The sequence below is a fragment of the Caldifermentibacillus hisashii genome, from assembly GCF_039654145.1.
Classification (GTDB): Bacteria; Bacillota; Bacilli; order Bacillales; family Caldibacillaceae; genus Caldifermentibacillus; species Caldifermentibacillus hisashii.
Window position 1 is genome coordinate 1,205,343 of sequence record NZ_CP155467.1, and the last position, 115,343, is coordinate 1,320,685.

Genomic DNA, 115,343 nt, shown 5'->3' on the forward strand with positions numbered 1-115,343 from the left:
GCTGCCGCATTGGATAAAAACCAAAGACTCATTGTTTGTGCTGAGAACGCTTTTGGTGCTAATTTTGTTGTTGCAGAAAGTCCGACCGGAGATAAGCACAATTCACCTAACACACAAACAAAATAACTTAGAACAAGCCAGAGTGGATTCACTAAAGAATCGGTTCCGCCCAGATAAGCAGGTAATAAGATAATAATAAACGATAAACCGGCAAAAAGAATCCCAAGGGAAAACTTTTTCGGTATAGATGGTTCCCGATTACCGAGTTTAATCCATAACCAAGCAAATACCGGTGCCAAAGTTATGATAAATAATGGATTTAATGATTGGAACCAGGCCGGTGAAAGGTCAAATCCGGCAAAATGTAATTGTGTTCTTTCGTCGGCATAGTTGGCTAAAATCGTTGAACCTTGTTCCTGAATAGCCCAGAACATAACGGAAGCAATAAATAGCGGGATATATGCCAAAAGTCGTGAACGTTCAACATCTGTTGTTTTCGGACTGCGATACATAGCAATAAAATATCCGGCAGGAATTAAAATGCCAAGGATACCGACTAATGTAATAAAGCGTTTAAAGTCCATATAGCCGATTTTTATAGTGAAGATAAATATAAGGGCAAGGATGATTGTGCCAATACCAATCCAAGTAAAGATTTTTTTCTTATCTTCAGACGGAAGCGGATTGGCCACATAAGCACCGGCTTGTCCAAGATTTTTCTTCTTCGTAACGACAAAAAGAATTAATCCGATAAACATACCAATTGCAGCAATCGAAAAGCCGAGATGGAAATTATGTTTCATGCCGACTTCCCCGACAATTAACGGTGAAAGAAAACCGCCCAAATTAATCCCCATGTAAAAGATACTAAACCCGGAGTCACGGCGACGATCTTCCGGTGAGTAAATATCTCCAACTACAGAAGAGACATTTGGTTTTAAAAGACCTGTACCTAAAATAATGAGGACCATTGAAACTAAAAAGAAAGCAAAGTTTCCCGGAATAGCTAATGCGATATGCCCGAACATAATGAGTACACCGCCGTAAAAGACGGATTTAGAAGTTCCAAGCAAGCGGTCGGCAACCCATCCGCCAATAATACCTGACATATACACTAAAGATCCGTATATACTCATAATCGACAAGGCCGTACTTTTATCAAGACCCAGTCCGCCTTTCGATACTTCATAGTACATATAGAAAACAAGAATGGCTCTCATTCCATAGTAGGAAAAGCGTTCCCAAAATTCTGTAAAAAACAATGTAAATAGGCCTTTTGGATGTCCTAAAAATCCCTTTTGAGGAATTGTTTTCCAAATATTCTGTCTATCTATGGATGACATAAAAAACCACTACCTCCTTTAATATTTAATATATTAGTACAAAATGCTTGCTATTGTCAATTAAACAAGGTATAATTATTATTTTACAATTTTAATAATTTTATAATTTTAATGGCTTTTTATTAAGGAAGTAGTGATTTCTGAATAAAATACCCATTGACGTAATCGAAAATTATAGGATTTTATCAGACTTATCCAAACACAAATTTAATCTTTTTCTCTTGCTCGTCCCATGCCAACTTCGCATTGAATTCTTTATCCTTGCTTTTGAAGCCTTGAATTTGGTCTGTAAATCCATCGGTCAAAAGCTTTTTCAATTGTGCCTGTGTAATGGTTTTTCCAAGAATTTTTTTTGAGATCGTGAAGGAACAACCGGTCTTTTGATAATTGCTGCAACCGTAGAAGGTACCTTTATCTATAACATTTCCGTCGCAAAATTTGCAGTTGCCGAGTTTTCTGGGTGCGGATTTTTTAAATTGACGGGGGACAAAGTTTTCAGTCACCTCACGATCAAACGACCATTCGACCGCTTGCTTTGTTGTCTCCGTCACTAAATGGGTAATCATCTTATTCGTCATATCGATAAATTGTTTCGCATTTGCTTTCCCCTCAGCAATTTCCTTCAGCCGTTGTTCCCATTTTGCCGTCATTTCCGGTGAAGCAAGCAATTCTTTCCCGATTGCGTGTATCAAAATTTTTGCCTTTGCTGTTGCATATACTAAATTTTTCTTGATTTCGATGTATTTGCGTGATTTCAACATTGTTATAATCTCGGCTCGAGTCGCTTCTGTTCCAAGGCCTTCTGTTTCGTCCAACACCTTTTCCAATTCTTTGTCTTCTATATGCTTTCCGGCAGTTTTCATCAATGTAATTAACTGTCCTTCTGTATACCGTTTTGGTGGCTGGGTTTTACTTTCCTTCACGTTGATCTTTTTGACAATGCCGGTTTCGCCTTTTTCAAGTAAAGGTAATTCCGGTTCACCATCTTTTTCATTCGCAGGAATAACTTTACGCCAACCTTCAGCAAGTTGAACTTTTCCTTTTGATAAAAATGTTGCCCGTCCACCAACAAGGGTCGTAACTGTCGTATATTCGTAAACAGATTTTTCATAATGCGCGGCCAATAAGCTTTTAATGATCAAATCATAAATTTTTTGCTCGTCGGCACTTAATTTTTCAGGATCCTTCACTTGTTCGGTCGGGATAATTGCATAGTGATCGGTTACCTTTTTCTCATTTACATATCGTTTATTGTTGCGGATGGACGAAATCGGTAAAGGGAAAAATTCGGCATACTTTTCTATCCGGGAAATCTTATGTAAGATATCCGGAAACATGTCCGCCTCACCCGGTGTCACGTAGCGGGAATCGGAACGCGGATAGGAAACGATTCCTTTTTGGTATAAACCTTGCAAGATATCGAGTGTTTTTTTCGGCGGGAATTTATATAAGCGATTTGTCTCCGCTTGTAACGCCGACAAATTATAAAGCATCGGTGGATGGTATTCTTTTTTCTCCCGCTTTACATCAGTAATTTCAGCCGGCTTGCCGTTACAAAATTGAGCAATTTTTGCGGCCATGTCAGCTTTCTTAATCCGGGAATCCCCATCCACTTCCCATTTGCCTTTATATTTTTTCCCATTTATGAAAAATTCACCAATGACTTCCCAAAAAGGTTCCGATACAAATTGTTCGATTTCGAGCTCGCGTTTCACAATGAGTGCAAGGGTTGGCGTCTGCACACGGCCGACCGAAAACACGTCGGAAAACCCTTTTTCCTTTAAAAGAATACTGTACAGTCGGGATGCATTCATGCCAACAATCCAGTCACTGCATGCACGGGTATAGGCCTCAAAATATAAATTTTTCGTCTCGGTTTCATCCCGAAGATTCCGAAAACCTTCTTTAATGGCCTTAGGGGTCAAGGAAGAGATCCAAAGCCGTTTCATTGGCTGTTTGGCTTTCGTCAAACGGAGAATATTACGGATGATCAGTTCTCCTTCTCGTCCGGCGTCACCTGCATGAATAATTTCGGTTATCCTAGGGTCGTTTATAAATTTTTTTATGACCGAAAATTGTTTTGCCTTATCTTTACTTACTTGATATTGGAATTGAGACGGAATCATCGGTAAGGTGGCCAAGGTCCATTTTTTCCATTCGGGGTTATATTTTTCCGGCGGGACAAGTTCACATAAGTGACCAATGGCCCATGTCATGAAAGCGCCATCCGGAAAAATCTCATTCGGTAAAATTTCAATGTATCCTTGTGCTTTTTTATTTTTAAATACGGAGGCGAGTGTCCGTGCTTGATCCGGTTTTTCAGCAATAATCAGCTGCATTTAAGAGAGAAACCTCCCTTTCGTTTTTAAACATGATTTGTTCCTAGATTTCATTATAAAAGTTAAGGTCAAAAAAACAAGATATAACTAAAAAATACTTAATAACCTCATACAAAAAGAAAATGTCTTCCATGAAGTTTATGTGGAAGGCATGTTTAAGTCAATAACATGTTAACGAAGGGGAGGTAACAAATCATAATGTCTATTTAACAATATAAAAATAATTATAGTGTCTAAACATAGCTTTCTAAATCAAGAAGCTCAAAACCCCGAATGACATTGGAAAATTTGGTCAGGTGCTAATTTACAGTAAAATTAGATTTTTTTATTTTCCGATTTATTCCAGTAATTTTTGAAATCTAAAAGAATCAGTTGCTTGCCTATTATGAGGCCAATTTTCTCTTTTTATGAGGTTTAATGGCAAATAAGCCCCCAATTAAGAATGTGCCGCTAATAAAAAACACCGAAAAAATTCCTAACCAAGATCCGACCAAACCAAAAAATGCAGGTGCTATTAACTGAGAAAGTCGATTAGACGCCAGACGCAAGCCGAGAACCTCACCTGTTCTTGATTTTGGAGATGCATTAAAGGTGGTCGTCATGGAAAGCGGTTGACCACATCCAAGACCGAGACCGATAAGTGCGCTTAAAGCACCTAAAATAAATATATTTTCCGTAAAAGGAATGAATAAAAAAGATATGCCCGCTATAAAGACTGAGATAATTAAAACACGGTCTCTTCCAAGTTTTTCTGTTAATGCATTTAAAAAGAATCGAACGAGAATAATAGCAAAACCTTGAATCGCTATAATCCAGCCGATTGAAGAGGTTGGAATATCATATTCCTTTGCAAATATCGGAAAATAGGCAACAAAGATATCCTTTGAATAAAGAACAAGGGCACTGGAAATTAAAGCCTTCCGCAATACCGGGATTTTAAGTAGACGAACAGATGATTGAAAACGATAAATTTTTTAATCAGTCAAAAATTGGACTCATAAAGACTAGCTTTAAGACAGAAAATATAAAAGTAATTGCTAAGAAGAGAGCAAGAATAACATATAACCTTTTTGTTTAAAGGTGATAAAAATGTTTACAATTTTATATACAGCCAGTTTTTTACTTGCTTTAATAATTATTTACCTAATATTAATGAGGATAAGAGAAAAATGGGATTAAAATTATTTTGCATTATAAATATGATGGCATTAATTTAACTAGCTCTGATATATACTTAAGAGACTTTTATTTTTCTGAAAATTTTGTATCAATCTTTATATAGTTAAACAAGGATCCTCTTTGAGTTGAATCTTGTTTCTATCGATTCTTCAAATATGGTGTGCGCTTTATCATGATGTTGCTCATTTTTTCAGTTTAATTCTTCTTTATAATTCAATATAATACCTGAATGTGTCGACTATATTTAGAGAAAAAATTAAATAAATTTCCTTAATATGTATTCTTTGTGAGATTAGGAAATTATACGGCGATTAGAGTATAGTAAAGTTTAATTTTTGTCAAGGTCAGCGACGAAAGTTGAACCCGAAAGGAATTGTAATCGTTCTCAACCAGCCATAAAATAAAGTTGTAAGGAACATTGTATACGTATACAAAACATATTTACGGTAGTTTCTGGGAGATGATCGAATGCTAAAAGATTTGACAAGTGAGAGCCTAGTTTCTTTGCAAATAGATGCAGAAAATTGGGAAGATGCTATAAGATTGGCAGCAAAGCCTTTATTACAGGAAGGTAAGATTAAGCAAAGCTATATTGAGAGAATGATAGATAATGTTAAGGAGTCCGGACCTTATATCGTTATTGCTCCACATGTAGCATTGCCTCACTCGCGTCCTGATACTGATGTATTAGAAAGCGCAATAGGAATAGCAACATTAAAAAATCCGGTTTCTTTTGGAAGCGAGGCTAATGATCCTGTTAAATACGTTTTTTGCCTATGCGCAAAAGAAAAAAATGGCCATTTAAACGCTTTAGCAGACTTAGCAAATTTACTCGAAAAAGATACGTTCTATAATCTCCTAGATGAAGCAAGGAGTCCGAAAGAAATTATTGAATTTCTCAAAAAATAATAAATGAAAAAGGAGTTGTTAGTATGTATAGAGCATTAGTGTGTTGCAGAGCTGGAATGGGCTCTAGTATGTTATTGAAAATTAAAGCTGATCAGGTAATTTCCGAAAATCATTTTGATATTAAAACGGAGCATGGAAATTTAGAGTCACTAAGAGGATACAATGGTGACTTAGTTATTACAATGGAAGATTTAATGAATGAAATTAAAGATCAAGTTCCATATGCAGTTGGCATTCGTAACATTGTTGATAAGGAAGAAATTAAAACTAAATTATTGGAATTTCTAGAAAGCAAAAAATAATCCGTAAAGGGGAGAACTAAATATGTTAGATGCTATTTTAGCTCAAACAAGAAATACAGCCCTAATCGTTGGTTTAATCGCTCTTATTGGTTTGTTATTACAAAAGAAGTCAGCAACGGATGTTATTTCAGGAACAGCCAAGACAATCATGGGTTTTATGATTTTCAGTATAGGTTCTGCATATCTAACAACAATTGTTTCAAACTTCACAACTTTATTTAATGCCGGGTTTGGAATTGATGGTGTTACAACTCAAGTTGAAGTAGCTACCGGATTAGCACTAAATACGTATGGTACTGAAATTGCTTTATTAATGCTGGTTGGTTTCGTTGCAAACATTATTATTGCAAGATTTACACCTTTTAAAGCCATTTTCTTAACAGGCCAGCACTTTTTATATTTCGCTTGCGTTTTAGGTCTCGTTTTTATCGCTTATGGATTTAGCAGTATTGTTACGATTATTGTTGGTGGTATTATTTTAGGATTTTGTGGTGCTGCACTTCCAACACTTTGTCAGCCATTCATGAGAAAAATTACCGGTTCTGATTCATTAGCAATGGGACACTTCAACACAATAGCATATGCATTTTCCGGTTATGTTGGTAAAATGGTTGGAAATTTATCCAAAAAATCAGATGATGAAAAATCAGATTCTAGCAGCATTAAACTACCTAAGTTTTTTGAATTATTTAGGGACTTTGTGTTCTCCATTGCTATTTTCATGGTTGTCCTTTTCTATGTTGCAGTATTTGTTTGTGTGATTAATGGTCAGCTTGATTTAGTTAAAGAAATGTCTGGTAATGATATTTGGTTCATATACCCATTATTACAAGGTTTGCAATTTGCAGCTGGCATGAGCGTATTAATCTATGGTGTTCGCCAATTCATTCTTGAAATTACAAACGCATTCGTTGCAATCTCAGAAAAATATATTCCAAATTCAAAACCTGCTGTTGACTGTCCTGCCGTTTTCCCGTTTGCTCCAACAGCAGTTGTAATCGGATTTGTCGGTGCATTCATGGGTGGTCTAGCAGGAATGGGATTAATGATTTTGTTCAATAGTAGTATCATTATGATTCCTGCTGCCGGTATTTGCTTCTTCTCGGGCGGAACTTGCGGTGTCTTTGGTAACGCATATGGCGGATGGAAAGGTGCACTACTTGCTTCATTCTTGGTCGGTATAGCATTAGTTTGCTTGCCATTAGCTCTGTACCCTTTGTTTGATAATCTTGGGATTTCCGGAGCATCTTTCCCGAACATTGACTATAACATCGTCGGTTCATTTTTAAACTGGTTAATGGGATTATTCCATTAATTGAAGTACTAGAGTAAAAGCTATTAATAAAATAATTTTAATAATTGTACAAGAATATTTATTAGATTACCAGCGAAGGATGGGTTGCCTACATAAATAAATTGGTAATCCATTCTCTAAAATTTGATTAATGATAGGGATATTGCTATTTTGAGTTGGCAACAAGTGCAAGTGAGAATTTGATTTTATTAAACTTGGGGTGAAAATCAAGCTGGAAATCCAATATCTATAAAAATTAAAAAGAGGTTATATTATGAATCAAACAAATCATGAAGTAAAAACCTTTTTAGATACGGTAAACAGTGAATTAGATAAATTTCAAAAGCAAATCGATTATCACTCTCTTGAACGGGCGCGGGATTTAATATTAAAAGCAGAGAAAAAATATAACAGAATTCATGTGACAGGAATCGGCAAACCGGGGCATGTTGCAGGATATATTGCATCATTACTTTCTTCAACTGGAACTCCAGCATATACGCTCCATGGTACTGAAGCCGTCCATGGTAGTTCAGGTCAAGTATGCCCAGGAGATGTAGTCATTGCAATATCTAATAGTGGTGAAACTTTGGAATTAAAAGCAACTGTTGAAGCATTAATCAAAAATGGTGCAATAATAGTTTCTGTTACAGGAAAAAAAGATTCTTGGTTGGCAAAGCATAGCGAAGTTGTCCTTGTTGCCGGTGTTGAAAACGAAGGAGATTATTTAAATAAACCACCACGTGCATCCATTATTGCTGAAATTCTTATCCTTCAAAGCTTAAGTATTTTACTTCAAGATGCTAAAGGAATAACGCCGTTGCAATATTACAAATGGCATCCAGGTGGTGCAATCGGCCAATCAATTAAAAATGGGAAGTGATTTAGTTGAAAATTAAAGGGATTATAACAGCAATGGTAACACCATTCGATGAAGCTCAGAATCTTAATTTGGTAGCAACCTGCCAATTGGTTGATAAATTGATTGAAAGTGGCGTTGACGGATTATTTATTCTAGGAACAAATGGAGAATTCCACCACTTAAGTAATGAGGAAAAAATTTTATTTTCTAAAACTGTTATTGATCATGTCAATCACCGCATTCCAGTTTATGTAGGAGTAGGTGCTTGTGGAACAAAGGAAACTATTAAGCTTGCCCAGCAAATGGAAAAGGTTGGAGCAGATGCTCTATCCGTCATTACGCCATATTTAATAGCTCCAACCCAGGAGGAACTAATCCAGCATTATAAAATGATTGCCGAATCTGTTAATACACCCATTATTTTATATAACTTACCAAAAAATACAGGTGTGAATATTGAGCCAAGTACCGTTGCAACTTTATTAGAAGTAAAAAATATTGTTGCAATTAAAGATAGCAGTGGGAATATGGAAAACATGCAGGGTTACATCGATGTAGTCAAGGACCATGATTTCGCTGTTTTAGTAGGTTCAGATTCGAAAATTTTATCTGCTTTAAAAATGGGAGCTTCTGGTGCTGTCTCTGGTACGAGCAATGTTATTACAGAAGTTATCATATCCATTTATCACAAATTTATCAATGGCTATCTGGATGAAGCAGAAAAATTGCAAAAGGATGTTGATGTATTACGGGAGGTACTAAAATTGGGTACAGTACCTTCTGTAATGAAGAAGGCTGTGACTCTGCTTGGTGTAAATGTTGGTGATGCGCGACTTCCGGTAAAATCTTTGAGTGAGGAAGATACTTTGAAAATAAAAGAAGCATTGAATTTTTATCAACTAAAGGTGATTGAAAATGTTTAAATTAAATGTGATGCAGCGTATTGTAAACACTGGTGCGATGGCCATTGTGAGAACAAACACTGTTGAAAGAGGTATTGAAATTGCAGAAGGCTGTTTAAATGGCGGCGTCGATATAATAGAAATTAGCTATACTTTTCCGAATGCAGGTGAGGTAATTAAGGCTTTAAATGATAAGTTTGGTGACCGATTAGTTGTTGGAGCTGGTACCGTGCTAGATAGTGAAACAGCTCGGTTAGCAATTTTACATGGGGCTAAATTTATTATTGCCCCGAATTTCAGCAGAGAAGTTACAAAAATTTGTAATAGATACCAAATACCTTATGCACCTGGTTGTACAACTGTAACGGAGGTTATCGAAGCTCTTGAAGGTGGTGCATCCTTTATTAAAGCCTTTCCGATTTCAAACTTTTACGGTCCGGAGCTTGTTACGATATTAAAAACACCGCTTCCTGAAGTGCCAATCTTAGTTTCTGGGGGAATTACGTTGGATAATTTAAGTGACTGGGTAAAGCGGGGAGTTGAATGCTGTGGAATTGGCGGACTATTAACAAAAGGATCTGCTGTTGAAATTGCCGAGAATGCTAGTAAAATTTGTAAAATAATAAACCAAAATAAGAAGACAAAAATTGGTGTAAAATAAAGGTATAATTTAAAATTGTAAAAAAAATTGCTTTCTTAGTTAGCTTATAAAAATAATATTTAACTAGGTCTTTCTTGATTGAATAAAGGTTGCTCGGCCAGGATTGAAAAAATTATATTATTATCACAATAAAATCAAAAAATAATCAGCGAGTGTTTTTTTTAAAATCCTTCTCCTTGGTTGAGCAACTGAGTTAAAGGAGTCTCTTTAACAAATTATACTAGAGGAAATATATTTTTAAATGTTGGTAGGGTGGTGATCGAATGGATAAGAATTTAATTGCTTTAATCAAAATTCTTGTCAAAAAGTCTTATATTACCCGAACTGATTTAGAAGTAGAAACTAATTGTTCAAAAAGACAAATTACATACAGACTTGAAAAGATTAATGACCTTGTAGAAGCAAAAAAACTCCCTCCCATTGAGTATGGAAATCAAAAAGAAATCATCATAAAAACTGAAACAAAAAATTTTTTGATCGAGATTTTGCGAAAATCCTACAATGATAAATTTTACTATTTTGATAAAAGGGAACGAATTATTTATCTCTATATTATGCTGTTTATGAATCTTGAGTATCTTTCACTGCAGCACTTTATGTCTTCATTGAAAGTAAGCCGTTCTACCATTTTAAATGATTTAAAGGATTTGGAGCAGGAGCTGGCAAAAGAGAATATTAAAATTAGTAACAATCGGTCAAAGGGTTATTATATTAGCGGACCAGAACTCGATATCCGCGGATATATGATGAAGCTTGTTTTACTATCATTAGAGGATGATCACAATTCTGTTGTTTTTGATTCAATAATTGACGACTACCATCTGGAGTCCTTCCAATTTTCTAAAAAGACGATTACCGAGCTAGCTAATAAGTATAAAATCCATTTTGTTGGTGATAGATTGGATGAATTCATTTATATTTTTATTTTTCTTAAAGCAAGACTGAAAAATCACAAAAATTTAACTGAAGAATATTTAGGAAAGCCAAATTTAGATATTATTTCTGAAATGAAAGAGTATAAGTTTACTGGAGAATTATTATCCTATTATAAAGATACAACCAGTTTTAGCGAACAAGAATTCCATTATATTACTGCTTGGATTTTAGCTGTATCTGTCGGAAATTTTGCAGAAGAGACTGAAGATAAACCTATTATAAGTGAAATTGTTGACAGAATCATGATCCGATTTGAAGTGTTAAGCGGAACCCATTATAATGAAGGACCTGAGATTTTTAAACAATTATACTCGCACATTCGCCCGGCTTATTATCGTCTTCTTTTTAGATTGCCGATATATAATCCTTTGTATCCTAAGATAAAAGAGGAATATAGTGAGCTGTTTCTTTTAGTTAAAGAAACGATGAAACCATTAGAAGGATTATTTGATGGCGAAATTCCAGAAGAAGAAATTGCCTACTTAACGATGCACTTTGCCAGTATTTATTCTAAGAAACGAGATTATGAAGAAGTCGTTAAGAAAAATGCATTAGTTGTTTGTTCAAACGGTATCGGACTTTCGGCAATATTGTACAATGAACTGAAGGAAATGTTTACTGATTTAAATTTTTATTTGCCGATTGATGCTGTTAAATTTAAAGATTTTGATAAACCCGTCGATATTATTTTTACAACAGAATATCAATTGCATCTCATTGAGTCAAATATTCCGATTATTAAAATAAATCCGATTATTAATCCGAGGGAAAGGTATGAAATTATTCGTCAAGTATATACACTATTGGATTTATCTGTTTTCAAACAGCCTAGTCTAGAATCAATAATGGAAATTATTTGGAAATATGCCACGATTAGTAATCCGACCCAATTATATAGTGAATTGCTTTCCTTTTTTAGCTCATCTTTTAAATTAAAAAATGAAAAGAAAGAGAAGGGCTATCGACTAATCGACTTAATCTCTGAAGATTGTATGAATTTAGGGATAGATGCAAAGGATTGGGAAGAGGCCATTCGAATATCAGGAAATTCATTAGTCAGAAAAAACAAAGTAACTCAAGATTACGTTGAGAAAGTTGTAGAAAATTTATCTCCGTATTTCGTTATTACCCCTCTTGTTGCACTACCGCACACGAGACCGGAATTTGGGGCACTTTCTTATTCAATTGGAATTACCGTATTAAATCGCCCTGTCGAATTTGGAAATAATGAAAAGCCAGTAAAGTATATCTTTTTTTTAAGCAGTCTTGACAATAAAAAACATTTGCCAGCTATGTCTGATCTACTACATTTACTTAACCAAAAATCTTTTTTTGAAATGCTTGATGGGACCAAAGACAAGAAGGCCGTATTAGAGTATATTAGATGTTACACTAGTCAAAGTACTATTAGCTCAAGTACAATGGAATAAAAGTTAATATGATCTTGGTTGATGTAATCGTAATTCCAAAATCCGTTACACCGTCAAGAATTAAGGAAAATGCGGATATATTTGATTTCGAATTAACCGCGGAAGATATGGAGAGAATTGATGCCCTGAATAAAAACGAACGGACCGGAAAAGATCCGGATCAATTTCTGTTTTAATGTGAATGGAAAAGGATAGTGCCAATACTATCCTTTTTTACTGGATAAATTTGAAGGGCTGAATTTTGCTGAATTTTTCACATCCTAGCAGAGAACAATGTTAGATAAAATTTTTGCCGCTACCTACTAATATGAAAATCTTTCCAGGTTAAAAGCCGCCCGTCAAAATGATCAGTCTCTACTACTTATATACCGCCACTTCCTGTTAGCTCCGGAAAATCATCCAAATAAGGTGCTTCTATATCTATTTTTTCCTTCGTCAAAGGATGAATAAACGATAAATATTTTGCATGTAAGGCTTGACGATAAAATAGAGGCTTCCCGCCATATAAAACGTCACCAACAAGCGGATGACCAATAGATGAAAGGTGAACCCGAATTTGGTGGGTACGTCCTGTATCAAGGCGACAAATGATTTGGCTCAAATTTTTCACTGTATCGAAACCAATCACTTCATAATGGGTGACAGCCGGTTGACCTGTGTTTGAAATGCGTCTTCTGGTCGGATGATGGCGGTCACGACCAATAGGCGCATTAATCGTACCTTTTTTCTTCTGTAATTTTCCATGAACAATCGCCATATAGGTACGTTTTATTTTGCGTTTTTCCAATTGTTTATCAAGAATGCCGCCAATAAAAGGCGATTTTGCAAAAAGAACGGCACCACTTGTATCTTTATCAAGCCGGTGGATATGTTGTACTTTGGCAGGTTCATTCTTTACCGCTAAATAATGGACAATCCGATTTGCCAAAGTATCCGTGTCAGCAGAAGTGTTTGGATGTGTTGCCAGTTGTGCCGGTTTATTGGCAATCAACAAAAAATCATCTTCAAACAATATTTGCACAGATTGAGGTGAAGGTTTGTTGCCGTAGTCTGCTTCAAAAAATATATTTTCAAAAATAAGCTGATCACCCGCTCTTAATTTGTTGGCAAATGGAACGGAAAGACCGTTTTGTTTCACCATCTTGTCCATTCTCATTTGGTGAATGCGTTTTTTGGCCAACTGCCATTTATTTTTCAATAAATCATCAATGGAAATCCCATCCCATTCTGCAGGAACTACTACATGCAGGTGGTTGTCCAATTTCTCTACTTTGATCATGTGATCACCCATTCTTTTTAAAGTTCTCCAAAACTAACTGTTTTTCACTGGTTAACCTGAAATTTCCACAGACAAATGATTTGTTCATGAGTATAATTATTGTTATCTTATACACATAGGGAAATTATTTTATCGATAAATCCGAAACAGTATTTTACATTATTCTAGAAAATTGTCCAAAAGGTGGGTTTGATCTTGAAGATTGTATATGCTTCCACCCCGGAGCAAGAGAAAAAAATAAATCATTTAGTTGAATATTTCTACTCAAATATCTTACCGAAATATTTTACGGATAAACAAATAAATGAATTCATCAAAATGAACTTTTTAAATATTAATGATTTTGATAATCAGTCTGACACGTTAAAAGAAGCTTATCAAATTATAGCGTGCTTGGAAACAATTTGTTTTCTTATTGAATCGGAAAGTCTTGAGAAAGAAAAATACCAAAAAATGTTTAATAAAAACGCACAAATCTTAAACAATCTTGGTTTTTCATTTCCTTTTTCTTATGAAAACTTTTTAGAAACTAAAAATGTTTCAATGGAAATGGGCAGTATTCATGTGAAAGCTGCCAATCATTGGCTCGTATAATTTGGGTGATTGCATAATGAAACGTCTGGTGATTACAGGTTACAAACCGCATGAATTAGGGATTTTTCATTCGAATCATCCGGGAATCCCTTATATTAAAAAAGCGATCAAAAAGCAGCTTATCCCTTTGTTGGAAGAAGGTCTTGAATGGGTTTTGTTGAGTGGCCAATTAGGCGTTGAAACATGGGCGGCGGAAGTAATTATGGACTTGCAATGTGAGTATCCAAAGCTAAAATATGCCGTAATTACCCCATTTCTTGATCAGGAAAAAAACTGGAAAGAGGAAAAACAAGAGAAATATGAGGAGATTTTATTGAACGCTGATTTTCATTCGACGGTTACGAAAAAACCGTATGAAGGACCTTGGCAGTTCGTTGCGAAAAACAAATTTTTTATCCGAAATTCGGATGGTCTTTTACTTGTTTATGACGATGAAAAAGTCGGCTCCCCACAATACATATTGAAAATGGCGAAAATTTATGCCGAGACTCATGACTATCAATTACTTGTCATCAATTCCGATGATTTGCAAGCATTAATTGATGAAGATATGGATAACGGTTAGTCATGTTTAAAGGAAAGCTTTGTGTGTTTTATAAAGCCGTATAAAGCAATTGCGGTGAAGCAGTAAAAGCGGAAACCGGCCGGGTATGGTTTCCGCTCTTTCATCCGGAAAAACAAAAACTATTTCAAAACATTTTCCTCAAACCAGTCTTGGAACTCGTCCTTTTTCTTTTCTCCATGAATCCGAGCCACTTCTTTTCCATTTTCAAAATGAATAATTGTCGGTGTGCCCTCAATTTTATAATCATCCCAACCTTGTTCATATTGCAAGACATTATATATTTGCAAATCAATGTTCAAATCTTCGGCGAGCGGAACGACAATTGGCGTTGTTTTTTGACAATGGATACATTCCGGGCTATAAAAATACACAGTGGCCGTACCGTCATTTTTCAATTCATCCTGCAGTTCATCCGGTGTTACAGAATTTTTATAGTAGTCCTGTGCATCGTTCTCCTGGGCATTATTTAAAAAGGCAATCGCTGCAAAAAGAACAACGATAATTCCTAAAAAAATCAATACTTTTTTCATTTATTTCCCTCCTTCAAGCCTTTCCTGATCGTAAAACTAATCATAAAGATCATTATAAATGCAGTTAACGCTAAAAACGGAATAGTAATAAAACCAAACCAATTGATGTACTGTGCTGTACAGGGGACTCTTCCACAAAATAATGGCCCATCTCCGGCGAAAGATAATTTTTGTAAACAATAATGATAAAGGGATATCGATCCGCCGACCGCAGATAAAATCATGGCATACAAACTCATGTTCCAATCTTTTTTCACATAGGCAACCCCAAGCAAAATCGTCATCGGATACATAAAAATACGTTGGAGCCAGCATAAGTCACAAGGCTCATAATGTTTAACTTCAGAAAAATATAAACTGCCAAAAGTCGCAATAATCGAAACAGCCCAGCTACTAAAAAATAACCAGTCAGTTTTTTTCTCTGCCAAGTATTTCCCCACCTTTTTCCAAGTACCATCTTTCATATTTCAGAAATAAAAGGTCAAACTTAAAATAATTGTACCATATGTTTCATTTTTCATGTTCTTTAAATACTTGGATAAATGGACTTATTTTTTTATAAAAAAGGGAAATTTTTCTCCATTGATTTTGGAAAATAGTTTAAAAAAATAAAAAGGCCTGTTTATGGAGTGAAACGTGAAAATACCAACGTGTTTCTCACCATAAACAGTCCGGAATTTTGTTTCCTTCGCTTTTTTCACCAGTCAAACCGAGTAAAGAACATCTTGTTGCATGATGGTTGCTTTATCATTCGCATAAGCGGCATATTGCAATAAAGCATATAGATGTTTTTCCACAATTGTATCATTTTTTTGATAGTAATAAGCGTGTAAAAAATGTTCAATTCGTTTTGATAAAAAATCATCCTTTGTGCGGACCATGAGTATTAGCAAATTATCCCACTGGGAACGGTATGTGTAATACAATGCGCGATCATAATCTGCTTTGTTCATGTATTAACCTCCTTTTTTCAGGAGTTAATGATATTGTATGCGGAAATAAGATATTTTTGTAAAGTAAATCTTAACAAAACGATATTTCTGGGGACGTATTTTTTTACCAGTATATTCGCGGGTTAACAAAACGAAACAAGTGAAAAATAAAAAATGAACACAGGATAAACTAATTAGCTGGATGTGGAAGCAAATGAGAGTGGTTGTTAAATACGGATTCATTTTTATTTTCTTTTTCTTATTCATGCCTGATCAAGGTCGTGCTTATATGGTTGATGCAGTAGATGGTTATACGATAGAACAATTAGAGGCGGATCTCAAAGATATTCATAAACAATATGGAAATAATTTATCCGTAAAACAAATAGGGACAAGTCATTTTCACCAGCCGATTTGGGCAATAAAACTTGGTGAAGGGGAAGAATCAATTTTACTTATCGGGGCACATCATGGCCGGGAATGGATCACCTCTAATTTGCTTATGGTGATGTTGGAAAGATACGCTGATGCCTATCAACATAAGAAAAAAATCGGGAAATTTGATTCGAACATATTTGATAAAGTTTCGATTTGGTTTGTACCAATGTTAAATCCGGACGGGGTAGATATTCAACAAGGGAAACTTCCGGTGCAGAACAAGCGAGATTTTATTTTCATGAATGACGGTAGTCCTAATTTTAAAAGATGGAAAGCAAATGGCATCGGAATTGATTTAAATCGGCAATATCCGTCCGGCTGGCAAGACGTTCCCGGCAGCCCTTTTCCGTCCTATAAAGGTTATAAAGGAAAGCAACCCTTTGAGGCAAAAGAGGTACAAGCGGTCGTTCGGTTTGTAGAAGAAATCAACCCGATGTCGGCAATTGCTTACCATTCATCCGGGCAAGAAATTTTTTGGCAATACGGTGCCCGGCAAAATATCGTTAGGGATTATTTTTTGGCAACCAAATTAGCCGAATTAACCGGTTATTCTTTGTCGATCCCGCCTGAAGAAGCCAATGGAGGGGGATTTACCGATTGGTTTATTGAAGAATACGGGAAGCCGGCATTTACTCTCGAATTGACCGATTTTCATCAAGAATCCAACCCGCCCATAAGGAAGCTTTGGGAGGAATGGCGCCGAAACAGACTGGTTGGCATTTATCTGGCAAGCGAAATGGCCAATTGGAGATAGAAAGAAGCAAAAGAGAGCTGTCACTCATGAAACGACAATCAGTGGGGAATTGGAATCGCCGCACTGATTGTTTGAGAGTGAAAAATTACTGAAATCTTTCTAACTTTGTAAAGAAGTCAACAACAAATTGGTGAAAAATTTTTTCCGATGGTGCCAGTTCACGTGTTTTCGGCGTTATAATGCCTACTGTTCTTTTAACTTCAGGAAAGGAAATCGCAATTTTTTTCGTCATTCTTGGAATATTGTTAATCAATGTATTTTCCGGTAAAATGCTAACACCAATCCCGGCCGAAACCAAGCCCTTAATGGCATCGATATCTTCACCCTCAGAGGTTATTCGCGGAAAGAAGCCGGCACTTTTACAAGCATCGATGGCAATTTTTCGTAAAATATAACCTTCCGAAAACAAAACAAAATCTTCTTCTTTCAGTTCACTTAATTGAATATGGTCCCTGTCAGATAACGGGTGAAGCAAAGGAACTAAGGCAGAGAATTTTTCCGAGAATAAAATATCCACTCTAATATCTGAATCTTCAGGAGGCGTCGGACCCAAGAACGAAATATTAATATCGCCACTTTTAACCGCTTTACTTAAATAAGCATATGAACCTTGTCTCAAGTGAAAACTGACTGTCGGATGAATTACTTTAAAATTTGAAATAATCGTTGGTAATAAATGGTTAACAAAACTAGACGGATAACCGATTTTCACCGTGCCGTGTTCCGGATCTAAGTATTGATCGACTTTTTCTTTTGCATAATCGATTGCTTGCAAAGCCTTTTTAACATGAACTAAAAATGTTTTTCCAATATCAGTTAATTTTAAATTTCTTCCTACTCGTTCAAACAACATAACCCCTAATTCATCTTCCAGTTTAGCGATTTGTAAACTGATGGCCGATTGAGCAACATGGAGATGGTCGGCTGCTTCTGTCATATGTTCCCGCTCGGCTACTTCAACAAAATACCGTAATTGTCGTAATTCCAAATGTTTCCCCTCCTAATCATTTACTAATCGTTTTTTGAGATAGTTTCTATCTTAATAATATATTGTTTGTATCAATTTGAAAATATATAATTAGTACTACAACGAAAATTCAGAAAGGGACTAAACGGAAACGAGGGGAATCATATGACTTTTCACCAATTACCTCAATCTCAAGGACTGTATCACCCAAGTTTTGAACATGATGCCTGCGGGATTGGTTTGTATGCACATATAAAAGGAAAATCTACCCATGATATTGTAAAAAAAGGAATTGAAATGCTTACTAGTTTAGATCACCGGGGAGGGAAAGCGGCAGACGGAATGACCGGTGATGGAGCAGGAATAATGGTGGACATCCCTGATCGTTTTTTTCGGAAAAATCTAAAAAACATTCAACTTCCTTCCAAAGGATATTACGGGGTTGGCATGCTCTTTTTAACCGAAAATGAACGTGAGGAAATTGAATATTATATTAATGAAACGATTCGGTTAGAAAAACAAATATTGTTGGGCTGGCGAACGGTGCCGATCAATCAAGAGCAAATTGGCGAAAAAGCCCGGCAATCCTGTCCGGTTGTCCGTCAAGTATTTATCGGATCACCTGGAGAAGTAAATCAACTCAATTTCGAACGAAAATTATATGTCATTCGAAAACAAGTGGAAAAATGGGCTAAAGAACACGGAAAAGAATTATATTTTTCGAGTTTGTCGAGTAGCACAATTGTTTATAAAGGTCTGTTAAATCCGGATCAATTAGATCGTTTTTATTTAGATTTGCAGGATGAAGATTTTGTCTCACGTTTCTCACTTGTCCACTCCCGTTACAGTACGAACACATTTCCAAGTTGGGAAAGAGCACATCCAAATCGTTATCTTTTGCATAATGGTGAAATTAATACATTAAGAGGCAATATTAATTGGATGAAAGCCCGCGAGAAACACCTGGCTGCATACGCTTTTGGTGCTGATGCGGAAAAAATTATGCCGGTCTTAGATGTAAACGGCAGTGATTCATCGATTTTAGATAATGCTTTTGAATTTTTTGTCCTATCCGGCATGCCGCTTGCTCAAGTAGCGATGATGCTTGTTCCGGAACCTTGGTCGGAAAACAAACATATTTCTGCGGAAAAACGTGCTTTCTATCAATACCAAAGTTTGCATATGGAGCCGTGGGATGGACCGGCAGCTATTATGTTTTCGAACGGTAAACAAATCGGAGCTGTTTTGGACCGAAACGGCTTAAGACCGGCGAGATATTATGTAACAAAAGATGATTACATTATTTTCGCTTCCGAGGTGGGCGTAATTGATGTCGAACCGGAAAAGATCTTATATAAAGAACGATTAAGTCCGGGAAAAATGTTACTGCTTGATTTGGAAGAAGGACGAATCATTTCAGATGAAGAAACCAAGTTGGAAGCCGCATTGGCATGGCCTTACCAGGAATGGCTGCAACAAGAGCTTGTTTTGCTGAACGATCAAGATGAGACTGAGGAAATTGTGGATCACATTCCTTTACGGCAAAAAGCACTTGGCTATACGTATGAGGACATTCATAAGTACTTACTGCCGCTCGTTATAGACGGTAAAGATCCGGTTGGTTCGATGGGAAATGATATGCCGCTTGCTGTTTTATCAGAGCGTCCGCAATCGTTATTCAATTACTTTAAACAATTATTTGCCCAAGTGACAAACCCGCCGATTGATTCGATTCGTGAAAAAATTGTCACATCAACGGTTACGTATTTAGGAGCGGAAGGGAATATATTAAAGCCGGGTCCGGAAAACTGCCGCCGCATCGAATTAAAAACACCGTTATTAACGGCGGGACAATTTAAACAATTAATAGAGAATCAAAAACCTGATTTTCAGCATACGATTTTATCAACTGTATTTACCGATGATTTAGAGACTGAGTTAGAAAACTTGTTGCAAGAAGCGGAAAAGGCAGTGAACGAAGGGATAACCTTACTGATTTTATCCGATGAAAAAATGGACAAAGCGCATGTCCCAATGCCGCCTCTATTAGTCATCAGCGCGCTCCATCATCGGTTAATTGAGAAGGGGTTACGAACAAAGGCAAGTATCATCGTTGCATCCGGAGAAGTAAGAGAAGTTCATCATTTTGCTTCATGTATCGGGTTTGGCGCTGATGCCATTTATCCTTATCTTGTCTATGCGACATACCAAAAAGCAATTCAAGATGGTGACCTTGATTTTTCTTATACCAAGGCGGTGCAGAATTACGTAAAAGCGATTACCGACGGAATTGTAAAAGTCATGGCGAAAATGGGGATTTCAACAATTCAAAGCTATCGCGGCGCCCAAATTTTTGAAGCCCTCGGGATTTCCAATGAAGTGATTGACCGATATTTTCATGGAACGGTTTCACAAATTGGCGGGATTCATTTGGATACAATTGCTAAAGAGGCGATTCTTCGTCATGAAGCCGCCTACAGCCACCCGATGGATTCTCTGCTTGAATCCGGAAGTGACTTTCAATACCGTGTTGATGGGGAACAACATGCATTCAACCCGCTGACCATTCATACATTACAGTGGGCGGTAAGGAAAGGGGATTATCAATTATTCAAAAAGTATACAAAACTTGCGAATGATGAACGAATTCACTTTTTGCGGAATCTGTTTACTTTTAAAAAACGTTTGCAACCTGTACCGATTGAAGAGGTTGAACCGGTGGAAAATATTGTAAAGCGTTTCAAAACCGGTGCGATGTCCTTTGGCTCAATCAGTAAAGAAGCTCATGAAACACTTGCGATTGCGATGAACCGCTTAGGAGGAAAAAGTAACAGCGGTGAAGGAGGAGAAGATGCTGCTCGCTATAAACCCGATGCAAACGGCGGCAGCAGGAAGAGTCGAATAAAACAAATTGCTTCCGGTCGTTTCGGTGTAAAAAGTCATTATTTAGTCAATGCAGATGAACTGCAAATTAAAATGGCACAAGGCGCAAAACCGGGTGAAGGAGGGCAGCTGCCGGGAAATAAAGTGTATCCGTGGGTTGCCGAAGTTCGCGGATCCACACCGGGTGTCGGACTTATTTCTCCGCCGCCGAATCACGATATTTACTCTATTGAAGACTTAGCACAGCTCATTTTTGATTTAAAAAATGCAAACAGAGATGCCAGAATCAGTGTGAAACTTGTTTCCAAAGCCGGGGTTGGTACGATTGCCGCCGGGGTTGCAAAAGGGAATGCCGAAGTGATTGTTATCAGCGGTCATGATGGCGGAACAGGTGCATCGCCCAGAACAAGCATTAAACATGCCGGTCTTCCCTGGGAATTGGGGCTTGCCGAAGCTCACCAAACTTTGTTGCTAAATGGATTACGTGATCGTGTCGTATTGGAAACAGACGGTAAACTCATGACCGGGAAAGATGTTGTCATGGCAGCCTTGCTTGGGGCGGAAGAATTCGGTTTTGCTACAGCACCGCTTATTTCCGTCGGTTGTGTGATGATGCGAGTTTGCCATCAGGATACTTGTCCGGTTGGCATTGCAACTCAAAATCCGGAATTACGGGCTAAATTTGCCGGGGAACCTGAACATGTGATTCATTTTATGACTTTTATTGCTCAAGAAGTCAGAGAAATCATGGCTCAACTTGGGTTTCGCACAGTTGATGAAATGGTGGGACGTACAGATATTCTTGAAGTAGGCGAACATGTAAAAGCTCATTGGAAAGCAAAAGATTTAGATTTAACTAGAATACTTTATCAACCGGATTTCGGTCGACTTTCTAAGAAAAAGCAAAATCATAAGTTGGAAGAAACATTGGATCTTCGGGAATTGTTATCTTTTGTTCGGCCGGCTTTCGTGGGCGGTAAAAAAGTGGAAGGTACTTTTGCCATTAAAAATACGGACCGGGCTGTCGGAACCATTGTCGGGAGTGAAGTATCCAAACAATATGGTGAAGAGGGTCTGCCGGAAGATACAATAAAACTTCATTTTAATGGGGCTGCAGGTCAAAGTTTTGGTGCGTTTGTGCCAAAAGGAATGACGCTTATCATTACCGGAGATGCCAATGATTATTTTGGAAAAGGTTTATCCGGGGGCAAGTTGATTGTTTGTGCACCGGGTGAATCTCCATTTGCCGCGGGAGAAAATGTAATTGTTGGTAATGTTGCTTTATATGGGGCAACAAGCGGGGAAGTGTATATTAATGGACGTGCCGGTGAACGGTTTGCTGTTCGAAATAGCGGTGTTCATGCAGTCGTAGAAGGAATCGGTGATCATGGTTGTGAATATATGACAGGCGGACGGGTGGTAATTTTAGGCGATGTCGGTAAAAATTTTGCTGCCGGTATGTCAGGCGGAATTGCCTACGTACTCCAAGATGAACCGGAACAGTTTAAATCCCTTGTTAATAGTGAATTAGTTGAGTTTGAAAGCTTAACAGAAAAAGATGAAATAAATGAAGTGAAAAAAATGATCGAAAAACATTTTGAATATACCGGAAGCAATAAAGCTGAAAAAGTCCTGGCCAATTGGGATTGGATAAAAGGGAAATTTGTTAAAGTCATTCCAAAGGACTATAAACAAATTCACCGTCTTGTCACCCGATTGACGAAACAAGGTATGACAGAGGAAGAAGCAATATTTCAAGCATTTCATCAATTAAATGAAATGAATACTACAGAATCAGCTGTACCGGCAGTGAATAAATAGAGAGGAGAGATGAAAATGGGGAAAAAGACGGGATTTATGGAATATACTCGCGAACATGTTTTTGAACGAGAACCCGGTTCTCGGCTCAATGACTGGAATGAATTTTCATCTCCTTATTCCGATGAAGTTTTACGAATACAAGGAGCACGCTGCATGGACTGCGGCACTCCTTTTTGCCACCTTGGAATGGAAATCAATGGTGTAACCACAGGGTGTCCAATTAATAACTTAATCCCTGAATGGAATGATCTTGTTTACCGTGGTAAATGGCAAGAAGCATTGGAAAGATTGCTTAAGACGAATAATTTTCCTGAGTTTACCGGTCGGGTTTGTCCCGCTCCATGTGAAGGTTCTTGTACATTAGCAATTTCCGAACCGGCCGTTTCGATAAAAAATATCGAGCGGACCATCATTGATAAAGGCTTTGAAAATGGTTGGATCAAACCGCGAATCCCGACGTCCCGAACAGGGAAGAAAATAGCTGTTATCGGTTCCGGGCCGGCCGGGTTGGCAAGTGCCGATCAGTTAAATCAGGCAGGACATTCCGTCACTGTTTATGAACGGGTTGACCGTCCCGGCGGCTTATTAATGTATGGAATTCCAAATATGAAGTTAGATAAAAAAATCGTTGAACGCCGCATCCGTTTATTAGAACAAGAAGGAATTAAATTTATCACGAATACAGAGGTCGGAAAAGATATTTCTGTTGATGAATTAAAGTCGACATATGATGCAGTAATCCTAGCAACCGGGGCGCAAAAACATCGCGACTTGCAAATTGAAGGAAGAGATGCAAAGGGTGTCCACTTTGCCATGGATTATTTAACTTCAGTAACAAGGAGTCTACTCGATTCAAATTTCCAAGACGGTCAATTTATTAATACAGAAGGAAAAAATGTCATTGTTATTGGCGGCGGTGATACCGGGGCCGACTGTATCGCAACAGCACTAAGGCAAAAATGTAACAGCGTCATTCAATTTAGTAAACATCCGGAATTGCCGATGGAACGTACAGCTGATAATATGTGGCCGAGCTACCCCAATGTGTATACGTTAGACTATGCGCATAAAGAAGCAAAAACTATTTTTGGCACCGATCCAAGAGAATATTTAATTCAAACGAAAAAGATCGAAAAGGATGCGAACGGTCACGTGAAAGCTCTTCATACCGTTCAAATGGAAAAGATTTACCATGAAGACGGCTCCTACCATTTTAATGAGCTGCCCGGAACAGAAAGTGTGTGGCCGGCTGACTATGTTTTTATTGCTATCGGATTTGAAGGAACGGAAACTTCTTTGGCTGACCAATTTGGGGTGGAAACGGTCAATCATAAAATAAAAGCTTCCGTTGGTAAGTACCAAACAAATGTGGAAGGCGTCTTTGTCTGTGGAGATGCAAGACGTGGTCAAAGTTTAATTGTTTGGGCGATTAACGAAGGTCGTGCAGTTGCTAGAATGGTTGATTATTACTTGAAAACTGTCGCTGTATAATAGGGTTGTCTCTTTTTGAGGCAGCTTTTTTTCTTTCTCTGTGTGCTTATACTTAAATACTTTCCGACTATGTCAAAATGGCATCCTTAACCGATATTCATATTTTAAGGTTAAAAAATCTACTATTTTCTCCCAAACCTCTTATGTAAAAAACTCAATTCTTTTCAAAACAATCATCATTTTCTTTAAAAGTTCATAAATTGTAGATAAGGAGAGGAAGTTTTTGTATAGAAAATCATTGTCCATTCTTAATTGTAGGTAGGGAGGTTAGCCGATGAAACAGGAAGAGCACCTCGCACTCGAGAAAGCAATTGATGAGATTACCGAGATTGCGAAAGGTTTTGGCTTAGACTTTTATCCGATGCGATATGAAATTTGTCCGGCAGATATTATTTATACATTTGGGGCGTACGGGATGCCTACCAGATTTTCCCACTGGAGTTTTGGAAAGCAATTTTTTAAAATGAAACTTCACTATGATCTCGGATTAAGCAAAATTTATGAATTAGTCATTAATTCTGACCCGTGTTATGCTTTTTTACTTGATTCCAATTCCCTAGTCCAAAATAAACTTATTGTTGCACATGTCCTTGCCCATTGCGACTTTTTCAAAAACAATGTTCGTTTTCAAAATACGAAACGGGATATGGTGGAAAGTATGGCGGCTACGGCTGAACGAATCCGTCAATATGAAATCGAATATGGAAAAAAAGAAGTGGAATCGTTCATCGATGCGGTTCTGGCGATTGAAGAACATATCGATCCTTCATTGGTACGACCGCATTTGGCCTGGACACTGGATGACGTCGAATATGAGGAAGAGGAACCGACCAAAGCATCACCGTACGACGATCTTTGGAATCTTGATAAACCGAAAGAAACAAAATCGAAAAAAGTAAAGAAAATAAAAAAATTCCCGCCACAACCGGAAAAGGATTTACTCCTATTTCTTGTTCATTACAGTCGGGAATTAGAGGAATGGCAACGGGATATTTTAACAATGATTCGCGAAGAAATGCTATATTTCTGGCCGCAGTTAGAAACGAAAATAATGAACGAAGGTTGGGCTTCATACTGGCATCAACGGATTTTACGAGAAATGGACTTGACGAGTGATGAAGCCATTGAATTTGCCAAATTGAATGCCGGTGTCGTTCAGCCTTCAACAACAGGAATTAATCCATATTATCTTGGGCTAAAAATCTTTGAAGATATTGAAGAACGTTATAACAATCCGACTGAACAAATGAAGAAACTTGGCGTTAAACCGGGTTCCGGCCGGGAGAAAATTTTTGAAGTTCGCGAACTTGAATCCGATCAATCGTTTTTACGAAATTATTTAACAAAAGAACTGGTCATGCGCGAAGATATGTATTTGTTTCAAAAGCAAGGAAGGGATTATAAAATTGTCGACAAAGAATGGGAGCATGTCCGCGACCAATTGGTAAACATGCGGGTAAACGGCGGCTTTCCTTATATTACGGTTAATGATGGGGACTATTTACGCAATGGCGAGCTTTATTTGAAACATCATTATGAAGGAATTGAGCTGGATCTGAAATATTTAGAAAAAGTACTCCCTTATATTTATCAGCTCTGGGGCCGTAGTGTGCATATGGAAACAATTGTTGAAGAAAAACCGATTCTCTATAGTTTTGACGGACGGAGTATACAGAGACGATATTTGTGACAAACGATTACCATCGTGAAAGATAAGGTAAGTGTGACTACAGTGTACAGAGACGATATTTGTGACAAACCGGAAAATAGTTGGGGTTAAATGATTTACTAGGGAAAATAATTGACAAATAACAGTGAAGTGCCGACTATTTCATTTTTGAAATGTCGGCTTGTTTTGTATGCTGTGTATGGCGATTAATGAGAAGAACAACAGGATAAACCTCTTATTAATGAAATGACGGGAATTTCAGAGGAGCTGCTTGTGATAATTGTAAATGGTGTCACTTTTTTGAACGAGAAAAATGTATTTGCCGATCATTTTAATATAAGATAAATTTATATAGTTTGAATAATTTTGTATATTATGGTATATTAATATATATCTCCTAAGTTATATGTCAGATGTCGAACTTTAACCCTAATCTTTTTAAGGTAAATGCAGGAGTCTGGTCACTCATATCATGATCTAAAAAGGGAGATCAATTCTTATGATGTTAAAATTTTCATTTATTGCTGGAATTGTTTTTATTGTTATTTCGGCTATCTTTAGTGGCGCTTGGGTTGATGGGCAACAACAAAGAGCAAATTTTTATTCTGAAACAAAAGGGCATAGGGATTTTAGGATGAAAATAGCATCGTACTCTGGGTATATAGGAATTGTTTTTTTAATAATTGCTGCATGCCTTTACTTTTTCTCATAAAGACCAAACATGCCAAGTATTCAATCTTGTCGGGAACAAAACCGTTGATAAAGACGTCCAATTGCAGCGTTTATACATTAATCAGTTTTCAGGAGAATTTCCATCATTCCTAATTTTAACGGAGGTGGTAAAGCGTGATCTGGTTATATCTGCTTATCCCGGTTTTCCTAATCGGCGGCATTGCTATTTATTTTGAGAAAAAATCAGGAATGAAACCACCAAAGGATGCTACGGAAAAACAAATCGACAAATTGGCGGAAATGAAATCTCAGCAAGAAAATAACCAAAATGGGTTTTATCAATAAAGATTTCTTAAAGCGGTCAACATCTTCAAAAGATTAAAGGTGAATGACCGCTTTTTAAGTGAAAGGATTGCTTATTGGTTTTTTGTAAGATAATTGGAAGATACGTTTTCAACCTTTTTTATATTAGTCTTATTCCGTTCTTGGTTTGGTAGGGTCACAGTTTGGCGGGGTAGTATTCCTTGATTCAGCAAGTTTCATTAAATAATAGCATTCCTCCCGGTACATATGGTCGGCCATTAATGCGGAAAAGGTACTGAGAACCGTGTGGGATAGTTCCATTTCTTCCAATTCATGAAGAAAGGTTTGAAATAATTTAATTTCCACTTCAACATCATTATTGAATTTTTCAAGAGCCGGGAAGGAATGGACATTTGTACGCAAATACCCAGTAAGTTCGGATGCTTTCAAATAAAATTGCTCAAAATGCTTCGTAAACTCATGACTTTTTTCCTTGAGCCGCTTTTCAACTCCATCTAACTCATCATTGATGGTACCTGAATGACCATAAGCATCTGCCAACCAAAGGAGATGGTGGTGCAATTCATGAAAAATCGGCGGGACTCGGCCTTCTTTTAAATAGCTCAATACCCGTTGATATTCTTCCAGTTCATTCACCATATGATTAAGAAAAGTGGGAGTTAAATGAATTCCGGCTTCACCAGTTATGTGTCTCCGAATAATCATCAATTTAAATTCCTTAAAATTATCGACAACCTCTTCTACCTGATTGGTAAAGGAAATCACATTTTGTTCGGTTAATGATTTAGATTGGCTTAACAACTGATCGAAAGTATGAATAAATGCCCTTGCCAGTTCAATATCTTCCTGTTTTGAAGGATAGAGGGAATCATGAATAAATCTCGCGTGATCACCAAAAACTTGCAACCAAAATTGATGTTCAAACGAAGCACTTTTTAAAAATTGAGACAATCTCATCAGCTCCTTATTATCATCTAACTAAATATATTCAAGCATATAGAGAAAAATAAGCGGGAAAATAAGCGGGACAGGTTAATTTGTTAAATGTGTTCACAAATTAAGTCAAGAGTTGCTGAGAATTGGTAATACAAACGATACTTCCGCCTGATTCACTACTGCACAAAAAGGGATCAAAAAATTTTTTATAATAACATGAATTTCCACTGTTTTCATGTTCATTAACTTGTCAAATTTATAGATAAAAAGTATAATAATGGTATGGTCATCAGATGACCTTACTAATTGCATAAGTGATATAAAATGTTAGCGCTTGCTGGTGCTCTTATTTCGTTATTTGAAAAGCCATATAAGAGTGGTATTTTTTGTTTTTAGTGAAAATCAAATGCTGTCAAACAAATGGTTAAGAGACTTGAAGTATTTGAATTTTAACTTATTGTTCCGTACAATAAGTTAAAAACTAAAGGAGACTAGGAAAATTGGAGTACAAGCGGATACAAACGAAGAAAATTTACGAAGAAGTGGCAGACTCGATTATTAACATGATTAAAAATGGGGAACTGAAACCGGGTGAAAAAATCGAATCTGTTGAAAAATTAGCGAAAAATTTCGGGGTAGGTCGTTCTGCTATACGGGAAGCATTAAACGGATTGAGAACAATGGGATTGGTCGAAATGCGTCAGGGGGAAGGGACGTATGTAAAAAAGTTTGACCCATCCAAGTTCACATTGCCGGTCACAACCGCATTTTTGATGAAACAAAATGATGTCAAAGAATTGTATGAAGTCCGGAAAATCCTGGAGGTTGGAACAGCGAGTTTAGCGGCAATGAACTGTAACGAAGAAGATTTATTTCCAATGGAAGAAGCGCTTAACGTCATGGAGAATGCGGGAGGAGATGAAGATCAGGCGCAAAAGGCCGATACGGATTTTCATCTTGCCATAGCAAAGGCAACACATAATCATTTGCTGATCAGTTTAATGGGGAGTATGTCTGAGTTAATTTCCGAAACGATTAGAGAAACGAGGAAAGTAATCCTTTATTCAGAAGATCAAGCAGATCTTCTTTTAGTTGAACATAAACAAATCTTCGAGGCTATTAAGAAAAAAGATTCGGATCTGGCAGGTAAGGTTATGTTCAACCATTTGGAAAATACAAAAAACCGGTTGTTTAAATATATTGAATAGAATTTTCCTCACCATATCGCTAAGTAAATCCGTTAAGAAGGCTTGCCCCTATGCATCTGGTTTGTTCAACTAACCATCATTGGGAAGAAAACCCCGCTGATGGAAGTTTCACTTTATAAATTTATAGATTTGTAGAACGTGAAGGAGTGTTATATTGTGAAAGTTTCATTATTTATCACTTGTATAAGTGATATTATGTTTCCAAATGTCGGGAAAAACACTGTAGAAATTTTAGAACGGCTTGGATGTGAAGTTGACTTTCCAACCTTGCAAACATGTTGTGGACAGCCGGCATACAATAGCGGCTATTTGGAAGAAGCAAAAGGATCGATGAAACAAATGATCCGAGCATTCAAAGACGCCGAATATGTCGTCGGTCCGTCCGGTTCCTGTGTCGGTATGATCCGGGAATATCCGCATGTGTTTAAAGGAGATTCTGAGTGGGAAAAACCCGCCCAAGAACTTGCTGCCAAAACATTTGAATTAACTCAGTTTATTGTCGATGTATTGGGAGTGAAGGATGTTGGGTCAACTTTCAAAGGGAAAGTCACCTATCATCCATCTTGTCACATGACCCGGATTTTAGGAGTGAAAGATGCACCAAAAATTCTTTTGCAAAATGTAAAAGGAATTGAATTTGTAGAATTGCCTTCCGCTGAGGATTGCTGCGGTTTTGGCGGTACATTTTCTGTGAAAAAGCCGGAAATTTCCGCCGAGATGGTGAAGGAAAAGTCGCGCCATGTGACAGAAACCGGTGCTGAATATTTGGTCGGTGGCGATATGGGCTGCCTGATGAATATCGGCGGACGCATGCAAAGAGAGGGCAAAAATGTCAAAGTCATACATATCTCAGAAATTTTAAATACGCATAATTGACAAGAGGTGGAAGAAATGAGTTTAAAATTGGAAGATATTCCTTTTGAAGAAGGGGTACAAAAAGGGATCGAAAATGATTTTATGCGTCAAGCAGTTTCGGGTGCTCAGGGTCGTTTTCGTGCCGGCCGGCTAAAACAGGCGCAAGAATTGGGAAACTGGGAAGACTGGCGAAAACTCGGTGAAGAAATCCGTACCCATACAGTAAATCATATCGACTTTTATTTACATCAATTAAGCGAACAAGTGGAGAAACGCGGCGGCCATGTGTATTTTGCTGAAACTGCAGAAGAAGCAAACAGCTATATTAAGCAGGTGATTCAGACAAAGAACGCCAAAAAAATTGTTAAATCAAAGTCGATGGTGACGGAAGAAATCGGTTTAAATGATGCATTGGCAGAAACCGGTGCTGAGGTTGTTGAATCCGATTTAGGTGAATGGATTTTACAATTGGAAGGGGACCATCCATCCCATATTGTTACACCAGCTCTTCATAAAAATAAAGAACAAATTCGTGAAACCTTTGCCCAAAAACGAGGATATACCGGGTCAAGTGAACCGGAAGAATTGGCAGCTTTTGCCCGCAAACAACTACGAAGTGATTTTTTGCAGGCAGATGTCGGTATTACCGGATGCAATTTTGCCATCGCTGAATCAGGAACAATTACCTTGGTAACCAACGAAGGAAATGCTGATATGGTATGGACCGTTCCTGATACACTAATTACCGTGATGGGGATGGAGCGGATTGTACCTACGTGGGAAGAAATGGAAGTTCTAGTTGGTCTTTTAACACGTTCAGCAGTTGGACAAAAACTTACCAGCTATATCACAGCATATACCGGTTGTCGTGGGGAAGATGAAATCGACGGACCAAACGATTACCATCTCGTTATTGTTGATAATGGCAGGTCGAATGCACTTGGGACGGAATTTCAGGCAGCCTTACATTGTATTCGCTGTGGTTCTTGCATCAATGTTTGTCCGGTTTATCGTCATATCGGCGGCCATGCCTACAATTCGGTTTACCCAGGGCCGATTGGTGCAGTACTGACGCCTGTTTTGGATGGATATGACGATCATAAAGATTTGCCGTATGCATCCTCGTTATGTGGAGCATGTACGGAAGCTTGTCCGGTAAGGATACCTTTGCACGAAATGTTAGTTCTTCATCGGCAAAAGATTGTTGAAAATGGTGACACTCCTTTTGCAGAAAAAATGATGATGAAAGGCGTCGGCATGTGGGGAGGCAGCCCGTTTGTTTATAAAATGAGTACAAAACTTGCCCACTCTGCCTTAAAACCATGGACAAAGGATGAGACAATTGAAAATGGACCCGGACCATTAAAAGCATGGACGGCGGTTCGCAATCTAGCAGCCCCGCCTAAACAATCTTTCCGTTCTTGGTTTGAAAACAGAAAAAAGGACGGTGAAAACTAATGGCGGTTTATAATCGAGATGAATTTTTAAACAAATTGGCAGCGAAACTCGGCCGTCCCCTTCGAACAGAAGGTGTAGTGCGCCCGGTTTGGCGTGTAAATCCGCAATATGAAGTGTTTAAAGGAATGGATCAAGAAGAACTTGTAGACATTTTTGCAAACCAATGTGAAGCCATCCATACAGACTTTGTAAGAACAGACGTTGCTCATTTAAAAAATGTTTTAGTCGATGTCATAAAAAGTTATGGCGGGGAATCAATTATTTTACCAAAAGACCCACGGAATGAAATATATGGCTTGCCAGATTGCTTTAATGAGTTACAACAAGATACAAATATTCATGTTTGGGATTACACAATTGGTAAGGAAAATGAAAAAATTGCTGAGCGAGCTAATATTGGTATTACTTTCAGCGATATAACATTAGCAGAAACAGCGACGGTCACTTTATTCCATAATAAACACCACGGAAGATCAATTAGCTTAATGCCGAAAAATTATATTGCGATCATTCCAAAAAGTACTTTAGTGCCCAGAATGACCCAGGCAGCAGCAATCATTCACGAAAAAATTGAAAAAGGGGAATTGGTTGCTTCTTGTGTCAGTTTTATTTCCGGTCCAAGTAACAGTGCTGATATTGAAATGAATCTGATTGTCGGGGTACATGGCCCAGTTAAAGCAACATATATTCTTGTTGATGAGTAAAATAAAAATTTTTTTATAAGACATTTTATAGAGGTATAAAAAGAAAAATCTCCAGGTATGGAATGAGGGTGAGTAAACCCTCTTCCATAGGTAAATATTTCTATTCCCCAATTAATCACTCACTAGTTATTACCATAAATTTTTTATAAAAAAATTGAAGGATTTTTTGTCTTTTTGTCGAATAAGATAAACATAAAATTCCCCAAAGATTTTCCTTCCTTCATCGTTTTTTACTGTACTAAGCATCCTAATTTTTTCAAAGTAACCGAAAATTCCGTTATATTCATTGAAGCCAAAATTTTGTATAATAAAAATGAAAGGAACGAGTTAAGTTATGTATGGTTTATAAACTTCCGATTTTTTGGCTCAAACCAAAAAATGACTTTGTTTAAGAATTAAGAAAGTATAAAAATAAAAGTAAATAACTTGGGATTAGTTTTATTGTCTAGCTCCGAGCGCCAGCGACTGAGAAACTAGCTCCCCGTGAAAAAGCATTAAAGGACATAAATTCCATTCGTGGGGAAGCAATGAGAGAAGGAAAAGAGGAAGGAAGAAGAGAAGGAAAAGAGGAAGGCAAAGAAGAGGGCATAAAAAAAGGCATAGAAAAAGGAAGAAAAGAAGGCATAAAAGAAGGCAAACGGGAAATTGCAAAAAAGATGTTAATGGAAGGTGCAGATATTAACTTTATCGTTAAGATGACAGAGTTAACGGAATCTGAGGTTTTGGAAATGAAGAGTGAGTTGAATTGATAATAAAAAAGGGAGATCTTGGACGAGTAAGTGGACGGTTTATTTCTATCCGTCTACTCGTCTTTTTTTTATACGCTAATGTATCAATTTCCAGCAAAGGCAATCGTCATATTTTGAAATGAAAAATAAAGATACTCAGATAAAAAACCTTCAACATTGGTGCACGTGAAAAGGGCTCTATTAAGCCCTATGGTTGTTGAACTCATGATTTCGATAACGAAATATTTGAAAGAGAATAAATGCAATGATTGATAAAAGTAAACCGGTAATATAAGGGAGCCCAATACCGATGGCAAATAACATGCCGCCAAGGGGAGGCCCGATAATTCTGCCGAGAGAGTCAAAAGAAGATAGAAGACCGGTTACACTGCCATGACCGACCGTTGATGTCTTTGTTAACAGTGCTGAAACCGTTGGACGAATCACACCATTACCGAGTCCAAAAATGGTTAAGTAAACTGCAGCAGAGGTAAAATTATTGGTTAGTAAAATTAATCCGAATCCGATTGCTGATACCAGCAGTCCTCCTTGAATAATTCTTTCGTCGCCAAATTTTTTGGAGAGCAGACCGATTAAACCACCTTGAACAACAGCACCAGCCAAGCCCATAATCATAAAAATATAACCGATTTCCCTCGTCCCTAGCCCCGCCTTATCAGCGACAAAATAAGCGTATGTCGCTTCCAAACCGGCAAGTGACAAAGAAACGAAAAACTGTAAGATGAACAGTATCGTATTAGCTCCTCGAAATGCAGCCCACCTTGATAGAGCAGGAGTATTTTTTTCAGTATTACGCTCTTCCTTTGGCTTAGATTCTTTCAGGACAATGAGAACAAGCAGGAAGGTAAATATAGAAACGGAACCGGCAATGGTAAACGGCAAATTAAGGCGAATATCGGAAAAAACGCCCCCGATTGCCGGACCAAAGATAAATCCTAAACCAACTGCAGCACCAATCATCCCCATCCCTTTACTCCGGTTTTCAGGGGTGGTTATGTCCGCTGCATAAGCCATTGTTGTCGGCATATTGGCTGCCGATAAAAGACCGCCGATGATTCGGGCAAAAAACAGGATCCATAAGTGATTGGCAATAGCCATTAGAAAAAAAGAGATGCTGAGTCCGGCAATACCAATTAACATGACGGGTTTTCGACCAATTTTATCGGAAATTTTCCCCCAAACAGGAGAAAATAATAACTGCATAAAAGAATAGACGGCCATCAGTAAGCCAAGTTCAGCAGGGCTGGCACCAAGTTCTTCCGCATAAAAAGGCAGAACAGGAATGATAATACCAAAGCCAACCATTACTAAAAACATCACAAGAAAAAGAATAGGTAATGCTCGTTTATTTTCCATTTCCTTCCCCTCTTTACGAATGAATTCAGAACTTCCTCATCTAGCAAAAAAGCAGCGGTGGTCTCAGTTCCCGCTGATTATTTATAAATATTCGGCTTAAAGAATCGGTGAAAGCAGCCTTGATATGGATTCTTTGAAACGAATTTTTAAAGGTCTTCGTAAATATTGATAATAAGTGAGCCTTCTTGACATTTTTATATCTTCATTGAAAACTTCAACTAACTGTTTCGCTGTCGGGACGTGATAGATAAACGCATTCACTTCAAAATTCAACTTGAAGCTGCGAACATCAATGTTGGCAGTTCCAACCGAAACAGTATTTTCATCAACAACCATCATTTTTGCATGAATAAAGCCGTTATCATAAATATAAACTTTTGCACCAATTTTAAGGAGTTCACCAATATAAGACATCGTTGCCCAATATACAAACATATGATCCGGTTTATTAGGTATCATAATTTTCACATCAACTCCGGATAAAATGGCAATCCGCATGGCATCAAGAATGCTCGCATCCGGGATAAAATAAGGTGTTTGAATATAGATAGATTTTTTTGCCGATGCAATCATTTTTATATAGCCATATTTAATTTGTTCCCATTCTGAGTCCGGACCACTTGTTACAATCTGAATCGGAACTTTCCCGTTATGGTTGATGTCGGGAAAATATTTCTTATCATAATAAATATCATTGCGAGAGGAAGCTTGGTTCCAGTCTAAAATAAAACGAATTTGGGTGGCAAAAACGGCATGTCCCTGTAACCGAAGATGCGTATCACGCCAATAACCGAATTTTTTATCAAGACCAAGATACTCATCCCCGACATTGAATCCGCCGAGATAAGCAATTTTCCCATCAATAATAACAAGTTTCCGGTGATTACGGAAGTTCATGCGCAAGTTGACTAACGGAATTTTTGAAGGAAAAAACACTTCTACCTCTCCGCCTGCTTGTTTCAATTTATTAAAGGAACGTTTCTTAATTCGTCGCGACCCCATTTCATCATACAAAACACGAACTTCAACACCTTCTTTTGCTTTCTTTGTTAATAAATCAATTAATTTTTTTCCTAATTCATCGTCACGGAAAATATAATATTGCAGGTGAATATGACTTTTTGCGTTTTCGATATCTTTAAAAAGAGCTTTAAATTTCTCTTTTCCATCAATAAATATGTCCAGCTCATTATCTTGGGTTAAAAGGGCATTATTGTTGGAAAGAAAAAAATAAATCAAGTCTCGATGGTTTTTCATCTCTTCCGTTGCCATCTCATATTTTCCATCCTCAATGTGACGGATTTGATCTTTAATTAAATTATCGAGTCCGATCTTCTTTAAATCTCCCCAAACGAATAATTTTTTTCCTTTTAAATTTTGTCCGAAAATTAAATAAAGAATAAATCCAAGGAGTGGAATGAAGAACAAAACTAATAGCCATGCCCAAGTGGAACTCGGATCACGTCGCTCCAAAAAAACAACGGCTACAGCCAAAATAATATTTAAAATAAAAATGGCACTGATAAAAATAGATAAAAGGCTCATAAAAATACTCCTGTTACTTTAGTATGATTTTCAAAAATAATAGCATGTTTTAGGATTGGTAATCTATATTATAATAACTCGATTTATGAAAAATGAGAAATAATATTATCTATATCAAAAACCGTGACTAAGGTCGACTATTCGAAATATAGAAAAATTTATGTTCATTTACTCGTTCGTTTTTGTTATAATAAATGTAATCCTCACGAAAATTCAACATGGGAAAAGAATCGGGACATATAAATAAATTGGACTCCTAAACCGGTTTATTGTAACCCAAAAACGAATGAATATTAATTCTAATAGTAAGTGGGGTTGGAATAACGTGGATGCTATTTATAAAAAACAACTTGATTTAGAGTACAGCTATAATTTTCACATGTTTAATTCTATACTACATATATTATCGGAAACTTTTAACAGCTTAATTATTCGGAGTTCCATGCAGGGTGTTTTTAACTATGTATCGCCAAATTCTTTTTACATTCTTGGATATGAGTGGGAGGAAATGATAGGGAAAAAAATTACATACTTTTTACATGAAAAGGATAAACAAAGAGTACTTGAGATGTTTAATCGAGACAGTCATTTTTTGGAAAAAGAAAAATCCCTCACGATGCGATTAAAGAAGAGGGATGGGCTCTTTGTCTGGAGTGAATTAGATATTCATATTTTAAGGGATGTCAGACAAAATCCTAAGGAAATCCTGTTTTTAATTAAAGAAAAACCAATTGGCGACGAGGATAATCTTTTAGAAAATGATAAAATGGCACTTATTGGTCAACTTGCTGCCGGAATTGCCCATGAAATACGCAACCCACTTACATCTATTAAAGGCTTTATTCAATTGATGAAATCGGAGCCAACAAAGAATGACCAATATTTGGAAATTATTGATCAGGAAATCGACAGGATCAGTAGTATTACAAATGAATTGATGATTTTTGCCAAGCCGAATCATTTGAAATTTGAGCTTCATGATTTAAAAGTGATTTTAAGATCATGTATCACGTTGCTTGAAGGAGTTGCGTATCAAAAACAAATCCGTATCACACTTGATAGTTGTGAGGAACCTGTTTGGGTTTTTTGTGATAAACAAAAAATAAAACAAGTCATCATCAATTTGATAAAAAACGCATTAGAATCAATGGAAGATCCCGGAATTATTACGATAACCATTCGTAAATGTGAAGGTCAAAGTGTTCTTAGTATAACTGATGAAGGTTGCGGTATACCAAATGAACTTGTTGAAAAGTTAGGACAACCATTTTTTACAACAAAAAGTAATGGGAATGGACTTGGACTTATGATGTGTTATAAAATTATGGAAGAACATGAAGGGAGAATAGAAGTCCAGAGTGAATTAGGGGTCGGAACAACTTTCTATGTGTTTTTACCTTTAGAAGATTAAAATGAAGATTCACGACAGAAGACGAAACAATTGTTTGGAAAAATATGTGAATAAAGGGGATGCTGACTATGAATCTTGGCTTTGGTGAAATCGCGATCATATTAATTGTTGCATTACTTATTTTTGGTCCATCCAAACTGCCAAAGTTAGGAAGGGCTGCCGGGGAAACACTTCAGGAATTTAAGAAGGGGATGAGGCAAGTAATGGATGATGATGATAAAAACGGTAAAAAACAAGTGATGGATGATGAAAAAAGCAATGAAAAAATAGAAGGATAAAGGAATAATTTTAAATAAACGAATACGTTCATCTATTAATTAAGAAGGTTCCGCCTTTTCATTCGTTTTAAAATATGTATAAAGACCCCCGCATATTTGCGGAGGTCTAATCCATAATTATTTAGTTTTGCTTAGAAGTTTTGACCAGAAAGTTGTTGTTGAGCCATAGAAACTAAACGTTTTGTAATTTCTCCACCGACCGAACCGTTAGCACGGGAAGTCGTTTCTGCACCAAGATTCACTCCGAATTCTTGAGCAATTTCGTATTTCATTTGATCTAGAGCCTCTTGTGCTCCTGCCACTAAAAGTTGGTTTGAGGAATTGCTTCTGTTTGATGCCATTGTTGTCTCCTCCTTTTTTATGGTCGGCATTTTCTATCAAAGAAATCCTACCTTCTTTTGTAATCAACATCTAAACCGTATTTTGGTGGTTGGTAACGTTGATTACATGTTTTATTGTGTGTGAAACAGCAAAATATATTCGGAAAATTAAAGGTAATTGCTACCAATTTAATTCTTTTTTTAATAACATATTTAAAGAAATCCCGTGGCAAAATACGATTAACATTAATTTCAGGAAGGAATGTTTTAATTGTCAATTTGCCCGGTATGCAACGGCTTTGATTCATTTATTGTTCCGTGTCGGAATTGCAATATCAACATGATTGATGAGGGGAAACTTAGTGACTTTTTTGATGACTACAGCCCATATATGGAAATTGATTTATTGCGGTTGGAAGACGGCTATCCGCAAAATTTTCATCAGAGTCAATGTGTTCACCTTTTACAGTGTCCCGCTTGTGGTCGGCAAGAGACATATTTTATCCGGGAATAAAACTGTTTCGTATGTACCTGATTGGTTCAACTAACCATCCGTGGAAGAAGGCCCCACGGATGGAAGTTTCACTTTATCCCGCACAAACGGGCTGTAAACTTACATTAAAGTTTAGAAATCAAGAGAGTTTAGGTAGAAGTAACAGCCCGTAAGTGCCCGATTGGTTCAACTAACCATCCGTGAGTGACCTCACGGATGGAAGTTTCACTTTATTGTAAAATAAATTCATGAAAAATTTTTTCGGGATTGGTAATGACTTGTTCCATTAATTTTACGGCGTGAAGGAGGAGATACTTATTTGATAACCGTTCATATTTGGATAATTGTGGATGGTTAAAAATGGAACGTCCGGGCTTGGCATTGGCCTCGAACATCCAAACCTGCCCACTCTTGTCGACTCCAAAATCAAATCCAATTTCTGCAACGATTCCATTTATGTTTTTCTCGATATATTTACTAAGAGTAAGAGCTGCTTCAACTAATTTTTTTGTTTTTGTCTTTCGTTCCTCATGATCGGGAAAAATCTCTTCTAATGTTTTTATTTGGCCCCCCGCTAACAGATGGGTTGTCGGGCTACCGCTGCCGGCCACTTTACAGCCAATTGTAGTCACAACCCATTTTCCGTTCGGCAATTTATTTGTATGGATGCGAAAATCGGCGATGTGTTGGTCAACACGGAAGAGCTTGATTCCTTGTTGAATAATATATGGACCGGTCAGATGTTCTTGCAAAAAATTACATAATTTTGTGATGTTGGCACATTTGATTAATCGATTGTTACCCGCATTATCCCGGAATCGGACAAAAATCTCATCATCTACGGTCTGGATTTGATATATACCTTTGCCGGAGCTGCCGCGATCCGGTTTTACATATAGAAAACCAAATTCGAAGAGCATATCCTTTAATGATTTTTCTTCAAAGGGAACTGTTTTTGGCAAATATTTGTTTACAGCTGATTCATTTACCAAACGGTTATAGATATCCAGTTTATTAAAAAATCCGGGATTAAACCAAGGAATGGCATATTCTTCTTGCAATCTTGTTTTTAAGGACTGAATATTTTGCAGGTTTTCAACAGCACGGTTTGGCAGTCGGTCATAAATAACGTTCGGTAAAGGAACTTCAATTTGTTTCCATTTGTTTTTATGGTAAACATAACCGGTAACGAAACCTTGCTCCCAATCAATATGCTGGATGCCGAACACGACAGGTAAAACCCCGACTTGCTCAAAGGTTAAGAAAAATTTAGACAAGGAATAAGAGCGTGAGCCCATTGGATTACCAGGAAATCCGGTGAAGCCGGCGGTAAATATTCCGACAATCGGGCCGATAAAAAGACTCCCCTCCTTTTCAAATAGATGAAGTCGTAAAGGTAGATCAGGAATATGCAGGTGATTTGCAAGGCTTTTTGTCATCGTAATGGTCTTTGTGTGCTCTTTTTGTGGAACCGCCTTGCAAGAAACAGTTAATGAACCGAAAGTAATTGTTTGGATGTCTGAAAATTTTAGCTCACTAGGGTAATAAAGGATTAACTCATTGCTATTCATGATTTCAATCGGATAAGATTTGAACATGTTTTGCTCACCTTTCTCAATTGGTGTTAGAATCAATCGGTGCTAATAATGAAGGATAATGTCCGGTTAACAAAAGATAAATCCTGTTTGAAATGAAGGGAATCAATAATCATGATTATTTCTCCAGCGGTCAAATTTGCCCAATACCCGAACAGCCGTTATAATTTAAGGATGGAAGTAAATGGGTAATCTTAGGAGAAATCGGTATCCTTTTTCATATTAAACAGCATATGTACATTCGCCCATTTAGGTGCATCATTTATGTTACAATGTAATAATTATCTTCAAACTCCACTTGTAGAAGTAAGAAAGGTCGATCCACATGCAGACATTAATCACGATCCTTTTCATGGGTATTGTTGGTGCAATTATTGGAGGCATAACAAACTCTATCGCCATTAAAATGCTATTCAGGCCTTATGAGGCAAAATATATCGGCAATTGGCGCCTTCCGTTTACGCCGGGGTTAATTCCGAAAAGACGTGACGAACTGGCTAAACAAATGGGCCAACTTGTCATTAATCACTTATTAACACCTGAAGTTATTCAACAAAAATTGACTGATCCTAAAATATATGACTCTTTACATCAAATTTTAGTAAAGAAAGTAGTGGAATTTTTTCAGTCGGAAAAAACATTAAATGAATGGCTTGAACATATTGGAATGATGAATCATGACGGAAAAATGGAAGATAAATTATACATATTACTAAATAAACAAATGACCCATTGGATAAATGAACATAATGATCAATTACTTCAAGAACTTATTCCGGAAACAATTTGGGAAAAGTTGGATAAAAATGTCAACAAGATATCAAAGTATTTGTTAATTAACGTAAAACAGTTTCTTGTTAGTCCAAGCGGGTATCACTTGATTAAACATCATTTTGATCAGTTTTTTGAAGGCCGGGGTAGATTATTAAACATGTTGCACCCATTTTTAGACAACCGCAATATGATCGAACGATTGCAGCAAGAACTTGTAAAAATAATTGAAAACGATCAAACGGAAAAAGCTGTTACTCAGGTTTTACAAAGTGAACTAGACAGAGTAAAGTCTTGGACGGTTGAGGAAGGTGTGCAAAAATTGTTGGGAAAAGAAGGAAAAGACTTGATTTGGGAAGAGTTGAAAAAATTTTTCTTCCACAAACCGCTTAAATCTTTCCCCTTGACCGATCTCAAAAATACAATTATAAACCAAATGATTCCAACTGTTGTTCAAAAGGGAATGGAGAAGCTTGGGAGTACGTATATAGAAAAATGGATGAAAAAATTAGAAATTCCTGAATTGGTAAAAAACCAAGTTGACTCCTTTTCGACGGAACAATTGGAAGAAATCGTTGTTGGCATCAGTCGGCGAGAATTGAAAATGATTACCTATCTTGGAGCTTATTTAGGAGGACTAATCGGAATTTTGCAAGGTTTTATCGTCATCTTAATGGGTTAACCCGTCCGAAAAAAGATTTGAGGGCGGGTAAAAAAATTGAGCACGCTCTCGCTTTTTTGAACATAGTTTGTTATAGTTAGAGAACATAGTTAAAAGAAGGCCTTTTCCTGTTTGGATATGGAGCCTTTTTAATAAAGATAATGGAGGTCCGAAATGGCTGCAAATATTTTTGATACCGCTTATACTTTGGAGAAAAACATTCGTGAAAGTGCTGAATTTGTCGATTTGAAAATTCAATATGCAAGTTTATATGCCGATGAAGCCGCAAGAAAACTTTTTGATGATTTTCGTACAGTTCAGATGAATTTACAAGAAAAACAAATGACCGGGCAACCGATTAGCCAAGAAGAAGTTGTTCAAGCACAACAAATGGTTTCGGTGATCCAGCAAAATAATAAAATCACTCGTTTAATCGAAGCCGAGCAAAAGATGAGCTCGGTAATTGCAGAGATAAATAAAATTGTTATGAAGCCGTTGGAAGAATTATACAGTCAGCAACAAGACCAATAACGATAAAGAACCCTGCCGTCGACGATTACTTGTCACGGCAGTTTTTTTCTATAAAAGGGTTCATTCCTCTGTTCTATACATTCACTTTTTTACATAGGTATAAATAAAAGCATTTTTGTCAGTTCATCGATACATCATGATTTGGCATAAGGGGGCATGGATGATGATTTATCGGCTACTTGCCATGAATATTGACGGAACCATTTTGCAATCGAACGGCAAATTACATAAATCGGTGAAGGAAGCTGTTGAATATGTTCAATCAAAAGGTGTGATGGTTACCCTTGTTACATCTCGAAATTTTGCCTTTGCAAAACGTATGGCAAAAGCACTGAAATTACAAACGATGGTTATTGCTCACCACGGTGCATTTATTGCTTCATCATCCGATCAAGCAATATTTGTCAAAAGAATTGATGAGCAAATTGTTCAAGATATTATCCGATTCTTGGAAACTTTTTCATGTCATATTCGAATCGTGCATGAAAAATATTCGGTCAGCAATGTCCCATTAAAGAATTCTATTGTAACGAGGGCGGTTATTGATACGAACAGTTTTTCCACCTATCACCATCAATTTGTAAAAAATCTTGGAGAATATGTTGAAGAAGAACAAATCCATCCCACACATATTGAAATAGACTTTCCGGATCAAAAAGTAGCCAAGGAAGTGAAAATCGCCCTGCAAAATATGTTCTACGAAATTGATCTTTATCTGTACGATAACCAATTAATTATTTTGCCAAATGGGGTGTCTAAATTAACCGGATTACTTTATTTTTGTGAAAAACAAAAAATTTCTCTTAATGAAACGGTTGCCATCGGAAGTGATATAGATGATTTGGATTTCATTGAAGCAGCAGGTTTAGGTGTTGCAATGGGAAATGCCCCGATTGCTGTGCGGAAGGCGGCTGATTGGGTAACACGGTCGAATAATGAGCACGGTGTATCCTATATGGTAAGAGAACATTTTCGAAAACAACAGCCCATCTCCTTTTTAGAAAAAATAAACAGTATAAAAAAATCATCCATCTAAAAGGGTCCCGCTCAATCGGAGACCCGTTTTTTTATAGGTTAAGAGTGTGTACTTATAAATTGGTCTTTAGCGAAAAATAGTTATAAAAATTATCAATTTAAAGAAGGATTTTTCTTCGGAATAGCGAATATGTATTATTAGCAGTTTTTAAGTTTAATAAGTTGAAAACGTTTACAAAAGGAGATGAGGTAAAATGATGAACACCCCGCTAATTTTAACACAAATGATTGAAAGGGCAGAAAAATTTTTCCCTAACAAGCAGGTAATTTCACGGACTTCAACAGGTGTGCAAAGATTCACGTATAAGGAATTTGGTGAACGGACAAGGAGATTAGCAAGTGTACTGACTAAGTTTGGCATTACGAGAGGAGATAAGGTAGGAACCATTGCTTGGAACCATCACCGCCACCTGGAAGCATATTTTGCCATACCATGTATTGGAGCTGTTTTACATACGATCAACATACGCTTGTCCCCTCAACAAATTGCTTATATTATCAACCATGCCGGGGACAAAATTTTACTCATTGATGAAGACCTTTTGCCGATCGTAGAAAATTGTAAAGATGAACTGAAAAATGTTGAGGCGTTTATTATTATGACCGATCGGCCGGAATTACCGGAAACAAGTTTAAGTCCTGTGTATCACTATGAAGATTTACTGAGTGAAGGAGATGCATTATTTACTTTTGTAAAAGATATTGATGAAAATGACCCTGCCGGAATGTGCTATACTTCTGCCACAACCGGTTTACCAAAAGGTGTGCTTTATTCACATCGTGGAATCGTGTTGCATAGTTTTGCTCTTGGTCTGGCAGACGGGGGATCAGTGAGTGAAAAGGATACGGCCATGCCAATTGTTCCAATGTTTCATGTAAATGCATGGGGTCTTCCTTTTGCGTGTGTGTGGTTTGGCTCAAATCTTGTTTTACCGGGTCCAAATTTTACACCGAAAATTTTATTAGAATTAATGGTATCAGAGAAAGTAACCATTTCTGCCGGAGTTCCGACCATTTGGATCGGTGTTTTAAAAGAATTAGAAAACGAAAACTATGATTTGTCACATATCCGTTATCTTTTATGCGGAGGTTCAGCGGCACCAAAAGGAATTATTAAAATGTTTGAAAAGAAATATAATATTCCATTTATGCATGCCTATGGAATGACCGAAACAACTCCGCTTGCCTTAATTTCCAGATTAAAGAGCGAACATGACGAGTTACCGGAAGAAGATATTTATGAATTAAAGGCGAAGCAAGGGATTTTAGTACCCGGCCTGGAAATGAAAGTAATTGGTCAAAACGGAGAAGTGCAATGGGACGGTATCGAAATGGGGGAACTATGTCTTCGTGGTCCGTGGATTGCTTCCAGTTACTATAATGATGATCGTTCAAAAGAGACTTTTAAAGACGGCTGGCTCCATACGGGAGATGTAGTTACCGTTGATAAAGGCGGGTTTGTTAAAATTGTTGACCGAACGAAGGATTTAATAAAAAGTGGCGGGGAATGGATTTCATCTGTTGACATTGAAAACGCACTAATGGCCCATGAGGCTGTTTTTGAAGCTGCTGTCGTCGCCATACCGCATGAAAAGTGGCAAGAAAGACCCGTTGCCTGCGTTGTGTTGAAAGACCAATATAAGGATAAAATAACTGAGGATGAATTATATGAATTTTTGAAACCCCAATTTGCTAAATGGTGGTTACCGGATAAAATTCTTTTCATGAATGAAATCCCGAAAACATCAGTTGGTAAATTTTTAAAACGTGCGTTAAGAGATCAAGTAAAAGAATTATTGAATGTTTAAGGAAAATTATATTGCAATAAAAAAAGAGGGACGGCTATGTTCCTCTATCTATCGGAATATCACTGTTCTTTTAACTGATTTCTTCATATTTTAATTAAATAGAATGAGATTCATTCCCGATTTCGAAATAATTTTTGATTTTTAGTGACAAATTGTTTACAATAGTTATTGGGAAACAGTAAATCTCATATAAGTTTAAATCAATTTTTCTTGTTTTCTTATCAGGGTCCAAAATGGAGTAGGGGATAATTTGTGACTTTTAGAACATTCTGTGAAAGCATATTAGGAAGAGTTACAAATTAATAACATTCCATAATGGATTTTCAAATAACCCAATTTTTTATTAATAGGACGTGGAGGGGAATAGCATGTCAAATGTAATGGAAGATGGAAACATGGAAAAAACTTTACCTCAAGGTGAGCGCGATCTTTTGGATCAGTTGCTTAAGCCGGAAGTACAACAATCATTAACGGTGTTAGTGGAACAGCTTCCAAAGTTAACGGAATTAATAACGGTCCTGACAAAAAATTTAGAAGTCGTAAAATCCCTGGTTACCGATGAAGTCTTGAAGGAGGATACGGTGGGGGCGATTAAAGAAGTAGCAGAACCGGTGATTCATTCAGCGAAACATTTAGCAGCTAATGTAATTGAAGCAAAAGACCGTGCCGAAGAAAGTCAAGAAGTCATCGGTATTTTTGGTTTGTTGAAATTGTTAAAAGATCCACAAGCTCAAAAAATGTTACGTTTTCTTAATGCTTTCTTAAAAGTTGCGGCAGAAAAAGAACATAAATAATCAGTTCAATTGTGTGTATCTAAGGGAAAAGATTTTTACATATGAACGGAGGAAGAAAAATGTCGAAGGAAATTGTCATTTTAGGTGGGGGCTATGGCGGTGTATTGACCGCTTTGACAGTTCGTAAATATTTAGATGAAACAAAAGCCAAAGTAACAGTTGTGAACAAATATCCGACACATCAAATTATTACAGAATTACACCGACTTGCAGCAGGAAATGTTTCGGAACAACGAGTTGCTTTACCTTTGAAAAAATTGTTTAAAGGAACAGCGATTGATTTCATTGTTGCAGAAGTGGAATCTTTTTCGGTGGACAATAAACAAGTAAAATTATCGAACGGTGACACGTTAAGTTATGACATGCTCGTTGTCGCTTTGGGCAGTGTTACCGGATATTTCGGCATCCCGGGACTCGAAGAAAACAGTATGGTGCTCAAATCTGTGGATGATGCAAAGAAAATTCGTGAACATATTGAAGAGAGAATTCGTCAATATGCGGAAACGAAAAATCCGGAAGATGCGCATATTCTAATTGGTGGCGGCGGTTTAACCGGGGTCGAACTAGTCGGTGAAATTGCTGACTTGCTTCCGGAATTGACGAAAAAATATGGTGTTCCCCGCAGTGAAATAAAATTGCAACTTGTCGAAGCAATGCAGAAAATTTTACCGGTGCTGCCTGATACTTTAATTGAACGGGCTCAAAAAAGTCTGGAAGCACGTGGTGTTGAATTTTTAATTGGTCTTCCGGTAACAAAAGTGGAAGGCAATATCGTTTCATTGAAAGATGGCAGTGAAATCAAAACCAATACTTTTGTTTGGACCGGCGGAGTTCAAGGGAATCCATTAGTAGGCGAGTCCGGATTAGAAGTAAACCGCGGTCGTGCTTCCGTAAACGAATACTTGCAATCAACTTCCCATCAAGACGTGTTTGTTGTGGGTGACAGTGCAGTTGCTTTTGCCCCGGATGGTCGTCCATATGCACCAACAGCACAAAATGCATGGCAAATGGGCGAAACGGTTGGTTATAACTTATTTGCTTATTTGGAAGGAAAATCATTGGAAGTATTCAATCCGGTTAATTCAGGAACATTGGCCAGTCTTGGTCGGAAAGATGCAGTGGCTTCGGTCGGAGCAAATGGGACGGAATTACACGGAATCCCTGCTTCTCTATTAAAAGAAGCAAGTAATTTGCGCTATTTATCTCATATTAAAGGTTTATTTTCATACGCATATTAATGATACAATTGAAGCAAAAGCGCCGGAATTTTGTTATCCGGCGCTTAATCTTTTTTTATACATGAAATAACAGCAGTTTCCCATCCGGTGATACAAGGCGGTGCGTTTTATTCAATAAATCTTTTTCAGTTAACATTGTTTCTGCTAGCTGTTTTGCCTCTTGGTCACTTTTTGCCTCAATGGATTCATCCAATAATTTTTCCCCTGCTTGTTCAAAAGCCGTTAGTTTATAAATTGGCATTAAATTACCCCCATATCTTTTCAATAATAAATTTTTATCCCGCAATACTTAATTGATTCGACAAATTAATGAAAATTCCTGCATTCCGTCGGGAAATGTGTAAAAAATTTGTGTTTCCTTCGTGCATTATATATAAAAATATGGCATAATAAAAGAACATATATTCGTGCGATTAAGGATGGGGAGATTATCGTGAAATCAATCAAATTTATTCATTGTGCGGATTTGCATTTGGATAGTCCATTTGTCGGGCTAAAAAATATACCTGCCGCTATACACGAAAAAACAAAACGCTCAACTTTTGCATCATTTTCAAAAATTGTTGAGGTCGCGATTAAGGAAAGGGTAGATTTCGTGATTATTGCCGGAGACTTATATGATGGGGAAGACCGCAGCATCCGGGCACAATTGTTTTTGCGAAGAGAAATGGAAAGGCTCGAACAGGAAGGGATTGGCGTTTTCCTCGTCCATGGAAACCATGATCATTTATCCGGCAATTGGACAAAACTTGAATGGCCTAAAAATGTTTACCAGTTTCCGGCCACGGTAGAGGTCATTCCATATGAAACGAAAAATAAAACACGCATCCATTTCTACGGCTTCAGTTATCCAAAGAAACATGTCTTTGAACGGATGATTGATCATTACCAAAAAAAAGACGGAGCGGATTATCATATCGGTATTTTGCATGGCCACGATTCAAATAATCTCGCTCATTACAGCTATGCTCCATTTAAAGTGAAGGAGTTAATCGAAAAGGATTTTGATTACTGGGCACTTGGACATATTCATAAATCACAAATTTTACATAAAGAGCCGATGATCGTGTATCCCGGTAATATTCAAGGAAGACATAAAAACGAAACGGGTGCAAAAGGTTGTTACTTAATCGAGATGGATCATTTTGAAACGAGATGGAAATTTATCGAAACAGCTCCGATCCGTTGGGAAACGTGGGAATTAACCGAAAAAGAACCGTTTCGTTGTTTTGATGATTTTTATCAAACCATCATCGGAATAAAGGATTACTGGCGGCAAAAGGGGACCAATGTTTTTTTGCAAATAAATTTTAATGAAAACCAATTTGATGTATTGACAGACCGTATCGATCTTGAAGATATGTTACAACTATTACAAGAAGGTGAAGAACAGCAAGATTGTTTTATTTGGATTTATCAACTCGATATTCAGGAAAATGACACGAACAGGCAAGTTATTTCCGATGATTTTTTTCAAGAATTATCAAAGCAATTTCAACATGTTGATATAAAAGAACCGCTCTCTTTTCTTTTTGATCATCCGAAAGCAAGAAAATATTTAGCCCCTTTAACCGAGGGAGAACAACAACAAATTTTACATGAGGCTGAAAAACTCCTCTTTCGTCTATTAAAAGGGTAAAAAAGCCGGAACTAGGCGTGCTGCCACGGATGAAAAATGTTTTTCGCGAGGGGTGAAGATAATGATTATAAAAGAGTTAGTCATCTATGGGTACGGAAAGTTTGAACAATACTATCTAAAGTTACAGCCATTTTCTTTGATTTATGGAAAAAATGAAGCAGGCAAGTCTACCATCATGTCTTTCATCCATAGCATTCTTTTCGGCTTTCCATTGAAACAACAAAGTGAATTACGATATGAACCGAAAACAAGTTCCAAATATGGCGGTCGGATTGTTTTGGAAGACCCTGATTGGGGCATTGTCCAAATTGAACGGGTGAAAGGAAAAGCAATCGGTGATGTAACGGTAAAACTTGAAGACGGCACAATCGGTGATGAAGAATTGTTGCAAGTGATTTTGGGTGGTATGGAAAAATCGACCTATCAATCAATCTATTCCTTTGATATTCATGGGTTACAAAATGTCCAAAAGGTGAAAGGGGAAGAGCTTGGGAAATTTTTATTCTCGACAAGCGCGATTGGAACGGAACAAATTATGGAAACAGATCAGTTCCTTGATAAAGAAATGGACAAGCTGTTTAAACCAAACGGATCAAGGCCGGACATCAATAAACAAATAGCAAAGATGAAGGTGCTGGACAATCAATTAAAGGATGCCAAGAGAAAAATTATAAACTATGAAACTTTGTTGCAAAATTTAACGAACACGGATAACCAACTGGAAGCTAAACGGAAACAAATGGCGGATATTCAACAGGAAATTTTTGAAAAGAAAGAATGGAATCGGATATATCCGTTGTTTATGCAGAGAAAAAATCTTGAGGAGAAACTCACGGAACTGGGTGAATTTCAGTTTCCAAGTAACGGAATTACCCGTTATGAAAAGTTGGCAGCTGAATTACGTACAACAAAAAAACGGCTCGTCCCGTTAAATGAACAATTGGAGGAAATAACAAAAGAGCTCGAAACGATTGAAGTAGATGAACGGATTACGGAGAATAAAGAACCAATCCAATTCATTGTCGAGGATTTACCGAATTACCGTCAAGAAGCCGGAAAGTTGAAAGAGCTAGCCGTCCAAATCAACCAAATTGAGGATGAGTTGCTGCAAATAAAGACTAAGTTACATTATCAAGGTGATCTAGAAGCGATCAAGCAATTTGACTTAAGTTTTGCCAAAAAAGATCAAATCATGAAGCTGGTAAAGAAACAAATTCATCTGGATGAAAGAAAAAGGGAACTGGAGAAAAATGAAAATGAACTGGGGCAAAAATTAAAGCAGCAAAAATCATTTGTAAATGAACTTGCTCGCAGCCGCTTAAATAAAAAAGAACGGCTTCATTTGGAGAATGTACTTAAGCAGGAGCAAGAAATAAATGAAATTGAAAGCGAACTGAAGTGGATTGACAGTCAACTATCCCAGCTACAGAACAAACAATCGATTAAAAAATCAGGAAAAACGACCTTACTGTTTGTGTTTGGTTGTATTTGTATGATTACTCTTGCCTTATTTTGGTTTGATTATTGGCAAATAGCTTTGGGAATTTTATCGGCCTCAGTTTTATTTTCCCTGTTTCTCGTCATAACAGGATGGAGAAAAGCGTCGGATGCAACGATCAAAATGAATGAACCATTAATTTTGAAAAAGAGGCAATTGGAAAAGAAATATGATGAAATTCAGATCACTTCAGAAGACATTGAACAAGCCCGTGAAAAATTGAATAAAGATCAGCTTATTGCTAAACAGGAAGAAATTGAGAATATTCGGCTCGAACAATTAGAACGGCAATTTGACGAATTAGTTGCAAGTTTTGAACATTGGGAGAATGAAACAAGGGCCATCAATGATGAATTGCTGGAAATGGGAAGAAGTTACTTTTTACCGGACTATATGGCGAAACATCATTTAATGGAATGTTTTACACTGCTTGAACAGTTGAAAACACGCTGGAACGAAAAACAACGAATGTCCCAACAAATTGAGCATTTGAAAATGATCCAGACAGAAAAAGAAGCGATTTTATCAAAATATGATTGGCTTTTTCATGCTTCCTCGCAAAACTATGAGGAAAGAGTACTGCTGCTCAAAACAGAATTGAATAAACAATTGGAGCTTGAGAAAATTCAAGCTGAGAAACTGGCAAAACAACAAGAGCTCGTTAACCAAATTGCGACATGTAAAGCGGAATTGAAGCAAGTCGAACAGGAAATTAACGTATTATTCCAACAAGCAAACGTTGAAACGGAAGCTCAATTTTACTTAGTTGGAGAAAAAAATGAAAAACGGAACGAGTTATTGAATGAATTCGAACTTGTTAATAAACAGTTGGCTCATTCGAACTTAAATCTTCCGGATGGAATGAACCTTATCCCTTCCTATGTGGATGAAACAACATTTACCGAATTGAACCGAATAAAAGAGGCGATAGGCAAAGAAATTGAACAATTAGAGAAAGAACGGGTATCTATTCGCCATGAAATCACGTTGATAGAAGAAGGCGGTACCTATACAGAACTGTTACATCAATTTCATCAAGAAAAATACGAACTGGAAGAAATGGCGCGAACATGGGCTGTGTTTCAGACGGCAAAATATGTATTGCAAAAGGGGATGGAAAAATATAAGGTTGAACGTCTTCCAAAGGTTCTTTTACAGGCTTCTAAATATTTTTCTTTTATCACCGACGGGGCTTATAAGCAGATTTTTCTTGATCAAGAAAGTGACCAACTGTTTGTCGAACGAAAGGATGGTATGCTTTTTACTCCTAATGAAGTTAGTCAGGCAACAGGAGAACAATTGTATATCAGTTTGCGCTTTGCCTTGGCTGTTCTTAGTCATAAGCAAAACCCATACCCGTTCATTATTGATGATGGTTTTGTTCATTTTGATGAAGACCGGCGAGACCAAATGATGTACTTGTTAAAGGAAATTTCTGCTGAATCCGGTGTTCAAATTCTTTTCTTTACATGCCATAATATTTTTAAAAGCTATTATGGTAGACAGCAATCGGTCGTTTTCCTTTGAATTTTGAATAATAATAGAGTTCGGGAATTCGATAAAAATGACGTAAAATCTATTCATTATGGTAAATAAGTTAATAGGAGTCGGGAGGAACGTGTATGACTAAAGGAGTCCGCTTTTATGAGGCTGGTGAACAGGTTGAACAATATTTTTTAATTAAAAGTGCTGCCAAAGGAATGGCCAGTAACGGGAAACCGTTTTTAACATTAATTCTCCAAGATAAAACCGGGGCCATTGAAGCAAAACTTTGGGATATTACCGAAGAGCTAGAAAAGACATATGTTGAACAAACGATTGTTAAAGTAATGGGTGATATTCAAAGTTATCGGGGGAAATTACAATTGCGGATTCGGAAAATTAGAACGCTGTCCCCGCAAGAAAACATTCCGGTGGACATGTTTATTGAAAAAGCACCGGTTGAAGCAGATGTAATGCTTAGTAAAATTAATCAATGCATTTTTGAAATGACCAATCCGAAAATTCAGCGGATTACCCGTTATTTGATGAAAAAATATGAAAAGCCGTTTTTGGAGTACCCGGCGGCCACGAAAAATCATCATGAATATTACTCCGGTCTTGCTTATCATGTTGTATCCATGCTCGATTTGGCAAAAGCGATTGTCGCGCTTTATCCGAGTCTGAATAAAGATCTGTTATATGCCGGTGTGATTTTGCATGATTTAGGCAAAGTCATTGAATTATCGGGTCCAGTATCACCATCTTATACAATAGAAGGAACATTGCTTGGACATATCACCTTAATGGTCGGTGAAATTGGAAAAGCAGCCGATGAATTAGAAATTACCGGCGAAGAGGTTACTGTCTTGCAACATTTAATCCTCAGTCATCATGGAAAAGCTGAATGGGGGAGTCCGAAGCCGCCGCTGATCCGAGAAGCAGAGGTTTTACATTATATTGACAATCTTGATGCCAAAATTAATATGTTAAACCGGGTTCTTGATAAAACAAAACCCGGTGATTTCAGTGAACGGTTATTTGCCTTGGACAACCGATCTTTTTACAAACCAAGCTTTCAAGAATAGCTTGTCATAAAAAATCTCCTATATGAATATACTTGTACAAATAATAGTTTTAAAGGATAGGAGGTTTCGTTTATGGTTGTCCCATTTTGGATTTGGTTGGTTGTGGCCGGTATTGTGATCAGTGCATATATGACGATTCGAACCAATCGGGAAGAAAAGGAAATGGAGTTAAGAGAAGCAGAGCAAGAAGGAAGCATTTATATAAAAAGAATGGAAGAAGAAAGGGAAAAACGGAAACTGTTTCATGAAGCATAAGGAGGAAAAAAACAGCTTTCCCAAGCGTGGTCGATAATTTTGACCTCATGGGAAAGCTGTTGTTGTGAATATTGACTTCATCCTTCGATTGAAATTGTGGATGAAGGAGGATCATTATTTTTTAGATCCTGTCTCAACGGAATTTTTCAAAATGTCTTTCAAGTCTTTGTCATTGATTTTTACATCTGCATTTTTAACTGCTTCATCCACAGCTTTTTGAACGGTAGCTGAATCAAGTTTTGATTGCTTCACTTTATCTACCAGTTCTGATTTCATTTTGTCAAATGATTTGACATCTTTTTTCTCTGTTACTTTTGTTGCTTGGATGATATGGTAGCCATAGTCCGTTTTGACCGGATCACTAATTTCATTTTCCTTAAGCTTATAGGCGGCAACTGTAAACTCACGAGTAAGTTGATCAGGGTTCAACTCACCTAAATCTCCGCCTTTTTCAGCTGTCGCTGTATCTGTTGACAGTTCTTTTGCCAATGCGGCGAAATCTTCACCATTAGCTAATCTTTGTTTCACTTGTTTTGCCGTTTCTTCATCAGCAACAAGAATATGGCGTGCCGTTACCGTTTTTGTTTCAATCCCGTATTGTTCCTTTAACTCATCATTTGTCACTTTGATTTTATCTTTTGCCGCTTTTTCTTGGAGTAGTGAAAATTCAAGAATGTCTTTCAATTCATCCTCACTTGAAATGCCCATTTGAGCTAACCAACTTTGGAAATTATCTCCATAAGCGTCCTTGTATTGTTTTAATGCATTATCTACTTCTTTATCAGAAACCTTATATTTGTCAGACAAAACTTGTTTGTATACAAGTTCTTTCAGAGTGGATTCGCCATATCGATCTTTCAGTGTTTGGTAGAACTCATCTTGGCTAATATTTCCCGCATCCGACTCAACAATTGCTTTCCCGTTATTGCAAGCAGTTAAAGTGAGTAGACCGGCTGCCAATGTAAAAGTTAACAGGTATTTCTTCTTCATCAGATTGAACAACTCCTAATCATTTGATTTAATGCTTGTTTCATTTTACCACAAATTTAACTATATCATAATAAAAACAAACAAACAAAAAAATTATTTTCTGTATCAGTTGAAATTACAGGATCAATTGTCATATTTCGGGAAATTGGTAACCGTCAAATAACTGGATATTTTTTTCTACCTTAACGACGAGTCAAGTCCCCCATGTTAAAATTTTCGAGATTAAAAAAAGATATGGAGGGGACTGTTTACCCGCATGCGTCCGATTAGTTCAACTAACCATCAGTGGGGGGATAGATGACTCACCGATGGAAGTTTCGCTGTATAAACTAGGTGTTTTCACTAAACAATTTTTGCACAAATACATAGGATATATTGAATTCGATAAAGGAGGTATGACAGATGACAGTACCGAATGCCAGCCCGTTTGTTCTAATTGTCGTGCTGTTTATTTTATTAATCATTGTAGGGTGTTCGTATTTGTAATAGGAAAAATGAACCTTAAGTGATAAACAAGTGAATGTATAAAGGAGGTGTCATTATGTCTGAAGGATATCATGGCGGAGGATTTGCATTGATTGTTGTCTTGTTTATCTTGCTTATCATCGTTGGTGCAGCGTACATTTGGTAAATAATGCAGGTAGAAGAAATTCCGGCACCGTTTTGCCATACTTGCATAGTCAACTTGTATTGGCTTAAATCGAGACGACAGGAAAAATAGTAAAGGGGCAATTCATCCACTGGATTGCCCCAAAAATTTATCACACCTTAACAGCAAGTCAAGTCCTCCACCTCAAGATTTTCAAATTTACAAAGAAGATAGGTGGGGGACGGGCTGCCCGCATAAGTCCGATTTGTTCAACTAACCATCAGTGGGGAGAGATGCCCCACTGATAGAAGTTCATTTTATGTAAATAACATCGCCACATATGATGAGAGCAATAAAATTATCGTAGAAATATTTGTAGTATGGATGATGGTATGATGTTTCTCTTCCGGGATCTCTTTTTGGATACAAAATCTATACATAAGAATATTCAAATAAAAAATGATAATAGTGGCTAAAATAAGAAAAACAATAAGCAAAAGCATCCCCTCCCAGTACGTCAAGCATAACTTTCTCTATATTAAATCACTCTTCACCCTTAACATCCACTTCATTAGAAATTAAGATTCTTTGATGGTCAAAATTGCGTAGTATACACTATTTTACTCAATAATACTTTTTTTCGATAAATGAAAAGAAGTTTTAAAGTATTAAGAGGTAATTCCGTTTTAAATAGATATTAATAATGTAATATAATATACATCAAAAGCAAAGTAAAAATATATGTATAATCAATGAACAAATATTTAGAAGCCAGTATGAAATATCTCCATCTACCTGTAGTATAATAAGTACAGTTGAAATCCCAACCCTAAAGGTAAAAAATTTTTCTTAGCTTCTATCAGGATTTAGTCAAAAGATAAATTCTATCATAACTGCGATGGTATTAAAGACTATATGGATTCGAAAACAACCGTCTTAAATGATTGTGATAATGTTTGGTCGAACTTGGACATGTTGTTTTGCATACAGATGCCAAATCATTTAAGTACTAACATACTTTACAGCGGGTTTCATAAAAAATCAATGAGAAAATGAAAAAAGATTTTGACGGAAGATGACAAAAGATGACAAGTTGAAGGATGATAGACAATGATGGATGAATTGTTAAAGCGGATCGAAAGGCTGGAATATTATCAACAATTACTACTTGAGATCGTGAATACTAATGATTACCCCTTCACAAAATTAATCATTCAGAAAAAACTAGGGCCGGAAGAAGTTTTGGAATTCCAACAGCTTTGTGAATATATGAACAATAAACTCCAAGAACAAAAAGCGGAAGGATTATTATATTTTTATCCGCTTCTTAAAGAGTTCTCTGATAAATTGAACAGAAAACTGGAGGTGAAAGAAACCGTTGAATCCTGTTTACAACAATATCTTTATGTTGAGTTAATGACCGAATTTAAGAAATGCTTACTCGGCTAAACCACTTCTTTTTCCTTGTTATCTTTTTCTTTTATATCCTTATGATGTATGTTCAGTTTTTCTATATCTGTGTATGTTTTTTTGAAAATATCCATAAAGTCATCACCGTATATATTACGGACGATGGCTATTAACTCTAATATATCGGGATATTTGCCATAAATATCTTTCAAAGGCTTAGCACCCATTAAAATTGCATGTTTTGACGGATCAAATTTCTCTAGTAATTCAATGATAAGGTTTTCGCCTTTTTCCGTTAAACGGATATACGTATTTCTTTTATCCTCGACCTTCTTGGAAAAAGTCAAGTAACCCCTTTCTTCCAACTTTTTTGAAAAATTGAAAGCAGTTGAAACATGCATGACACCAAATTTGGCAATATCGGATATAGATGCTCCGTGTAAATGGTAGGCGATCCATAAAATATGATGTTCGTTGATGTTCAAATTGTATGGTTTGATCCATTGTTGCCAGTCTTTTTCTATGGCCTTCCAAAGTGCTTTTCCCAATTGTGAAATTTTTTGTGTAAATAAAAGCGCTTCAAGTTTTGAAAAATCTTCCATATCATCACCTTCTACTTTTTGATTTAACATTGTGGTAAAAAAGAAAAAATTAATGAAAACTCAGGCATCCGAGCCTTTAGGCGACTCGGGACGTGTAGTAAACCCAATAAAAATAACACTTCATTTCAAATTGAACAAATTCCGACCTTTTACCTATTTCCCTTTTTACACTATTCTGTCATGTATGTTTCAAAAAATTTTATTATATTATTTCAAAATTCTACATTGATCACAAAAAATCCTTTTTATTTTGAAAAAATTTTTTGTTTTTATAATATAACTTTATGGTCGCACCAAAAAAGTTTTACGTAAATTTTTAGAAAAGATTTGTATATCGGTCGAAAATTCCGTAAATTTTAAAAAGTACGCTTTTGGGTAAAGGAAAGAGAACTTGGGTTACTTTCCAAGTTCTCTTTCACTGAAAAGCAATTAGGCGAAGGTCATTTTGCTTCTTTCCATGATTTTCGCGACGATTGGATAGACAATAACAATGGCGATTGTGTTCAACAAAGCTGTTGGCAACACAATTGTTGTAAACATTAACATGAATGCACCATCCAATCCGATTATTAAAAATGCAGAAGCAAGGAATATAGTTCCTGAAATAATCGTGCCAATAGCCGTTAATACAGCATTGCTAATAATGGAACGATTCTTTTTGACTAGAAGGAACAACCCGTAAAATGCAAAAGCCGAGATAAATTTATCAATGATGTTTGGAAAAAAGCCACCTGGTACACCTGTTGTTAATCCGGAGATAATTCCGGTTGCCAGACCGAGTAGGATAACATTTTTCTTATCGGGAAATAGAATAATTGCCAAAAACATCATTAGTAAACTGAAATCCGGTTTCATGCCCCCTGCACCTATACCGGGGATCAATATATGCAATGCAGCCCCAATCCCCACAAATAAAGCCATAATAACTAATTCTTTTGTTTTCATCTCTATTCTCTCCTCCGCTGTTCTCTTCTCAACTTAACTCCTTTTGTATCCTATGATCAAAAGCGAGTTGGTTTGACTGTATTATAACATACGTTTCTTTTCGATAAAAGATATTTTTCAAAAAGTCTGGAAAAGAAGTTTTGATACACGTGCTGTATGCATGTTTGCTCATCTGTATGAAAACGATCTATTTTAAAAGACCATTTGTTTCTTCTCTTTTTATTATATGAGCATAATCATATTTGGTCGGCGATCGATTTAGCGATCTTTTGCAAATCTTCTTTTGTATACTCGCTTGTATGCGTCTTCCAAACGGCACCAAAGCCGTCATCTTCACCATATCGCGGAATCAAATGGACGTGATAATGGAAAACGGATTGTCCAGCATATTCTCCATTGTTGTTTAATAAATTTAACCCAATTGGATTGTATGCATTTTTAATAGCGTTTGCAATTTTCGGTACGGCAGAGAACAGCTTGCTTGCTACATCCGGAGTTAATTCATAAATATTTGCCTGATGGGTTTTCGGAATGACAAGCGTATGTCCTTTTGTCACTTGAGAAATATCAAGGAACGCCAAGACATTTTCATCTTCATATACTTTAGCAGATGGAATTTCTCCGTTTAAAATTTTACAAAAAATACAATCCGACATTTCTATCATCCTTTCTAATTTCATATTGTTACCTATTTTATCATATATTACCAAGAATGGGTAAAAGTAGATGAGGATTGAACAGGAAAATCTTCTGATGTCCGACTTTTTAGGAAAGTGCAGATAATCTCTGTTGAAAATGTAAACATTAACGTAAAAAAGGCAAGACCTGTGTTCAGTAACTGAACATTGGTCTTGCCCGTGCGAAGGGAAAATGAAAGCGGGTTTGTTACTACTCAATCAGGCAGGTTTCTAAAGAATCTAAAGCATTCAAGCTCATCATCCCCGTTTCTTCATAAAAATTATGAACGACTTCGGTTGATGATCTTTGACAAACACCATTTATTGAAGTGGGTTTTCTGAATGCATAGCTCTTTTTAAAACGAGTTCAGTATCTTTCGTAAACACCCCATTTGAATAAAAGTTATTTTCCCTTCAAAAATTAGCATAACCAGATTTAAAAAAATCATACGACGACAGAAAAAATTTTTTTATCTGCCGTAAATTTGCTAAACTAAAATTAATATACTGGACAAGCAACGAAAAATAATTCAAAGGAAACATAAAGATATCTTTGACTGTTAAGCAATGTAAAGGAGAATGATCATGAGCTTACTAGAAGTTCGGTCGCTTTCAGGCGGTTATACGAAAAAAAATGTGTTAAATGAAGTGAGTTTTGAAATTGAAAAGGGGGAGATAGTGGCACTGATTGGACTTAATGGGGCCGGCAAAAGTACGACTATCAAGCATGTTATCGGTTTAATGGAACCAAAAAAAGGGGAAATTCGTATAAACGGAAAGACGATTCATGAAGATCGTGACGGTTATCGAAAAAAATTCTCCTATATTCCGGAAACACCGGTCTTGTATGATGAATTAACCCTGGAAGAGCATTTAAAATTGACAGCCATGGCTTATGGGGTGCCGGAGGATGAATATAACCGGCGAATCGATCAATTACTGAAAGAGTTTCGAATGCAAAAAAGGCTAAAATGGTTTCCCTCCCATTTTTCTAAAGGAATGAAACAGAAGGTCATGATCATGTCGGCATTTTTAGTGGAACCTGAACTTTATATTATTGATGAACCGTTTGTAGGATTGGATCCGTTAGCTATACAAAGTCTCTTGCAACTTTTACAAACAAGGCAAAGCAAGGGAGCGGGTATTTTAATGTCTACGCATATTTTAGCAACAGCAGAAAAATATTGTGACCGTTTCGTTATTTTACATAATGGGGAAATCAAAGCAAAAGGGACGATGGAAGAGCTGAGGAAACAATTCAACTTAAAGGATGCCAGTTTGGACGATTTATACATTCAATTGACAAAGGAAGACACCAAAGATGAATAGAGATCGACTTTGGAATGAAAGATTCATGGAGCGCTTAAAAGAGTTGCTTCGTTACGGTAGGTACATATTTAATGACCATCTTTTAATTGTATTACTTTTTGCCGTTGGTGGCGGGGCATACTATTATAAAGACTGGGTAGCAACGTTGGATGAAACATTCCCGACAGCCGGACTTTTTGCGGTTGTTTTTGCCTTATTATTAACGAATGGGACGGTTATTACGTTTTTAAAGGAGGCTGATAAAGTATTTTTGCTTCCAATAGAAACAAATTTGACAAGTTATTTTGTCCGAGCGTACATATTAACAGTCCTGTGGCGGTTATCTATTACGTTCATTGTTTTGCTTATTTTGATACCCATTTATTTGCAAACAACCGGTACCGGAAAAGCATTGCTTGTCTTTAGTGGCTTACTGGTTTTGCTTCAATTTCTCAATCTTTATACTCGCTGGAAAGTTGATTACGATACGGATCAGGCATCGGTTACATGGGATTTAACTGTACGACTGTTATTAAACGGTTTACTGGTGTTCTTTTTTATCAATAAAAGATTTGCGCTTTTTGCGATTGTCTGCATCATTTTCGTTATTTATGCAGTCTATTTTCGTAACAAAATGAAAAACAGCGGGCTCCCGTGGGAACGGTTGATTGTTAATGAAGAGCGAAGAATGGCGTTTTTTTACCGGATTGCGAATTTATTTACGGACGTCCCACAATTACGAAACCGGATAAAACGCAGAAAATGGGCGGATATGTTTATGAAAAGTCGCCGCTGGACACCAAGCAGCACGTATTCGTTTCTCTTTGTTCGAACTTTTTTCAGGAGCGGTGATTATTTCGGTTTGTTTATGCGATTAACTGTCATTGCTGCTCTGCTTATTTGGGGCTTGAACGGTTCATATATTGCTTTTGCGATCGCGATACTTTTTATTTATTTGACCGGTTTCCAACTGATTAGCCTATGGAAACATTATGATGCGGTCATTTGGCCGGATCTTTACCCGGTCGGTGAAGACACAAAGAAAAAAGCCTTTTTAAAAATCATGTTAAATATATTATGGACACAAAATATTATTTTTACGGTTAGCTTCATTACCTCATTTGAATTTCAAAGAGGGCTCCTGTTGTTTCTTGTTTTAAGTGGATTTTGCTATGCTTTTCTTTTTCTTTATTGTAAAAAACGAATTGAAAAACTGGATTGATTCATATACGAGGTGGTCAGGAGATGGAATATGAAAGAAAAGCTTATGATGAGCTTTTACAATGGCAGAGAGAAATCCGAAAGAAAGGGAGTCTTTTGAACCGGATTTCCAAACAAGCACAAAATAAGATGAGTCAACTGATACCTGAAAAAGCTCAAAACGTGATCACTGAGGCTGTGAAAAAAATGGTCACTGCGGTACTATCCGGTTCAAATCTTCTTTTTACCAATGACTTTCCAAAAACATATTCATTGGAAGAAAAAGAAGCACTGATTAAAGAGCAATTGGATAAATATCGAAAAGCTGCGACCGTGGAAGGCGCCGGAACAGGTGCAGGGGGGATTTTACTTGGGTTGGCCGATTTTCCGCTTCTTTTATCAATAAAGTTGAAATTTCTTTATGATGTGGCAAAAATTTATCACTATCCTTTAGATCAATATGAGGAACGACTCTTTTTATTAATGGTTTTCCAACTTGCTTTTTCCAGTGATGAAAAACGGATTGAGACTTTGGAAATAATTGAAAATTGGGATAGAGAAAAAGAGCGGCTCGTTGATCTTGATTGGCAAACATTTCAGCAAGAATATCGCGATCATATTGATTTTGTGAAAATGCTGCAAATGGTGCCGGGAATCGGTGCCGCGGTGGGCGCTTATGCAAATTATAAATTGCTGGACAGATTAGGGGAAACGGCGATATTTTCTTACCGAATGCGTTATTTTAATAATTTAAAAAATATTAGGGTTGAATGATCAGGGGGGATTTGCTTGCTCCCCTTCCCGGCAGTTTTTGTAGTCGTATAGATAGATAATGAATTTCATAGAATAGAAGTTTTTTCATAAAATAAGTAATACTCCTGATATTACATCAAGATCATATCAGGAGTATTTTATTTCGGGTCTTTACAAAATATTAGAAAAATTTCCGTGCCATTCCTTGCCTGTATGGTGCCATAACTTTTAAATTTGATTTTGATATTGCGCAGCTGCAGTGAATAATGTTTTTGCTGCTATTAACATTCCTTGTTCATCAATATCAAATTTCGGGTGATGATGTGGAAAACAGTCTTTCTCATGAACTGGTTTTGCCCCGGTGAAAAAGAAAGTACCTTTCACATGCTGCAAGTAATAGGCAAAATCTTCACCGACCATCCGTTTCTCACATTCTATTACATTAGTGACTCCCGGTACATTTCCGGCACATTTGGCGAGAAATTCCGTCTCCTCTTTATGGTTAACGACAGGCGGATATCCTCGAAAATAATGGTAATCATATGTACAATCATTGGTGAGACAGCTGCTCTTAATCATTTTTTCAATGAATTGTTCAATCTGATTGCGAACTTCTTCGTTAAACGTCCGTACCGTTCCTGTTAACTCCACTTTATCCGGAATTACATTAAATGCATGTCCGCCATTTATTTGCCCAATGGTGACGACTGCAGACTGAATCGGATCAATGAATCGACTAACAATCTGTTGCAAATTTAGGACAAGTTGGCTGGCGGCTACTATTGGATCTTTGGCAGCATGGGGATAGGCTCCGTGTCCGCCTTTCCCGTTTATCGTAATTGAGAAGCGATCGGCGGCAGCCATAATCGGCCCCGTACGAAAAGAAATTTGTCCGACCGGTTCCGTAGACCATAGGTGAGTTCCAAATATAACGTCCACTCCGTCCAAACAGCCGTCTTCGATCATTGACTTTGCCCCGCCCGGAACATATTCTTCCGCATGTTGATGGATAAAAACATATTCCCCGGAAAGCTCATCTTTCAAATCGAAAATGATGCTGGCAACAGATAATAATGTCGCAGTATGTCCGTCATGACCGCAAGCATGCATCACGCCGGGAACGGTTGATTTATAAGGAACGTCTTTTTCATCTTGAATTGGTAAAGCGTCAAAATCTGCCCGCAATGCAACGGTTTTTCCCGGTTTAGCGCAACGGATACGGGCAACTACGCCATTTCCACCGACATTTGTTTGAACTTGGACACCTAAATTTTTATAAAAATTTGCGATATATTTTGCTGTCTCAAATTCTTTAAATGACAGTTCCGGATGTTGGTGCAAATATCTTCTTATTTTTACCATGTGATCATAATTTTTTTCCAATAATTGATAAGCTTTTTCCAACATATTCATCCCCCTGATTCGTATAGAATTATTCATCGATTTCATTCAGACCAATATAATATTCGTTCAAATAGGATGGTCCGGCATACATTTTTATTTTATTAACCTCAATACTTCTGTCTTTTTCGTCGGGGAAAGCAAATTCTTCCATATCTTTCCATGCCTTAAAAGCTTCTTTACTTTTCCAGAAGGTAATAATAAGATACGTATGATTTTTCATTGGCCGTAAAATGCGGGCTGCAAGAAATTCGTCTGCATTGTCCAATCTACGGGGGCGTTTGCTTAATTCATGTTCAAATACCGGAGAATCTTCATCTCTGACCGGAATATAGTGGAATAGTGCATATCCTTTGACCGGAACACTACCGGTAGATTCCAAGATTTCGTATTTTCTTGGCATTTGGAACACAGTTTTCCCGTTTGTTTCGTGGAACAATAGAGCATGATCAGACCCGTAGAACAAGGTAATGTTTTCTTTTTTGAATTTCTCGGCGATTTTTTGTAAAAAGTCTGCAGTACCTGTCGTTAAATAGACATATTTCATCATATTTCACCTCATTTTATGAGCATATTCGTTTTAAACAAATTGTCGTTAATGGTATGGTTAAATTAGAATGTAATCATTATTTTATTGCAAAATTTGATTTTAGCCAAACCGTTTAAGTTGATTCCACTCGTAGCGGTGTAGAGCGGATGATAGGCCCCTACTGAATACATGTCGGTTTTTAAAATGATTATTATAAAATAATAATGGTAATTTAACAAATTTATGACAAATATTAATGAAATCTATACAATGACCGTAAAAACATGTATAGTGATGATGGTCTATTTATAACTATTATAATTTAATAACAAAATTTTTCTAACTTTTTATTGAAAATATTTATTTGAACCATAGTACATACAATTGGTTTGGCAATGTTATAATCGAAACTTGCTACCAGCCCGATAAAAATACGAAAGGTGATTACTGTATATGTCCAGACTAAAAAATGACACTTTCTTAAAAGCTGCCAGAGGGGAAAAAACAAATCATATTCCGGTCTGGTATATGCGGCAGGCAGGACGGTCACAACCGGAATACAGGAAATTGAAAGAAAAATACTCTTTATTTGAAATCACCCATCAACCGGAACTTTGTGCCTACGTGACGAGACTGCCGGTTGAACAATATGGTGTAGATGCGGCTATTTTATATAAGGATATTATGACACCGTTACCTGCTATGGGTGTGAACGTTGAAATTAAAGGCGGGTTCGGTCCGGTCATTGATCAGCCGATTCGGACATACCAAGATGTTGAAAGATTGGGGCAAATCGATCCGGAACATGATCTCCCGTTTGTGTTGGATACGATCCGGTTATTAACAACCGAACAATTGACCGTCCCGCTAATCGGGTTTGCCGGGGCACCGTTTACTTTGGCGAGTTATATGATCGAAGGCGGTCCGTCGAAAAACTATAATAAAACAAAGGCGTTTATGTATGGTGAGCCTCGTGCTTGGTTTTTGTTAATGGAGAAACTGGCAGACATGACGATCGCTTATGTAAAAGCACAAATTCATGCCGGAGCCAGTGCAATCCAAATTTTTGATTCCTGGGTGGGTGCATTAAATGTTCAGGATTACCGGAATTTTATGAAGTCGACAATGTTACGGATTTTTTCTGAATTAAAAAAGGAAAATGTCCCGCTCATTTTGTTCGGTGTCGGTGCAAGTCACTTAATAATGGAATGGAATGATTTACCTGTTGATGTGATTGGACTGGACTGGCGGTTGGAAATTCGCGATGCCAGGGCGATGGGAATTACGAAAACCTTACAAGGAAACCTTGATCCCGCTGTCCTTCTTGCACCTTGGGAAGTAATTGAAGAGCGGGTGTCTGACATTCTAACTCAAGGTATTACACAACCGGGATATATTTTTAATTTAGGTCATGGAATCTTCCCTGATATAAAGCCGGAAACAATAAAACGGTTAACCCAATTTATTCATGAATTTAAACAATAACGGTGAAGGTCTGTAGTGATAATAGGACGGCTTTTCGGCAAAATAAATACGAGGTGATACGAATGAGCAAGAAAAAAATGGGGCTTCTCGTTATGGCTTATGGAACCCCGTATACAGAAGAGGATATTGAACCGTACTATACACATATTCGTCATGGCAGAAGACCCGCAGATGAATTAATTGAGGATTTAAAAAGTCGTTACCGGGCAATTGGCGGTATTTCACCACTGGCTGAAATAACAAAATCCCAGGCAGAAAAGTTAACGAAACATTTAAATCGAGTTCAAAATAAAGTTGAATTCCAATTGTTTATCGGTTTAAAACATATTCATCCGTTTATTGAAGATGCGGTAAAAGAAATGCATAAAGAAGGAATTACTGAAGCTGTCAGCATTGTTTTAGCACCGCACTATTCGACCTTTAGTATTAAGGGATATAATGAACGGGCGAAAAAAACAGCCGATAAACTCGGTGGAATCCAGATCGTTTCCGTTGACCAATGGTATGATGAACCGAAATTTATTGATTTTTGGGTAAATCAATTAAAAGCTACGATAGAAAAAATGCCGGAAGAAGAGCGCAATCATTCCGTTGTCATTTTCTCGGCACACAGCTTGCCGGAAAAAATTTTACAAGCCGGTGACCCGTACCCCGATCAATTAGCCATGACAGCAAAATTAATAGCTGAGAAAGCCGGTATTGATGCGTATGCTGTTGGTTGGCAAAGTGCCGGTCAAACAGCGGAGCCTTGGCTAGGTCCTGATGTGCAAGACCTAACAAAAGATTTACATAAGGAAAAAGGCTATAAAGCATTTATTTATTGCCCAATCGGGTTTGTTGCAGAACATTTGGAAGTCCTATTTGATAATGATACAGAATGCCAAATCGTCTGTGAAGAAATTGGAGCAAGCTATTACCGCCCGGAAATGCCAAACGATCACGATCAATTCATCGAAGCATTGGCAAATGTTATTTTAAACAGATTAAATGAATAAGGAATATAGAAAATGAAAAAAGCTGTCTCATCTGATTCTATTATGATGAGACAGCTTTTTAGTGTTCCACTTATAAGTTTACCTTTTAACTTTGCCTGTTTTCTGATTATTTTAAGATTAGTCCATATCTTTTAAGCCGATGCATTTATGGCAAACATTTCCATAACATTCATGTTGTTCCTCAATTTCTTCGCCGCATTTTTGGCAATACTTTGAAGGTAGGTTTTGGAAAAATTCGAGAATACTTAAAATCATTTGAATCGCCCCTTTTTTAATTTGTATTACCATTGTATTATAACAAGACGAAAAATGCAACTGTGTATTAAAACAAATTATTTATTCTATCCGCGAGTCAAAATTTGTTATCGAAAGATTTGGGGTAATGTGTGGTAGATAGATGGGTAGCCACTACGGTAATTTTGTCGACGTTAAAAAGAACCTTTAGATTAGGAAATAGTTCGAATAATGTAGTATAGTGAATTTTAGAATACTTGGTATAGGAGGTATCTTTTTTGAAATTAACCATTATTGGTCCGTGGGGCGGGTATCCGAAAGTGAATGAAGCGAGTGCCGGGTACATATTAGAGCATGACGATTTCAATCTTTTAATAGATTGTGGAAGCGGGGTATTGTCAAAACTTCAACAATATATAAAACCAACTGATCTTGATGCTTGTATCATTAGCCACTATCATCCCGATCATAACGCCGATATTGGTGTACTACAACACGCACTTTTAATTGACATGTACTTGACCGGGAATAAAAAAACACTTCCTATCTATGGTCACGATTTTGATAAGGAATCATTTGCAAAGCTTTCTTATAAAGATATTACAATCGGGATAGCTTATGATCCGGAAAATGAGTTGAAAATCGGTCCTTTTTCGATCCGTTTTTTACGCACTGTCCATCCCGTTCCGTGCTTCTCATTCCGAATTGAAGCGGATGGAAAGGTATTTGTGTTTACCGGTGACAGTGCTTTTCAAGAAGCATTTATCGATTTTGCAAAAGATGCAGCGCTTCTTTTGTCCGAATGTAATTTTTATGGTAACATGGATGGCAGTAGAGCCGGCCATATGAACAGTAGGGATGTAGGAAAATTAGCCGATCAAGCGCAAGTCCAAAGACTGATTTTGACTCATTTGCCTCATTATGGCAATCTTGAACAATTAGTTTCGGAGGCCGGTGAACGATACAAGGGACCAATTCACTTGGCCAAACTTGGGGATATATGGACGATATAGGAGGAGTCTTACATGCTGTACGTTGATAATAAAGGAATAAATGACCCGCAAATGAATCTGGCCATTGAGGAGTACATATTAAGAAATTTAGATATCAATGAGTCTTATTTACTTTTTTATGTAAACGGGCCGTCAATTATCATCGGTCGTAATCAAAATACGATTGAAGAAATTAATACCGAGTACGTTGAGGCAAATGATATTAAAGTGGTCCGTCGAATGAGCGGCGGTGGTGCGGTATACCACGATTTAGGCAACTTAAATTACAGTTTTATTACGAAAGATGAAGGCAATAGCATCCAAGATAATTTCAAAAAATTTACGAAACCGGTAATTGATGCGTTACGAAAACTAGGTGCCAATGCAGAATTGATGGGGAGAAACGATATTGAAATCGACGGTCGCAAAGTTTCCGGTACTGCCCAATTTGCAACGGGCGGCAGAATGTACACCCACGGAACTTTGATGTTAAACTCCAATTTGGATAATGTCACAAAAGCATTGAAACCGAAAAAGGAAAAAATTGAATCCAAAGGTGTTAAATCTGTTCGTGCTCGGGTCGGTAATATTTCCGAATTTATTGATCGGCAAATGACGATTGAAGAGTTTAAACAGTTTATTTTAGAAAATGTATTTGAAGCGGAAGGCAGTGAAATTAAAGAATACGTACTGACGGATGAAGATTGGAAAAACATCGAGGAATTATCAAAATTGAAATATCAAACATGGGAATGGAATTACGGAAAATCACCGAAATCCAATATTCAAAATTCAAAACGTTTCCCGGTTGGTACCATTGATGTTCGTTTACAAGTTGATAAAGGCAGTATTCAAAATGTGAAAATTTACGGGGATTTCTTTGGCTGGGGGGATGTAGCGGATATTGAAACAAAATTGAAAAACGTTCGCTATAATAAATCTGCCTTACAAGACGCATTAAAAGATATAGATATAAAGTATTACTTTGGCAATATCGAAATGGAAGATTTCTTAAATTTAATATACTGATTTTCAAAGGCTGTCCAAAGTGTTGACTTTCCTTTTTGGACAGCCTTTCTCTACTCTCAGCGGTTGTGTGGAGAGGAATCTATCAGCTTGCATTAGAAAATACTTGACACATAAATTTTTGCAATTATAATTAATTTATTACTAATTTGTTTTTTGAATATAATGGTTAACACCAAAACTGTAAAGCTTACACGCAAAGGATAATATTTGGGGTTGTACGAATGGCGGATTTTGCATAAAATTTCCGTCAAACGTTTTTTGGTGCTAATCAGATAAACTACTTTGGAGGGAAATGGTTAATGGGGAAGTTGAGAAAAAGTGTTTCTTTCATCTTGCTTGCGAGTCTGTTAATTCTTGCAGGTTGCACGTCAAATAAAGAGTCTTCATCCGGTGGAAACGGCGGCTCAAATTCGAAAAGTGGAGGAGGAGAAACATATACAATTGGAATCAGCCAATATGTGAATCACCCGTCTTTGGATGCGGCAACGGAAGGGTTTAAAAAAGCATTGAAAGAATCAGGGTTAAAGGTGAAATATGATGAGCAAAACGCTCAAAATGATCCGAATAATGCCAAAACCGTGGCACAAAATCTTGTTAACAGCGGGGTTGACTTAATTTTTGCCAATGCAACACCAAGCGCTCAGGCAGCTGCGGGTGCGACAAGCGATATTCCAATCGTATTTACCTCGGTAACCGACCCGATTGGAGCTGAATTAGTAAAATCAATGGAATCACCCGGAGGAAATGTGACGGGAACGGCAGATATGCATCCCGACTCGATTCCGAATACAATTAAATTTATTGATGAACAAATGGATGTAAAAAAAGTCGGAACAATTTATAATGCCGGTGAACAAAATTCAGTGAAACAAATCGATGAAATGAAAAAAGCGATAAAAGGTACTGATTTACAATTGGTCGAAAAAATTGTGGCTAATACTTCTGAAGTTAAGCAAGCTGCAGATGCACTTGTTGACAATGTTGATGTGATATATATTGTTACAGATAACACGGTTGTTTCGGGATTAGAATCCGTCATACAAGTTGCCCAGAGCAAGGATATTCCATTATTTGTCGGAGAATTGGACTCCGTTAAACGGGGTGGATTTGCTGCATACGGTTTTGACTATGCCGATATCGGTTATGAAGCCGGACAACTTGCAATTCAAATTTTAATGAATGGGAAGAAACCTAGTGAACTTCCTGCCCAATATCCGCAAAAATTGAAGCTGGTTATTAACAAAACTGCTGCTAAAGAAATGGGGATTCAATTAAAGCCGGAATGGGATGAATTGGCGGAATATGTTGAATGATATCGTGAAGAAGAAGCGTACCAAATTGGTTTAATGGGCAATCCATAGAGCATGGATTGAAGTTTCACCAAATATATTGTATAGCAATCTATAATAACGGAGTCAGTCATATATGTCTGTACTCCTTTATTATTTCATGGTCATATATTCTAGTAATCTTTTGAAATACAAACTTGTTTTGTGTTCTTTTTGTTACATGTGGATTTTAGGAGGGGTTGTTTTGGAAACGAATGTATTGGATAAACCTGCAAACCAATTTAAACTTGGTTTACAAGGCGGTGCTACAATTGCCATCGGGTATATGCCGGTTGCAATTACATATGGGTTTATTGCCAAAACAACGGGGCTGACTCTGGGTGAAACCATTTTAATGAGCCTCATTGTTTATGCGGGTGCATCCCAATATATGTCTCTGGATATGATTTCTAAACAGATTGGAGTCATTGAAATTATTTTGACGACGTTCATCGTTAATATTCGTCACTTGTTGATGAGTGCATCGTTAAACGAAAAAGTAGAGCAAGACAAACCGATCAAAAAGGCGCTTTATGCTTTCGGTATCACTGATGAAACTTTTTCTGTCACAGCGGTTCAGAAAGAAAAATTGACAACTGGTTATATGTTTGGACTAACGTTCATAGCTTATAGTAGCTGGGTTTGTTTTTCCGGTGTAGGCTATATTGTTGGTGCCAGTCTTCCTGAACTTTTTCAAGAAGGAATGTCGATTGCGCTTTATGCAATGTTCATCGGGCTGTTAGTGCCGTCGATGAAAGGGAGTAGGAAAGTTGTCTTTCTCGCAACAGTTGCTGCCTTATTTAATAGTTTATTTGTTATGACGGAAGTTTTGTCAACGGGTTGGGCAATTGTTTGTTCAACATTAATTTCGTCATGCCTTGTTGAACTCATTATTCTGTTGAAGAAAGGGAAGGAGGATGGACCGAGTGAATAGCCAAATTGTTTGGATGATTATTGGAATGGGACTGGCTACGTACATTCCGAGAATGATTCCCCTTGTTATCTTACAAAAATTGCAACTACCCGTGTTTTTGCAAAATATCCTGCAAAACGTCCCTTATGCGATTCTTGGTGCACTCATATTCCCAGGCGTATTTTTTATTCATGAGGACATCTGGTTCGGGGTTGTTGGTGCGGCGATTGCTTTTACCTTTGCCTCTTTTTTCTCGAATGTTGTTGTTGTCGTAATCGGGTCAATCTTTGCATTGTCTGTCGTTTCTTTTTATTTTTAATTTTTAATTTAGAAAAACAAGGGGAACATACAAAAGTGGGATACTAACAAATGGTTGGTGAATAGGTTGAGAAAGAAAATAATCCTCATCTTTTTGACATGTTATGTTTTATTTATCGGTTTTCTTTATTTGTATTTATTTAATTGGAACACGGGAGCGCTGTCGGCGGATGAAATTGGAACCGCAGTAGATCCGGCAACCTTCCTTACTGGAGAAGAACTGGTCTTGTCCGAGCAATATTCAAATATCCGGAATCTTTTGTTTTTCTTGGGAATTCCGTATGAATGGCTGTTTTATTTGCTCATTTTACTGCTTGGAATTGGAAAAGTTTTTGAAAAATGGGCAGAATCAACTTCAAAAAGATGGCTGTTTAAAAGTGCGATTTTCACCTTTTGTTTATCCTTTGCTTCTTTTTTATTCTTTTTTCCACTGGGATTTGTCGGCTACCGGTTATCAAAAAGTTACGGTCTTTCGAATGAAACGTTCCATGGTTGGATGCGGGATCAACTAATTGACTTTTGGATTGAATGGGTGTTTTTATTTATTATCGTCACATTCCTGTATTGGTTAATCAGGAAAAGTGAAAAACGCTGGTGGTTATATGCTTGGTTTCTCTCCATACCATTTACAGTATTTATGATGTTTATCCAGCCGGTTATCATTGATCCTTTATACAATGACTTTTATCCGTTAAAAGACAAGGCTTTGGAAGATAAAATTCTTTCGTTGGCAGCTAAGGCGGATATCCCCGCAGAGCATGTCTATGAAGTAAATATGTCGGAAAAAACAAATACGCTCAATGCCTATGTGACAGGAATCGGTTCGAATTCGCGAATTGTCTTATGGGATACAACATTAACGAAATTAGATGACGAGGAAATTTTGTTTATCATGGCTCATGAGATGGCCCATTATGTGGAAAAACATATTTATTTCGGGATTGCCGGTACTCTATTGTTATTATTGGCAGGGTTATTTATAACGGCAAAATTGTTGGACGTTTTATGTGATAAATATGGCGGGATATTGAGGATTTCTGACAAAACAAAACTTTCTTCTTTACCGCTTATTTTACTTATTTTATCGGTCTTGTCCTTTGCAGCAAGCCCGATATCCAATGCCGTCAGTCGTTATCAAGAAGAACGAGCCGACCGTTATGCCATTGAAATGACAAGAGATGTCGATGCAGGGATTTCAACTTTTCATGAATTAACAAGAGCAGGACTTAGTCAAGTAAATCCACCGAAACTTGTGAAATGGTTTCGATATGGCCATCCGACCATGAAGGAGCGGATTGAAATGATTGAAACATATGAGCAAAATAAGTAGATGCTGTTATTCAGGGTCCGGGCAAAAGAAAAGGTCCGGGCCTTAACTTTTTACTGGAATTGATTTTGTCGCAAAGCTTCATTATCGGTGGTTTAAACTGGATGGGGGAAACGAAGACCCAGAAAAAAACTGCTAAAACAGCAGTTAGAAGGTTGCTTGTAAAACTTAAGCTAAGCATTTAATTGTTCTTCTATTTCTGTCAATTGTTTTGCAAGAAGGAAAAATGATTCTCTATCACATTGATCAATTGCTTCATCAATTTTTTCTTTAATCACTCTTCTCTTTTCCTTTAAAAGAGCTTCTTGAATTAACAAATCGATGTAGACCGATTGAATAAATTTATCCTTTTGTTGTGTATTCTCTAATGATGCTTTTGTCAATTCAGCAAAAGAATTTTCCCTTTTCATAACGTTTCCTCCCCTCATTTTTTACTTCCCTTAGACTTCAGCCGACGAAAAATAATTATTAGTAACATTATATTCGTAAATGGGTAAAAACTCAACCTATTTTATCTAATGTTCAGAAAAAGTTTTAAATGGTGATTGTTATATTTATTTATAAAAATACAAAATGTCTATGGACTATATAGAAAAATCATGATAAAATAAAATTGTATGTGTGCTTAAAATAAAAAGGAGGAAATTATGTCGAAGAAAGTGGTAAAAACATGTTTTGAATTTCAATTTGATTCAATGATCATGGCCATCATCCCCGAGCAGTATGGCAGCAAATTATATTCAAGGGTATTAAAAACAGATGGAGAAGTGTTGATTCCGTACAGTCCCATGGAAGTTATAAAGAAAAGTTGTCATTTATATGCTTCCAGTTTTGAAGGAAGAAAAGAAGGGACAAAGGAGTTAATTGGTGTCACACATAAACCGCCCATCGTCATTGATCCGATTCAATCCATTTACTTTTTTCCGACTGCATCCCCGAAACAACGGCATTGTATGTGGATTTCCCACAGTCATGTTCTGGCCTATAATAATGCGGGAAGTCTGAATACGGAAGTTATTTTTACTAATAAAATGAGGCTTCAAGTTCCGATGTCATGCGGATCTTTTGATAAGCAAATGTTAAGAACGGCATTGTTAAAAACAAAAATTGACCCAAGATTTATTCAAGCTGAAAGAAACAGACAAATTTTGTATCAAAGGTTTGAACAAGGGCTTGAGGCAATGGAAAGAAGAAGTCATTATGACGTATCTTTGGACGAGCCTTTTGGACGATCATATTGGTCGTCAAATCGTTTAAATAAATAATTTGTCAATAAACTTTCAACGTAATTACGTAATCGCGGATTGAAATAACTGTGATATTCTTCATACCCCTTGTAAATGAACAGGTAAGTCGTAAATGTATCATCCCATTTCGTTTTTTGTACTTTCATCCCTTGCTTTTTTAACTCTCTTTTTACATAATATAATTCTTTATGGACAAGATTTAATATGTGTTCGACTAGTTCAATATATGGATTCGGCAGTTTGAACGGACTGCTTTTAAATACAGATAAATCTTTTTCCAATACTTTAATTAACATTGGGTAATAAATGGCTTTTTCTAATAAATCCCTGCTTTCTGAAGGAATCCTTGTCATTTTCCCTTCCTCCTCAAGAACAAAAGTTCGTATATACGAATATCTTATTAAAATTTCTTCTAAAATGCAAACCGCTATTACTGAAATCCCTCTCTTTTTTTATACGTTAAGAAAGTATAAATTTCCAGCAAAGAAGCGAATTCGACGTAGTTGGAAATTTTAAGAATTAAGTATAAGTGCAACTACGGCTCTGCTTTCGCCTAAAGGCTCGGCAATCGCCGAGTTTTCTTTACAAAACCGGCTAAAATCCGGAAAATTCAAATCATCCTTTTCCAATGATATAATTGGTTTTATTAACAAATGGTAAAATAAAATAAAAGGATTTTTTGATCTTTCTATTTTGGTCATATTTTATGATATAATTTTCTAAAAAACACTGAAGGGTTTCATCATACTGCTTGTAATCTGACCAAGGGAGATTTTATATGGATTTTTCGAATATGCAAGAAAACCTTATGGAATTAATTCAAGATTACCGTTCTTTTGGTCCAATACCCGGACTGGTTTTACCGATAATTGAAGCCTTCTTACCTTTTTTACCTTTATTCGTATTTGTGACTGCCAATGCAAGTGCATTCGGGTTGGGATGGGGTTTTTTGTTTTCATGGATTGGTGCATGTACCGGTGCGTTGATTGTTTTCTCAATTGTTCGGAAATATGGACAGAAACGGTTTTTAGCGTTTTTAAAAAATCATAAACAAGTGAAAAGACTTGTAGACTGGGTGGACAGGCATGGATTCGGACCTTTATTCCTGTTAATGTGTTTTCCGTTTACACCTTCTGCAGTCGTGAATATTGTCGCCGGTTTATCGAGAATAAGTATTTATCAATATGGTGTGGCGGTATTAGCAGGGAAAATGGTCATGATTTTTAGTATCAGCTATATCGGACATGATATCCCGTCATTAATCCATAATCCAAAAAAGACGATTATACTAGGGATTGTGATTGTCATTCTCTGGTATATTGGTAAGCGAATTGAGGCCCATCTGGATAAAAAAATAGAATCGGATCGAATCTCGAATTTGAAATCAAGGGAAAAGGGTGAGCAAGACGAATAATCGAGGCTCTTTCTGAAAATGTCGTTTAAAGTTATGTAAGGAGGCAGATGCGGATGTCACTGCGATTTGTTAGAGGTCGTTCCGGCAGTGGAAAAACAACTTTCTTGTTAAATGAAATGAAGGAATCATTGCAACAAAAACCTGACGGGAAACCAATCTTTTTGATTGTCCCGGACCAAATGACATTTTTAACTGAATATAAAATGGTGTCGCAACCGGATCTTAAAGGTATGATTCGATTGCAAGTATATAGCTTTACCCGACTTGCCTGGCGAATCCTTCAAGAAACAGGCGGGATTACCCGGCTACATATCAGTACGACCGGTTTAAATATGTTAATTCGGAAAATTGTTAATGAAAACAAAGAAAAGTTCCTTGTTTTCAAACAAAGTGCCGAAAAAAAAGGGTTTATTGATCATCTGGAAAAAATAGTGACAGAATTTAAGAGATACTGTATTACCCCATCGGAACTAAATAATGAGCTCGAAACCATTTCCAATGAACCGACACTGGAAGGAAAAATTCATGACCTAGAGCTGATTTATGAGCAATTTGAAAATACAATTAAGCAAAAATACTTAGCTTCAGAAGATTATTTAATGCTTTTGGCTGAAAAAATTAAGGAATCAGAAACACTAAAGGATGCCGAAGTTTTTATCGACGGGTTTTACAGTTTCACCCCACAGGAATATTTAGTCATCGAACAGTTGCTTAAAAGTGCAAGGAGGGTGACAATTGCCTTAAATGGTGAAAGAACTTATCGTGAAAGTTTACCGGGAGAATTTCATTTGTTCCGAATGACGGGAGAAACCTATGCGACCGTTTATGAGATTGCCAGGATTAACGGAATTGAAGTAGAGGAAGATGTCGCTTTAAATCAATCAGTACGTTTTCAAGATGAATCACTTGCCCATCTTGAAAAATATTATGAAGCGCTCCCGGTTCAACCATTTACAAAGGATGCCAATATTTACTTTTGTGAAGCTACTAACGCAAGGGCGGAAATTGAAGGAATCGGGAGGAAAATTGTTGCCCTCGTTCGCGATCGAGGGTACAGATATAAAGACATCGCCGTTCTTGTCCGAAACGGTCAAAATTACCAAGAACTGTTTGAGACGATTTTCCATGATTACGAAATACCTTATTATATTGATCAAAAGCGACCGATGCTAAACCACCCGTTAATCGAATTTATTCGTTCATCTTTGGAAATTATAACGAGCTATTGGCGCTATGATCCTGTTTTTCGTGCGGTTAAAACCGACTTGCTTTTTCCATTAAATGCAAATATTCATGTCATGCGGGAAAAAATGGACCGACTTGAAAATTATTGCTTGGCATACGGTATTCAAGGGGACAAGTGGACGCGGAAAGAACGCTGGCGCTATCGGAGGATTAGCGGACTGGATCGGGATTTTCCTCAAACCGATGAAGAAAAACAGTTTGAGCAAGAATTGAATGAATCCCGTTTGATGATCGCCGCTCCGATTAACCGTTTAGCAGGCAGATTGAAGAAAGCAAAGAACGGCAAAGAGCTTTGTACCGCTTTGTTTTTATATTTAGAGGAGCTTGATATACCTGCTAAATTGGAAAAAATGCAGCAAGATGCCGAGGAAAACGGGAAATTAATGCTAAGTCGTGAACATGGACAAGCCTGGGACGGAGTTCTCCAATTACTAGATGAATATGTTGAAATATTAGGAGATAAAGAACTATCGATTAAACAGTTTTCCGAAATCATTGAAGCGGGCCTTGAATCCCTACATTTTTCTTTAGTTCCTCCTGCGATTGATCAAGTGGTCATTGCCGACTTGGAATTATCAAGACTATCAGACATTAAGGCTGCGTTTGTCATCGGTATGATTGACGGAATTATGCCGATGAAATTTCAGGAGGATGGTATTTTGACCGATGAGGAAAGGGAAAAACTGCTCTCATCCGGTTTAACGCTCGCTCCTACCAATAAAATGCGCTTGCTGGACGAAGAATTTATCGCTTATAAGGCATTTACGACTCCGGCGGAACTTTTATTCCTTAGTTATCCGTTAGCAAATGAAGAAGGGAAAGCGTTAATCCCTTCACCGTATTTAAAACGTTTGGGAGAAATGTTCCCGAATGGAAACCATTTATTTTTTGGAAATGAGGTAAGTGAATTACCAACGGAAGAACAACTTGAATTTTTATTAAACCGGAAGCAGGCACTAACACATGTAACGTACCAGTTACAAGCTTACAAACGTCATGAACCTATTGATGCGATTTGGTGGGACGGATATAACCTGTTGATGACCGGCAGGGACAGAGACTCGGCTGTAAAGGTACTCTCAAGTTTATTTTATGAAAATAAAGCAAAACGGCTCTCAGCATCTACGGTTAAAGATCTCTACGGGGAAGAAATAAATGGGAGCATTTCAAGAATGGAAATGTTTAACCGCTGTCCGTTTTCACATTTTATGTCCCATGGTCTTCGTTTACAAGAAAGAAAGATTTACCGCCTTGATGCACCGGATATCGGTGAGATGTTTCACAGTGCACTGAAATATGTCGGAGATCAGGTAATGAAGGAAAATTTGTCTTGGGGAAAATTAACAAAAAGACAAATCCGGGCATTGGTTGCTGATGCGGTTACATATCTCGCTCCGAAGTTGCAAAACGAAATTTTATTAAGCTCCAATCGCCATCAGTATTTATTGCGGAAGTTGGAACGGGTTATTTTACGCGCGACCGAAGTCATTGAGGAACAGGCAAAATCAAGCAAATTTGTTCCGTATCGTATGGAATTATCATTCGGACCAAACGGAGATCTTCCACCGGTTTTGTTTCAATTAAAGAATGGAATGAAAATGGCATTAGCTGGACGAATCGACCGAATAGATAAGGCAGAGAACGAAAATGGTGTCTTTTTAAGAATCATTGATTATAAATCGAGCAGTCATGATTTAAACATCGGGGAAGTGTATTACGGCCTTGCTTTACAAATGCTTACGTACTTGGATATATTGGTTCGCTACTCAGAACAGCTCGTCGGTACAAAAGCTGACCCGGCCGGTGTCCTATATTTCCACATCCACAATCCAATTATTAAAAGTAAGAAGTTATTGACAATAGAGGAAATAGAAGAGTTAATTTTTAAAGATTTCAAGATGACCGGATTAGTTTTAGCGGATCCGGAAGTTGTTCGGATGATGGACCAAACATTGGAGCGTGGGGATTCAAAGATTATTTCCGCAGGTTTAAAGACAGATGGTACGCTAACAGCTCGTTCAAAAGTAGCAAATAAGGAAGACTTTTCCCATTTGCGGCAATATGTAAGGCAAGTATTTGAAAAGACCGGGAATGAAATCGTCGAAGGGAATGTCGATATTGCGCCCTATAAAATGGATGATCGAGTTCCTTGTACCTATTGCCCGTTTAAATCTGTTTGCCAGTTTGATCAGACGTTAAAGGAAAATAATTATCGAATATTACCTTCACTAAATAATGAGAATGCAATGGAGCGGGTTAAGGAGGTTGTGAAATCTTGAATATACCACAAAAACCGGCCGAGGCCATTTGGACAGATGACCAGTGGAAGGCAATCCATGCAAGAGACAGAGATATATTAGTGGCTGCGGCAGCGGGTTCAGGAAAGACGGCCGTTCTTGTCGAGAGAATTATTCAGCGAATTCTTGATGAAGAAAACCCGATAAATGTTGATGAATTACTTGTTGCCACGTTTACGAACGCTTCTGCTGCGGAAATGCGTCATCGCGTCGGCATTGCTCTTGAAAAGGAAATCGCGGCCCGTCCCGATTCCGTGCATTTACGGAGACAATTAAACCTATTGAATCATGCAACAATATCAACCTTGCACGCATTTTGTTTAGAAATTGTCCGAAAATATTATTATTTAATCGATATTGATCCGGGGTTTCGTATCCTTGATGAAACAGAAGGGATATTGCTTAAGGACGAAGCAATTGAAAGCCTGTTGGAAGAAGAGTACGGTAAGGAAAATAATGAGGCGTTTTTCAAAGTTGTCGATATGTATACCAATGACCGCAGTGACGTCGCTTTACAAGATTTAATTTTGAGATTATACGAATTTTCCCGAGCCAATCCAAATCCAGACAAATGGCTTGATGATTTAGTTGCCAATTATGATATTAAAGAAGGGCAATCGGTGGAAGATCTTCCGTTTATCAAGCCGCTATTATTTGATTTAGAACTGCAACTAAATGAAGCCAAAAGTTTTTTTGAGAAAGGTTTGGAACTGACGAAAGTACCGGGTGGACCGTATAAACGTGCGGAAAATTTCGAAAGTGATTTATTGCTTTTGGATTCAATTATCCGTGCGAAAAATGAATCATTTCAAGCTCTTTATGATATTTTTCAAAACATTAAGTTTACGACTCTTAAATCATGCAGAGGTGATGAATTCATTCCTGAACTGATAGAGGAGTCGAAAAACTTACGGGATCAAGGGAAAAAAATCATTCAAAAATTACAAGTGGACTTGTTCTCCAGAAAACCGGAAACATTTTTAAAAGATATGCAGGAAATGAAACAACCGGTTGAGACATTGGTTCGCCTAGTTAAATCTTTTGCAGAAAAATTTGATTCGTTGAAGAGAGAAAAAGCCGTTGTTGATTTTTCTGACCTTGAACATTTTGCGCTTCGAATACTTGGACAAACGGATGAATCCGGTATTCTTCGGCCGACCGAGGCAGCCCTTGCCTATCAGAAGCAGTTCAAAGAAGTTTTTATTGATGAATATCAAGATACGAATATGGTGCAAGAAACCATCCTTCAATTGGTGAAAAAACCTACGGAAGAAAATGGAAATCTATTTATGGTCGGGGATGTTAAACAGTCTATATACCGGTTTCGGTTAGCTGAGCCGAATCTATTTTTACAAAAATATTTATCTTTTACCCATGATGGAATAGACCATGGTCTTCGGATTGATTTAGCGCAAAATTTTCGCAGCAGACAGGAAATTTTGGATGCAACGAACTTTTTGTTTAAACAAATAATGGGGGTTCAAGTCGGAGAAATTGAATATGATGAAGCGGCAGAATTGAAAAAAGGTGCCGCCTATCCGGAAGATGAGCCCTATCCCGTTGAACTGACAATTCTTTATCGAGAGGATGATGAAGAGGATCAATTGGAGAAGAATGAGGATAAAACAGAGGACCATGACACTGAGACGGTTTCATTTACAGAAGAAGAATTACAACAATCGGAAATGGAATCCCGATTTGTAGCGAAAAAGATCCGGGAGCTCATCGATAGTGAAAAACAAGTTTATGATGCAAAGAAAAAAATGTATCGACCGCTTCAATACCGGGATATTGTTATTTTGCTTCGTTCCTTTACTTGGGCACCGCAATTTATGGAAACACTGAAGGAATACGGTATACCCGCCTATGCAGAGCTGGCGGGAGGATATTTTCAAGCTTCCGAAGTGTCGATTATGCTTGCTTTATTGAAAGTTATTGACAATCCCTATCAAGATATTCCGTTAGTTTCAGTTCTTCGCTCACCGATTGTCGGATTACATGAAGAAGAGCTTTCCCGGATTCGAATCATTGATCGAAAGGTGAGCTTTTATGAAGCGGCAAAAAAATTTGAACGGATAAGAGGAAAAAATGAATTTGAGGAATCAATTATTTACAAGTTAAATCTGTTCTTTTCCCAGTTGAAAAAATGGCGTACGCAAGCAAGGCAAGGTTCTTTATCTGATTTAATCTGGCAATTGTACCGAGATACCTACTTTTACGATTATGTCGGCGGTTTACCCGGGGGAAGACAGCGACAAGCGAATCTGCGTGCTTTATATGATCGGGCACGGCAATATGAATCGACTTCTTTTCGCGGTTTGTTCCGGTTTTTGCGCTTTATTGAACGAATGCAAGAGCGTGGTGATGATCTCGGGGTTGCGAGAAGTTTAGGGGAAAAAGAAGATGTCGTCCGGATCATGACGATTCACAGCAGTAAGGGATTAGAATTTCCGGTCGTATTCATTGCCGGTCTTGCTAGGAAATTTAATATGAAGGATTTGACTAAACGTTACTTATTCGATAAGGAATATGGATTTGCAACGGAATATATCAATCCGGAAAAGCAAATTGTCTACCCGTCTCTGTTTCAAATGGCTCTGCAAAGAAAAAAACGGCTTGAATTAGTAGCGGAAGAAATGCGTGTGCTTTATGTTGCCATGACACGGGCAAAGGAAAAACTTTATCTCATTGCCTCAAGCAAAAACAAAGAAAAATTACTGGCTAAATGGCAAAAGTATCTGGAAGAAACAAATTGGTTATTAAATGATTTTGATCGTATGGAAAGTAAAAATTATTTGGACTGGATCGGTCCGGCCTTAATCCGCCATCGCGATGGGGAGGAATTGCGTTTACACTCGTCCGACCGTTTGGATAATGAAACTGTACAGGAAATTGTTAACCATTCGTCCCAATGGAAGATTCATTTGATACCAAGTCAACAATTGGTAAGTACAGAAAATGGAGAAAATGCCGGTGATCATTTCTTAACTTTTGTGAAACAGGGAGAGTTGGTTCCTGTTGAGTCTGCATATAAAGAGCAAATTTCTCATCAGTTGAACTGGCAATATCGCTACCAAGCGGCAACCGTGCATCGCAGCAAACAATCTGTCTCGGAAATCAAACGACTGAAAGAAATACGTGATGAATATAGTGGTGAAGAACTAATCCGACCGTTTAAAAAGCCTATTACAAAAAGGCCCAAGTTTATGCAGGAAAAGACGTTGACTCCTGCAGAAAAGGGAACAGCCATGCACTTAGTCATGCAACATATTGATTTACGCAGGATGCCAACTGTCGAATCGTTAACAAACCAAATTTTTTATATGCAAGAGAAAGAATTGCTGACAGAAGATGAGGCAAATATGATTCATCTGGAAGAGATTGTTCAATTTTATCATTCAGATTTAGGGCAAAGAATATTGGCGGCCGACTGGGTGAAACGAGAAGTTCCGTTCAGCTTTACTGTACACCCGAAAGAAATTTATCCCGATTGGTCGGAAGGGGATGACCCGGTTTTTGTTCAAGGGATCATTGATTGTTTATTTAAAGATAAATCCGGTCTTGTTTTGGTCGATTATAAAACGGATCAAATCAGTGACCGATTTACAAAGGGGTATGATGAAGCAAAGCCGGTATTATTACAACGTTATCAAACACAAATCGATTTATATCGGAGAGCGGTTGAAACCATATTGGCAGTTCCCGTAACGGATGCATACTTATACTTTTTTGACGGTGGCCATATATTGCCGGTTAAGTGAAATACACCCGTACAGGATACATAAATAACCTGTACGGGTTTTTATTTCACCTAAAAGGCGGTCCAAGACCCTCACCTCAAGATTTTCGAGTTTACAAAGAAGATAGGTGGGGACGGGATGGCCGCATGTGTCCGATTGGTTCAACTAACAATCAGTGGGGGGATGCCCCACTGATTGAAGTTTCACGATAGCTAAGTTTTACTAATTATTCTGTCCGGAAGGTTGGTCTACTAGATCAGGGTCGACGGCATTCGTTGCACTAAATCCATTATTTGTAATGGAAAGTCCTCCAATATTCCCTGAACCGGAGCCTTGATTTTGTTTCGTATTCGACTTTGGTGCAATATTCAATGTGTCGCCAAAATTAACAACACCACCGCCTATATTAATAAGTTGAATCGAACCGATGATGGCTGGCATGTTTACCATCCTTTATCATAAGGTTTAAGCTTTCAAACACTACTTCCTTATAATTTATGAAAATTGACGCAATATGTTCTTATTCCGTTTGATTTGTTGCTTTCTGAATATTTTCAGGCTCGGCAATTTGTCTAATCTCTTTTCGGCGATTTTCTAAATAAATATTTTTATTACTGCCAATCTGAATAATAGATGAACTCGTTGCCCCTAAAATATTTATTCGGTTAACAACAATACAACCACACATATGTTGGTTCCGATAATAAATTTGCTGATCTATTGGAGGAAGTATAAGCGGTAGAGAAAAAATGCCGTAATTTATTACATCACCTTCATTTTCTAAAAACAACTCTTTATCGCGTTTAACCGCAAATGTGTCGCTTTTGGCGTTAATAATGGTGCTGTCGCCAATGAGTAAATGTGAGGAAAAAGTAAGAATTTGTATGCCTATTCTTTCCACCTTTGATATACGTTTTAACATATTAACGTGTCGCTATAGGGACGAATGGACCAATTAACAAGGAAGATGAAGGTGAATCATAGGCACACACCATTTGCATCGAATCTGTGTCTCCTACTAAAACAGCAGAGGAGCTGGCAATCGCAATAATATTTATATTCACTACATGCAAATCGTGATTAATCACTTCCAAGATCATTCTTTTCCTCTCCCTTTTGTCCTTTCATTGGAAATTGGCGTAAAAAAGCGTATATAGCTTGTTGTATGTCGTGAATAGTCATTTGATAAATTTCTTGTTCTTCCTCGTTAACAGAAAAATTGCGACGATTTTTGGCTAATTTTTGTGAATAAAAGGCTAGTCTCTCCGGCAGTTGCCTGCGAATATCTTCTTGAATAAATGCTGCATAGGATTCATCCAGTTCAAGTCCCATTTCTTTTTTTGCTTTTTCAATAAATAATGGAAGCTCTTTTTCTAAATACGTATTTAATTTGTCTTGTAATTGGTTTAGTTGCACCTTACTTTTTTCACTTTGTTCTTTGCGGAAATGGGGTGTTGGAATTGAGAATTCATCCATTCCTTGAAGGTCTTGCGGGTTCAAGCCAATATTCAATGTCCCGTCCAATCGTTCAATTTTCAACTGATCAAAATGGTAGTCGATTCTTTCCACATTTATTGGCGGCTGATTTTTTAGTGTTTCAATCGTTTTCGCAAAATCGGCATGAGCCTTTTCTAATTTTGTTAATTTTTCTTCATGCCTTTTCAGTTGTGAGGCAAGTTGATTTATAAATGTATAGAAATCATTTTGCAACGACATCACTTCCTTATGCAGTTTGAATATGGAGAAAGAATAGTTGTTCCATTAAAGTAGCAATTTATCTCTGTCCTGCTCCCTGTACCGGAATGGTGAGAGGTTGTGCCGCAGTTGTACTGGTAAACCCTTCGTAGTTCGGTTCCGGTGCATCACCGGTAAATCCTCCGGTATTATATGCTTCTGTTATCGCGCTAATCTTTCCGGCAGTGCCAATTTGTAAAACCGAGGAGTTCGCAATGCTATTAATTCGCAGTATATTAATTTGAATCGTTTGTTGAACATAAATATTCATTTTTTTCACCTGTTTGTCTTCTTATGATTATTTCGGTTAGACATTAAAACTGTTCGGTTGGTCGACTACATCGCGGTCATAGGTATTTGTGTTGCTGCGATGGTTATATACATAAAGCTGCTCGGCCGTATTAAATGAACCTGCACCTGCAAATGTTTTGTTCATTGTATAGGGACTAATTTGATATACATCCCCCACATTAAAAACACTACTGGATCCGATTGAATTTACGTTGACAATTCCGACTACTGCAGGCATATTGCTCACTTCCTAACCCGTTTTCCCTTTATCCACCTAGCGGGCAGTAAGACTCACCTCAAGATTTTCGAGTTTACAACGAAGATAGGTGAGGAGCGAACTGCCCACATGCGTCCAATTGGTTCAAATAACCCATCAGTGGGGATAAAGAGCCCCCCTGATGGAAGTTTCACTTTATTGTATGATTCATTAAAGGAAAGGTGCTATAAGTGCCTATATTTTGTACGTTAAGAAATGAAGAATTTCCAGCAGAGATGTAAATTCGATCTAGTAGTAGTAAATTTAAGATTTATTGTTTTGTCCCATAGCACACGATTTGGACAATTCTATGGGCCATTTCGGCTTATTTCTCAATTAAATTCGTCCAATATGAAAATATACCAATTATTATCATTTAAACCAAACTTATGATAATATGTAAAAAGGGAAATGATGATTTGCGCCGAAAGGGTTAATCAAGAAAATTCATACAAAATAGAGTTCCTACAAATATTAATTAAATGATTAGCACCCAAAAAGGTTTTAAGGAAAGATTTGCGCCAAATATAGTACTAACAATTTTTATCAAGACACAAAATATTGCCATTTAAGCGTAAATGTTTTTGAAAAATGGGCTTTTTGGGTGATAACCATTAAATTTCCTGAAAAAACCTTTTTGGGTGTTAATCGAATTATTAATTGGGAGGAATTAAAAAATGACACATCTGCATATTACATCTTGGGTGGTTGCCATCATTTTATTTATCGTAGCTGTCCTTTTGACAAAAAATAAAAATGAAAAGCCTGCAAAAATCGTCTCGATGATATTACGTCTATTTTACTTGTTCATAATTGGAAGCGGTATTCAATTATACTTTCTGGTTGATCCATCCTCGGGCTATCATATAAAAGCTCTTCTCGGAGTTTTAGTTATTGTATTTATGGAACTGGTTCTTGCGGGCATCAAAAGGGGTAAATCAACAACGATTTATTGGATTTTATGGTTTGTAATTTTGGCAGCAACCATTTATATGGGATTCACTTTACCACTCTAAAGGTCAATGAACTTTAATAAGATTACATAAAAAGATTAGGAATCATCTGAAACGATATATATCGGTGAACCGAGATTAAGAGAATTGTCGTATTTTGTCAATTCTTTTCTTTTTTTCGTTACAAATTCACTTAAATATGCTATTTTTATAGTTGTAACATATTTAATGACACTTTTTCATATGACAAAAGCAGGTGAAAGCTGTGGTAGAGACATACAATTATGAGTTTATTGATAAAGAGCAGCTTAAAAATTTTATTGAAAAACATCGTTTACGATTGTATACAAATATACTGGCGCAGATTTTTGTCGGAAATGGGACTTGGAAGGAAATACAAGAAATTCAATTCATCATGAAAGAACTTTTACCGGATGTACAGTTGATTGGATGCACATCATCTGCGGCCATTCTGGATGGAAAAATTGTGGAAGGAAGAACAGTAATAAACTTCACTCTTTTCGAACATACAAAGGTTGAGACAGGACTTATTCAAATCACGGATCATGATAAAAAGGTTGAAACGGATAATTTGGACTTAAAAACGATTATTGCCTACACGACGCATCCATCGATCCAGACCCGTGATTTTTTTAACGATATTCCCGCTGAAAAAGAAGTAATCGTTGCAGGAGGCAGTGCAACGAATACATCCGACAAGGAAGTTTTGGTGTTCACGTCCGATAGTGTAACCTCTAATGGTATTGTTTTTGTAAAACTCTATAATCCTAATTTATTTATAGATACATACCATAATATCGAATATAGTAAAGTCGGTGAGTGTATTAAGATTACGGAAGCGGAAAATGATCGAATTTTATCTATCAATAATGAAAAGCCGATAAGATTTTTTGAACAGAGTTTTGGTTTCAATCTAAAAGACTTTCATCAGGCCGGTTGTGAGTTACCTTTCATTTTTTTAAAAAATGGTGAAGACAAATTTTGTTTTATAAAAGACATATTACCGGATGGGGCAATGAGGGCAAGCTTGGAATTACGTTCCGGTGATGAATTATTTTTGGTCTATTTTGACTTGGCACGTATGATCGAAAGTAGTTTACTGCAATTAAACAGGCTGGCGAATGATTCCGTTGAAACGGTTTTTACATTTATAAATATGAGGAGAAAAACTCTGTTTGAATCATTTACAAGCCAGGAATTACATCATTTACAAGCGTTGGGTGAAGTGTCAGGGCTGATCACTTTAAGTGAAGGAATGTCGGGAAGTGTCAAAGATGTGACGACGAATTTTTCTGTTTCCGCAATAGCTTTATCAGAAACCGATAAACTCCTGGATGCTAGTAAAAAAGATGTTGAAATAGCAATCTCAGAAATTAGCTCAGAACGCGAAACTGAAACACCGCCGGCTGCAAAAAGAAAAGAGTTTTATTATCATTTCACTTCAGAGATGAGTAAGCAATTATACTTTGCAAATACAATGAAACTTGTAACAAAACAACTGGCTTGCCTTTCCTGCTCGTTGGAAAAAGCCAATCGAATGCTCTTTTATGATAAAGATACTGACTTGCCCAACCGGTTAAAAATTACCGAAACGGTAGATAACTTAATTTCAGACAGTGTAAACAAAAAGTTTGCTGTTCTTTTTATTGATATTGACCGCTTTAAATTAATTAATGACAGTTTTGGCCATTATGTCGGTGATATGGTTATTGGTATAATTGCCAATCGATTAAAATCTTTGCTTACAGATGATATATTTATCGGTCGTTTCGCAGGTGATAAGTTTACTGTCATTTTAAGAAAAGAACTGGATGCAAAGCAAATAATGATCTTGGCAAATAAAATATTATTATCTATTTCAGAACCGCTTGAATATGAAGGCCAGGAGTTTGCCATATCGGCCAGCATCGGTGTAAGTTACTATCCGGATGACGGGAACGATACAGAAACAATTTTAAGAAATGCGGATACGGCGATGAACCGAGCGAAAAAGTATGGAGGAAACCAAATTATATTTTTTGCCAGTGAAATGAATGTACAAATTAAATATAAGTTTGAGTTGGAGAATTATTTGCGGCGGGCAATTGAAAAAAAGGAATTGTTTTTATTATATCAACCGGTTGTAGACTTACAGACAGGTCAAATTAACGGGAGTGAGGCATTAATCCGCTGGAATCATCCAAACCTGGGGTTGATCTCACCGATGGAATTCATCCCGATTGCCGAGGAAACGGGGCTGATTCATGAAATTGGAAAATGGGTGCTCATGGAAGGGTGTAGGCAAAATCAAGAATGGTTTGACAAAGGCTATGATGAATTGTTTATCTCTATTAACGTCTCCGCCCGTCAATTTTTGCATCCAACATTTGTAGAACATTTACATGAATCACTACAATATTCCGGAATGGATCCGAAAAAACTACATTTAGAACTTACGGAAACCGGTATGATTGATAATGTTGAAAAATCCATTGCAATTATGCAAGAAATCCAAAATTTAGGGGTAAGAATATCCATTGATGATTTTGGGACAGGCTATTCTTCACTCAGTTATTTAAAAAATTTACCTATCGATACATTGAAAATCGACCGTTCTTTTATTAATAACTTTACATCTGAAACGGTGGACTACTCCATTGTGAAGGCCATTATTACGATGGGTAACGGTCTGTCAGTGAAAGTAGTGGCAGAAGGAGTAGAAACCTATGAGCAGTTAATTGAATTGAAAAAAATGAACTGCGATTATGCACAAGGTTACTATATTGAAAAACCGGTATACCCTGACCGTTTTATTGAAATTATGAACAACAAAAAATTTCAAATTTCTTAAGTTGATTAATTGTGATTTGTGAAAAAGGCTGTATTAGGTCAAAAACCTGTACAGCCTTTTATAGCTAATCGTGGGGATATTTATAAAGTCCAATTTTAAAGGTGATTTTAGGATCGTCAATTACTAGGTAGGATCGTTTAACTTCTGCTTGGTCTTTGCAGTGCTTGTAACACAATACGATTTCCCGTATTTAATGTGTACTCGAACCGGTCACTTTTTTGGCCCTGACGGTAATGAAAATGATGATGAACAGAACAAACTCCCACTGTATTATCAAATACGAAAAAATTGGTCCCTTCCTTTTCTTTCGTGACAAGAAAAGATTGGTGATTATGGCAAAAAATAATATCGTAAATTGAAAAGTTAAGTTCATTTAATTTGCGGATAAATTGAAAGAAGGCATCATCAGCTAATTCTTCAAGCCACGCTTGGTAACTGATGGATAATGATTTTCGGATTTTCACATAGGTTTGATCCTGCAGTTCATATTGTTTATTTTCATACTGAACAATAAAGTCATCCGTTAATATTCCGTTATACCAATGATTAAGGTGTTTCATACGGATTTCTTTATATAAAAAATCCTCCAAGGGAAATGCTTCTTCTGTTTCATTATCAATGATAATCCAGTCATCATTAATTTTTTCAACAATTCCTTCAAAAAAAGCTCGATCTTGTTTTTCAAGGATGCGATAGCGTTCCGGTTTCATTGAATTCCTCCATCAATTGAAAAGATTAAGTTGATTCCACGTAACCACAAGTCAAACGCCCGTCGTAACAAGCGAGTCAAAGGTAGTAGCTCAAACTCTCGCATGCGTCCGCTTGGTTCTAATAACATTGAGTTAGGAATATTGATTTCTACTTAATTTAAATTTCCCTCTAAGTACTTTTCCACCATTTTCATTTATTGGCAATGTCATGTTATTTTATACTGTTCTATTATTGATAAAATTTTCCATTTTCCTTTTCCATTTATTGACCTGTCTTTCCGAAACAAGGTAAGCTAGAGGAGTAGAAATAAAGGGGGAGTATGATGTTGCGAAAATGGATGGGAATGGTCTTGCCTGCTTTTCTGCTTTTCTTTGTAAATGCGACAGCCGGGTTTGCAGCTGAAGAAACCAAAAGGGTATGGCAAGATGAAAGTATTTATTACCTTATAGTTGATCGTTTCTACAACGGCGATCTTTCAAATGATTTTACTGTAAATACAAAGGACAAGCTTTCCTATCATGGAGGAGATTTCCAAGGTGTTAGACAAAAACTCGACTATATCCAAACAATGGGATTTACGACCATTCGGTTGGGTGTGATTTTTGATCAGCATGCATATAGCCGATCCGGAGCGGATACCAAAGATTTTTATCATCCAGAAGAACATTATGGGACGCTGAACGAGTTTAAACAATTAGTGAAAGAAGCACATAAAAGGGAAATAAAAGTGATGATCGATTTTCCTTTAACGATATCTCCTGAGCATCCTTGGGTGAAGGATCCGGAAAAACAAAATCGTTTTATCATTGAGGATGGAAATGAATCCAAACAAGAAAATAATCAATCCGTCACCTCGCCAAAACTAAATATGAACGACCCGGAAACAGCTCAGTATGTTTCGAAGGTTGCCAAATGGTGGTTACAGGAAACAAAAATTGACGGTTACTTTTTTTCACAAGTTGATCAAATTCCGGAAACATTTTGGTCAGGATTAATAAAGAAAATAAATTCCGAGAATAAAGATCTCTACATCGTCGGGGAATTATCCGAAAAAGCTTCTGTAAACTTAAGAGACTATAAAAATATCGGCTTTACTAGTTTGCTTGTTCCGTCAACGACATTAAAATTGCGGGAGTCTTTCAAGACACCGAATCATTCTTTAACAAAGCTGGCTCAAGATGTTGGAAAAATAGAATCATCATATTTGATAAAAAGTACGGACGGTCCAAGTTTTTCCCGATTTACAAATGATATCGTTGCAGCCAACCAATTTCCTGGAGATAGATGGGAACCTTCCTTAACGTATTTGTTTACAACACCAGGTGTTCCGATGATTAACTACGGTTCGGAAATAGCGATAACAGGTGATGATCCAATGATGGATTTCCGTGCTGATCCCGATTTAATTGAGTTTATCGAAAAACTGGGAAGAGCCCGAAACCATTATCTCTCTTTAACAAGAGGGGATTTCACATTACTTTATGAAAATGAGGGAATGGCTGTATATACACGGTCTTATAAAAGTGAAACGGTATTTATAGCATTGAATAATACGTCTGAAAAACAGGAAATATTAATCCCGACAGATAAGCTTGGCTCCAAAAAACAATTGATAGGTCTAGTCAATAATGATCTTATTAAAGAACAAAACGGCAATTACCCGCTTTCGATAAATGGTGAAGAAAGTGAAATTTATATCGTACGCAATGACCATGGCGTTAATATGTTAAATGTTATCGTCATCATTGCCATCCCGATCGTGTTTTTGATTCTCTATTTCTATATTTGGAAGCGCGGTAAAAATAACGGGTAATTAATTGGATATTGTAAATATATGAAAAAAATTGAAATGGTGCCAGCGCTTTTAACAATTTTAAGCCCGGGAAAGTGTTTCATTCATCACTCCCGGGCTCTATCATTGCTTGAATATCATCTAACATATGTAAATCCATTATCGGTAATTAATAAATTGTATATCGAGCGGCAAGTCTGCTTCACGGATGACTGCAATGATTTTTTGCAGGTCGTCTCGGCTTTTTCCGGTCACGCGGATTTGATCATCTTGAATTTGACTCTTAACTTTTAAACCGGTATTTTTAATAATTGTGTTAATTTTTTTGGCATTATCTTTATCAATACCTTGAATTAGTTCTGCGCGCTGACGTACATTTCCGCCAAAAGCATTTTCCATTTTTCCGTATTGCAAATTTTTGATTGGTACACCTCGTTTAATCAGTTTACCTAATAAAACATCCTTTAGCTGCGACATTTTGAACTCATCATCGGAAATTAAAACAAGTTCATCGCCTTCCAGTTTTACATCGCTGTTGCTTCCTTTAAAATCATATCGATTTTGAATTTCTTTCAGTGTTAAATTGATGGCATTCGTCACCTCAGCCATGTCAATCTTAGAAACAATATCAAATGAGCTTTCTTTCGCCATTAAGCTACCTCCGTTCATATGTTTTCCTTCATTATAGGGAAAACTAAGGAAACGGGCAAGTAAACAGACGGAGGCAGCTAGAAATTACAAATGATCAGTCTTCTTTGAATATTGGTGTTTACCGGCTTTTCGGTTTTTTTCTTTCAATTCGTTTCTTCTTTCGCGAAGTGCCTGATGGTCCACCGGTTTCTTATCATCATCAGAAGTTCTTGACATAAAGACCCTCCTCAATAATTTCAAATACTAACGCTTACCTTATTATGGGGCAATATCAAGTTCACTATTCGCCTTAGCATTTAAAAAGAAAATGGCAAGTGTACCCGGTCCGGAATGGGCACCGATTGCCGAACCGATCATATTGATATAAAAATGTTTACAACCAAATCTTTCTTCAATCATATTTTTCATCTGCCGAGCTGTTTCCTCATCGTCTCCATGGCTGATGCCGATAAGCTGGTCTTTCAAATTAACACCACGTTCTTCCATTAACTCCAGAATCCTGTTCAACACTTTTTTCTTTCCGCGGATTTTTTCAATTGGAATCAGTTTACCGTCCTCAACATTCAATAAAGGTTTTATATTTAAAAGTCCGCCGACAAAAGCACTGGCTCTTGATACCCGACCGCCGCGCCGCAAATATTCTAAATCATCGACAGTAAATAAATGTTCCATATGACTGCAATAAAATTCGGTTTCTTGGATGATCTTTTCCTTTGTTGCTCCGCTACTCGCCATTTTAGCGGCATGAAAAACAATTAATCCTTGTCCTAAAGAAGCCGCTTTTGTATCAATTATCGTTAAATCCAAGTCAGGATACTCTTCTAAAACCTGTTCTCTAATCATGCATGCCGTTTGATACGTTCCGGACAATTGTGACGAGAAAGCAATATAAACTCCAGGGCGTTTTTCTTTGGCTAAGTTGACAAAAATCTCTTTTATCTTTGTTGGGGAAGCTTGGGATGTTTTTGGTGTTTTGCCATTACGCATGGCATCCAATATTTTCTTGGAATCAATCGAAATCACATCGTCATATTCTTCACCATCCAATTCGACTTGTAAAGGAAGCAAGTCAATGTTTTGTTCTTGTAAAAAAGAGTATGGTAAATCAGCACCGCTGTCTGTAATAAGTTTTACCTTTGTCAATCCCCATCACCACTTTCGAATGTTTCTTATATGCTTTAGTTTATCATCAAAAATTGGAGAATTAAACCAAAACTTCACGGAAATCCAAGCCGTTTTTAGGAAACAATAAAAAAATACTAGTATTACCGCGCTGAAATGGAGGTTACATCTTGACTTTATTCCATGTAAAAAAATTCATCATTGTTATCATCGGTGCATTTATTTTTGCATTTTCCATGAATTATTTTTTAATACCGGCGGGTGTTTATTCAAGTGGTTTTTCCGGATTGAGTCAATTGCTGTCAAGATTATTTAGTGAATATTTTAAAATTCATATTTCTGTTGGAATTTGGTTGTTGCTGTTGAATATACCGGTTACGATTTTAGGATGGAGAAAGATCGGTAAAACTTTTACTTTGTATAGTTTTATTAGTGTTATTTTTTCTTCCCTGTTTTTAAACTTGATACCGATAAAGGAATTATCAGATGATATTTTGCTAAATGCGGTATTTGGCGGAGTGATCGGCGCAGTTGGAGCAGGAATGACTCTGAGGTTTGGGGCTTCAACCGGTGGTATGGATATTATTGCCGTATATTTATCAAGAGTTGTTGAAGGATCCGTCGGCAGATTTACGTTAATTTTAAACAGTTTCATTATTATTTCTGCCGGATTCTTGTTTGGTTGGGAAAAATCTCTTTACACGCTGGTTGGATTATTTTCTTCATCAAAAGTGATTGATATTCTCCATACACAAGCGCAAAAACTGACGGCGATGATCGTGACCAAAAATTCCAAAGATTTGAAGCAGGCAATTTTAACCCGGCTAACGAGAGGGGCAACCGTCGTTCCTGCGCACGGGGCGTATTCCAATGAAGGAAGGGATATGTTAATCACCGTAATTAGTAGGTATGAATTGTTTGAGCTGAGGAAAATCATTAAAGAAGTTGATCCTAAGGCATTTACCAATATTGTAAAAACGGACTCGGTCATCGGTCTGTTTAGAAAAGATTAAAGAAAACTTGGTGAATGCGTGTCTTTATAAGACTGCCAAACCGAAATAAAAAATGACAGCTCCGAACCGAGCTGTCATTTTTTCCGGGGGATTAGCTGTTGTGAGAGTCTACTGCATCCAATTCCTGTTGGTATTGTTGCAAAAGTTCTTTCTCTGCTTCAGTCGAATTAGCAAAAGCGGATGAAATAGCGTTATTTGCTTTATCGATATCGTCTTGGCTGATATCATTCTTTTGTTTTAATCGTTTTGTAAATTCCCTAGCCTGTTGTAACAATTGATTTGCCATTTTGCTCCCACCTTATAATGAATCAAAATGATTATTCATTTTTCTGGCCTCAGCTTCAGCATACGTTAAATGGTAAGGGATTTTTTCCGAATGACGAGTTACCGCATCGACACCTTGCTTAACAAAACGCTTTGATTTACTACTTTTGCCCATTCGTATCCCTCCGTAATTACAATTAGAACAAGAAGGAAACTTGGCTTCTTGTTCCTTATTAACATATCCCAATTGTGTCAAAAAAAACTGTCAGAATACGACAACCTTGCCCGAATTTGGTTAAAAATTTACGCTATTCATTCATATAAAATAAAGGACGTATAACTTGAAAATCAATAAATTGAAGACTTTAATGAATGTTCCTATAAGAAGTAAACCAGTCAGCCGATGAATTGCTTGCTTTAGTTGAAGTTCAAGACTTTAATAAAAGTTCCTCCAAGTAAACAGCGATTCCGTCTTCTTCATTTGATAATGTCACGTCTTTTGCGACATGTTTGGCCATATCAATCGCATTTCCCATGGCCACTCCATGTCCGGCGAATTCAAGCATTTCTAAATCATTATCTTCATCACCAAAAGCAATCACCCGACTTTGGGGAATTCCGTAATAATCGGCGACTTTTTTAACACCGATTGCTTTATTAATTCCGTGTTTTACAATTTCGATAACCGGATATGGGGCGCCCCAACTGCGGTGTTCGATAACTTCCGCCTTTGTTTCTGAGAGATAGGAATTAATTTTTTCAACATTCTTTTCGTCTGAATGAATCAGTAAGCTGGTTGGGTCATTTTTTAAAAAATTACGTAAATCACCGTAAGTAACGGACAGATTCCCCAGTTTGAAAAAATCAATTAATTTTTCATCATGATAATGAAGATAAATATGGTCCATTACTTCAGCGATAATATTTTGAATGGAATACTGGTTGGAAATTTCAATAATATCTTTTACCGCCTCTAAAGGGAGTGGTTGATGATATACACCCCAACCGGCATCGAGCGGATGATGAACAAATGCTCCGTTAAAGTTGACAATCGGGCTTTGTAAGTTCAATTCCTTATAATACATTTCGCTAGCACGATAAGGTCTTCCGGTAGAAATCATGACAACATGACCATCATTTTGGACTTGATTTAATACAGCTTTTGTCTTTTCAGATATGGTTTTATCATCTTTTAATAACGTTCCATCTAAGTCTAATGCAATTAAGTGTTTATCTTTCATTGAGACATTCCTTTCATTATGTCATTATTTAGCAATTATAGCACACTCGTGTTAAACTGTTATTAAGAAACTGTATTAAATATTAGTTTATAATATATGGGTAGAAATACAATAGATTTGCTTGTATTTTTTATACAATTTCCATACTGGTACAAGGAGTTTTAGACTGATATTGGATTTTTAGGAGGAAAATGATGATTATTGTTGAAAAGAAAATAGTTGCCAATATTCCGCTGTTAGAAGTTGTGCAAAAAGAGTTGTTGGATCAAGCGGTACCCACTGTATTCTTTTTCCACGGATTTACAAGTGCGAAAGAACATAATTTGCATTACGCCTATTTGATGGCTGAAAAAAATATACGAGTTGTCCTCCCTGAGGCTGATTTACACGGAGAACGAAGCCGGGAGTTATCGATGGTGGAACAGGCTTTACATTTTTGGGAAATAATCTTAAAAAATATCGCGGAGCTTGCAGAATTAAAGGAAGCATATGTGCGTAATAGACAAACTTTAGAAAATCAAATTGGTGTTGCCGGCACATCAATGGGGGGAATTACGACCTTTGGTGCCTTATGTAAATATGATTGGATAAAGGCAGCTGTCAGTTTAATGGGGAATCCCGCTTATCACCATTTCGCTCGTTATCTCGTTAATGAACTGCAAAGCCAAGGATATAAAATTCCGTATTCGGAACAGCAATTAGAAGGAGAGTATCAGAAATTGTTGCCGGTTGACTTAAGCATGAATCCGGAAAAGTTAAACAATCGTCCGCTGCTATTTTGGCATGGAAAAAAGGATCCAATTGTTCCCTATACATATGCTTATGATTTTTATCAAAAGGTAAAGGAAAATTATTCAGAACATCCGGACCATATCCGCTTTGTTTTAGATCATCATGCCGGACATAAAGTATCACGAGAAGGGTTATTAGCAACGGTTGACTGGTTTGAGCAATTTCTTCAATAAATGTCCAACCTTATCCAACTTGTAGTGGCCAAGAATTTATCTTACCTTAACGGAAAGTAAGACTTCACCTCAAGTTATTCGAGCATGGAAAGAAGACAGGTGGTGGTCGGACTGCCCGCACGCATCCGATAGGTTCAACTAACATTAGTGGGGAAAAAATATCCCCCTTGACGGAAGTTTCACTTAATTCATTTTTCTATGTATCTTTGGTATGATAGAATATGAATTGGAAAGGAGGTTTTTTTATGGATGAAGCTTTAAAAGAAAATATACTCGGTGCGCTTGAACAAGTAATCGATCCTGAAATTGGAATTGACATAGTAAATCTTGGGTTGGTATATGATGTTGATCTGGATGAAAACGGCAAAGCCATTGTGACGATGACTTTGACAACAATGGGTTGCCCATTAGGCGGTATCATTTCTGACCAAGTGAAAATAGCTCTTTCTGATATACCGGAAGTGAAGGATACTGAGGTGAATATTGTCTGGAATCCACCGTGGTCAAAAAATATGATGAGTCGTTATGCAAAGATTGCACTAGGAATTCCGGATTAATCCGAAACTGACCCTAAGGAAGGGGATGATGGTTCAGCCAGACCCTTTCGAAAAGTTTTGAGAGCCTGCTTTCAACTGTCATTTTTTTCATCTCTACCTGAATTCATGATTTCCCTCTTTTCGTAAAAGATAATAATGAGAAATCTGGAAAGGGGGATGAAAGCAATGGGAGAAAATCGTCGTTTCCGAGCAGGGTACAAAGCACCAAATGACGGGATATATATTGAAATAGGAGAAGAAGGATCGTCTGTCGTCAATCCAAGACAAGTCCGGTTAAAAGCAGGACAGCGTTTCCCGGAAAACTCCAATCATAACCGCATTTGGACCTTTAAGGGTTAAATTCGATTTTTCATATTTTGTATTATATGAAATTCTGGAAGCAAAAAGTCAAAAGGTTGTCTTGTCAGGGAGAATAGAAATGACTCCCCTAAAGGACAACCTTTTTTCGTATACTTTACGTATAGATGACCGGCACTTAGGAAATCACCGGAGAAAAATTTGAAATTAAGTAAAAACTGAAAAATACTTGTCATTTTCGATGAACTACGCATGACGAGTCGCCGAACTTAATCGTAATCGGTTCACTCTCTTACACATTTAGTTCTTTATCTTTTGGCATAACTGCCGCAATTAGGAAAAGAATAATCGAGATGCCGATTGCTAAAATTGTTCCAACTGTAAAATCATATGAAGCGGATTTTATTGACCCGACAATATAAGTTAACATATGTGATAAAAGAAATACCCAGAAAAAGGTCCAAAAATATTTCATGAAACTCCACCTGCTTTTCATTTTATAATTATTTTCTTCATTATCATATAAAGAAATCATACCATAAAAATCAAATTTTAGGAAAGGTTTCTTATTGAGCAATTTAAAATAAACAGCTTAGGTTTTTATTGCGAAACACAAGAGGCAATCTGACAAAGCTGTTTTTCCCCGGACTTACAGGAAAGATAAATGAAAAATAGGCAATTGTAATAGAGAGTTTATTACGTTTTTGAATAAAGTATAAAGAGAAGCACTGCCCACAAGGCTGATTATTGTGTTAATGAATGGAAAATAATTGGTAAGTAAATATAAGAGGGGTTATGTATGAACTTTCGAATTTTCACCTTAAATGATCAATATTGTATCATTCATTATCCGGAAAAACCAAATGGATTCGGGGTATTGGTCATCGGCGGAGAAGAACAATATGTAGATAAACAGAGTAGTAATTGGTTAAGTAACAATGCAAGACAGAAAATCCTTCAATCATTTTTAGATGACGGATACACCGTTTATTATACAAATTTCAATTACAGGCATATGGGAAATAAGCAATCTGTTGAACAAGTGGCCAGTCTATACGAATTTATTAAGCGGACGGAAATCTTAAACGAACGGGTGCACATTATTGCAGAAGGAATTGGGACTTTGATTGCCATGGATTTATTAAAAAATAAAAGAGAAATGATTCGCTCGATTGTATTCATTAATCCGATATTTTCCATTCAATGGATGATATCAATTTTGAAAGATCAACCTTTTCTTTATAAAAAAACGATCAAAGATTTATCATCTGCTTACAATATTAGTGAAGAAAGTTGTGAAAAAAATATCAAAAACTTAAAAGTGACATCATTTACCATCACATATCCTTTCGTTATCATTCATATTTTAGAACATGGAATTCAAGATGCGCTATGGACACAGCTATATAAAAAATATTTTTCTAAATATAATGAAAATATCTATGTTATTTTACCGGAAAAAAGGTCGCGCATTGCTTATTACGCAAAGAACTTATTCATGCAGGCTGAAGCTCAATTGTAATCGTATTTGACAGCAGGTGAAGCAAATGGACGGATATATCCTCTTCGGATCCTTTGGACAATTGGGATTTGAAATTTGTGAACAACTATTAAATAAAGGTTATCAAGTAAACCATGTAAATGTTTGTGATGACTATGAGGATCAGGAAATTATTGAAGAAAAAAATTTATTGCTTGGCAGAAATGCGAATTTTAAGAGAATGGGCGAAAATTTAGAACGATCCATAAACGTTCCAATGATCATCCCATTATATGATTGGTTATTTTACGATGAAAATCAATGGGAAATGATTTTAAAAAAACTTGAACAAATTTTTGCCCGGCTTTCAGTAAAAAATGCTTCAGCCCCGATCATTTTATTAAAAGCATCAGGTCCCGACCAAAGGATCCAGTCAATGAATCATTATTTTCGGGTAATTGAACAAAAATTTTGCAAAACATTATCGATTTACGTTCCCATTATATATGGGAAGTGGTTTACCGAGACTTCATATCTTTACCATATGTTAATGGGGGAAAAAATTAGCAGAAACGCAGATGCCATTTATATTAGTGATGCGGGTAGAACGATTGTTGATTTAATGTTACATGAAGAAAAAGGAGAATTTTATATTAGAAATCAAAACAAACATCGTTGGCATGAATGTCTATATATGCTGACCGGTATTAAATCACAAACCGATTTTCCGGAAGATGAAACCGTCAATGATCCCGGTAAAGTTATTTTTGTCAATGAAACAAATGACGGAGAACGTTTTTTTGATGAAATAAAGAAATTACAAACGATATTTGATTTGTAACATGTAAGTTTACTTGAATTATTTCCACTGTACAAAATTTCAATTGAATTATCTTTTTTTTTCAAGTAAAATTAGTACCAAGTCATAATAACTCATAATAAAAATAGTTGTGATCAGAATTTTTCAAATGAGGAGTGAGTTACATGAATGTTGGAATTGTTGGTATTGGTCGTTATGTACCGGAAAATGTAGTAACGAATCAAGATTTAGAAAAAAGAATGGATACTTCCGATGAATGGATTCGAACGAGAACCGGGATCAGGGAGCGAAGAATTGCCGGTGATGACATAAACACCTCACATATGGCTTATTTCGCTGCACAAAAGGCGATTGAGGATGCCGGGATTCAGCCTGAAGATATTGATCTCATCTTAACAGCAACGGTTACTCCTGATCAGCCTTTCCCAACCGTTTCTTGCATGATTCAGGAACAAATTGGTGCCAAAAAAGCTGCAGCGATGGATATTAGTGCCGCATGTTCCGGATTAATGTACGGAATGGTGACGGCCAAACAATTTATCGAAACAGGTGTTTATAAGTATGTATTAGTTATCGGTGCAGAAAAGTTATCGAAAATAACCGACTGGGAAGACCGTTCAACTGCCGTATTATTTGGTGACGGAGCCGGTGCAGTGGTCATGGGACCGGTCACTGACGGACGAGGAATTTTATCATTTGAACTCGGTGCAGATGGTTCTGGAGGGAAATTTTTATATCAAGAAAAATATATTTGTATGAACGGTCGAGAAGTCTTTAAATTTGCTGTTCGACAAATGGGTGAATCCGCCTTAAATGTGATAGAAAAGGCAGGCTTGTCGAAGGAGGACGTCGATTTTCTTATCCCGCATCAAGCTAATATCCGAATTATGGAAGCAGCAAGACAAAGATTGGATCTCCCGGTTGAAAAAATGTCAAATACTGTTGGAAAATATGGAAATACATCTGCAGCCTCCATTCCAATTTCTTTAGTTGAGGATTTGGAAGCAGGACGGATTAAAGATGATGATATTATCTTGATGGTTGGTTTTGGCGGTGGTCTAACTTGGGGAGCGATTTTAATGAAATGGGGCAAGTAATTTGTTTTACTAAAGATAAAAGGCCCGTCTTGACTAAACCGGTTACAGCCCGGTTGTTTTAACTAATCAATCGACATAAGCAAGTTGTTAACAGGTAAGCGGTTATGTAGACATCTATCATTTGATTATTAGGTGTATTATTGTTCGGTAAAAATTCTTTAAAACCTAAAAAACTTTTCAAAATTTTTTCCGGGATGGTAAGATAAGATGAAGGACGATCGTAATAAAATAGTGTACGAATTCTTGAAAGTTTCATAGTGGAAATATGCACGATTAAAAAGGAGTTGTATTGAAATGGAACAACGAAGGGTAGTTATTACTGGGATTGGTGCTGTTACACCTGTTGGCAGTGATGCCCTAACTTCTTGGAATAATATTATAAACGGAAAATCAGGTATCGGTCCGATGACTCGGGTTAATGCTGATGAGTTTCCTGCAAAAGTTGCCGCAGAAGTGAGAGATTTTAATCCTGAAGATTTTATTGAAAGAAAAGATGTAAGGAAAATGGATCGATTTACTCATTTTGCCGTAGCTGCATCACTTATGGCCGTAAAAGACGCCAATCTGACAATTGATGATCATAATGCACATCGAGTCGGTGTTTGGATTGGTTCGGGTATCGGCGGGTTAGAAACGTTGGAAAATCAATTTGAAACCTTTTTACAACGTGGCTATCGGCGGGTTAGTCCGTTCTTTATACCGATGATGATTCCGGATATGGCAACCGGGCAAGTTTCGATTTTTCTTGGTGCAAAAGGTTTTAATTCTTGTACAGTAACGGCCTGTGCAACCGGAACAAACTCCATTGGCGATGCATTTAAAGTTATTGAACGCGGTGATGCAGATGTCATGATTTCCGGTGGTTCTGAAGCCCCAATCACAAGAATGTCGATAGCAGGATTCTGTGCCAATACCGCGCTCTCAACCAATCCCGATCCAAAAACCGCATGCCGGCCGTTTGATAAAGATCGTGACGGTTTTGTTATCGGTGAAGGGGCAGGGATCGTTGTTTTAGAAGAATTGAATCATGCTTTAAACCGAGGTGCTCATATTTATGCAGAAGTAATCGGCTACGGAGCGACCGGTGATGCCTATCATATTACTGCTCCGGCACCTGAAGGAGAAGGCGGTGCCCGTGCAATGAAGATGGCGATCGATGATGCTGGAATCGACCCGACAACAATCGATTATATTAATGCCCATGGTACAAGTACCGAATATAATGATAAATATGAAACAACAGCCATTAAAACAATATTTGGCGATCATGCTTATAAAATGGCCATCAGCTCAACGAAATCAATGACCGGACATTTATTAGGCGCTGCCGGAGCGGTAGAGGCAATTTTTACTGTTTTAGCTCTAAAGGAAGGCATTTTACCGCCAACCATGAATTTACAAAATCCGGATCCGAATTGTGACTTGGATTATGTTCCAAATGAAGCAAGAAATCAAGAAATTACGTATGCGATGAGCAACTCGCTCGGATTCGGCGGTCATAATGCAACACTAGTCTTTAAAAAATATGAATAATGTAGAAACGCTTAAAGCCAGGGAAAGGGGACCTGGCTTTACGTATTTATCATCGTCTTTTCGCCATTAAGAGAAGGAAATCTTGCTTTTTCAGGAATAATTTAACTCTTTTCGGACAATACTGTACTCAAACAGTCTTTAAGCGAGGGGTTAGAAATGATGTATTTGCATGATGTTTGGGTGAATTGGTTCGAAGGGGAAGAGAACGGATATAATGTCTGTCATTTTCATGAATGGCGAAAAGATGATACCATCGAATTATTAGATCAGGTACCGGTTTTGAAAGTAACGAAAGACTTATATGATTATATTGAAAATGGGTTGACTGATCTGCCGGAAGGTTTATTGAATGATGTGTTTCAAAAGGCGTATTTGCGAAAAAATCATGAGCGGATCCAGTTGGACTATTGTTTTATCATAACAGACGGCATCGGCATTCTGGCCGTCGATACGCTCGGATATCAAATACCGATGAGGAAAAGTCGCATAATCCCGAGACAAGAGCAACTTGTATATGAGATGATAGCAGAAGAAAATCCGATCAAATATTCGATACCAAAACATCCGAAAAAAGAACATCATATTATGTCACCTGAACCGGAAGTAATGATGGGGCTGACAAGGAAAGAGCGGCAGTTAAAGCAATTGTTATTTTTAGCTTTAGATCATCTATATACATCGAAAAATACAGGGCAAGTCCGGTACTGGTATACAGAATGGGCACCGGGACATTATTCAACGATTCGGACGAAATCGTTTGAAGAAATATGGAATCAACTGTATGAAGAAGTAAAACTCGGTTGGACAGAAAAACATGAGAAGCTATGTGAGGCTTTAATAAAAGGTGAACCATATTTTGAAAAACTTTGGGAAATGGAAAAAGGATCAAAGGTAAATTAAAGAGTCCTACTTCAAAAATGTCCGTGAGATAAAACCTCATGGGCATTTTTTTTGTACACTGCATGGCGATTAACAATGTATCCCAAATTTTAGTATAGGGCAAATCAGGATTAACAACTGTGTTACTTACTAAAATGGTAATTACACCGATAACGAACTTAATGAAATAATGGTAATAATAAAATAACTAATAATAATCAATAATATATGGATGAGTAACAATAATATAAAAATCATTGTAGGATTATTTATCTTGGTTCTTTTAATATAACATTCAAATATGATCAAGAACCAATAATTTATACTGGTCATTTCTGGATTTAAAATGACATAGGTTATGAAAAAAGGAATTTGATAAATTAAAAATTTAGTAATGAAAATTTTATTCATCTCTTTCCAATTTTCCGTTAAAAAATCCGAAAGAACTAATAATATAATTGTTTGATAATTTTTTCAGTTATAATAGCAAATAGTTTTTTCTTTAAAATTCCTTTTGTCACGATAACCATTTGTGTTATCCATTTATTAATTATTATTCCAACCGGATTGATTGATAAAAAGATGGACAATCAAATGCGTAAGAAGATTATAGAAGAAGCGATGAAAAGCCTGAAGAAGTAATAGTTGTTTGGTGACTTCTAATGTGTACGCTAAAATATGTCAGTACAAGATTGATTATTTTGTTGATTTTAACCGTATATGATGACCGGGAAATTTTGTCTGACATAAATCGTACATACTCTATGAAAAGATGTAAAACATAAGGTTGGAGGTGGAAACGATGTCGGAAAACGAAAAACTGAAAAAACAGCTCCGAAAATATTTTAGCGATGAGCAAGCAAAAAAAGATGATCAATCACACGAATTTGATCATGAATTTGCCAATGAACCGTTGACAGCTGCTGAAAGGTTGAACAATAAAAAAACGAAAAAACGGCAATAATGAAAAAAAGGGGATGAAAAAGCCATCCCCTTTTTCACAGAAATCAATTGGATTTTATCTTTTCCGACCGAGTCCCATTGCTTTCTCCATTTTCCGTAACATTTTGTTTGCGACCAGTGCAGCTTTTTCTGCCCCTTCATCTAAAATATTATCAAGTTCATCAGAATCGATTAATTCTTTATAACGGTCTTGTATCGGTTGCAGCGCATTAATAATTACTTCGGCTAGATCCGTTTTAAATACACCGTAACCTTTTCCTTCATATTTCTTTTCTAGATCTTCAACAGATATATTGCCAAAAATTGAATAAATCGACATTAAGTTAGAAACACCCGGTTTGTTTTCTTTATCGAATTTCACAACACCGTCTGAGTCGGTAACTGCGCTTTTAATTTTTTTCTCAATTTGATTCGGTTCATCCAGCATAGAAATAAATCCTTTTTGATTTGGATCAGATTTGCTCATTTTTTTTGTTGGTTCCTGCAAGGACATAATTCGAGCACCGACTTTTGGTAAATGAATATCCGGAATCGTAAAGATATCATTATATTTTTTATTAAAACGTTCAGCCAGATCTCTAGTTAATTCAATATGCTGTTTTTGATCATCGCCAACCGGTACAAGATCAGCGCTATATAATAAAATATCAGCAGCCATCAGTGGTGGGTAGGTTAGAAGACCTGCTGAAACCGCCTCTTTTCCGGCTGATTTATCTTTAAATTGCGTCATTCTTTCCAATTCACCAATATAACTAATGCATTGCAACATCCAAGCTGCCTGGGCATGAGCGGGTACTTCCGATTGAATAAATAACGTAGCTTTATTTGGATCAAGCCCGACTGCTAAATATAATGCGGCCAAACTGCGGATATTTTTCTGTAATGTTTTTGGATCTTGCGGAACGGTAATGGCATGTTGGTCAGCAATGCAAAAATAACAATTGTATTCATTCTGTAAGGCGACAAACTGTTTTAATGCCCCAATATAGTTACCGATTGTTATCATTCCGCTTGGTTGAATTCCTGAAAATATTGTTTTCATTGTAACGCCTCCATTATTTTTAAATCGATTACTCTGTAGTGCCTGCATTTTTAGATGGACTATTTACTGAAATAAAAAACCATCCGTCCAAAAGTAGGGACGAATGGTCATAAATCCGCGGTACCACCCTAGTTACCGAAATGGTCACTTTACCTTTAACGCAAGGCATACGCAAATGTCTACTAAACAGAAGAAAATTAGTCCCGTTGTTCGAATTTGACTCGAAAGTCCATTCCATCCGACTTGCAGTTTGTTTCCACCCGCCACAAACTCTCTATAATGCATAAGTAGAATGTACTAATCTTTCTCATCGCTTTACTTGTAATGATTATTTAAAATGTATATCTGTATTATATGCAATTCATATATAAAAATCAATAAAGCAAGGGGAGAAAATCAATTGGAACCAAAACACAAAATGACAGTTTTCAATAAGACCAATGTAAATGATAATAAATACTCAAAAAAGACATCCGACCAATTTCCTATTGAGTATGATACTTTAGGAAATTAGTGTTATTCACCTTATTTTTATTCAATATAAATAGTAAGCTTTTTACGATTAACCGTCTCAGAAAAAATCAAAAATTATTTTAAAATATATACCCAATTTCTTGAAAATCATGTATAATTAAGAAAAAGATATTCCTATTTTAAATTAATTTTAATTTAAAGATGTTGAAATAAATATTCATATACAAAAATATCCAAAAGGAGCGATCGAAAGAATGGTTACATTGTACACTGCACCTAGTTGTACTTCTTGTCGGAAAGCAAGAGCTTGGCTAGAGGAACATAACATACCATTTAAAGAACGGAATATATTTTCCGAACCTTTGACAATTGAAGAAATCAAGGAAATTTTTCGGATGACAGAAGACGGTACCGATGAAATCATTTCAACACGTTCGAAAACTTTCCAAAAGTTGCATGTGAACTTGGACGCGCTTCCATTACAACAATTGTTTCAACTAATTAGAGAAAATCCGGGACTTTTACGCCGTCCGATTATTATTGACGAAAAACGGTTACAGGTCGGTTATAACGAAGATGAAATCCGTCGTTTCCTTCCAAGAAAAGTACGGACTTATCAATTAAGGGAAGCACAAAAACTTGTCAACTGATTGAAAAAACCAATCCCTTTACTGTTTTTAAAAAACGGTATATAATAAGTTAATCAGCCACCTTCATGCAAAAGTGCGTGAAGGTTTTTTTCTAAATATGTTTTTTTTAAAATACTATGACTTAAACTTACATGTACGGTTACCATATGGACATGTAGTTGAATTGGGTTGGTTACTTATTTTATAATAATTTAGTCTTTTTTATTTCCGTTCTTTTTGGTTTTGTCATAAAATAGGATTAGAAGACATACAATATGTTCATTTAGGCGGGAAAAAAGACGGACTTTTTTGGTTTTTTCAAGGGAACTTTACCCTTCAAATAAATGGTCGAGAAGGGAGCGTTATGAAATGGAGATCGAACGCATTAATGAGAATACATTAAAATTTTTTATTTCTTATGTAGATGTAGAAGAACGAGGATTTGATCGTGAAGAAATTTGGTATAGTCGTGAAAAAAGTGAGCAATTATTTTGGGAAGTAATGGATGAAGTAAACGAAGAAGAGGACTTTCCTTTCGACGGACCGTTATGGATTCAAGTTCAAGCTTTAGAGAAAGGATTGGAAGTATTTGTCACAAAAGCACAACTTACTAAAGACGGCGGTCGCTTGGAATTACCGCTTGAAGGAAAATTTAGTGCTTTTCCAATAACTGAGCAAGTAGATGACATACTTGACCACCATTTCCAATACAGTGAGCAAGAAGAAATGGAAGAGGTGGATGAACATTCGATTTCCTTTGTTGCTTACTTTAATGAATTCGATGATCTCATCCCGCTGGCCAAACGTTTGAATCCTGAAGGTGCTATAACGAAACTATACGCAGTTGAAAATTCTTATTACTTATATATAGACTTTCCGTTTGACGTTTTTACCGAAGAAGAAATTGATGATTGTTTGAGCATCATTCTCGAATATAGTATGGAATCACAACGAACGATTCATTTTTTACAAGAGTACGGGAAGGAAATTATTTCTGAAAATGTCTTTACGGTTATTCGGAAATATTTTCATTAAATGTAAAAATGACGATTTTGAATTCCATTTTTATAAAAAACCGGTTTTCTGCCAAGGAGAATCGGTATTTTTTATGTTTTTATCCTTCAAAACGGTTATTTTCATCTTTTGACGAGTTTATGAAACCCGTTCATAATAAGGAACATCCAGGAAAGGAGGAGAATCATTTGTTCATTGCTAAAACGAGTTCAGGTGACTTTATATCCGTTTTAAATGGAACTTACGATGCGATTAAGGATATTAAAAAGCACGAACCGTTTTTTTGCCCTTCCTGCAATGGTGAATTAATTCTTAAAATGGGTGTGAAAAAAATTCCTCATTTTGCCCATAAGAGTAAATGTCCGATAAAACCGGAAGGAGAGTCAGAAATCCATTTGCTGGGAAAAAAGAGATTATATGAATGGTTAACTGTACAAGGATTTCGACCGAGAATGGAAGTATTTCTATCTGCCTTGAATCAACAACCTGATTTGCTGTTTGAATGGGGTGGAAAAAAAGTTGCAGTTGAATTCCAATGTTCGATCATACAGACAAACGAAATCAAGCGGCGGACATTAAATTATTTAAAATATTCATACTGGCCGCTTTGGATTGTTAATCAAAAACATGTAACAACACGATATGGATCTATGATTCATTTAAGTGAGTTTTTAACCGGTTTTATTAATAAAACTGCAAATGGAACTCCATTTTTGCTTTCGTTTAATCCGGAAACCGACTGCCTCTATTTATATAACAATATTATTCCGTTCTCAATTAATCGTGCATATACGAGCATTGATAAATTTACCCTTAAAGATACATTGGTGAAAGTTCTATCACAAAAACGGCAATCTCACCGGTTTTATGAAAATTGGAATGACCAATTGGAAAAATGGATACAGAGGCTATCCCTAATGCCCAATGGAAGAAACAATCCCTTTTTACAGTTTTTATATCATCACCAAATTCATGTAACAGAACTTCCTCCTGAAATTGGCTTGCCGGTAAGAAATATGTTTCTTATTTATAATCATCCAATGGAATGGCAATTTTATATTTGGTTTTATTTTTTATATAGACGAAAAAAAGGAGATGCTATTCCGGTTCAACAAATAAAATCATTTGTCGTTCACAGTTTGAAACAAATAATTAAATTCCGTGATTTAGTGCTCTTTTCCGAATCAGAACATTATCGTCCCGTTCATGATTATTTACAAATTTTAACCGATATTGGATTTTTCAGCAGAATTGGGGACAAATTAATTGTAAAGAAAGTACCAAAACGAATTGTCAATCCACATCTTTTCAGACAAGAAAAAAGCAAGGATTTTTATCGTCGTTATAAAGCAATCATTTTAAAACCTTTTCTATTGACGGAATGATTAGATAGGGTTATTTTTAGAATTAACATATATTTCCTTTCATCTTTTTAGAATAGCATACATATATAGGAAATAAATTACCAATGAATGGAGGAGTTATGATGTCAACAGAAAAAGCAGTAAAAAAGCTGCCGGCAAGAAATGAAATCCCGGTAAAGGATACATGGGCACTGGAAAATATTTTTGCAACAGACGAAAAATGGAAAGAGGAGTTTGAGCGGATTAAAGCGATAATTCCTAAAGCTTTTGAATTTCAAGGGAAACTTGGTGAAAATGCTGACGTTTTATATGAAGCATTGCAATATCAAGATGAAGTGATGATGCGACTGGGGAAATTGTATACATATGCCCATATGCGATATGATCAGGATACGACAAATTCTTTCTATCAAGGAATGAATGATCAAGCGAGAAATTTGTATACTCAGGCAGCAAGTGCTTTTTCCTTCGTTGTCCCCGAATTACTGGCGATTGATGAGAATAAAATTCGACAGTTTTTAACCGAAAAAGAAGAATTAAAGTTATATGAGCATGCTTTGGAAGAAATTAATTTGCAACGTCCGCATGTATTGTCACCTGAAGTAGAAGCGATTTTAGCCCAAAGTACAGAAGTGACGGATGCGTCGAGTAATACATTCGGCATGCTAAATAACGCAGACTTGGAGTTTCCATCTATTGTGGATGAAAACGGAGAAGAAGTCGAAATAACGCACGGCCGTTATATTCGCTTTTTAGAAAGTGCGGATCGCCGTGTGCGAAAAGATGCGTTTCATGCTTTATATGAAACGTATGGGAAATTTCGAAATACGTTTGCGAGTACACTAAGCGGACAAGTAAAACGCAATAATTTTTATGCTAATGTCCGTAAATACAAATCGGCACGGGAAGCCGCACTATCCGCCAACAATATTCCGGAGTCGGTATATGATAATTTAGTGGAAACAATCAATAAAAACTTGCCGCTTCTACACCGTTATGTCGCATTACGGAAAAAGGTGCTTGGACTTGATGAATTGCATATGTATGATTTGTATACACCGCTTGTTAAAGATGTCAAAATGGAAGTGACCTTTGAAGAGGCAAAAGATATCGTCTTAAAAGGATTGGCTCCAATGGGGGAAGAATATCTTTCCGTTTTAAAAGAAGGGTTTGCCAATCGCTGGGTAGATGTCCATGAAAATAAAGGAAAAAGAAGCGGGGCTTACTCATCCGGAGCGTATGGAACCGATCCGTATATATTGTTAAACTGGCAAGACAATGTCAATAATTTGTTTACCCTTGCCCATGAATTTGGTCATTCGGTACATAGTTACTATACAAGGAAATACCAACCATTTCCTTATGGCGATTATTCGATTTTTGTTGCCGAAGTTGCCTCCACTTGTAATGAAAATTTATTAAGTGAGTATTTGTTAAAAACATTGGACGATGATAGAAAACGGCTGTACATTTTGAATAATTATTTGGAAACATTCCGTGGCACGGTATTCCGGCAGACCATGTTTGCTGAATTTGAACATGATATTCACATTCGTTCCCAAAAAGGGGAAGCATTGACGGCAGAATTACTGACAAACATTTATTATGATTTAAATAAAAAATATTTTGGTGATGATGTTGTTATTGACGAGGAAATTGGCTTAGAATGGGCGAGAATTCCACATTTCTACTACAACTATTATGTTTACCAATATGCAACGGGCTTAAGTGCATCAACGGCATTGAGTAAACAAATTTTAGAAGAAGGAGAGCCTGCCGTAGAACGATATATCGGTTATTTGAAATCCGGAAGCTCGGATTATCCAATCGAAGTGTTGAAAAAAGCCGGGGTGGATATGACAACGGCGGAACCGATCGAAAATGCCTGCAAAGTTTTTGAAGAGAAATTGACTGAAATGGAACGACTATTAAATAGATAAATGAAGGTATGTGAAAAAGGGCAAATTTGGGTGTCATTCACCTGCAAAATTTGCCCTTTCTAATACGTTAAGAATGTATAAATTTCCAGCAAAGAAGTGAATTCGACGTAGTGGGAAATTTTAAGTTTTAAGTATAAGTGCATAAGGAAAGCTTCACTGGAATACATCGCAGCCGAAAAAATTTTATATTTTTCGGTGAACTACGGCTCTGCTCTCTCCTAAAGGCTCGGCAATCGCCGAGTTTTCTTTAACTGATACAAAAACTTATTTTGATTTATCACTCCAAGATGCTTTCTACTATTAGACATTTTGACAATTTGTCACATAGTATTATTTTTTAAATCCTTTAAATTGATTATGGTAATTTATGTAAGATAAAAATATTAAGATAGAAAAAAATAGGAAAGTTGCCGTCAGATACAATGGAAAAATTTTCAAAATACCAAAGAGATAACCGACAAAAGAAACAATGACTAATAAAATAAACCCAACTATATACCAACGATTCATATGATCACTCTCATTAGATAATTTGTCCTTATCATTTTATGTAGCGATGTGGTACAGTATGATATGTGGGTAAAATTTGTCCCAGTATGACAAAAAATGTGTCGAAAATGTGAAATATATGATAAGGACTTGCACAAAGGTTGAGGATTTGATATTATAGTGGTGTGAAGTTATTCACAAACAAACATATACCCCTTTGTTTGACCGTGAAAATTTCTCCCATCCCCTTTGTTCGTAACATGGAAGAGAGGTTCAGTGGACCACCCATCTGCTGAACCTCTCTTTCTATTTATCATTTGTTAATGTATGTAAAAAAAAGACTGCTTAATAAAGTCAAACTACTTTATCAAACAGTGCTTATATCTTGTCATTTTTTATAGTATAAGAAAGTATAAAAATACAAGTAAATAACTTAGGATTAGTTTTATTGTCTAGCTCCGAGCGCCAGCGACTGAGAAACTAGCTCCCCTTTAATGTGCTCCTGCGCCATAGCCTATTCGAGGAAGCGGATGTTCAGCTCGTCGCAAAGCTTCATGAAGTATATCAAGGAAGATTACTCATGAAGTTCACTCTAGGAGTAGCTTCACTACGATAAGTCAACATCGGCTCGTCCCTCACCGTGTTTCCTTTTCCTCGAAAAAGCTAATCGCTTTTTCTTCGTGCGATGTCTATTCGAGGAAGCAAATCTGTTCTCATTGCGGGGCGCTCCAGTTTGTACGTCGCTAAGCGGGCGCTCTGCGCTTTTCTTATTATTGTAATTTATGCGCCAAAATGTACCGTGTTCGGTATGAATACGTTCAACAACTTGCTGGAGCAGCAACTTTTTCATTTCTAATTCCACTTGTAAATGAGGTAAATCGTAAACAAATGCGATATCATCCGTGGAGACAATTTCATGATAACGAATAAATGATAATAAAGGCGGTAATGAATTGCTGACAGGACGTTCTCCCAATATATCAGTCATAATTTCAATATATACTTCATAAGGATTTACACCTGCTAATTTCAGTCCTTCTTCTTCAACATTATTGTTAAAGAAAACAATTGTTGGTGTTTCCGTTACGTCCATTTCATTAGAAATTTTCAGATCACACTGGAAAGCATGGGAAGTGCTTTCTGAATGTATATCTTTATAAAATTCTTCCACATCCAATAAGGAATCATGGGCACATTTAATAAGCGTATTTAATTCCGTAATATCTTCACCTTTTAAATAAAAATATTCCTGAAGTTTCCGCAAAAAACGAATTCCTGCTTTTTTTCCTTGCAATTCAGCAGCTTTTACGGCAATGGACGCTAAAAACGGGGAAGTTAAATTCAAGTCCGCTTGAATATCATCACAATCAATACATTTTCTGCGAACCGTTTTTTCTAATTTCTTTGTTATCGATTTGCGTGGTCCGGAATTTAAGTCTGTCAACTTGCCGCTTAATACATAAGTTAAACTGAAGTAATGACCGTATTCAAATTGTAATTTTTTTATAATCGGTTCTAGAGCAAAACAGTCTGAACATAGCGGATCGATAAATAAATACATTTCAAGCGGTCTGTCACTACCGCTAATCAAGCTAGATAAATTGAAATCATAACGATTTTTGTCGATCACTGGACCTCACCTTTTCTACTTTCATATTCATCATCGGTATTAACCATATGGTGGGCAGTAATTACTAACCGCGAAAAAAACTCTTCCCGGATCGGACCGGAAAAACCTACTTCATCCATTGCTTGAGACATGCAAGTTAGCCATGCGTTTGCCCTTTTTGGAGTAATAGGGAAAGCAAGATGTCTCATCCGCAATCTCGGGTGGCCATGTTCAGATGTATATAAAGGAGGTCCGCCTAAAAACTGGGTTAAGAATTGCTTTTGTTTTCTGGCTGTTTCTCGCAAATCATCCGGAAAAATTGGTGACAAATCCGGATGCAGTTTAACTCTTTTATAAAATGCATCCACGATTTTATGCAATGTTTCTTCCCCGACCATTTCAAACTGTGAAATTATTTTCCTTTCCATAACGGATAACTCCTTTATTTCACTTTGGATATATTTTAACAGCGTAGAAGAATTAACTCAAATAAATAGCTTTTTCATGATAGGCTGAGCAATTCATCGTAGTCAAGTTAAAAACTGAGAAGCACAATAAAATGTGAAAAAATGAGCATGCAAAAAAAGGATTAAACGATTGCCTATTATCTCCAATTCAGCAAAACATCACCCGGTTAATTTTCCACCGGGTGTTTTATTTCGAACATTTATATGGAGCTTATACGATAACATCTTTCAAAATTTTAGCTACGTAATTTTTTGTTTCTTTAAAAGGGGGAATCCCGTTATATTTTTCGACATTGCCAGGTCCGGCATTGTAAGCAGCCAGAGCCACATCAAGTGAACCGTAACGGTCAAGCATTTGCCGTAAATATTTTGCACCAGCCATTATATTTTCTCTCGGATCATCAATATTAATAACGCCTAAACTTTTGGCGGTAGATGGCATTAACTGCATCAGTCCCCGTGCTCCACTGGGACTAACCGCATAAATATTAAAATTTGACTCTTGTTTGATCACTGAAATGAGCAAGGAAACAGGTAAATTGTAGGTTTTTGCTGCCTCTTCAATTATCGGTTGCAGTTGTTCATCAGCAATCTTTACGGCTGGTTTTATATTCTTTTGCAAAGAAGGCAAACCATTTCCGGCAGAGGAAACAGATATTGTAGCATTCTTTGTTTCATTATTTATATTTTGTAATACCAACAACTGTTCGAGCATGGAAGAAAACAACGGAGAATTGCCGGATGATGAAGAATTCCCGTTCAAACTGTCCATATCTCTCAGAGCATTGATTTCTAAAATTGTTTTGATTTGTTGTATATTCATCGACACACAACCTCTCCAACGTTTATACGGACCGTTTTTTTCGCCATTCATTATAGAAACGTTGTACTTTATTTTCTGTTTTTCTTATTGGAATGTTCAAAGATGTTAACAGACGAGTAATATGTTTGTACGCTTTTGGGTCCGTCACTTCATATTCTACCTCAAAATCTTCTTTTTTTAAATAAAAACTTCTATCCAGTACTAAAAGCCCCTCATAAAACGGAATTTCAGCCCTGGAAGTAGTCAATGTACCGAAATGATTAATTTTTTTAAGCGAAAATTGCATTGACTTCAATTTTTTTTCGATTGCTCCTTTAGGAAAAAATTTATGTTCAAGTAACAAATCCCGCTCAACTTCTGATATAGGTTCATTTGTTTCCAAAAGCCCCTCGTCATTTGGTTCTTTTAATGTTAACTCCATATGCCCCTCTTTCGTTCTAATTCGGAGAGCGCAACCGGCTTTTTTTAGCGCAAAGTCATCGGTGTCAAAATAGTCATTTACTTGGAGAAAAAAATCATTTTCGGTTACCCCTAAAAATTGTTGCAATCTAATAAATTCATCTTTTGTCAATACATTTTTAAATTCAATTTCTAAATGATTTTCCATAATTTACCCCCACATAATTGAATGAATCGAAATCACGATCTCAAAATTTTTCTTTATAACCTTCGTATAATTATTTTGAGCGAATATCTAATCTTTTTGCGACTGTATGGTAAAATAATATCAGATTACCATATAAAAACAGAAGAAATAAATTTGACATATCGGTAAATGCCGATTGGTCGGAAGGATACGGTGTGGGTCATACAAACGTTATCACAAAGACTACGCATTTAGGATGTATTCCTTCTGATCAGCAGATAAAAAAACCGCTAGAAGTAGTACCTAATTTTAATAAAATCAATGTGGTTGATATAACACGGAAGAAGTGTGCGGTATGTACAGAGGTGATTTCAAAATGAATTGGGAAGAGTTTTTAGAACCCTACCGGCAAGCTGTTGAGGAGTTAAAAATAAAATTAAAAGGGATTCGCAGACAATTTGAATTAGAAAAAACACATTCATCAATTGAATTTGTGACCGGTCGTGTTAAACCGATCGCAAGTATACTAGACAAGGCAAAACAAAAAAATATTCCACTTAATGAATTACATACGATGTACGATATAGCCGGGCTACGGATTATGTGTCAGTTTGTTGATGATATAAAAAAAGTTGTCGAGCTGCTTAGAAACCGTAATGATTTAGAGATAGTTGAGGAGAAAGATTATATATCGCATAAAAAAGCGAGCGGTTATCGATCTTATCATGTCATTATCAGTTATCCGGTTCAGACAATTCATGGTGAAAAGAAAGTGTTAGCAGAAATTCAAATTCGTACATTAGCCATGAATTTTTGGGCAACAATTGAACATTCTCTAAATTATAAATATAACGGTCAATTCCCGGAAGATATCCAGTTCCGACTTCAGCGGGCAGCAGAAGCAGCGTTTTTGCTTGATGAAGAAATGTCACAAATTAGAGAAGAAATTAGAGATGCTCAAAGATTTTTTTCTAGTAAAAAAGATTATCCACAAGATGCTTAACATTCAAAAAGCTTATTTTTCCAAAAAGCTATTGGTTCATGCATTATTTAGCAAAAAAATTTCTGAAAACCTTTTGGGAGCCAATTTTAAATTAAACATGGGGGTGCAAAGATTTGAAATTTGCCATCGTTTCAAAAGGGGATGAAAAGTCGAATACGTTATCCGAGAAATTGAAAAGCTATTTGACCGATTTCAAATTGGAATATGATGAAATAGAGCCGGAAATTACGATTTCGGTAGGGGGAGACGGTACACTGTTATCAGCTTTTCAACGTTATCGCCATCGTCTTAATGATACAGCATTTGTCGGTATTCATACCGGTCATTTAGGATTTTATGCAGATTGGATGCCGGATGAAATTGAAAAACTTGTCATCGCTATTGCCAAAACAAAATGTCGGATTGTCGAATATCCGTTACTTGAAGTCATTATTTATTATAATAACGAAAGACAAGAAGAACATTATCTGGCATTGAACGAAGCGACCATTAAAAGTGTAGAAGGTACCTTTGTAATTGATGTTGAGATTAAAGATGAATTGTTTGAAAGATTTCGAGGAGATGGGTTATGTGTTTCCACTCCATCCGGAAGCACTGCCTACAATAAAGCGTTGGGAGGGGCCATTATTCATCCGTCATTGGAATCAATCCAGATTGCCGAAATGGCTTCGATCAATAATCGCG

111 protein-coding genes, 1 pseudogene and 1 other annotated feature (2 of these 113 cut by a window edge) are annotated in these 115,343 nt (G+C 36.8%); of the genes and pseudogenes, 70 read left to right on the top strand and 42 right to left on the bottom strand.

Translation table 11 applies throughout. The features are described from left to right. The 3 genes from NSQ14_RS05640 to NSQ14_RS05650 form a co-directional block, all read right to left on the bottom strand. Positions 1–1,343 carry the 5' portion of a peptide MFS transporter gene (locus tag NSQ14_RS05640; RefSeq protein WP_034768955.1) on the bottom strand. The gene continues 151 nt to the left of window position 1, outside the view, so the window shows 1,343 of its 1,494 coding nt (coding positions 1–1,343); its start codon is at positions 1,341–1,343; its stop codon lies off the left edge, out of view. Positions 1,344–1,534: 191 nt separating this feature from the next. Continuing rightward, complete coding sequence (locus NSQ14_RS05645; RefSeq protein ID WP_346216970.1) at positions 1,535–3,682, bottom strand: DNA topoisomerase III; 2,148 nt, start codon at positions 3,680–3,682, stop codon at positions 1,535–1,537. Between the two features lie 383 nt (positions 3,683–4,065). After that, positions 4,066–4,653: an MFS transporter gene (locus tag NSQ14_RS05650; protein WP_423191739.1), complete on the bottom strand. Its 588-nt coding sequence runs from the start codon at positions 4,651–4,653 to the stop codon at positions 4,066–4,068. 676 nt (positions 4,654–5,329) lie between these two features. On the opposite strand from NSQ14_RS05650, the gene NSQ14_RS05655 reads away from it, so the two are divergent. The 8 genes and pseudogenes from NSQ14_RS05655 to NSQ14_RS05690 form a co-directional block, all read left to right on the top strand. Then, complete coding sequence (locus NSQ14_RS05655; protein WP_227091283.1) at positions 5,330–5,770, top strand: PTS sugar transporter subunit IIA; 441 nt, start codon at positions 5,330–5,332, stop codon at positions 5,768–5,770. 23 nt (positions 5,771–5,793) lie between these two features. Then, complete coding sequence (locus NSQ14_RS05660) at positions 5,794–6,072, top strand: PTS sugar transporter subunit IIB (protein WP_227091282.1); 279 nt, start codon at positions 5,794–5,796, stop codon at positions 6,070–6,072. 22 nt (positions 6,073–6,094) lie between these two features. Continuing rightward, positions 6,095–7,387, top strand: coding sequence for a PTS ascorbate transporter subunit IIC (locus tag NSQ14_RS05665; protein ID WP_341287494.1), 1,293 nt, complete (start codon positions 6,095–6,097; stop codon positions 7,385–7,387). A gap of 253 nt (positions 7,388–7,640) precedes the next feature. Continuing rightward, the gene (locus NSQ14_RS05670) at positions 7,641–8,249 is read left to right on the top strand and encodes an SIS domain-containing protein (protein WP_227091280.1); all 609 of its coding nucleotides are present in this window, start codon (positions 7,641–7,643) and stop codon (positions 8,247–8,249) included. A 5-nt stretch (positions 8,250–8,254) separates the two neighbouring features. After that, positions 8,255–9,151, top strand: coding sequence for a 4-hydroxy-tetrahydrodipicolinate synthase (dapA, locus tag NSQ14_RS05675; RefSeq protein WP_346200712.1), 897 nt, complete (start codon positions 8,255–8,257; stop codon positions 9,149–9,151). Then, entirely contained in the window at positions 9,144–9,791 is a 648-nt protein-coding gene (locus NSQ14_RS05680; RefSeq protein WP_227091278.1) for a ketohydroxyglutarate aldolase, read from the top strand. Before dapA ends, NSQ14_RS05680 begins: the two co-directional genes overlap by 8 nt. A 263-nt stretch (positions 9,792–10,054) precedes the next feature. Continuing rightward, the gene (locus tag NSQ14_RS05685; protein ID WP_346216971.1) at positions 10,055–12,157 is read left to right on the top strand and encodes a BglG family transcription antiterminator; all 2,103 of its coding nucleotides are present in this window, start codon (positions 10,055–10,057) and stop codon (positions 12,155–12,157) included. Between the two features lie 23 nt (positions 12,158–12,180). Then, positions 12,181–12,333 (top strand): annotated as a pseudogene (locus NSQ14_RS05690) (aldo/keto reductase); the annotation flags it as partial. Between the two features lie 185 nt (positions 12,334–12,518). On the opposite strand, the gene NSQ14_RS05695 reads toward NSQ14_RS05690, so the two are convergent. Further along, positions 12,519–13,448, bottom strand: coding sequence for an RluA family pseudouridine synthase (locus tag NSQ14_RS05695; RefSeq protein ID WP_346216972.1), 930 nt, complete (start codon positions 13,446–13,448; stop codon positions 12,519–12,521). A 183-nt stretch (positions 13,449–13,631) separates the two neighbouring features. Here NSQ14_RS05695 and NSQ14_RS05700 point away from each other — a divergent pair, with 183 nt between their 5' ends. Further along, the gene (locus NSQ14_RS05700; protein ID WP_034768984.1) at positions 13,632–14,030 is read left to right on the top strand and encodes a YhcU family protein; all 399 of its coding nucleotides are present in this window, start codon (positions 13,632–13,634) and stop codon (positions 14,028–14,030) included. Between the two features lie 13 nt (positions 14,031–14,043). Further along, entirely contained in the window at positions 14,044–14,595 is a 552-nt protein-coding gene (locus NSQ14_RS05705; RefSeq protein WP_034769123.1) for an SLOG family protein, read from the top strand. Between the two features lie 119 nt (positions 14,596–14,714). On the opposite strand, the gene NSQ14_RS05710 is transcribed toward NSQ14_RS05705, so the two are convergent. The 3 genes from NSQ14_RS05710 to NSQ14_RS05720 form a co-directional block, all read right to left on the bottom strand. Further along, positions 14,715–15,125, bottom strand: a complete 411-nt coding sequence (locus NSQ14_RS05710; RefSeq protein WP_041848212.1) for a thioredoxin family protein — start codon at positions 15,123–15,125, stop codon at positions 14,715–14,717. Then, positions 15,122–15,553 carry a disulfide oxidoreductase gene (locus NSQ14_RS05715; protein WP_346216973.1) on the bottom strand — a complete coding sequence of 144 codons (432 nt, stop codon included), beginning with the start codon at positions 15,551–15,553 and terminating at the stop codon, positions 15,122–15,124. Before NSQ14_RS05715 ends, NSQ14_RS05710 begins: the two co-directional genes overlap by 4 nt. A gap of 276 nt (positions 15,554–15,829) precedes the next feature. Next, a complete protein-coding gene (locus NSQ14_RS05720; RefSeq protein WP_041848213.1) occupies positions 15,830–16,078 on the bottom strand; it encodes a YhdB family protein in 249 nt (82 codons plus the stop codon). Between the two features lie 193 nt (positions 16,079–16,271). On the opposite strand from NSQ14_RS05720, the gene NSQ14_RS05725 reads away from it, so the two are divergent. Then, on the top strand, positions 16,272–17,249 hold the full coding sequence (locus tag NSQ14_RS05725) for a M14 family zinc carboxypeptidase (protein ID WP_041848214.1): 978 nt from the start codon (positions 16,272–16,274) through the stop codon (positions 17,247–17,249). 85 nt (positions 17,250–17,334) lie between these two features. Here the strand turns inward: NSQ14_RS05725 and NSQ14_RS05730 are convergent, their stop codons facing one another. Continuing rightward, positions 17,335–18,237 (bottom strand): LysR family transcriptional regulator, encoded by a 903-nt coding sequence (locus NSQ14_RS05730; RefSeq protein ID WP_034768990.1) that lies wholly within the window; start codon positions 18,235–18,237, stop codon positions 17,335–17,337. A 144-nt stretch (positions 18,238–18,381) separates the two neighbouring features. On the opposite strand from NSQ14_RS05730, the gene gltB reads away from it, so the two are divergent. The 5 genes from gltB (at position 18,382) to NSQ14_RS05755 (ending at position 27,097) form a co-directional block, all read left to right on the top strand. Then, entirely contained in the window at positions 18,382–22,920 is a 4,539-nt protein-coding gene (gltB, locus tag NSQ14_RS05735) for a glutamate synthase large subunit (RefSeq protein WP_034768991.1), read from the top strand. 15 nt (positions 22,921–22,935) lie between these two features. Then, the gene (gltD, locus tag NSQ14_RS05740; protein WP_041845995.1) at positions 22,936–24,411 is read left to right on the top strand and encodes a glutamate synthase small subunit; all 1,476 of its coding nucleotides are present in this window, start codon (positions 22,936–22,938) and stop codon (positions 24,409–24,411) included. A gap of 274 nt (positions 24,412–24,685) precedes the next feature. Continuing rightward, the gene (locus NSQ14_RS05745; RefSeq protein WP_034768993.1) at positions 24,686–26,101 is read left to right on the top strand and encodes a SpoVR family protein; all 1,416 of its coding nucleotides are present in this window, start codon (positions 24,686–24,688) and stop codon (positions 26,099–26,101) included. Positions 26,102–26,579: 478 nt separating this feature from the next. After that, entirely contained in the window at positions 26,580–26,792 is a 213-nt protein-coding gene (locus tag NSQ14_RS05750) for a DUF5316 family protein (RefSeq protein WP_034768994.1), read from the top strand. A 134-nt stretch (positions 26,793–26,926) separates the two neighbouring features. Continuing rightward, on the top strand, positions 26,927–27,097 hold the full coding sequence (locus NSQ14_RS05755) for a hypothetical protein (protein WP_156103193.1): 171 nt from the start codon (positions 26,927–26,929) through the stop codon (positions 27,095–27,097). A gap of 129 nt (positions 27,098–27,226) precedes the next feature. Here the strand turns inward: NSQ14_RS05755 and NSQ14_RS05760 are convergent, their stop codons facing one another. Continuing rightward, positions 27,227–28,027: a DUF2935 domain-containing protein gene (locus NSQ14_RS05760; protein ID WP_082035212.1), complete on the bottom strand. Its 801-nt coding sequence runs from the start codon at positions 28,025–28,027 to the stop codon at positions 27,227–27,229. A gap of 485 nt (positions 28,028–28,512) precedes the next feature. Here NSQ14_RS05760 and NSQ14_RS05765 point away from each other — a divergent pair, with 485 nt between their 5' ends. From NSQ14_RS05765 to NSQ14_RS05785, 5 genes are all read left to right on the top strand, one after another. Further along, on the top strand, positions 28,513–29,220 hold the full coding sequence (locus tag NSQ14_RS05765; protein WP_041845998.1) for a FadR/GntR family transcriptional regulator: 708 nt from the start codon (positions 28,513–28,515) through the stop codon (positions 29,218–29,220). Between the two features lie 156 nt (positions 29,221–29,376). Beyond that, positions 29,377–30,096: a (Fe-S)-binding protein gene (locus tag NSQ14_RS05770; protein WP_108897768.1), complete on the top strand. Its 720-nt coding sequence runs from the start codon at positions 29,377–29,379 to the stop codon at positions 30,094–30,096. Positions 30,097–30,111: 15 nt separating this feature from the next. Then, positions 30,112–31,533 carry a LutB/LldF family L-lactate oxidation iron-sulfur protein gene (locus NSQ14_RS05775; RefSeq protein ID WP_227139264.1) on the top strand — a complete coding sequence of 474 codons (1,422 nt, stop codon included), beginning with the start codon at positions 30,112–30,114 and terminating at the stop codon, positions 31,531–31,533. Next, positions 31,533–32,237 carry a LutC/YkgG family protein gene (locus NSQ14_RS05780; RefSeq protein ID WP_041846001.1) on the top strand — a complete coding sequence of 235 codons (705 nt, stop codon included), beginning with the start codon at positions 31,533–31,535 and terminating at the stop codon, positions 32,235–32,237. Before NSQ14_RS05775 ends, NSQ14_RS05780 begins: the two co-directional genes overlap by 1 nt. 527 nt (positions 32,238–32,764) lie before the next feature. Beyond that, positions 32,765–32,986 (top strand): hypothetical protein, encoded by a 222-nt coding sequence (locus tag NSQ14_RS05785; RefSeq protein WP_269919472.1) that lies wholly within the window; start codon positions 32,765–32,767, stop codon positions 32,984–32,986. A 180-nt stretch (positions 32,987–33,166) separates the two neighbouring features. On the opposite strand, the gene NSQ14_RS05790 is transcribed toward NSQ14_RS05785, so the two are convergent. Both NSQ14_RS05790 and cls read right to left on the bottom strand, forming a co-directional pair. Next, the gene (locus NSQ14_RS05790; protein ID WP_408917108.1) at positions 33,167–34,342 is read right to left on the bottom strand and encodes an MFS transporter; all 1,176 of its coding nucleotides are present in this window, start codon (positions 34,340–34,342) and stop codon (positions 33,167–33,169) included. A 96-nt stretch (positions 34,343–34,438) separates the two neighbouring features. Continuing rightward, positions 34,439–35,887, bottom strand: a complete 1,449-nt coding sequence (gene cls, locus NSQ14_RS05795) for a cardiolipin synthase (RefSeq protein ID WP_034769008.1) — start codon at positions 35,885–35,887, stop codon at positions 34,439–34,441. 325 nt (positions 35,888–36,212) lie between these two features. Between cls and NSQ14_RS05800 the strand changes: the two genes are divergently transcribed. Further along, positions 36,213–37,298, top strand: a complete 1,086-nt coding sequence (locus NSQ14_RS05800; protein ID WP_051989027.1) for an ATP-binding protein — start codon at positions 36,213–36,215, stop codon at positions 37,296–37,298. A 68-nt stretch (positions 37,299–37,366) separates the two neighbouring features. Beyond that, positions 37,367–37,576 carry a twin-arginine translocase TatA/TatE family subunit gene (locus NSQ14_RS05805; RefSeq protein WP_034769010.1) on the top strand — a complete coding sequence of 70 codons (210 nt, stop codon included), beginning with the start codon at positions 37,367–37,369 and terminating at the stop codon, positions 37,574–37,576. Positions 37,577–37,707: 131 nt separating this feature from the next. Here the strand turns inward: NSQ14_RS05805 and NSQ14_RS05810 are convergent, their stop codons facing one another. Then, positions 37,708–37,917 (bottom strand): alpha/beta-type small acid-soluble spore protein, encoded by a 210-nt coding sequence (locus NSQ14_RS05810; protein WP_034769013.1) that lies wholly within the window; start codon positions 37,915–37,917, stop codon positions 37,708–37,710. A gap of 702 nt (positions 37,918–38,619) precedes the next feature. Next, a complete protein-coding gene (locus NSQ14_RS05815; RefSeq protein WP_346216974.1) occupies positions 38,620–39,987 on the bottom strand; it encodes a YheC/YheD family protein in 1,368 nt (455 codons plus the stop codon). Between the two features lie 322 nt (positions 39,988–40,309). Here NSQ14_RS05815 and NSQ14_RS05820 point away from each other — a divergent pair, with 322 nt between their 5' ends. From NSQ14_RS05820 to NSQ14_RS05845, 6 genes are all read left to right on the top strand, one after another. Then, positions 40,310–41,437 carry a DUF445 domain-containing protein gene (locus tag NSQ14_RS05820; RefSeq protein WP_034769018.1) on the top strand — a complete coding sequence of 376 codons (1,128 nt, stop codon included), beginning with the start codon at positions 40,310–40,312 and terminating at the stop codon, positions 41,435–41,437. A gap of 153 nt (positions 41,438–41,590) precedes the next feature. Then, positions 41,591–41,947 carry a YlbF family regulator gene (locus tag NSQ14_RS05825; protein WP_034769020.1) on the top strand — a complete coding sequence of 119 codons (357 nt, stop codon included), beginning with the start codon at positions 41,591–41,593 and terminating at the stop codon, positions 41,945–41,947. A 163-nt stretch (positions 41,948–42,110) separates the two neighbouring features. Then, on the top strand, positions 42,111–42,983 hold the full coding sequence (locus tag NSQ14_RS05830) for an HAD-IIB family hydrolase (protein ID WP_034769022.1): 873 nt from the start codon (positions 42,111–42,113) through the stop codon (positions 42,981–42,983). Positions 42,984–43,176: 193 nt separating this feature from the next. Next, positions 43,177–44,790: a long-chain fatty acid--CoA ligase gene (locus tag NSQ14_RS05835; RefSeq protein ID WP_326973800.1), complete on the top strand. Its 1,614-nt coding sequence runs from the start codon at positions 43,177–43,179 to the stop codon at positions 44,788–44,790. 368 nt (positions 44,791–45,158) lie between these two features. Next, positions 45,159–45,584 carry a DUF1641 domain-containing protein gene (locus NSQ14_RS05840; protein WP_095141664.1) on the top strand — a complete coding sequence of 142 codons (426 nt, stop codon included), beginning with the start codon at positions 45,159–45,161 and terminating at the stop codon, positions 45,582–45,584. A gap of 59 nt (positions 45,585–45,643) precedes the next feature. Further along, positions 45,644–46,822: an NAD(P)/FAD-dependent oxidoreductase gene (locus NSQ14_RS05845; RefSeq protein WP_251241149.1), complete on the top strand. Its 1,179-nt coding sequence runs from the start codon at positions 45,644–45,646 to the stop codon at positions 46,820–46,822. A 55-nt stretch (positions 46,823–46,877) separates the two neighbouring features. On the opposite strand, the gene NSQ14_RS05850 is transcribed toward NSQ14_RS05845, so the two are convergent. Next, positions 46,878–47,063: a YhzD family protein gene (locus NSQ14_RS05850; RefSeq protein WP_034769031.1), complete on the bottom strand. Its 186-nt coding sequence runs from the start codon at positions 47,061–47,063 to the stop codon at positions 46,878–46,880. A 192-nt stretch (positions 47,064–47,255) separates the two neighbouring features. Between NSQ14_RS05850 and NSQ14_RS05855 the strand changes: the two genes are divergently transcribed. The 4 genes from NSQ14_RS05855 to NSQ14_RS05870 all read left to right on the top strand — a co-directional run bounded on the left by NSQ14_RS05855 (position 47,256) and on the right by NSQ14_RS05870 (position 52,781). Further along, positions 47,256–48,461 carry a DNA repair exonuclease gene (locus tag NSQ14_RS05855; protein WP_346216975.1) on the top strand — a complete coding sequence of 402 codons (1,206 nt, stop codon included), beginning with the start codon at positions 47,256–47,258 and terminating at the stop codon, positions 48,459–48,461. Positions 48,462–48,522: 61 nt separating this feature from the next. Continuing rightward, positions 48,523–51,486 carry an ATP-binding protein gene (locus tag NSQ14_RS05860; protein WP_346216976.1) on the top strand — a complete coding sequence of 988 codons (2,964 nt, stop codon included), beginning with the start codon at positions 48,523–48,525 and terminating at the stop codon, positions 51,484–51,486. Between the two features lie 95 nt (positions 51,487–51,581). After that, positions 51,582–52,526, top strand: coding sequence for a 3'-5' exoribonuclease YhaM (gene yhaM, locus NSQ14_RS05865; protein WP_034769037.1), 945 nt, complete (start codon positions 51,582–51,584; stop codon positions 52,524–52,526). A 72-nt stretch (positions 52,527–52,598) separates the two neighbouring features. Next, the gene (locus NSQ14_RS05870; RefSeq protein WP_251245542.1) at positions 52,599–52,781 is read left to right on the top strand and encodes a sporulation YhaL family protein; all 183 of its coding nucleotides are present in this window, start codon (positions 52,599–52,601) and stop codon (positions 52,779–52,781) included. Between the two features lie 114 nt (positions 52,782–52,895). On the opposite strand, the gene NSQ14_RS05875 is transcribed toward NSQ14_RS05870, so the two are convergent. Beyond that, positions 52,896–53,771, bottom strand: coding sequence for a peptidylprolyl isomerase (locus NSQ14_RS05875; RefSeq protein ID WP_034769040.1), 876 nt, complete (start codon positions 53,769–53,771; stop codon positions 52,896–52,898). Positions 53,772–54,173: 402 nt separating this feature from the next. Between NSQ14_RS05875 and NSQ14_RS05880 the strand changes: the two genes are divergently transcribed. The 3 genes from NSQ14_RS05880 to NSQ14_RS05890 all read left to right on the top strand — a co-directional run bounded on the left by NSQ14_RS05880 (position 54,174) and on the right by NSQ14_RS05890 (position 55,809). Beyond that, on the top strand, positions 54,174–54,257 hold the full coding sequence (locus NSQ14_RS05880; RefSeq protein WP_072012650.1) for a YjcZ family sporulation protein: 84 nt from the start codon (positions 54,174–54,176) through the stop codon (positions 54,255–54,257). Positions 54,258–54,312: 55 nt separating this feature from the next. Beyond that, entirely contained in the window at positions 54,313–54,402 is a 90-nt protein-coding gene (locus tag NSQ14_RS05885; protein WP_108897779.1) for a YjcZ family sporulation protein, read from the top strand. A 1,068-nt stretch (positions 54,403–55,470) separates the two neighbouring features. Then, positions 55,471–55,809 (top strand): DUF1878 family protein, encoded by a 339-nt coding sequence (locus NSQ14_RS05890; protein ID WP_052480307.1) that lies wholly within the window; start codon positions 55,471–55,473, stop codon positions 55,807–55,809. Here NSQ14_RS05890 and NSQ14_RS05895 read toward each other — a convergent pair. The 3 genes from NSQ14_RS05895 to NSQ14_RS05905 form a co-directional block, all read right to left on the bottom strand. Continuing rightward, entirely contained in the window at positions 55,806–56,372 is a 567-nt protein-coding gene (locus tag NSQ14_RS05895; protein WP_034769044.1) for an HTH-type transcriptional regulator Hpr, read from the bottom strand. The genes NSQ14_RS05890 and NSQ14_RS05895 overlap by 4 nt on opposite strands. Positions 56,373–56,801: 429 nt before the next feature. After that, positions 56,802–57,317, bottom strand: a complete 516-nt coding sequence (locus tag NSQ14_RS05900; protein ID WP_034769046.1) for a tryptophan transporter — start codon at positions 57,315–57,317, stop codon at positions 56,802–56,804. 236 nt (positions 57,318–57,553) lie between these two features. Further along, a complete protein-coding gene (locus NSQ14_RS05905) occupies positions 57,554–57,973 on the bottom strand; it encodes an HIT family protein (RefSeq protein WP_034769048.1) in 420 nt (139 codons plus the stop codon). A 600-nt stretch (positions 57,974–58,573) separates the two neighbouring features. Between NSQ14_RS05905 and NSQ14_RS05910 the strand changes: the two genes are divergently transcribed. Genes NSQ14_RS05910 through NSQ14_RS05920 form a run of 3 tightly spaced genes read left to right on the top strand, consistent with a single transcriptional unit; the run spans position 58,574 to position 61,276 of the window. Then, positions 58,574–59,323, top strand: a complete 750-nt coding sequence (locus NSQ14_RS05910; protein WP_269147486.1) for an ABC transporter ATP-binding protein — start codon at positions 58,574–58,576, stop codon at positions 59,321–59,323. Beyond that, positions 59,316–60,524 (top strand): ABC transporter permease, encoded by a 1,209-nt coding sequence (locus tag NSQ14_RS05915; RefSeq protein ID WP_034769052.1) that lies wholly within the window; start codon positions 59,316–59,318, stop codon positions 60,522–60,524. Before NSQ14_RS05910 ends, NSQ14_RS05915 begins: the two co-directional genes overlap by 8 nt. Positions 60,525–60,547: 23 nt before the next feature. After that, positions 60,548–61,276, top strand: a complete 729-nt coding sequence (locus NSQ14_RS05920) for an EcsC family protein (RefSeq protein ID WP_034769053.1) — start codon at positions 60,548–60,550, stop codon at positions 61,274–61,276. A gap of 207 nt (positions 61,277–61,483) precedes the next feature. Here NSQ14_RS05920 and NSQ14_RS05925 read toward each other — a convergent pair whose 3' ends face one another. Together NSQ14_RS05925 and NSQ14_RS05930 are read right to left on the bottom strand one after the other, a co-directional pair. Next, the gene (locus NSQ14_RS05925) at positions 61,484–62,662 is read right to left on the bottom strand and encodes a M20 family metallopeptidase (RefSeq protein ID WP_346216977.1); all 1,179 of its coding nucleotides are present in this window, start codon (positions 62,660–62,662) and stop codon (positions 61,484–61,486) included. Positions 62,663–62,687: 25 nt separating this feature from the next. Then, on the bottom strand, positions 62,688–63,203 hold the full coding sequence (locus tag NSQ14_RS05930) for an antibiotic biosynthesis monooxygenase (RefSeq protein ID WP_346216978.1): 516 nt from the start codon (positions 63,201–63,203) through the stop codon (positions 62,688–62,690). A gap of 435 nt (positions 63,204–63,638) precedes the next feature. On the opposite strand from NSQ14_RS05930, the gene hemE reads away from it, so the two are divergent. Together hemE and hemH are read left to right on the top strand one after the other, a co-directional pair. Further along, complete coding sequence (gene hemE / locus NSQ14_RS05935; protein ID WP_342014796.1) at positions 63,639–64,670, top strand: uroporphyrinogen decarboxylase; 1,032 nt, start codon at positions 63,639–63,641, stop codon at positions 64,668–64,670. Positions 64,671–64,732: 62 nt separating this feature from the next. Further along, positions 64,733–65,665 carry a ferrochelatase gene (gene hemH / locus NSQ14_RS05940; protein ID WP_227091244.1) on the top strand — a complete coding sequence of 311 codons (933 nt, stop codon included), beginning with the start codon at positions 64,733–64,735 and terminating at the stop codon, positions 65,663–65,665. A gap of 117 nt (positions 65,666–65,782) precedes the next feature. On the opposite strand, the gene yhfH is transcribed toward hemH, so the two are convergent. Continuing rightward, the gene (yhfH, locus tag NSQ14_RS05945; protein ID WP_072012652.1) at positions 65,783–65,920 is read right to left on the bottom strand and encodes a protein YhfH; all 138 of its coding nucleotides are present in this window, start codon (positions 65,918–65,920) and stop codon (positions 65,783–65,785) included. A gap of 257 nt (positions 65,921–66,177) precedes the next feature. Between yhfH and NSQ14_RS05950 the strand changes: the two genes are divergently transcribed. From NSQ14_RS05950 to NSQ14_RS05975, 6 genes are all read left to right on the top strand, one after another. Continuing rightward, positions 66,178–66,912 carry an MBL fold metallo-hydrolase gene (locus NSQ14_RS05950; RefSeq protein ID WP_041846023.1) on the top strand — a complete coding sequence of 245 codons (735 nt, stop codon included), beginning with the start codon at positions 66,178–66,180 and terminating at the stop codon, positions 66,910–66,912. A 12-nt stretch (positions 66,913–66,924) separates the two neighbouring features. Continuing rightward, positions 66,925–67,920 carry a lipoate--protein ligase gene (locus NSQ14_RS05955; RefSeq protein WP_251242174.1) on the top strand — a complete coding sequence of 332 codons (996 nt, stop codon included), beginning with the start codon at positions 66,925–66,927 and terminating at the stop codon, positions 67,918–67,920. Positions 67,921–68,219: 299 nt separating this feature from the next. Next, positions 68,220–69,233: an ABC transporter substrate-binding protein gene (locus tag NSQ14_RS05960; RefSeq protein WP_342014799.1), complete on the top strand. Its 1,014-nt coding sequence runs from the start codon at positions 68,220–68,222 to the stop codon at positions 69,231–69,233. A 220-nt stretch (positions 69,234–69,453) separates the two neighbouring features. Beyond that, positions 69,454–70,182: an AzlC family ABC transporter permease gene (locus NSQ14_RS05965; protein ID WP_346216979.1), complete on the top strand. Its 729-nt coding sequence runs from the start codon at positions 69,454–69,456 to the stop codon at positions 70,180–70,182. Beyond that, the gene (locus NSQ14_RS05970) at positions 70,175–70,480 is read left to right on the top strand and encodes an AzlD domain-containing protein (RefSeq protein ID WP_034769071.1); all 306 of its coding nucleotides are present in this window, start codon (positions 70,175–70,177) and stop codon (positions 70,478–70,480) included. The genes NSQ14_RS05965 and NSQ14_RS05970 overlap by 8 nt, the downstream gene beginning before the upstream one ends. 66 nt (positions 70,481–70,546) lie before the next feature. Then, positions 70,547–71,809 (top strand): M48 family metallopeptidase, encoded by a 1,263-nt coding sequence (locus tag NSQ14_RS05975; RefSeq protein WP_052514558.1) that lies wholly within the window; start codon positions 70,547–70,549, stop codon positions 71,807–71,809. A 170-nt stretch (positions 71,810–71,979) separates the two neighbouring features. On the opposite strand, the gene NSQ14_RS05980 is transcribed toward NSQ14_RS05975, so the two are convergent. Then, complete coding sequence (locus NSQ14_RS05980; RefSeq protein ID WP_034769073.1) at positions 71,980–72,216, bottom strand: IDEAL domain-containing protein; 237 nt, start codon at positions 72,214–72,216, stop codon at positions 71,980–71,982. Positions 72,217–72,453: 237 nt separating this feature from the next. On the opposite strand from NSQ14_RS05980, the gene NSQ14_RS05985 reads away from it, so the two are divergent. Next, positions 72,454–73,071 carry a competence protein ComK gene (locus tag NSQ14_RS05985; protein ID WP_251242172.1) on the top strand — a complete coding sequence of 206 codons (618 nt, stop codon included), beginning with the start codon at positions 72,454–72,456 and terminating at the stop codon, positions 73,069–73,071. On the opposite strand, the gene NSQ14_RS05990 is transcribed toward NSQ14_RS05985, so the two are convergent. Continuing rightward, entirely contained in the window at positions 73,005–73,406 is a 402-nt protein-coding gene (locus NSQ14_RS05990; RefSeq protein ID WP_034769075.1) for a hypothetical protein, read from the bottom strand. The two genes, NSQ14_RS05985 and NSQ14_RS05990, sit on opposite strands and share 67 nt — an antisense overlap. A 425-nt stretch (positions 73,407–73,831) precedes the next feature. On the opposite strand from NSQ14_RS05990, the gene NSQ14_RS05995 reads away from it, so the two are divergent. Genes NSQ14_RS05995 through addA form a run of 3 tightly spaced genes read left to right on the top strand, consistent with a single transcriptional unit; the run spans position 73,832 to position 81,770 of the window. Next, positions 73,832–74,467, top strand: a complete 636-nt coding sequence (locus tag NSQ14_RS05995; protein WP_034769077.1) for a TVP38/TMEM64 family protein — start codon at positions 73,832–73,834, stop codon at positions 74,465–74,467. A gap of 53 nt (positions 74,468–74,520) precedes the next feature. Further along, complete coding sequence (addB, locus tag NSQ14_RS06000) at positions 74,521–77,991, top strand: helicase-exonuclease AddAB subunit AddB (protein WP_346216980.1); 3,471 nt, start codon at positions 74,521–74,523, stop codon at positions 77,989–77,991. Then, positions 77,988–81,770 carry a helicase-exonuclease AddAB subunit AddA gene (addA, locus tag NSQ14_RS06005; RefSeq protein WP_346216981.1) on the top strand — a complete coding sequence of 1,261 codons (3,783 nt, stop codon included), beginning with the start codon at positions 77,988–77,990 and terminating at the stop codon, positions 81,768–81,770. The genes addB and addA overlap by 4 nt, the downstream gene beginning before the upstream one ends. Positions 81,771–81,971: 201 nt before the next feature. Here addA and NSQ14_RS06010 read toward each other — a convergent pair whose 3' ends face one another. The 6 genes from NSQ14_RS06010 to NSQ14_RS06035 form a co-directional block, all read right to left on the bottom strand. Further along, positions 81,972–82,190, bottom strand: coding sequence for a spore germination protein (locus tag NSQ14_RS06010; RefSeq protein ID WP_034769082.1), 219 nt, complete (start codon positions 82,188–82,190; stop codon positions 81,972–81,974). A gap of 79 nt (positions 82,191–82,269) precedes the next feature. Then, positions 82,270–82,671 carry a spore germination protein GerPE gene (locus NSQ14_RS06015; RefSeq protein WP_034769084.1) on the bottom strand — a complete coding sequence of 134 codons (402 nt, stop codon included), beginning with the start codon at positions 82,669–82,671 and terminating at the stop codon, positions 82,270–82,272. A gap of 1 nt (position 82,672) precedes the next feature. Further along, the gene (locus NSQ14_RS06020) at positions 82,673–82,849 is read right to left on the bottom strand and encodes a hypothetical protein (protein WP_034769086.1); all 177 of its coding nucleotides are present in this window, start codon (positions 82,847–82,849) and stop codon (positions 82,673–82,675) included. Continuing rightward, the gene (gerPC, locus tag NSQ14_RS06025) at positions 82,830–83,459 is read right to left on the bottom strand and encodes a spore germination protein GerPC (protein ID WP_051989032.1); all 630 of its coding nucleotides are present in this window, start codon (positions 83,457–83,459) and stop codon (positions 82,830–82,832) included. Before gerPC ends, NSQ14_RS06020 begins: the two co-directional genes overlap by 20 nt. A gap of 64 nt (positions 83,460–83,523) precedes the next feature. Further along, a complete protein-coding gene (locus NSQ14_RS06030; RefSeq protein ID WP_034769088.1) occupies positions 83,524–83,754 on the bottom strand; it encodes a spore germination protein GerPB in 231 nt (76 codons plus the stop codon). A gap of 36 nt (positions 83,755–83,790) precedes the next feature. Beyond that, a complete protein-coding gene (locus NSQ14_RS06035) occupies positions 83,791–84,012 on the bottom strand; it encodes a spore germination protein (RefSeq protein ID WP_034769090.1) in 222 nt (73 codons plus the stop codon). A gap of 695 nt (positions 84,013–84,707) precedes the next feature. Between NSQ14_RS06035 and NSQ14_RS06040 the strand changes: the two genes are divergently transcribed. After that, on the top strand, positions 84,708–85,046 hold the full coding sequence (locus NSQ14_RS06040) for a YisL family protein (protein ID WP_034769092.1): 339 nt from the start codon (positions 84,708–84,710) through the stop codon (positions 85,044–85,046). 202 nt (positions 85,047–85,248) lie between these two features. Further along, positions 85,249–87,834 (top strand): EAL domain-containing protein, encoded by a 2,586-nt coding sequence (locus NSQ14_RS06045; protein ID WP_052514560.1) that lies wholly within the window; start codon positions 85,249–85,251, stop codon positions 87,832–87,834. Between the two features lie 137 nt (positions 87,835–87,971). Here NSQ14_RS06045 and NSQ14_RS06050 read toward each other — a convergent pair whose 3' ends face one another. Further along, positions 87,972–88,544 carry a DUF2777 family protein gene (locus tag NSQ14_RS06050; protein WP_340500731.1) on the bottom strand — a complete coding sequence of 191 codons (573 nt, stop codon included), beginning with the start codon at positions 88,542–88,544 and terminating at the stop codon, positions 87,972–87,974. Positions 88,545–88,867: 323 nt separating this feature from the next. Here NSQ14_RS06050 and NSQ14_RS06055 point away from each other — a divergent pair, with 323 nt between their 5' ends. Then, on the top strand, positions 88,868–90,358 hold the full coding sequence (locus NSQ14_RS06055) for an alpha-amylase family glycosyl hydrolase (RefSeq protein ID WP_346216982.1): 1,491 nt from the start codon (positions 88,868–88,870) through the stop codon (positions 90,356–90,358). 138 nt (positions 90,359–90,496) lie between these two features. Here the strand turns inward: NSQ14_RS06055 and NSQ14_RS06060 are convergent, their stop codons facing one another. The 3 genes from NSQ14_RS06060 to NSQ14_RS06070 form a co-directional block, all read right to left on the bottom strand. Next, the gene (locus NSQ14_RS06060; protein WP_346216983.1) at positions 90,497–90,988 is read right to left on the bottom strand and encodes a YajQ family cyclic di-GMP-binding protein; all 492 of its coding nucleotides are present in this window, start codon (positions 90,986–90,988) and stop codon (positions 90,497–90,499) included. Between the two features lie 84 nt (positions 90,989–91,072). Next, positions 91,073–91,204 (bottom strand): DUF3941 domain-containing protein, encoded by a 132-nt coding sequence (locus NSQ14_RS06065; RefSeq protein ID WP_328168100.1) that lies wholly within the window; start codon positions 91,202–91,204, stop codon positions 91,073–91,075. Between the two features lie 42 nt (positions 91,205–91,246). Next, positions 91,247–92,131, bottom strand: coding sequence for a DegV family protein (locus NSQ14_RS06070; RefSeq protein WP_346216984.1), 885 nt, complete (start codon positions 92,129–92,131; stop codon positions 91,247–91,249). Positions 92,132–92,280: 149 nt separating this feature from the next. On the opposite strand from NSQ14_RS06070, the gene NSQ14_RS06075 reads away from it, so the two are divergent. Further along, the gene (locus tag NSQ14_RS06075) at positions 92,281–93,123 is read left to right on the top strand and encodes a YitT family protein (RefSeq protein ID WP_041846029.1); all 843 of its coding nucleotides are present in this window, start codon (positions 92,281–92,283) and stop codon (positions 93,121–93,123) included. A gap of 91 nt (positions 93,124–93,214) precedes the next feature. Here NSQ14_RS06075 and NSQ14_RS06080 read toward each other — a convergent pair whose 3' ends face one another. From NSQ14_RS06080 to NSQ14_RS06090, 3 genes are all read right to left on the bottom strand, one after another. Next, positions 93,215–93,409, bottom strand: coding sequence for a DUF3813 domain-containing protein (locus NSQ14_RS06080; protein WP_034769100.1), 195 nt, complete (start codon positions 93,407–93,409; stop codon positions 93,215–93,217). 12 nt (positions 93,410–93,421) lie between these two features. Continuing rightward, positions 93,422–93,562: a hypothetical protein gene (locus NSQ14_RS06085; protein WP_162835726.1), complete on the bottom strand. Its 141-nt coding sequence runs from the start codon at positions 93,560–93,562 to the stop codon at positions 93,422–93,424. 253 nt (positions 93,563–93,815) lie between these two features. Further along, positions 93,816–94,628 (bottom strand): Cof-type HAD-IIB family hydrolase, encoded by an 813-nt coding sequence (locus NSQ14_RS06090; RefSeq protein WP_034769102.1) that lies wholly within the window; start codon positions 94,626–94,628, stop codon positions 93,816–93,818. A 194-nt stretch (positions 94,629–94,822) separates the two neighbouring features. Here NSQ14_RS06090 and NSQ14_RS06095 point away from each other — a divergent pair, with 194 nt between their 5' ends. From NSQ14_RS06095 to NSQ14_RS06105, 3 genes are all read left to right on the top strand, one after another. Further along, positions 94,823–95,593, top strand: a complete 771-nt coding sequence (locus tag NSQ14_RS06095) for a prolyl oligopeptidase family serine peptidase (RefSeq protein ID WP_346216985.1) — start codon at positions 94,823–94,825, stop codon at positions 95,591–95,593. A 245-nt stretch (positions 95,594–95,838) separates the two neighbouring features. Further along, the gene (locus NSQ14_RS06100) at positions 95,839–96,150 is read left to right on the top strand and encodes a metal-sulfur cluster assembly factor (protein ID WP_034769105.1); all 312 of its coding nucleotides are present in this window, start codon (positions 95,839–95,841) and stop codon (positions 96,148–96,150) included. 165 nt (positions 96,151–96,315) lie between these two features. Continuing rightward, the gene (locus NSQ14_RS06105) at positions 96,316–96,489 is read left to right on the top strand and encodes a YjzC family protein (RefSeq protein WP_072012655.1); all 174 of its coding nucleotides are present in this window, start codon (positions 96,316–96,318) and stop codon (positions 96,487–96,489) included. 250 nt (positions 96,490–96,739) lie between these two features. Here NSQ14_RS06105 and NSQ14_RS06110 read toward each other — a convergent pair whose 3' ends face one another. After that, positions 96,740–96,922, bottom strand: a complete 183-nt coding sequence (locus tag NSQ14_RS06110; protein ID WP_034769107.1) for a YjzD family protein — start codon at positions 96,920–96,922, stop codon at positions 96,740–96,742. A 324-nt stretch (positions 96,923–97,246) separates the two neighbouring features. Here NSQ14_RS06110 and NSQ14_RS06115 point away from each other — a divergent pair, with 324 nt between their 5' ends. From NSQ14_RS06115 to sspO, 6 genes are all read left to right on the top strand, one after another. Further along, positions 97,247–97,969 (top strand): hypothetical protein, encoded by a 723-nt coding sequence (locus tag NSQ14_RS06115; RefSeq protein ID WP_034769109.1) that lies wholly within the window; start codon positions 97,247–97,249, stop codon positions 97,967–97,969. A 25-nt stretch (positions 97,970–97,994) separates the two neighbouring features. Next, on the top strand, positions 97,995–98,768 hold the full coding sequence (locus NSQ14_RS06120; RefSeq protein WP_034769111.1) for a hypothetical protein: 774 nt from the start codon (positions 97,995–97,997) through the stop codon (positions 98,766–98,768). Between the two features lie 143 nt (positions 98,769–98,911). Then, entirely contained in the window at positions 98,912–99,844 is a 933-nt protein-coding gene (locus NSQ14_RS06125) for a beta-ketoacyl-ACP synthase III (protein ID WP_041846031.1), read from the top strand. A 294-nt stretch (positions 99,845–100,138) separates the two neighbouring features. Further along, the gene (gene fabF / locus NSQ14_RS06130) at positions 100,139–101,377 is read left to right on the top strand and encodes a beta-ketoacyl-ACP synthase II (RefSeq protein WP_034769114.1); all 1,239 of its coding nucleotides are present in this window, start codon (positions 100,139–100,141) and stop codon (positions 101,375–101,377) included. 156 nt (positions 101,378–101,533) lie between these two features. Then, a complete protein-coding gene (locus NSQ14_RS06135; protein WP_227091404.1) occupies positions 101,534–102,277 on the top strand; it encodes a YjbA family protein in 744 nt (247 codons plus the stop codon). A 781-nt stretch (positions 102,278–103,058) separates the two neighbouring features. Then, the gene (sspO, locus tag NSQ14_RS06140; RefSeq protein ID WP_034769119.1) at positions 103,059–103,220 is read left to right on the top strand and encodes a small acid-soluble spore protein O; all 162 of its coding nucleotides are present in this window, start codon (positions 103,059–103,061) and stop codon (positions 103,218–103,220) included. Between the two features lie 54 nt (positions 103,221–103,274). On the opposite strand, the gene trpS is transcribed toward sspO, so the two are convergent. Then, the gene (trpS, locus tag NSQ14_RS06145) at positions 103,275–104,261 is read right to left on the bottom strand and encodes a tryptophan--tRNA ligase (protein ID WP_346216986.1); all 987 of its coding nucleotides are present in this window, start codon (positions 104,259–104,261) and stop codon (positions 103,275–103,277) included. A 92-nt stretch (positions 104,262–104,353) separates the two neighbouring features. Beyond that, positions 104,354–104,581: a binding site (T-box leader), on the bottom strand. Positions 104,582–104,989: 408 nt separating this feature from the next. Here trpS and spxA point away from each other — a divergent pair. The 4 genes from spxA to pepF all read left to right on the top strand — a co-directional run bounded on the left by spxA (position 104,990) and on the right by pepF (position 109,682). Further along, on the top strand, positions 104,990–105,385 hold the full coding sequence (gene spxA / locus NSQ14_RS06150) for a transcriptional regulator SpxA (protein WP_034769143.1): 396 nt from the start codon (positions 104,990–104,992) through the stop codon (positions 105,383–105,385). A gap of 348 nt (positions 105,386–105,733) precedes the next feature. Then, positions 105,734–106,399 (top strand): adaptor protein MecA, encoded by a 666-nt coding sequence (gene mecA, locus NSQ14_RS06155; protein WP_041846033.1) that lies wholly within the window; start codon positions 105,734–105,736, stop codon positions 106,397–106,399. Positions 106,400–106,566: 167 nt separating this feature from the next. Continuing rightward, on the top strand, positions 106,567–107,763 hold the full coding sequence (locus NSQ14_RS06160) for a competence protein CoiA (protein ID WP_346216987.1): 1,197 nt from the start codon (positions 106,567–106,569) through the stop codon (positions 107,761–107,763). Positions 107,764–107,864: 101 nt separating this feature from the next. Next, complete coding sequence (gene pepF / locus NSQ14_RS06165; protein WP_346216988.1) at positions 107,865–109,682, top strand: oligoendopeptidase F; 1,818 nt, start codon at positions 107,865–107,867, stop codon at positions 109,680–109,682. A gap of 1,096 nt (positions 109,683–110,778) precedes the next feature. On the opposite strand, the gene NSQ14_RS06170 is transcribed toward pepF, so the two are convergent. The 4 genes from NSQ14_RS06170 to NSQ14_RS06185 all read right to left on the bottom strand — a co-directional run bounded on the left by NSQ14_RS06170 (position 110,779) and on the right by NSQ14_RS06185 (position 113,677). Further along, positions 110,779–111,801 (bottom strand): ClpXP adapter SpxH family protein, encoded by a 1,023-nt coding sequence (locus NSQ14_RS06170; protein WP_346216989.1) that lies wholly within the window; start codon positions 111,799–111,801, stop codon positions 110,779–110,781. Beyond that, the gene (locus NSQ14_RS06175) at positions 111,798–112,208 is read right to left on the bottom strand and encodes a globin (RefSeq protein WP_034769151.1); all 411 of its coding nucleotides are present in this window, start codon (positions 112,206–112,208) and stop codon (positions 111,798–111,800) included. The genes NSQ14_RS06170 and NSQ14_RS06175 overlap by 4 nt, the downstream gene beginning before the upstream one ends. 250 nt (positions 112,209–112,458) lie before the next feature. Further along, on the bottom strand, positions 112,459–113,070 hold the full coding sequence (locus NSQ14_RS06180) for a lytic transglycosylase domain-containing protein (RefSeq protein ID WP_041846036.1): 612 nt from the start codon (positions 113,068–113,070) through the stop codon (positions 112,459–112,461). A gap of 22 nt (positions 113,071–113,092) precedes the next feature. Next, positions 113,093–113,677 carry a CYTH domain-containing protein gene (locus NSQ14_RS06185; RefSeq protein ID WP_346216990.1) on the bottom strand — a complete coding sequence of 195 codons (585 nt, stop codon included), beginning with the start codon at positions 113,675–113,677 and terminating at the stop codon, positions 113,093–113,095. A 355-nt stretch (positions 113,678–114,032) separates the two neighbouring features. On the opposite strand from NSQ14_RS06185, the gene NSQ14_RS06190 reads away from it, so the two are divergent. Then, positions 114,033–114,659, top strand: a complete 627-nt coding sequence (locus NSQ14_RS06190) for a GTP pyrophosphokinase (RefSeq protein WP_095142212.1) — start codon at positions 114,033–114,035, stop codon at positions 114,657–114,659. A gap of 113 nt (positions 114,660–114,772) precedes the next feature. Continuing rightward, positions 114,773–115,343: the 5' portion of an NAD kinase gene (locus tag NSQ14_RS06195; protein WP_041846038.1), read on the top strand. 224 nt of this gene lie beyond the right edge of the window; only the first 571 of its 795 coding nucleotides appear in the window; its start codon is at positions 114,773–114,775; its stop codon lies beyond the right edge, outside the window.

What these genes read in the sequence shown, in the direction of transcription:
- NSQ14_RS05645 (WP_346216970.1), bottom strand. Translation starts at nt 3,682, where the DNA reads ATGCAGCTGATTATTGCTGAAAAACCGGATCAAGCACGGACACTCGCC.
- NSQ14_RS05655 (WP_227091283.1), top strand. Translation starts at nt 5,330, where the DNA reads ATGCTAAAAGATTTGACAAGTGAGAGCCTAGTTTCTTTGCAAATAGAT.
- NSQ14_RS05660 (WP_227091282.1), top strand. Translation starts at nt 5,794, where the DNA reads ATGTATAGAGCATTAGTGTGTTGCAGAGCTGGAATGGGCTCTAGTATG.
- NSQ14_RS05665 (WP_341287494.1), top strand. Translation starts at nt 6,095, where the DNA reads ATGTTAGATGCTATTTTAGCTCAAACAAGAAATACAGCCCTAATCGTT.
- NSQ14_RS05670 (WP_227091280.1), top strand. Translation starts at nt 7,641, where the DNA reads ATGAATCAAACAAATCATGAAGTAAAAACCTTTTTAGATACGGTAAAC.
- NSQ14_RS05680 (WP_227091278.1), top strand. Translation starts at nt 9,144, where the DNA reads ATGTTTAAATTAAATGTGATGCAGCGTATTGTAAACACTGGTGCGATG.
- NSQ14_RS05685 (WP_346216971.1), top strand. Translation starts at nt 10,055, where the DNA reads ATGGATAAGAATTTAATTGCTTTAATCAAAATTCTTGTCAAAAAGTCT.
- NSQ14_RS05695 (WP_346216972.1), bottom strand. Translation starts at nt 13,448, where the DNA reads ATGGGTGATCACATGATCAAAGTAGAGAAATTGGACAACCACCTGCAT.
- NSQ14_RS05710 (WP_041848212.1), bottom strand. Translation starts at nt 15,125, where the DNA reads ATGAAAAAAGTATTGATTTTTTTAGGAATTATCGTTGTTCTTTTTGCA.
- NSQ14_RS05720 (WP_041848213.1), bottom strand. Translation starts at nt 16,078, where the DNA reads ATGAACAAAGCAGATTATGATCGCGCATTGTATTACACATACCGTTCC.
- NSQ14_RS05725 (WP_041848214.1), top strand. Translation starts at nt 16,272, where the DNA reads ATGAGAGTGGTTGTTAAATACGGATTCATTTTTATTTTCTTTTTCTTA.
- gltB (WP_034768991.1), top strand. Translation starts at nt 18,382, where the DNA reads ATGACTTTTCACCAATTACCTCAATCTCAAGGACTGTATCACCCAAGT.
- gltD (WP_041845995.1), top strand. Translation starts at nt 22,936, where the DNA reads ATGGGGAAAAAGACGGGATTTATGGAATATACTCGCGAACATGTTTTT.
- NSQ14_RS05745 (WP_034768993.1), top strand. Translation starts at nt 24,686, where the DNA reads ATGAAACAGGAAGAGCACCTCGCACTCGAGAAAGCAATTGATGAGATT.
- NSQ14_RS05750 (WP_034768994.1), top strand. Translation starts at nt 26,580, where the DNA reads ATGATGTTAAAATTTTCATTTATTGCTGGAATTGTTTTTATTGTTATT.
- NSQ14_RS05775 (WP_227139264.1), top strand. Translation starts at nt 30,112, where the DNA reads ATGAGTTTAAAATTGGAAGATATTCCTTTTGAAGAAGGGGTACAAAAA.
- NSQ14_RS05780 (WP_041846001.1), top strand. Translation starts at nt 31,533, where the DNA reads ATGGCGGTTTATAATCGAGATGAATTTTTAAACAAATTGGCAGCGAAA.
- NSQ14_RS05785 (WP_269919472.1), top strand. Translation starts at nt 32,765, where the DNA reads ATGAGAGAAGGAAAAGAGGAAGGAAGAAGAGAAGGAAAAGAGGAAGGC.
- NSQ14_RS05790 (WP_408917108.1), bottom strand. Translation starts at nt 34,342, where the DNA reads ATGGAAAATAAACGAGCATTACCTATTCTTTTTCTTGTGATGTTTTTA.
- cls (WP_034769008.1), bottom strand. Translation starts at nt 35,887, where the DNA reads ATGAGCCTTTTATCTATTTTTATCAGTGCCATTTTTATTTTAAATATT.
- NSQ14_RS05805 (WP_034769010.1), top strand. Translation starts at nt 37,367, where the DNA reads ATGAATCTTGGCTTTGGTGAAATCGCGATCATATTAATTGTTGCATTA.
- NSQ14_RS05810 (WP_034769013.1), bottom strand. Translation starts at nt 37,917, where the DNA reads ATGGCATCAAACAGAAGCAATTCCTCAAACCAACTTTTAGTGGCAGGA.
- NSQ14_RS05815 (WP_346216974.1), bottom strand. Translation starts at nt 39,987, where the DNA reads ATGTTCAAATCTTATCCGATTGAAATCATGAATAGCAATGAGTTAATC.
- NSQ14_RS05820 (WP_034769018.1), top strand. Translation starts at nt 40,310, where the DNA reads ATGCAGACATTAATCACGATCCTTTTCATGGGTATTGTTGGTGCAATT.
- NSQ14_RS05825 (WP_034769020.1), top strand. Translation starts at nt 41,591, where the DNA reads ATGGCTGCAAATATTTTTGATACCGCTTATACTTTGGAGAAAAACATT.
- NSQ14_RS05830 (WP_034769022.1), top strand. Translation starts at nt 42,111, where the DNA reads ATGATTTATCGGCTACTTGCCATGAATATTGACGGAACCATTTTGCAA.
- NSQ14_RS05835 (WP_326973800.1), top strand. Translation starts at nt 43,177, where the DNA reads ATGATGAACACCCCGCTAATTTTAACACAAATGATTGAAAGGGCAGAA.
- NSQ14_RS05840 (WP_095141664.1), top strand. Translation starts at nt 45,159, where the DNA reads ATGTCAAATGTAATGGAAGATGGAAACATGGAAAAAACTTTACCTCAA.
- NSQ14_RS05845 (WP_251241149.1), top strand. Translation starts at nt 45,644, where the DNA reads ATGTCGAAGGAAATTGTCATTTTAGGTGGGGGCTATGGCGGTGTATTG.
- NSQ14_RS05850 (WP_034769031.1), bottom strand. Translation starts at nt 47,063, where the DNA reads ATGCCAATTTATAAACTAACGGCTTTTGAACAAGCAGGGGAAAAATTA.
- NSQ14_RS05860 (WP_346216976.1), top strand. Translation starts at nt 48,523, where the DNA reads ATGATTATAAAAGAGTTAGTCATCTATGGGTACGGAAAGTTTGAACAA.
- yhaM (WP_034769037.1), top strand. Translation starts at nt 51,582, where the DNA reads ATGACTAAAGGAGTCCGCTTTTATGAGGCTGGTGAACAGGTTGAACAA.
- NSQ14_RS05870 (WP_251245542.1), top strand. Translation starts at nt 52,599, where the DNA reads ATGGTTGTCCCATTTTGGATTTGGTTGGTTGTGGCCGGTATTGTGATC.
- NSQ14_RS05875 (WP_034769040.1), bottom strand. Translation starts at nt 53,771, where the DNA reads ATGAAGAAGAAATACCTGTTAACTTTTACATTGGCAGCCGGTCTACTC.
- NSQ14_RS05880 (WP_072012650.1), top strand. Translation starts at nt 54,174, where the DNA reads ATGACAGTACCGAATGCCAGCCCGTTTGTTCTAATTGTCGTGCTGTTT.
- NSQ14_RS05885 (WP_108897779.1), top strand. Translation starts at nt 54,313, where the DNA reads ATGTCTGAAGGATATCATGGCGGAGGATTTGCATTGATTGTTGTCTTG.
- NSQ14_RS05890 (WP_052480307.1), top strand. Translation starts at nt 55,471, where the DNA reads ATGATGGATGAATTGTTAAAGCGGATCGAAAGGCTGGAATATTATCAA.
- NSQ14_RS05895 (WP_034769044.1), bottom strand. Translation starts at nt 56,372, where the DNA reads ATGGAAGATTTTTCAAAACTTGAAGCGCTTTTATTTACACAAAAAATT.
- NSQ14_RS05900 (WP_034769046.1), bottom strand. Translation starts at nt 57,317, where the DNA reads ATGAAAACAAAAGAATTAGTTATTATGGCTTTATTTGTGGGGATTGGG.
- NSQ14_RS05905 (WP_034769048.1), bottom strand. Translation starts at nt 57,973, where the DNA reads ATGTCGGATTGTATTTTTTGTAAAATTTTAAACGGAGAAATTCCATCT.
- NSQ14_RS05910 (WP_269147486.1), top strand. Translation starts at nt 58,574, where the DNA reads ATGATCATGAGCTTACTAGAAGTTCGGTCGCTTTCAGGCGGTTATACG.
- NSQ14_RS05915 (WP_034769052.1), top strand. Translation starts at nt 59,316, where the DNA reads ATGAATAGAGATCGACTTTGGAATGAAAGATTCATGGAGCGCTTAAAA.
- NSQ14_RS05920 (WP_034769053.1), top strand. Translation starts at nt 60,548, where the DNA reads ATGGAATATGAAAGAAAAGCTTATGATGAGCTTTTACAATGGCAGAGA.
- NSQ14_RS05925 (WP_346216977.1), bottom strand. Translation starts at nt 62,662, where the DNA reads ATGTTGGAAAAAGCTTATCAATTATTGGAAAAAAATTATGATCACATG.
- NSQ14_RS05930 (WP_346216978.1), bottom strand. Translation starts at nt 63,203, where the DNA reads ATGAAATATGTCTATTTAACGACAGGTACTGCAGACTTTTTACAAAAA.
- hemE (WP_342014796.1), top strand. Translation starts at nt 63,639, where the DNA reads ATGTCCAGACTAAAAAATGACACTTTCTTAAAAGCTGCCAGAGGGGAA.
- hemH (WP_227091244.1), top strand. Translation starts at nt 64,733, where the DNA reads ATGAGCAAGAAAAAAATGGGGCTTCTCGTTATGGCTTATGGAACCCCG.
- yhfH (WP_072012652.1), bottom strand. Translation starts at nt 65,920, where the DNA reads ATGATTTTAAGTATTCTCGAATTTTTCCAAAACCTACCTTCAAAGTAT.
- NSQ14_RS05955 (WP_251242174.1), top strand. Translation starts at nt 66,925, where the DNA reads ATGCTGTACGTTGATAATAAAGGAATAAATGACCCGCAAATGAATCTG.
- NSQ14_RS05960 (WP_342014799.1), top strand. Translation starts at nt 68,220, where the DNA reads ATGGGGAAGTTGAGAAAAAGTGTTTCTTTCATCTTGCTTGCGAGTCTG.
- NSQ14_RS05980 (WP_034769073.1), bottom strand. Translation starts at nt 72,216, where the DNA reads ATGAAAAGGGAAAATTCTTTTGCTGAATTGACAAAAGCATCATTAGAG.
- NSQ14_RS05985 (WP_251242172.1), top strand. Translation starts at nt 72,454, where the DNA reads ATGTCGAAGAAAGTGGTAAAAACATGTTTTGAATTTCAATTTGATTCA.
- NSQ14_RS05990 (WP_034769075.1), bottom strand. Translation starts at nt 73,406, where the DNA reads ATGACAAGGATTCCTTCAGAAAGCAGGGATTTATTAGAAAAAGCCATT.
- NSQ14_RS05995 (WP_034769077.1), top strand. Translation starts at nt 73,832, where the DNA reads ATGGATTTTTCGAATATGCAAGAAAACCTTATGGAATTAATTCAAGAT.
- addB (WP_346216980.1), top strand. Translation starts at nt 74,521, where the DNA reads ATGTCACTGCGATTTGTTAGAGGTCGTTCCGGCAGTGGAAAAACAACT.
- NSQ14_RS06010 (WP_034769082.1), bottom strand. Translation starts at nt 82,190, where the DNA reads ATGCCAGCCATCATCGGTTCGATTCAACTTATTAATATAGGCGGTGGT.
- NSQ14_RS06015 (WP_034769084.1), bottom strand. Translation starts at nt 82,671, where the DNA reads ATGTTAAAACGTATATCAAAGGTGGAAAGAATAGGCATACAAATTCTT.
- NSQ14_RS06020 (WP_034769086.1), bottom strand. Translation starts at nt 82,849, where the DNA reads ATGATCTTGGAAGTGATTAATCACGATTTGCATGTAGTGAATATAAAT.
- NSQ14_RS06030 (WP_034769088.1), bottom strand. Translation starts at nt 83,754, where the DNA reads ATGAATATTTATGTTCAACAAACGATTCAAATTAATATACTGCGAATT.
- NSQ14_RS06035 (WP_034769090.1), bottom strand. Translation starts at nt 84,012, where the DNA reads ATGCCTGCAGTAGTCGGAATTGTCAACGTAAATTCAATCGGATCCAGT.
- NSQ14_RS06040 (WP_034769092.1), top strand. Translation starts at nt 84,708, where the DNA reads ATGACACATCTGCATATTACATCTTGGGTGGTTGCCATCATTTTATTT.
- NSQ14_RS06050 (WP_340500731.1), bottom strand. Translation starts at nt 88,544, where the DNA reads ATGAAACCGGAACGCTATCGCATCCTTGAAAAACAAGATCGAGCTTTT.
- NSQ14_RS06055 (WP_346216982.1), top strand. Translation starts at nt 88,868, where the DNA reads ATGTTGCGAAAATGGATGGGAATGGTCTTGCCTGCTTTTCTGCTTTTC.
- NSQ14_RS06060 (WP_346216983.1), bottom strand. Translation starts at nt 90,988, where the DNA reads ATGGCGAAAGAAAGCTCATTTGATATTGTTTCTAAGATTGACATGGCT.
- NSQ14_RS06065 (WP_328168100.1), bottom strand. Translation starts at nt 91,204, where the DNA reads ATGTCAAGAACTTCTGATGATGATAAGAAACCGGTGGACCATCAGGCA.
- NSQ14_RS06080 (WP_034769100.1), bottom strand. Translation starts at nt 93,409, where the DNA reads ATGGCAAATCAATTGTTACAACAGGCTAGGGAATTTACAAAACGATTA.
- NSQ14_RS06085 (WP_162835726.1), bottom strand. Translation starts at nt 93,562, where the DNA reads ATGGGCAAAAGTAGTAAATCAAAGCGTTTTGTTAAGCAAGGTGTCGAT.
- NSQ14_RS06090 (WP_034769102.1), bottom strand. Translation starts at nt 94,628, where the DNA reads ATGAAAGATAAACACTTAATTGCATTAGACTTAGATGGAACGTTATTA.
- NSQ14_RS06095 (WP_346216985.1), top strand. Translation starts at nt 94,823, where the DNA reads ATGATTATTGTTGAAAAGAAAATAGTTGCCAATATTCCGCTGTTAGAA.
- NSQ14_RS06100 (WP_034769105.1), top strand. Translation starts at nt 95,839, where the DNA reads ATGGATGAAGCTTTAAAAGAAAATATACTCGGTGCGCTTGAACAAGTA.
- NSQ14_RS06105 (WP_072012655.1), top strand. Translation starts at nt 96,316, where the DNA reads ATGGGAGAAAATCGTCGTTTCCGAGCAGGGTACAAAGCACCAAATGAC.
- NSQ14_RS06110 (WP_034769107.1), bottom strand. Translation starts at nt 96,922, where the DNA reads ATGAAATATTTTTGGACCTTTTTCTGGGTATTTCTTTTATCACATATG.
- NSQ14_RS06115 (WP_034769109.1), top strand. Translation starts at nt 97,247, where the DNA reads ATGAACTTTCGAATTTTCACCTTAAATGATCAATATTGTATCATTCAT.
- NSQ14_RS06120 (WP_034769111.1), top strand. Translation starts at nt 97,995, where the DNA reads ATGGACGGATATATCCTCTTCGGATCCTTTGGACAATTGGGATTTGAA.
- NSQ14_RS06125 (WP_041846031.1), top strand. Translation starts at nt 98,912, where the DNA reads ATGAATGTTGGAATTGTTGGTATTGGTCGTTATGTACCGGAAAATGTA.
- fabF (WP_034769114.1), top strand. Translation starts at nt 100,139, where the DNA reads ATGGAACAACGAAGGGTAGTTATTACTGGGATTGGTGCTGTTACACCT.
- NSQ14_RS06135 (WP_227091404.1), top strand. Translation starts at nt 101,534, where the DNA reads ATGATGTATTTGCATGATGTTTGGGTGAATTGGTTCGAAGGGGAAGAG.
- sspO (WP_034769119.1), top strand. Translation starts at nt 103,059, where the DNA reads ATGTCGGAAAACGAAAAACTGAAAAAACAGCTCCGAAAATATTTTAGC.
- trpS (WP_346216986.1), bottom strand. Translation starts at nt 104,261, where the DNA reads ATGAAAACAATATTTTCAGGAATTCAACCAAGCGGAATGATAACAATC.
- spxA (WP_034769143.1), top strand. Translation starts at nt 104,990, where the DNA reads ATGGTTACATTGTACACTGCACCTAGTTGTACTTCTTGTCGGAAAGCA.
- mecA (WP_041846033.1), top strand. Translation starts at nt 105,734, where the DNA reads ATGGAGATCGAACGCATTAATGAGAATACATTAAAATTTTTTATTTCT.
- pepF (WP_346216988.1), top strand. Translation starts at nt 107,865, where the DNA reads ATGTCAACAGAAAAAGCAGTAAAAAAGCTGCCGGCAAGAAATGAAATC.
- NSQ14_RS06175 (WP_034769151.1), bottom strand. Translation starts at nt 112,208, where the DNA reads ATGGAAAGGAAAATAATTTCACAGTTTGAAATGGTCGGGGAAGAAACA.
- NSQ14_RS06180 (WP_041846036.1), bottom strand. Translation starts at nt 113,070, where the DNA reads ATGAATATACAACAAATCAAAACAATTTTAGAAATCAATGCTCTGAGA.
- NSQ14_RS06185 (WP_346216990.1), bottom strand. Translation starts at nt 113,677, where the DNA reads ATGGAAAATCATTTAGAAATTGAATTTAAAAATGTATTGACAAAAGAT.
- NSQ14_RS06190 (WP_095142212.1), top strand. Translation starts at nt 114,033, where the DNA reads ATGAATTGGGAAGAGTTTTTAGAACCCTACCGGCAAGCTGTTGAGGAG.